Source organism: Bacillus sp. EB600 (genome assembly GCF_024494385.1).
GTDB lineage: Bacteria > Bacillota > Bacilli > Bacillales > Cytobacillaceae > JAEVLT01.
Map to the genome: position 1 here is coordinate 346029 of NZ_JAEVLT010000001.1, position 115343 is coordinate 461371.

A 115343-nucleotide genomic window follows, 5' to 3' on the forward strand; every position below is an offset into this window, starting at 1 on the left:
TATAATGAAAAAACCGGGCGCCAAACTGGCACACCGGTTTACGATCTAACTATTTTCATCAGCAATTTTTCCGTATTTCCCCCCGCCGCCTGCGGCCAGAGTTATCGTTCCTTCCCTAGCTTTCATGATCAGGTCAGCAACCTTTATAGGAACAACTTCCTTAATCGCCTTATATGGAACCTCATGCAAGATTGCCATTTCCGTTCCAAAATACGACAGTAGCTTATCAAGTAATTTTGGTCCCAATCCCGGGATAAATTCAAGTGGGACTTGATGGATATACGGAGGTCTGTTTTCCGGTCCCTCTTCAGCCGTTTTCAGCTCTAAGATTCGATCGGCCACTCCTTTAATGATTTTTTTTGCACCGCAATTTGTACAGAAGCCAGCATTCTTGTCCAACTGATGCAAACAATGAGAGCATACGGTTTTATGATATTTGCCAAGTAAAGGATCAAGTCCGTAATTCGCAATGATTTTTCTGTCCACTTCTCCTTTTAACGCCATTTTTAATTCTTTGAATGTCGGCTTCTCCATTGCCATGACTTGGTACTCACGGGCAATTTTAGCTAAAGAATGGGCATCCGAATTCGTGACAAATGGAAAGCTGTGCAGCTCTTGTAATTGATCGGCCATTTTTGTATCAGAGCTTAATCCGAGTTCAATACCATCAATTAGGGTTGGATCAAGTACTTCTGCTAATGAGTGAGTAACTCCCTTTCCGTAAAGACTTTTAAAGGGAGTAAAAACATGAGCGGGAATGAATATACCCCCTAATTCTTTTACCTTTTTTTGTAATTCTCTGCCGCTTACATAGATACGCTGCGAGCTAAGTTGAATATTTTTCAAATGACCTGAAAGCCATCCCGAGAATACCTTCATGATTTTTATCGATGGGAAATAGCTCAGCAAATGAATGGGTCCATTGGATTGTTCATCGTAAATTTCCAATTCCGATCCTGGAATAATCGTCAAGTCTCCAAATACCAATCCACCATCTGGATGCTCATAGACTTCCCCTTTAGAGATGAGGTTCTCTATTTCCAATATAACCTCGGGTGAATGACAGTCAATGATCCCTATAATATTCAACCCTTTTTCATGGCGTGCATGTTTAATGATATTTGTAAACGTTAATGATTTAGCCCCAGTGATTTTTACTGGCTTTCCAGTCCATGTTCTCCCGATGTGAATGTGCAAATCTACAAAAAAGGACTTCATTTTTCCGCTAATGCTTCCTGCAATTGTAAATATTGCACAGCAAACATTGTTTTGGCATCATAGATTTTTTGTTCTTTTATATATTCAATCGCTTCATCGAGAGTTAATTCTTCGAGGTTAACAAATTCATCCTCGTCAAGTTCTGCTGCATTTTCTTTTTTTACTAACCCTTTTGCTATGTATACATGAACAATTTCATCAGCAAAGCCCGGTGAGGTATAAAAGGAAACTAATAATTCAAGATTCCTACACTCATAACCCGTTTCTTCTTCAAGTTCCCGTCGTGCACAAACTGCCGGTTCTTCGCCTTTTTCAAGTTTTCCGGCAGGGATTTCAACAATGACTCTTTCTAGTGCCTTACGAAATTGTTCTACCATAACAATTTTATTTTCATCTGTTATCGCAATAATAGCAACTGCACCCGGGTGCTTAATGATTTCCCGCTTTGCCATCTTTCCATTCGGCAGTTCAACCTCTTGCAGGTGTAAACTAACTACTTTTCCAGAATAAATTTCTTTTGTTTGAATTGTTTTTTCTTCAAGACGGCTCAATACACTCACTCCTGTTCTAATCCGATATAATCTGCTTATCCATTTTATCATATATAGGTGTGGTGAAGGATGCTGTTGTCTTTACCTCTACCGTATTGTTTGTAGTCTGCCCAAGTCTTGAGTAAAATGGGGGAAAAAGGGGTGGAATAATGAAAAAAAGAAAGCTTGGAAGCTCTACTATTCTAGTGAGTGAATTAGGACTCGGCTGCATGTCGATTGGGACGGATGAAAAAGCAGCACGTCAGATCATCAATGCTGCCTTAGAAGAAGGAATTAACTATTTTGATACAGCCGACTTGTACGATCATGGTCTAAATGAGAAAATCGTTGGGGAAGCACTAAAAGAGGTTCGCGATAAAGTTATTATTGCTACAAAGGTTGGAAACCGCTGGAGTCAAGAAGGGGCTGGATGGTTTTGGGACCCTTCAAAGTCTTACATAAAGGAAGCAGTGAAAAATAGCCTCAAAAGATTAGGAACAGACTACATTGATTTACTTCAGCTCCATGGAGGAACATTGGACGACCCGATTGCTGAAACGATCGAAGCTTTCGAAGAATTAAAGTCTGAGGGCTTTATCCGCTGCTATGGTATTTCCTCCATTCGGCCAAACGTAATTCGCGAATATATCAACGAATCCTCGATCGACTCTGTTATGATGCAATACAGTATTCTTGATCGCCGACCTGAAGAAGAAGCACTGCCACTTCTTCATCAGCATAGGATCAGTGTGGTGACCCGTGGACCCCTTGCTAAAGGGCTTTTAAGTAACAGGATGCTTGAAAAGGCTTCCTCCTCGATTAAAGAAAATGGCTATTTGGATTATAGCTGGAACGAGTTAACTGAAATCCTTTCAATGCTAAAGGAAAAAGCCCGATCACTGACTGAAGTAGCGCTTCAATTTAATTTGGCGAATCCTGCTGTTACAGCTGTGATTGCTGGAGCCAGCAGTCCAGAGCAGCTCAGGGAAAATGCTAACGCGGTAAAAAGCCAGCCACTGACAAAAGAAGAAATTTTGTTCATTAAAGAAATCTCGAAGCTTGCTTCTTACAAACAACATCGATAAGAAATCATTATGGGGAGGCTATTTACGCTCCCCATTTTTGCATATACTTTCATTTAAACTCCTTCCAGTTCATGTTACTTTCAGACAAAAGTTCTTCAAATGTTTTATTTTTTTCTTTTAATCTTCGCTCTTGCCGCTGTTGTTGTTCCTCCTCTGCCTTTTTTCGTTCCTCTACTAGCTTTAGCTCTTGTTGCTTATCCTTTAATTGGTTCAATAAATCCTTGCTAATCATATCACCTAGCGTTACCGCTGAATCATCTTTTTTTGGTTTTTGCTTTGGTTGTTTCCTCATTATTGTCACTCCTTAACTACTTTACTGATATTATAGCATTTTTTTCATAGGAAAAAGCAGACTGGAAACCCAATCTGCTTTTGAATTTTAAGATCATATTTTTCTTGTATAGGCTCGTGAATTATGCTAATTCTAGAATTGTTGCAACGCCTTGGCCGCCACCAATACAAAGTGTAGCTAAGCCTGTTTTTGCGTTTCTACGTTTCATTTCATGGATTAAGGTTACAATTATACGGGCTCCACTTGCACCAATAGGATGTCCAAGCGCAACAGCTCCGCCATTAACATTTAAAATTTCGTTTTTAAATCCTAATTCTTTCCCAACAGCAAGGGCTTGCGCTGCAAATGCTTCATTTGCTTCAATCAAGTCAAGATCTTCAACAGAAATTGCTGCTTTTTCTAACGCTTTTTTCACTGCTGGTACTGGACCAATTCCCATTACACTTGGGTCTACTCCGGCACTTGCAGTAGCTTTAATTGTAACTAATGGCTGAAGACCTAGTTCCTCTGCCTTTTCCTTGCTCATAATAACTAATGCTGCTGCTCCATCATTAATTCCTGAAGCATTTCCAGCTGTTACCGTTCCGTCCTTTTTGAATGCAGGGCGCAGCTTCGCAAGCTTTTCTGCTGTTGAACCTTTTTTAGGGAATTCGTCGGTATCAAAAACAATTGGGTCACCTTTTCGTTGCGGAATGACAACCGGAATAATCTCATCCTTAAATTTACCATCTTCAATTGCTTGGACCGCTTTTTGCTGACTCCATGCCGAAAACTCATCTTGTTGTTCTCTTGTAATCTCATACTTTTCAGCAACGTTTTCAGCAGTTATGCCCATATGGTAATCGTTAAATGCACACCATAAACCATCGTTGATCATGCTGTCAATTAATTTTTGATCTCCCATTTTGAAGCCATCGCGAGCATTTTTTAACAAGTATGGCGCTTGGCTCATACTTTCCATTCCGCCTGCTACGACAATTTCAGAATCTCCTGCAAGGATTGCTTGCATGGCTAGATGAACGGCCTTCATACCTGAACCACAAACCTTATTAATTGTTAATGCAGAAGAAGTAACCGGAATTCCTGCTTTTATTTGAGCCTGACGAGCTGGATTTTGGCCAATCCCTGCTTGCAAGACATTACCCATAATAACTTCATCTACCTGCTCTGCTTTTACTCCTGCTTGTTCGAGAGCACCTTTAATTGCCGTTGATCCTAGCTCAACTGCATCTACGTTTTTCAAACTTCCATTGAAGCTTCCAATTGCCGTACGAACGGCGCTTACGATTACGATCTCTTTAGTCATTTGATTAACTCCTTTTCTCTACTTTGCTTTGTCATATACATAATTCTCCCTTTATTTCTAAAATCCTTTATTTTTTTTAAAATATTTTAAATATTTATAGTTTTTAAAATATTTGTCGTTTTATCGTGAATTTTGTCGGTTATTGCGATTGTTTTTTAGCTGATTTGAAAAAGGAACTACTGTTTATTTTTACGAGCATTTTTACCTTGGTCTACAGTGAATAAGCTTCCTTCTTTTGATCCATCTTAAGAAATGGAACTGTGAATGAAACTGTGATGGAAGGGGGATTTGTTATGAGTCAAAAACGGGATAAAGGCTTCAGCCAAAATGGAAAAAATTATGCTGACTCTGCTGGTGGCGGGAAACGGATGATTGCTGCTGAAGAGCTTGAAAAAGCTATTCATCCTACAAAACGGCAAAATACAGAACAGCCTTAAACTATGTGTACGCTTATAAGCCGCTGAATGGGTCAGCGGCTTTTTTCATGCTAAAATAGATGTAGCTTTCCTATTTTTTTCTTAACCAACATTTTTCGGGGGTATTGCGATGAAAAAAACGTTGAAAACTTTCCTTACTTCCTTCTTTTCCCTACTTTTTATTGGCTTTTACTTTTCCAATCGCCTTATGTACATAAAAAAGAAGGATGAGAAGCTGATTTTAGATCGGGAGTTAACTGCCGGAAGATACCGTCCTGAAGATTTTGAGTCCTTAGCTAAACAGGATGTGACAATTGTATCCCCATTTGGATACAAGATAAAAGCACTGCTTGTTGAACCTCATCAATCTAATCGGTACATCATCATCGCTCATGGTGTGACAGAAAACAAAGTGAACTCGATTAAGTATATGAATCTCTTTTTAAAGCGAGGGTTTAATGCCGTTATTTATGACCATCGCCGCCATGGGGAATCAGGGGGGAAAACAACAAGTTACGGCCATTATGAAAAGTTTGATTTAAAGGCGGTTATTGATTGGCTCAAAAAAGAAAAAGGCCCGAATCTCCTGCTGGGTATTCACGGCGAATCAATGGGGGCTGCAACGATGCTGTTATACGCAGGGATGCTTGAGGATGCTGCTGACTTTTATATTGCTGACTGTTCTTTTTCAAGTTTGAAGGACCAGGTTCGCTATCAGCTTAAAAAAGATTTGAAACTGCCAGGATCACTAATTATTCCAATCGGCAATTTGTTTTTACGTCTGCGTGATAAATATTGGATTACAGACGTATCTCCAATTTCAGTGATTGACCAAATTCAACATCCCATTCTTTTTATTCACAGTAAAAAAGATGATTATATTTTGCCTTCGATGACAGAAAAATTATTTGCCCAAAAACAAGGGCCAAAAATGCTGTTTCTTGCTGAAAATGGTCGTCACGCCCAATCTCTAAACGAAAACGCTGCCGATTATGAAAAAGCGATTGATGAATTCTTGGAAAAATACGTCGTCCTATAATTAAATCCAACTCGAAAAGCAGACTTGTAAAGTTAGTCTGCTTTTTTTACGATTAAACTCATATGCCCGTTTAAAGTTTGCTGTGAACTCGATAATTGAAACCAATTGGATGTTTGGGAAAAATCAAGTTTCATTTTTTCATCAAAGAAAACTGTTTTCGCTTTTTCAACATATATGGTTTGAGCATTTGTTTCAACTGCGATATCGTCATCCTCTAATTCCGGTTCAAACCACAAAACAGCAACACCATCTACTGCGCATCCGCACCCTTCTGTATCGTATTTTAACTTTAAATAACCATTACAGTCTTTTGTCTTTTCACTGATTTTTGCAGCAGCAGGATCTGTTATCGTAATCTCCATGTTAAAAACTCCCTTCCTCGCATATGATAGTGTACACCATACATCTTTTCAATTTCTTTGCTTCTTTTCCTAACACAGATCACTATACATCCATTAATCGAACATCAGCAATATCAACTATCGCAATACGATGGATCTCTTGAAAGCGGTCAATAATATGGAGTTTTTGAGCTAGTTCATCCCAATTATGAATTTTGCCAACGACGATTTCATAGTTATGATTTTGATAATGTGTAATGGCCACGAGTTGATTACACTCGACTGCCTCCATTATTATCTCGTTCATCCATTCAAGCTGCTGCTCATCAATGCTTTTTTTCTGTTCATATTGATCTTCCTTTACCCAATCCCGGAGTAGTTTTACGTGCTCGGGAAGCATCATCGCCGTCCATTTTATCCTCCCACGGTCGCGAATCATATTTTCACCTCCCATTATTGCTTGTGCCCGCCGACAAGTTTTGCCCGCTCTCTAGCCGTTCCGGCCGATGTGTAAGAAACAGCGCGCAATAGAGCACCCGAGCCAAAGCGGTTACGGATACGGTCAACCACATAACCCAGCTCCCACCTTTTATCAGCACCTAAATCAAAGAGACTAAGCTGCAGTTCTTTATCATCAACAATGTTTCCGAGGGTAATCGAAATGTTCCGAACCGTCTTGCCATTGTAATGCTGACGAAATAAGTCAAGACAAACATGATAAAGCTCCATCGTCACATTTGTGGGCTGATTGATCGTTTTCGAGCGATGAAAACCGCCGCCAAAGTCTTCATGACTATAGCCTATTCCGAGGCTGACTGTTCTCCCAGCTTTCCGTTGTGTCCGTGCCCTTCGCGCCACTTCCTCACACATTTCTAAAATTACCTGCTGAATTTCTTCTTTGTCCTTATAGTCCCTTAGCAGGATTTGACTTTTCCCAAAACTGATTTGCCCCTCAATAATCGGTGCACCTAAATCAGACAGATCAACTCCCCATGCATGGTGATATAGCTGATTTCCCATTATCCCAAATTTCTTTTCTAGTTTTTCCAAATCAAATCTGGCTAGTTGACCGACAGTAAAAATACCCATGCCGTTTAACGTTTTCTCGACACGCTTGCCAATTCCCCACATTTCACTAAGTGGTGAAACGTTCCAAATCTTTGTCGGAACGTCCTCAAATGTCCATTCGGCAATCCCTCTTTTCTTTGTCTTTGCCTCTAAATCAAGACAAAGCTTTGCCATCAGCATGTTAGGACCAATTCCGGCCGCGCTGGGCAGCTGAAATTCCCGCTCAATATCGTCCTTTATTTTTTTGGCAATTGTAACAGCATCACCCCATAGAGTAACAGCCCCGTCTACTTTTATAAAGCTTTCATCAACGCTGTATGTGTGAATAGCTTCTTTTGGAACATAACGATTAAAGACACGGGAAATTTCCGTTGCAATCCGCAAGTATGTCGCCATCTTAGGTTCAACGACCTTAATTCTTGGATCCTTCGGGATTTCGAACAAACGTGAGCCGGTTTTAATCCCAAACTCTCTTTTTAAGCGCGGTGATGCAGCCAGAATGACACTTCCCTGTCGCTCATGATTTCCTGCTACAGCTAAATAGCAATTTAAAGGATCAAGTCCCTCCATTACCGCCGAACAGCTCGCATAAAAGCTTTTCATGTCAACGCATAGAATTTTATTTTGCGGCAAGGTGCTGTAATCGACCATCCTTACTCCTCCAGATGCATTATTGATAAGCGAACATTAGTTCTATTATTATATCCTTATTTTAAAGGAATATGCGTTCGTATTCAATGGGAATTTTTCTATTTATAAGGGGATTTTTACCAATATGGAGAATCACAAATAAAACGGTATAATTGTTTGTGGAGGCCGATTCCATGGACAGAAAACTTATTTGCAAGATGATTCAAAACTGCTTTAAACAGTACTATTCGGATGCTGACTCACTGCCCCTAAACAAAGAAGAGATGGATACGCTTTGTAATAAAATAGGAAAAATTAAGTGTGAGGAACCGAATGCAGACTTGTACGAGGTTGTAAACGATACTGTTTATGAGTTTTTAACAAACTAAAATACAGCGTAAAAAAAGCCTCTGCCACAGCAGAGACTTTATTTTTGATTAAATGCCTTTTTCCCAATCCGTTCAAACAATCGGGGAAAAAGAGTATAGATAACACTTCCCATATTCATCCAGCGGGGCAAATTAATTTCTCTTGTCCTTGTTAGCATAGCGTTGACGATCTTTTGTGCGACATATTCCGGCTGGAGGATAAATCTTTGTACATTTTTAACGTATGTTCCTTTTTCGTCGGCAATTGTAAAGAAATTGGTCGCAATTGGACCCGGGTTCACAGCTGTAACATAGACATTTTCATCAGCAAGCTCCATTCTCAGAGCATTCGTATAGCCAAGTACCGCATGCTTAGTAGCAGAATATACACTCGATTTAGGGGTGGCAATTTTCCCAGCTTGGGAGGCGATATTAATGATATGGCCGGAATGCCTCTCCCGCATTTTAGGCAGCACCATGCTTGTACAAGCCATTAAACCAACAACATTCACGCTGAACATTCCTTTAATTTCTTCGATTGTCGCTTCATGTACGGCATGGAAAATTCCAAACCCGGCGTTATTAACCAAAATATCGACATATTGAACCGTTGCAAAGATTTGCGTAAAGACTTCCTTAATTTTGTCTGTATCTGACACATCGAGTTGAAAAACAGCTACTTTAACATGGTGGTGCTGCTGTAAATCCCGCTGCAGCACCTGCAGTTTGTCTATATTTCTCGCTAACAGCACAAGGTTCGCCCCCCGTGCTGCACAAAGCTTTGCGATTTCCGCACCTATTCCTCCCGAGGCACCAGTAATCACAATATTTTTACCTTTTAATCTTTCCATTAAACTACTTCACCTCAACTGACTTCGTCCGGTAACGTGGTAGTAAATTCCATGCACTTCCAGACAAAATTAATTCTTTTACTATTAATCTCCGATACAACTAACAAATAGTCAAGTTGTGCTCATTCACGCAATTATTTACAAAAAGGACTTCATCAAATTTTCCACTTGACAAATACCCCATCCTTCCTGCATAATCAATTAAAATTTGTTCGATAGAAAAGCGATGAATAAGGCCAGTAAATGAACGAATGGCTAAAGAGAGTGAGGCCCCTTGGTTGAAAGGCCGCACAGCCCTCTTGATCATTGAACCTACCTTATGAGCAATTAGGAAAACCTAACGCATATCCGGCGTTATCGGAGTTAAAGTGAACCCTCGAATTTTTTTTCAAAAAGGGTAAATGAAGGTGGTACCGCGGAAGATCAGACCTTTCGTCCTTTACGGATGAAAGGTCTTTTTATTTTTGGTAAATTATTTTGATTTTTAGGGAGGAAATATAATGAAAAAATTAGTGTTTTTCGGCGCAGGTTCAATGGCAGAAGCAATGATTTCAGGCATTGTTGAAAATAAGTTAATGGATCCTAAAAATATTTGGGTAACAAACAAAGCAAATAAGGAAAAATTGTCAGCCCTTCATCAGAAATATGATGTCACGGGGACCTATGATTTAAACATGCTGTTTGCTGGAGCAGAAGCAGTTGTGTTAGCAATGAAGCCGAAGGATGCGGCAACAGCCATTAAGGAGATTAGCAGCTATTTATCAGACGAAATAATGATAATATCTGTTCTTGCCGGGATCTCGATCAACACAATCGAAGAACTATCCGGGAAGCGGCTTTCGATCGCAAGAGCAATGCCAAATACTTCAGCGGCCGTCGGAAAATCAGCCACTGGTATTGCTGTGAATAGCACAGTTACTACAAGTCAAATGGAGACCATCAAACAATTATTTGAAACGGTTGGATTTGCCGCGTTTGTTCCTGAAGAACAACTTGACGCTGTAACAGGATTGTCTGGAAGCGGACCGGCGTATATCTATTATCTGGTCGAGGCAATGGAAAAAGGGGCTGCAGAAACTGGGCTTGATCAGGAGACAGCCAAAAAGCTCATTATTCAAACACTCATAGGAGCTGCAGAAATGGTGAGGGTATCACCAAAGCCTTCCAAACAGCTTCGTAAGGAAGTAACAAGCCCTGGTGGAACAACAGAAGCAGGACTTCAAATTCTTGAAAAAAATGGCGTTCAGCAAGCTTTCATCGAGTGTATCAAAGCGGCGACAGTGCAATCCAAGAAAATGGGTGAAGCGTTAAGAACAGAGCTTCATTCTACAAAGCAAACATTATAAAGACGTATTTTTTTACACTTTTGGAGCATTTGGTATACTTAAGAAAGAAAACAAATGAATGGAGGTCCACCAATGCCAGCAAAGTTGTTAACACCTTTTACAGTAAAAGGTGTTACCTTAAAAAATCGAATTGTTATGTCGCCAATGTGTATGTACTCTAGCTATAATGAAGATGGAATGGTTCAAAATTGGCATCGCACCCATTATGTATCGAGAGCAGTCGGTCAAGTGGGGTTAATAATTTTAGAATCAACGGCAGTTACTCCACAAGGTAGAATCTCCACCCAGGATCTAGGAATTTGGAACGAAGAACATATTGGGAGTTTAAGGCAGCTTGTCGACCTGATCAGAGAACAGGGAGCAAAAGTTGGTATACAGATTAACCACGCTGGTAGAAAGGCCGTGGTGGAAGGAGAAATTCTTGCTCCTTCTGCGATTGCATTTAATGATCAAATGAAAACTCCTAAAGAAATGACAAAAGCAGAAATTGCCGAAACCGTTGAAGCATTTAAACAGGCTGCTGCAAGGACTCAAAAGGCTGGGTTTGATATCATTGAACTGCACGGTGCCCATGGGTATTTAATTAATCAATTTTTATCACCGCTGGCGAACCACCGAACGGATGAATATGGCGGTACAGCTAAAAATCGCTATCGGTTCCTGCGTGAAGTCATTGCAGCTGTTAAATCTGTCTGGGATGGCCCTTTGTTTATTCGAATTTCTGCAAATGATTATCATGAACAAGGCCTTACAACCAGTGATTATGTAACTATGGCTAAATGGATGAAAGACCAGGGGGTTGATTTCATTGACGTCAGCTCAGGCGGAGTTGCTCCAATTCAAATTAATGACTACCCTGGTTATCAAGTGAAATTTTCTGAAGAAATCAAACATGGAGCTGAAGTTTCTACAAGTGCACTCGGCTTGATTACTTCGGCCGTACACGCAGAGGAAATTCTCCAAAATGACAGGGCTGATTTAATTTTCCTTGGTCGCGCACTGCTTCGCGACCCCTATTGGCCGCGTACAGCCGCTAAAGTGCTTGGTGTTGAGCTTGAAAGTCCAAAACAATATAAGCGCGGCTGGAATTAAAAATAGACTGGTTCGACTAGTCAAACACGAAGAGCGTTAGCGCATTCGTGCTTGACTAGTCGCTGGGCGCTGGAGCTAGAGGGATCAACTTCATTCAAAGTTATCAACAGGTAATTTTTTTATAATTTCCTAGACGACAAAAAAGACGGTCTAACCGTCTTTTTTTAGTTTTTATTTAAGTGAATGGTTACTTCTTTAAAATCCTCGGCAATATCGCTAGTGGGAAATATTTCCTTTGCTTCTTTCACCAAATCTCCCCAAGCGTGTCGATCATAACGAGCACTAATATGTGTTAAATATAACTGCTTCACATTTGCTCTTTTGGCAACCTTTGCTGCTTGTTGTGTAGTAGAGTGAAAATATTCATGTGCAAGCCTTTCCTCCCCTTTTGAAAAAGTCGCTTCATGAATTAATACATCCGCATTTTGAGCTAAATAAACGGCGCTTTCACAGTAACGGGTATCTCCAAGAATCGTAACAATCCGCCCCCTCTGTGCAGGACCAAGAAAATCTTGCGGATCAAGAGTCCTTCCATCTTCCAATGTAACTATTTCGCCATTTTTGATCTTTTTATAAATAGGACCGGGTTTTATCCCTGCAAGCGAGAGCTTCTCAGCTAACAATGTCCCTGGCCGTTCCTTTTCTACAATTCTAAATCCGTAAGAAGGAATGCCATGCTCTAAGCGCTGCGCCTCGACCACCATTTGTTCATCTTCAAAAACAACCCCTTCTTCAAGTTCGACTATTTTTAATGGGTATTTTAAAAAAGTCTGACTGACAGCAAGGCTGACTTTTATGTATTCTTCGATTCCTTTAGGTCCATATATGATTATTTCAGTATCACCACCCTGAAATGAACGGCTTGAAAGCAAGCCAGGGAGCCCATAAATATGGTCGCCATGAAGATGGGTAATAAAGATCTTTTCAATGCGGCGTGGCTTAATAGATGTATGTAAGATTTGGTGCTGGGTTGCTTCCCCTACATCAAATAGCCAAATAGCCCCTCTTTCTTCGAGTAGCTTTAGTGCAATTGATGTCACATTGCGAAGTTTTGCAGGGAGACCCGCACCTGTTCCTAAGAAAAAGATATTCACATAAAAACCCCTTTCCAACCTGACTAATTAGTTACTACTATACCATAACAAAAGCAAGTTGCCGTTTTTTTTGCGAAAGCCACTTGTTTAAATGTCTGTATACATGGATTGCATTAAATTTGCTAAATCTAAAGTAAACGTCTAAAATTTTATACTTGTAATGGTTACAATAGGTGTTTTACATAATCAACATCAGAATTTACTTGAAAAGAGGTTTTTAAACGTGACTCAATGCATGACTTCATTAATTATGATATTTGGAGCAACAGGCGATCTAGCAAAACGAAAGCTGTTTCCTTCCCTCTATCGTTTGTTTGAAAAGGGCAGATTGTCCAATGAGTTTGCTGTAGTAGGTGTTGCAAGAAGACCCCTTTCAAATGATGAGTTTCAAAGCTCTGTAAAGGAATCAGTCATGTCTGCGCTTGGAAAAGATGAAAAAATTGATGAATTTGCTTCCCATTTTTATTATCATTCACATGATGTAACAGATTCGAGCTCATACCTTTCCTTAAAAACAGTGGCCAATGACCTTGACGAGCATTACGGTCTAGAAGGAAATCGAATTTTTTATTTAGCTATGGCACCTGAATTCTTTGGAACCATTGCGCTTCATTTAAAATCAGATGGCTTAACAGATGTAAAAGGCTATAAACGATTGGTGATTGAAAAACCGTTCGGCCACGACTTAGCTTCAGCCAAAGAATTAAATGGACAAATTAGAACTGCTTTTTCCGAAGAGGAGATTTATCGGATTGACCACTATTTAGGAAAAGAAATGGTCCGCAATATCGAAGTTATCCGCTTTGCAAATGCTATTTTTGAACCGCTTTGGAATAACCGCTATATAGCTAATATTCAAATCACATCAAGCGAAACCCTTGGGGTCGAAGAACGGGGACGTTATTATGAAAAAAGTGGTGCACTAAGGGATATGTTGCAAAACCACATGCTGCAGATGGTTGCATTGCTCGCAATGGAGCCGCCAATTAGTCTGACAACAGACGAAATCCGCTCGGAAAAAGTTCGGGTTTTCCGGTCAATTCGAAATGTCGAAGGAGACGAAGTAAATCAGCATTTTGTCCGCGGTCAATATGGTGAAGGAACAATCGAGAACAAAAAGGTTCCATCCTACCGTGATGAGCCAAATGTCGATAAGGAATCCAACACAGAGACTTTCGTTGCCGGGAAAATTATGATTGATAATTTCCGTTGGGCCGGCGTCCCATTCTATATTCGGACAGGAAAAAGAATGGCTACTAAGACAACGAAAATTGTTGTCCAATTTAAAGATATTCCGATGAATTTGTACTATCAGACCGATAAGTTATTAAATCCAAACCTTCTGGTTATTCATATTCAGCCACAAGAAGGAATCACGCTTCATCTCAATGCAAAAAAAGCCGGAGTACACTTGGATGCAACCGAAGAAAAGCTAAGTTTTGCAAATACAGGGGTTAATGCAATGAACACTCCTGAAGGATATGAAAAGCTGCTGTATGATTGTATGCGCGGGGATGCAACCAATTTTACTCATTGGGACGAAGTAGCCTATGCCTGGAATTTCGTTGACAAGATTTCTGCTGAATGGGAAAAGACAAAAGCAAATTATCCAAACTATGAATCAGGGTCGATGGGGCCAAAGGCAGCCGATGGGCTATTGAAGAAAGATGGTTTCTCTTGGTGGCATGTAGATGAATTAGAAGTCGACGACTGCTGTAAATAAGAAAGGCGCAAGCGCCCGGTTAAACTTATCTAAAAAAAGTCCCCGTTGCATTTGCAGCGGGGATTTTTTTAATAGAGAATTACGTATCTTTTTTTTTCGGATGATCCGTTTTGTTTGGAAAGGACCGAAGAAAATCTTTATTAAAGCTGGTCTCGGTCCCTACCTGATGATCCGGATCAACCTGGTGAAGACCCGCTCGTTCAATAATCTTTTTCCCGTATTTTTCACGCAATTTTGAAACTACGTTGAGCAGCGGCTCCTTTTGCGCTTCTTTCTCATAAGAAAACAAATCAAGCTGTTTGACAGCGTTGTCCTTTTCAATCAAGTCAGTACCGGTTATCCCTAATAGTCGGATCGGATTACCGTTCCAATGCTTAAGAAACATTTTCTTAGAAAGTGAACTAATTTCTTCGGTTACGTGAACGGGATTAGCCAACTTTTTACTTCTAGTAATTGTTTTCCTATCCTTGTAACGAATCGTAATTACTAATGTGGTAGCCAGAACATTTTTACGCTTTAATCGCACAGAAACCTTTTCAGCAAGCGAATCGAGAACTTGAAATAATTCCTGTTGATTTATAACATCCTTCGGAAGAGTTGTTGAATTGCCTATACTTTTAAAGTCAGCAACGGACTCCGGATCAACGGGTCTCAAATCGATTCCATTTGCCCTTTCCTTTAAGCGGGTCCCATTAATACCAAGGAGCTTTTTAAGCTGAACATCATTGCCATTCGCCAGATCCCCAATCGTCATGATCCCTATTGTCTTAAGCTTCTCTGCTGTTTTCTTACCAACACCATGCATTTCATTTGATGCAAGCGGCCAAAGAATTCTTTGTACATCCCGCTTCCTTAATACTGTAATTCCCATTGGTTTTTTCATATCAGAAGCCATTTTGGCCAAGAATTTATTTGGAGCAATTCCAATACTGCAGGGTAAATCCAATTCATGCAGTATTCTGGTCTGAATACTTTGTGCAATATCAAGCGGGCTGCCCAAGCTATAACTTTCACTAATATCCATATACCCTTCATCAATCGATACAGGTTCAACAAGATCAGTATATTGCCTTAGCAGTTCAAACATACGAATCGATAGAGAACGATAGCGATCAAAATTTGGTGATTTAACAATTAGTTCAGGGCATAGCTTCTTTGCCTCCCAGAGCGGCATTGTTGTCTTAACACCAAACCTGCGGGCCTCATAGCTGCACGTAACAATAATCCCCCGCCGTTCCTCAACGTTGCCGGCAATGGCAAGTGGTTTTCCCTTTACGGCCGGATCATAAGCCATTTCCACTGATGCATAAAAACTATTCATATCAACGTGTAAAATGACTCTCCCTTTTTTTGGATACATTTGATTCATGTGCCCACATCCTAAAAACATTGCTAAGATCATTCTAGCAAAGTTGATAGAAAAAAAGCCACCTTATTGGCGACTTTCCATTTCAGCAAGCAGCACATTTATCCCCTCTAAGGAACCAATCAGAACTTCAGAGTTAATAATGGTTACTAGACAATCATTAAGACTTACAACCCCCAAAATATAAGCAGTTGCGGGACTAGCAAGTAATCCGATCTGTTTTACTGATTCGGAAGGAATTTCAATGATTTCTTTAGCCTCATTAACGAGAATTCCAATTATATGTTCACCTGATTTAACGACTACTAATCTGGTGTGCTCATCGGGTTTAATGAAACGATGATAAAAAATATATTCGAGATCGATAACAGGAATTACGTTTTGCCTTTTTTCTATCATTCCGGTAACATAGTCTGGCATCTTCGGTATAGGAGTGATCCCCTCTATTTTTTCTATCGAAACAACAGATTGAAGCGGTATTGCATATTCTTCATTTCCAGTACGAACGACCACCACTTTACTCATGTAGAATTGCTGATCCTCCCTTTAAAAAGTTAATATGTATACCATATACTATAGCATGACTTCTCTCAAAATCGTTCTCTATTTACATGAAATGAAAATTTTTTTGTTGTATTCTCAATGATGTTAAGTAAAATATTGATAGGATTAGAAATTTATTCTTTATGAAAGGATGTGAAAGAATGTCAAAAGAAAAAGATCATGAAGAAAATCACTTTATGGCGTCTGACTTAATTCGTGATATCGTTATTGGCATGTCCGATGGACTTACTGTTCCATTCGCATTAGCTGCGGGTCTTTCTGGGGCTGTTGATACTACTACTTTAATTCTTACGGCAGGCGGGGCAGAAGTTGCCGCCGGATCAGTCGCCATGGGATTAGGCGGTTATTTAGCTGCCCGGACAGAAGCTGAGCATTATGAGACGGAATTGAAGCGGGAACAGCGGGAAATCACTGAAGTCCCTGAACGAGAAGAAGAAGAAGTTGCTGAAATCTTTGAAGAATACGGCCTTGAAGAAGAGCAAATACAATCGATTATTTCAACGTTAAGAAAGCACCCTGATAAATGGGTTGATCTCATGATGAGATTTGAGCTTGGCTTAGAAAAGCCTGAGCCAAGCCGGGCAAGAAATAGCGCCCTAACAATTGCAATATCCTATATTTTAGGAGGACTTATTCCGCTCCTGCCTTATTTCTTAATTGCAGATCCCATTTCCGGATTAAAAGTATCTGCCTTGATTACATTATTCGCACTTGCTATTTTTGGGTATATAAAAGGGAAATTTACAGGAGCATCACCGTGGAAAAGTTCGTTCCAGACGACAATCGTTGGAGGACTTGCGGCTGCCGTTGCTTTTGGTCTCGCCAAGTTAATTTCCTAGAAAAGCGTAAGCGCTCAAATTAAAGAACGTCGACTAAAGACCGCTCGCTCCTGATTGTATTGTGAAAAAATAGCACAGAAATTCATAGCTTTGAATTTCTGTGCTATTTTGCATGTGTAATACTGATTTAATCCTTTTAAAAGGATTTTATTGATTAGCTACTTCATCAATAATTGCCAAAGTCATTTCCCCAAGTTTATAAAGCTCTTCCACTGGGATACGCTCATTTGTTGTATGAATTTCTTCATAGCCGACTGCCAAGTTAACGGTTGGAATATTAAATCCGTTAAATACATTGGCGTCACTGCCGCCGCCGCTTTTTTGCAATTCGCAAGGGCGGCCAATTTTTGCTGCTGCTTTTCTAGCAATTTCAACCACATGATCGCCTTCTCCGAATTTAAATCCCGGATACATCACTTCCACTTTCACATCTGCTTTTCCACCCATTTGTTCAGCAACTGATTCAAAAGCATCTTTCATTTTTTGAATCTGTGCATCCATTTTTTCTGGTATGAGTGAACGTGCTTCAGCGAGGATATCTACCCGGTCACAAACAATATTCGTCGCTGAACCTCCTTCAAAACGCCCGATATTTGCAGTAGTTTCTTTATCAATTCTCCCCAGCGGCATTTTTGCAATCGCTTTGGCGGCAATTGTAATCGCAGAAACTCCCTTTTCAGGGGCAACCCCAGCATGCGCTGTTTTCCCGTAGATGGTTGCTTTCACCTTTGCCTGCGTTGGCGCAGAAACAACGACATTCCCAACTTTTTCATCACTGTCAAGGGCATAGCCATATTTTGCTTTCAATAAGGAAGGATCCAGCGCCTTTGCCCCAACAAGCCCTGATTCCTCCCCAACTGTTATCACAAACTGAATAGTACCATGTGGGATATTTTGTTCCTTTAAAGCACGGATTGTCTCGAGCATGACAGCCAATCCTGCTTTATCGTCAGCGCCTAAAATTGTTGTACCATCAGTAACGACATAGCCATCTTTAATGGAAGGTTTTACCCCTTTAGCTGGAACGACTGTGTCCATATGAGAGGTAAAATAAATGGGATCAACACCCTCTTTTGTCCCTTTAAGTGTACAAATTAAGTTACCTGCTCCATGTCCGGTCTTTCCCTTTGTATCATCTTCAAAAACATCAAGGCCTAAATCAGTAAATTTTTGTTTTAACACTTTAGCGACTTCAGTCTCAAACTTTGTTTCTGAATCTATTTGGACAAGCTCTAAAAACTCATTCAAAAGACGTTCTTGGTTAGTAATCATGGTCTCGAACCTCCTATATATGTATACTCACTACCTCAGTATACTCTTTTGTTGTTTCGGTCTTCAAATAACTTAACCCCCGCGCAAAACGCAGGGGTTAAGTTGGATAAAAATATTAAAGCGGAATGTTTCCGTGTTTTTTGTCAGGTCTTGACTCTTTTTTGTTACGAAGCATTTCCAATGCTTGAACGATTTTTATTCGTGTTTCGCGTGGGTCAATTACATCATCGACCATACCGCGCGCTGCTGCAACATAGGGATTAGCAAATTTTTCACGATACTCTTCTATTTTTTGCTGTCTAACCTCTTCAGGGTTTTCGCTATTTTCAATCTCTTTGGCAAAAATTATATTTGCTGCCCCTTGCGCACCCATTACGGCAATTTCGGCATTCGGCCAAGCAAATACAAGGTCAGCGCCTATTGACTTACTATTTAAGGCAACGTATGCTCCACCAAAGGCCTTCCTTAAAATAATCGTTAATTTCGGTACGGTAGCTTCTGAGTATGCATATAAAATTTTGGCACCGTGGCGAATAATTCCCCCATGCTCCTGTTTAACACCAGGGAAAAAACCGGTAACGTCTTCAAAAGTTAGAATTGGAATATTAAAGGAATCGCAAAAACGAATAAATCTGGATGCTTTATCTGAGGAGTCAATATCAAGTCCGCCTGCCATGAACTTCGGCTGATTACAGACAAGACCTACGGATTCGCCTGCAATTCTTGCAAAGCCAACCACTATGTTTTTAGCAAAGTCCTTTTGAATCTCCATAAATGATCCTTCATCGGCTACTTGTTCAACCACAAGTCGAACGTCATATGGACGAATAGCATCAAATGGAATAATTTCCGCTAAATCCGGACGATAGTCAGATTTATTTTCATCTTGTTTCAGTATTGGCGGCTTTTCTTGGTTATTTTGGGGAAGATAGCTAAGTAGTCTGCGAACGTTGTCTAATGCCTCTGCTTCCGTTTCATTTTGAAAATGGGCATTACCGCTAATTGAGTTATGCACTTTTGCTCCGCCGAGATTCTCAGAGCTGATTTTTTCCCCAGTAACCGTTTCAATTACTTTTGGTCCTGTAATAAACATTTGGCTTGTTTTTTCCACCATAAAAACAAAATCGGTGATGGCCGGGGAATAAACAGCACCGCCTGCACATGGCCCCATTATGACTGATATTTGGGGAATGACACCAGAGTAAATTGAATTACGGTAAAAGATTTGCCCGTAGCCATCTAGGGAAACAACCCCCTCTTGAATCCTTGCACCACCCGAATCATTAAGACCGACAAAGGGTGCCCCGTTTTTTGCTGCCAAATCCATTACATTGGCAATTTTTTTGGCATGCATTTCTCCCAATGCCCCACCAAAAACAGTAAAATCCTGAGAAAACAAATAAATGGGACGCCCATTTACTTTACCATACCCTGTAACAACACCATCTCCCGGTCCCTTCATTTCGTCTAGACCAAAATCATTGCTCCGATGTTCAATGAAGGGATTTAGCTCAACAAAAGAACCTTCATCGACTAAAAGGTCAATTCTTTCCCTGGCGGTCAATTTACCTTTTTCATGCTGTCTAAGAATTTTTCCGTCACCACCACCTAGTTCAATCTCCCGCCTTTTGTCATACAGATCATTTATTTTTTCATATATATCAATCATGTTTTTGATTCCTCTCCCTTTTTTTCACAGAGTTCATACAAAACTCCTGAAGCAGATTTTGGATGTAAAAACGCTACCTTTGATCCGCCTGCACCCACCTTTGCTTCTTCTTGAATCAGCCGAATCCCCTTTTCCCTTAATTCATTTAGTCTATCTTGAATAGAATTTACCCCAAGAGCGATATGGTGGATCCCTTCACCACGCTTTTCAATATACTTGGCGATAGCGCTTTCAGGTGAAGTAGGTTCTAGCAATTCAATATGAGTCTGACCAGCATCCAGAAAGGCTACCTTTACTTTTTCACTTTCTACTACTTCAATCCCCAGTAAGGGCATCTTTAGTTCCTCTGTATAAAACGGGAGTGTTTGATCAAGGGACTTGACTGCAATCCCAATGTGGTCGACTTTTTTTATCATAATATCCCCTCTGTTTTCAATATTAGAATTTATTCGACAATTACTTTATTCGTTAAAAAATTCATAAATCCTTCCTAAATTGAGCAGTAATTCCGTTGAATTCTTACTATTTTCTCTGATAAACTAGAAATATCGATTTTGTTTAGAGGAGGTAACCACATTGTCAAAGAAGAAAACGAGAAAAGTAGTTGTTTATTTAATGCTCATAGCCATGCTTGCCTCAACCCTCCTATTAGGCCTTGCTCGATTTATATAAAAAAGAAAAGCGGAAGCGCCCGAATTAAGGAACGTCGGCTAAAATCCGCCACGTCCTGTGCGTCGGAGCTGGACAACAATAAAAAGGACTGTTCAAAGATGATGAACAGTCCTTTTTATTATTTTCAAACATCGTTTATTGGCTGATTTGCTTCTTTTTTCTTGCCACGTTCACTTTGGACGTTTTTTTTAGCCCTTTAAATGAGCTTTTTATAATCAAGTATCTTTCCATTTCGTTTACTAATTGCAAAAGAGCAGCCCTTGCTTCAAATTCTTCCCGTGTCTTAGGAAGTTCACTTTCTTCAAACTCTACTTTCATTTTCATCAATTTTTGGATATAGATCATCGCTGTATTTCCAGGATGGATATTTTCTGACAATTCCCCAAGAAAATCGGCAATCATATTTCCTTGTTTTACTGTGTTTGTAATCGAAGTAACATTTGGCAGCAACCGTTCAATTATTTCAAATTGTTTCTCTCTCATTGTGAAATATTGGTAATATATAGTTTCTTCCTTTATAAAGCGATTTTCCACATCATAGACTGCAATTTTTTTGGCCTCACTGATAATCTTTGCCGTTTCCGTGATTTCTTTCCCATCCCAATCGCTGTCACCATTACGTGAATAGCGAATAATTTCGATAAAAATCCTCTTAAAGTTTTCTTCGATTTTTTCTTGATACCCCTCCATTTTTTTATCAACGCTAGGCATATATAAATTTATAATCAGTGCAACACCAATGCCAATAATAATTACACCTAGTTCATTTAGAAAAAAGGCAACGGAAAAATGCTGGGCAGCAAATAAATGCAAAATGATAACACAGCTTGTTACAATACCATCATTTGCTTTTAACATGACACAAGTAGGAATAAACAAAAGAAGAATGATTCCAATCACGATCGGCTTATAACCAAATCCTGCAAAAATCAAGGCTGAAAAAGGCATCGCAATGGTACAAGCTAAAAACCGATCCCAAGCCGTCCGAAGTGATCTTTTTTTCGTAATCTGAATACATAAAACCGTTAAAATGCCAGCTGAAGCAAAATTATGTAGTCCAAGCTGCTCTGCAAGTAAAATACTAATAGCCATTCCGATTGCCGTTTTTATTGTCCGGTATCCGATTCGAAACTTCATAACAAATCCCCTTAAAATAGACTAAAGAAAAAAGATGATCATCGTGATCATCTTTCATTCTAGCATATACTTTTTAAAGCATTTTTTGCAAGAAGTCTTGCGCACGTTTACTTTTCGGATTAGTAAAAAATTCTTGCGGCGGAGCATCTTCAAGAAGGATACCACCATCAAGAAAAAGAACCCGGTCAGCAACCTCGCGGGCAAAACCCATTTCATGAGTTACAATGGCCATCGTCATTCCCGTGTGGGCAAGAGATTTCATTACTTCGAGAACTTCCTTTACCATTTCAGGATCGAGGGCGGATGTCGGTTCATCAAAAAGCATCACATCGGGCTTCATTGCCAATGCTCTCGCAATTGCAACACGCTGCTTTTGGCCTCCGGATAATCTTTTCGGATATTCGTTGGCTTTTTCAGAAAGTCCGACTTGTTCTAAAAGCTCGTACGCAGACTTTTCTGCAGCCGCTTTCGAAGCTCCTTTTACCTTCATCGGTGCATAAGTCAAATTCTGCAGGACCGTTTTATGAGGAAATAAATGAAAGTGTTGAAATACCATACCGACATTCTGACGCACCTTCATAATATTCGTTTTTTTATCAGTAATTTCATGACCCCCAATCCACACTCGACCGGATGTCGGCGCTTCGAGAAGGTTCATACACCGCAGGAATGTAGATTTTCCCGAACCTGAAGGCCCGATAATCGCTACCACTTCACCTTGTTTTATCGTTGTAGTGATATCCTTCAAAACTTCAAGCTTGCCAAAATTTTTAACCAAATGCTCTACCTTAATCACTGCGTCTCATTCTCCTTTCAAGCCCTTTTCCTAAGAAGGTTAACACCATAACCATTAAATAATAAATCAAACCAGCAATGATTAATGGTTCAAAAAAGGAGTATTTTTCTGCACCCACTTGATAGGAGCGGCGCATGATATCCATGACGCCGATCGATGTGACAATCGCTGATTCCTTGGTCAGCGTAATGAATTCATTCATCAACGCCGGAAGAATATTTTTTATCGCCTGTGGAAGGATGATGTCATACATCATTTTTCCATAGGGAACACCAAGTGCTAATGCAGCTTCCTGCTGGCCTTTATCAATGGCTAGAATCCCAGCCCGAATAATTTCTGAAACATATGCTCCTGAATTGAGACCAAACGATAAGACTGCAGCTGTATATGGTTGAATTTGATAGCCAATAAGTTGGGGAGAACCATAATAAATGACCATTAATTGCAAAATCATTGGAGTTCCTCTAAAAATAGACGTGTAGGCATCAGCTATCCAGCCAAGAAAACTCAATTTGCTTATTTTTAATAACGATAAAACAGTCCCAAGCACAAATCCCAAAACCCCTGCCAAAATAACAATTTGAAGGGTAACCGTAATTCCCTTTAAAATATATGGCATGGAAGGTATGAATTGGGCAAAATCTAAATTCATCCCGTAACCAATCCTCTCTAAAAATACAATTAAAATTTTAAAGACGTTCAGATAACAAAGACTCTCTGAACGCCTTTTTTCACAGCTATATTACTACTTAGCTTCTCCACCAAACCATTTCACAATTAATTTTTTAAGTTCACCATTTTGTTTCATTTTCTTTAACTCTTGGTTGAATTTGGCAGTTAAATCACTGTTTTTTGGAAATGCGATCGCAGATCCTGCTTCCTCAGGATTATCACTGATTGTAAAGCCCTTTAGGTCTTTTTCTTTCGTCATAAAACCTTTAGCAACATTGTCTTCAATAATCGCTGCATCCATACGGCCTGCTTTAATCTCTTGGACCAAATCAGGAATACGGTCACGGTTTACAATATTGATCGCAACTGTTTTATTGATATCTTTTGCTTTTCCTTCTTGAATTGATCCCAGTTGAACACCAACTGTTTTTCCTTTTAGATCATCAAGTTTATTAATGCTACTAGTCTTTTTGGAAATAATCATGTTTTGGGCTGTATAATAGATGTCACTGAAATCAACATTTTTCTTTCGATCTGCTGTTGGCGTCATTCCTGCCATAACAAAATCCGCTTGACCGGATTTGAGCGCTTGAATAAGCCCGCTAAAATCCATATCTTTTACTTGAACCTGATAACCAAGTTTACCAGCAATTGCTTTTGCAAGATCCACATCAAAGCCAATAATATTTTTTGATTTTTCGGTATCCACTGACTCAAATGGCGGATAATCTGCTGATGTACCCATTGTCAACACTTTTTTAGCTTTATTATCGCCAGCTGCATTGTCTTTTTTACTTGTCCCGCAAGCAGCAAGAACACCAAACAGCATAATCATTGATAAAAATAAAATAATACCCTTTTTCATTTATTTTCCTCCTATAATTTTCTTTCATCCCTATTTGTAAGTATTTTGCTTATATTCTAGTTAAATGCTAATAATTATTCACATGAATGAATTTTAACACATCTGAATCATTATGCAAATATATTTTTTTAAAATTAGTTTCCCTTTTTTCAAGAAAATTATTAACAAAACAAACCACCAACCTCATATGAGATTGGCGGTTTGTTTTGTTATACTTCTTCACAATATTGATCGAAGGTTTGCTGCAGTTTTGAAATAACGGTCATCGGATCATTGCCTTCAATTTGATGTCTTTCAATCATTGTGCAGATTTTTCCATCCTTTAGTAATGCAAACGATGGTGAGGAGGGTGGATACCCAGTAAAATAGCTTCTTGCTTTCTCTGTAGCCTCTTTGTCCTGACCGGCAAAAACGGTTACTAATTGGTCGGGACGTTTGTCATAATGCAATGCATGCGCTGCTGCAGGGCGGGCAATTCCTCCTGCACAGCCACAAACCGAATTAATCATTACAAGGGTTGTGCCCTTTTTTGAAAGAGCTTGATTAACCTCTTCAGGTGTTTTTAATTCTTCATAACCTGCCGAAACAATTTCTTCACGCGCTTGGCGAACAACATCATTCATAAAAAAGTTAAAATCCATACTCATTTGACTGATCACTCCTTTGGCAATCCTAATAGATTGTATAACACTATAATAACAGTCAAAATGCGTTTATTTCAAATAAGTTGGATTATCTTATTCTTTTTTACGAAAAAAGGCTTTAAAAAGAAATTCTGCCGCAATTGTAACTGTTTTTTCCCCGGCCATGACTTCATTTTCTAATTTTGGCAGGTGGAGCGTAACCTCGGGGTCATGAAAAAATTGAAATTGAAGCTGATCGGTAATCATCGAATATAGCCATTCTCGTAATTGTCCTTTTCTTCTTTGCTCGAAAACCCCTGATGCTTTTCCATTCATTACAAAGGTTTTAATGACTTTCCATACATCGTTTATACCATCCTTAGTAAGCGAAGAACACGTATGTGCTTTTGTTTGCCAGCCCTTTGTAGCAGGCTGAAGAAAATGCAAGATTTGATTATATTCTTTTTGCGTTTGGAATGCTTTTTCCCGGTTCGCTCCATCCGCTTTATGGACGATAAGAGCATCAGCAAGTTCCATAATTCCTTTTTTCATCCCTTGAAGTTCGTCACCTGCACCTGTTAAAACAAGCAGCATGAAAAAGTCAACCATGTCCCTAATGATGACTTCGCTTTGGCCAACACCAACAGTCTCAATTAAGATAACATCATATCCGGCTGCCTCACAAATCAACATCGCTTCCCTTGTCTTCCGATGAACCCCGCCAAGTTTTCCTCCAGATGGTGAAGGACGAATAAAAGCTGAAGGGTTTCTTGATAATTGTTCCATTCGAGTTTTATCACCAAGGATGCTTCCCCCATTAATACTGGAGCTTGGATCAATTGCCAATACGGCCACCCGATGACCTAAGCCGCACAAATACATGCCAAATTCTTCAATAAATGTACTTTTACCAGCGCCAGGCACTCCTGTAATTCCAATCCTGATCGACGCACCCGAATGAGGGAGAAGTTTTTGAAGCAGTGTTTGAGCTTGCTGAAAATGGTGCTCGGCATTGCTTTCAATTAAAGTAATCGCCTTAGCGAGGGAGCTCCTGTTTCCAGATAAAATACCTGTATATAATTCCTCAATAGAAGGCGCGGTTTTCGTTCGCTTTTGAAACCTAATATTCCTTTGGACAGCGGTAGAAGAGCCTTCCAGCTCTTCCCCTTTCCTGATTATACTTGAACATGTATCTGGGTTGTTTGGGTCACTCCATTCCGGTCGCGTCTCTTCGCTCACTACCTTGCCACTTCCTCATAACCAAGCTGGTGATAAATTTCCTTTATCACTTTTTGTGCAGCAACTGGAATAATGGTACCAGGTCCAAAGATAGCTGCAGCACCATGCTCATACAAGAACGAATAATCCTGTGCAGGAATTACACCGCCCACAACGACTAAAATATCTTCACGTCCCTGCTTTTTCAATTCTTCCACTAGCTGTGGCAAGAGCGTTTTATGACCGGCTGCAAGTGAACTCATGCCAATCACATGGACGTCATTTTCAACTGCCTGCAAGGCGGTTTCCTCAGGTGTTTGAAACAATGGACCGATATCCACGTCGAAACCAAGGTCAGCAAAGGCAGTAGCAATTACTTTGGCACCGCGATCGTGGCCATCCTGTCCCATTTTTGCAATTAAGATACGCGGTCTTCTGCCTTCATTCTCTAAAAATTCATCCGCCATTTGTTTTACTGCGGTTATCTCTTCATCATTGGAGAATGCAGTGCTATAAACCCCGCTGATTGAGCGAATCACTGCTTTATGACGATTCGCAACCTTTTCAATTGCATCGGATATTTCGCCTAAAGTTGCTCTAGCCCTTGCAGCTTGAACAGCAAGCTCCAACAAATTCTTTTCACCAGTTTCGGCTGCCTTTGTAATAGCTGCTAAAGCCTCTGCAACTTTTTGATCATTACGGCTCATCTTTAGCTGATTTAGTTTTTCAAGTTGTTTTAAGCGAACGGCTGTATTATCAATATCCAAAATATCAATTGGCTCTTCTTTTTCCAATCTGTATTTGTTAACGCCTATGATCGTTTCTTCACCTGAATCAATTTGTGCCTGTCTTCTTGCTGCTGCTTCTTCAATCCTCATTTTTGGCAGGCCTGTTTCAATTGCTTTTGCCATACCGCCCAGTTTTTCAATTTCTTCGATATGCCCCCATGCTCTGTTAATGAGTTCATTTGTCAATGCTTCAACATAGTATGAACCTGCCCATGGATCAATAACATTAGTAATCCCCGATTCTTCCTGCAGGAATAATTGCGTGTTCCTGGCAATTCTTGCTGAGAAGTCGGTTGGCAATGCAATTGCTTCGTCAAGTGCATTGGTGTGCAGGGATTGGGTATGCCCCATCGCGGCAGCATGGGCTTCAATCAATGTTCTGGTCACATTGTTAAATGGATCCTGCTCCGTTAAACTCCATCCAGAGGTTTGCGAATGGGTTCGTAAAGCCATTGATTTACTATTTTTAGGATCGAAGGATTTCATCATTTTTGCCCAAATGTATCTTGCTGCTCTCATTTTGGCTACTTCCATAAAGTAGTTCATGCCAATTGCCCAGAAAAAAGATAGCCTTGGAGCAAACTTATCAATTTCAATTCCAGCCTTAAGTCCCGTTCTAACGTATTCCAAACCATCGGCAAGTGTATAAGCAAGTTCAATATCCGCAGGTGCGCCTGCTTCCTGCATGTGGTAGCCGGAAATACTGATACTATTAAATTTAGGCATATACTTAGAAGTATACTCAAATATGTCCGCGATAATTTTCATTGACATTTCTGGAGGATAAATGTACGTATTACGAACCATATACTCTTTTAAAATATCATTTTGGATTGTTCCAGAAAGCTTATCCTGACTTACGCCTTGTTCTTCTGCAGTGACAATGAAAAAGGCAAGAATCGGTAAAACGGCTCCATTCATCGTCATTGATACCGACATTTGATCCAGCGGAATACCATCGAATAATGTTTTCATATCAAGAATGGAGTCAATTGCCACACCTGCTTTACCGACGTCCCCAACAACCCGTGGATGGTCGGAATCATAGCCTCTGTGGGTGGCTAAATCAAAAGCAACCGACAAACCCTTTTGCCCCATAGCTAAATTCCGGCGGTAAAAAGCATTACTTTCCTCAGCAGTTGAGAATCCTGCATATTGCCGTACGGTCCAAGGCCGGTTTACATACATTGTCGGATATGGACCGCGGGTATATGGAGCAAGCCCTGGCAAGGTGTCTAAATGTTCAAAACCTTGGAGATCCTCACTTGTATATAGCGGTTTAATACTGATATGTTCATTTGTTTCAAAGAGTAAACGATCAATTGAGTCATGAATTTCTGCCTCCGCCTTTTTCTTCCAGTCTTCTTTACTAGTTGTCTCTTTTACAAGATGAAGGTTTATTTTTTGAAAGTCAGGCTTGGATTTGTTCATTTAAAGACTCCTCCATTTCTGATAGGATGAAAGAAAGTGTTTCAAAGCAGTTGCTTTTTACATGGATAAACTGCTTCAACCCATTTTCACTCCATTTCACTTGGTCCTCTTTATCCGGAAGCCCGGCGAGATAGATTGTTCGATTCGCAAATTTGGCTTTGATGGCTTGAAGGACCTCTATACCAAGGACATCATATTGTTCGTTGGTTCCGCAAATGCAAAAATGCTTTGTTTTCGAATTGGTCATAACCACTAAGGCTTCATCCACTGTATGAACAGGCTCACTTACGTGAACGGTTACCCCTCCAGCAGACAAAAATCCTCTTACAAAATCAAGCCTTGCTTTATGTTGCTTCAAAGTACCTAGACAAATCAATCCAACAAGCGGCTGCACACCTGATTTTTTGTTTAGTTCTTCCGCTCGCTTTCTAAGTACTTCAAACGGCTGTGCCAATCGTAATTGCGGGATTGCCTGGATGTTTACTTCATCTTTCTGCCTGTTAGAAGAGCAAGCTGTCGTTTGGATGTTTTTATTCTTAGAAACAGTTTCAACCAAATTAGCATATACATTTGTGCCAATGATGCTTTGTTTTCTAGTAAAAATGTCGTATTTCCGTTTTTCATAGACATCAGAAATTTTGTTTTGAAGCCAATTTGTTTTTAACACTGCAAGGATGCCGCCATTTTCTTCAATTTTCTGGAAGAAGCTCCACGCTTTTTGTGCTAATTCGTTTGTTAATTGTTCGACATACCACGATCCGCCCGCAGGATCAATCACTTTTTTCAGTTGTGCTTCCTCCTGTAAAATTAGCTGCATGTTCCGGGCAATTCTTTCCGAGAATGGGCTGGAACCTGTTATCTGATCAAATGGGTTTACATGCAAATACTGAACCCCGCCGACCACGGCCGCAAAGGCTTCATTTCCCTCGCGCAGAAGGTTGACATATGGATCATATACAGTTTTTGTAAACAATGACGTTTCCGCTGAAATCTGCATTCCACGGGACGGTTCCTGTGCCCCGTATGCTTCAGCAATTTTATGCCAAATAATCCTAGCAGCGCGCAATTTGGCTATTTCCATAAAATAGTTCGAACCAATCGAAAAGTTAAAAACCAGTTTATTTACTACTTGTTCAACGTCTAGACCGCTTAAAGAATCTAAATAAAATACGCCTGTAGCAGCAGCAATTCCCAACTCCTGAACTGCATTTGCACCTCCATTATGATATGGAGTTGAATTAACTAGTACCGTCCGTAAATTTGGAAGCTTTTCATTTGCTTTTTTCACAGTGTTTGAAAATTCTTCGAGAAGCTTAGAAAAATCACCAGGTATTGAACCTTTACCGACAACAGACGCTAAATGATCTACAGCTATATAGCCCGTAACGTCTGTAGGATTTTCAAGCTCTAATGAACTATTTTCCAGAGTTGAAAGCATTTCCGCTTGGAATTCTTTCGCATTGAGGGCAAAAGTGAATTTACGACCATACTCCCGAATTAATTCTCCAAGAAAGTCGCTGTTATTGATAAGCTCTGCAGTTACATCAAACGAGAGCGCTGACTGACCGTTTTCCAAAGCAAGTTGAAGCTTATCCTTTAGCTCGTCCAAATTACTAAAGGAAATGCGTTGGGCTATTTTCCAAGTATTCGTGTGGTATCCTAATGGATCAATTCCCCTTCTAAAATCTTCGCCGCCTGGATACTCGGATACAGCCTTTATATCCTCATTGGTGTAAAGCGGTTTCAAAACAATGTTTTCATATGTAGTTCGTTGTAACGATTCAACTGATTTTCCCTTTAAGCTTTCTTCCGCTTTCTTTTTCCAATCGTCTAAATCATAATCTGGAAAGAACTGCTCTCTCATCTCAGTAAACTTCATAATCTACCCTCCCAAAGAAAATTAATTAAATTGATATAAAATTCAAAATTTACTTACTTACATTTTAGGATACAATTTCAATTCAGGCAACGAAAAACAGTCACTTGTGCTTCAAACAGTAAGTTTATGCCATAAAAAGGAGAAATAGGTAATTAAATGGGGGAATCCAGAAACAAAAGCGCATGCGCCCGGTTAGCGACGTATGGACTGAAGCACACCGACTGAGATAAGGTGAAACTTCAATCAGCGAGTGCTTTTCTCGCTGATTGTTAGTTGAGCCAATCGGGTCTTTACGGGCAGTTGAGAATCTACTGCCCGTTAAGACGCGGCAAAGGAAACACGAAGAGCGTTAGATATTCGATGTTGAGCTATCGTAGGGAGGTGGGCGAAGTACACTAGTCGCTGGGCGCTGGAGCTAGACGTTGATCAACTTCATTCAAAGTTATCAATGGGTTATTTTTTTATAATTTCCTGGACGAAAAAAACCACTGCTCAAATGTTGGCAGCGGTTGATATGGCTAATAAATAGGAGTAGTTGATTCCGAGGTAGTTTCAATGATTTCCTTCAAGCGCTTCATGAAACGTCCACAGACGAGGCCATCAATAATCCGATGGTCCAGTGACATGCATAGATTGACCATATCACGTATCGCGATCATGTTATTGTTTATCACAACAGCGCGCTTAACGATTGATTCAACCTGGAGGATCGCTGCCTGTGGATAGTTAATGATACCCATTGATTGGACTGAACCAAATGATCCCGTATTGTTGACGGTAAAGGTCCCGCCTGTGATATCGTCTGTTTTTAATTTGCCAGCGCGGGCTTTTCCGGCAAGTTCGGAGATTTCTCTAGCAATCCCTTTTATTGATTTTTCATCAGCATTTTTAATAACCGGTACATAAAGTGCATCTTCGGTTGCGACAGCAATGGAAATGTTGATGTCTTTCTTTTGAATGATTTTGTCCCCGGCCCACATTGAATTTAATTGTGGAAATTCTTTAAGTGCTTGTGCGGCCGCTTTAACAAAAAAGGCAAAAAAGGTTAAATTAAAGCCTTCATTTTTCTTGAAATCATCCTTAATTGTGTTCCGATATTCCACAAGGTTGGTAGCATCTACCTCCACCATCATCCAAGCATGTGGTGCTTCGTGCTTACTTCGAACCATATTTGCTGCAATGGCTTTACGGACACCAATAACAGGAATTTCAATATCACCAGATTTCAACCCGACTGATGAGCCAATGTGATCTGGTTCAGAAGTCAATGCTTTGGGAACATCTGCTAAATTGGTTGATCTCTGTTCACCTGTTTGAGCCGGCGCTTCTTTTTTATCTTCAATTTGTGGGATCTCACCTGAATGGACCAAGGCTAACAGATCTTTTCTCGTAATTCTGCCCCCTGCGCCAGTACCCTGAACCCGAGAAAGGTCAATCCTATGCTCCTGCGAAATTTTAAGTACTGCAGGTGAAAATCGTGCTCTACTTGTATTTTGGTTAACAGCTGGTACCTGTTCAGTGCGGTTTGTAACGAGTGGATTCTCTACTACTGGCATTTCATCCGAAACAGGTCCAGCTGCATCAATGGTACAGATCACTTCCCCAACAGAGAGAGTTTCTCCTTCTGATGCAATTAGTTCCTTCACCACACCAGAAAAAGATGATGGAATCTCTGCGTTTACTTTATCTGTCATTACTTCGGCTAGCGGATCATATTTATTTACTTTGTCACCAACGGAGACCAGCCATTTGCTAATCGTCCCTTCTGTAACACTTTCCCCCAATTGAGGCATTTTAATTTGTTCAACAGCCAATTAGTTAACCTCCTAATTCAAGTGCCACGCACTACGAAATTTCCACTTTTTATGCAGTAGTTGTTACCGCTAAAAAATAGTTTTTTTATCTAGAAAAATTTATATCTTTGAATTTTGATAACTATCTAGCTTCGACGTACAGGACGTGCTAGTGCCGACGTTGCCGCCAGGACGGCGGCGCTTTTAGTCGGCCAGCGCCCTGCGACTAGTGTACTTCGCTTAACGGACGCTTTCACTTTTTTTAATATTCAGCTAGTTCACGCATTGCTTTTTCGACTTTATCAGGATTTACCATGAAGAATTTCTCCATAGTTGGAGCATATGGCATTGCCGGAATTTCTGGTCCTGCCAAGCGTTTAATTGGGGCATCCAATTCAAACAAGCAATTCTCGGCAATAATGGCTGCTACCTCACTAATAATACTTCCCTCTTTATTATCTTCAGTGACAAGCAGCACCTTTCCCGTTTTGGATGCTGCTTCAATAATCGCTTCCTTATCAAGCGGATAAACGGTCCGTAAATCAAGAATGTGTGCGGAAATTCCATCAGCTGCTAATTTTTCTGCTGCCTGCAGGGCAAAATGGACACATAGACCATAGGTAATGACGGTAATGTCATCACCTTCTCGTTTTACATCTGCTTTGCCAATTGGCAATGTATAATCATCTGTTGGCACTTCACCTTTAATTAAGCGGTACGCCCGTTTATGTTCAAAAAACAGTACTGGGTCATCATCACGAATTGCTGCTTTCAACAACCCTTTTACATCATAAGGGGTGGAAGGAATCACAATTTTCAGTCCAGGCTGATTGGCAAAAACAGCTTCAACAGATTGTGAATGGTATAATGCCCCATGAACCCCCCCGCCAAATGGCGCCCGAATAACGATAGGACAATTCCAATCGTTATTGGAACGGTAACGAATTTTAGCCGCTTCTGAGATAATTTGGTTAACAGCGGGCATAATAAAATCAGCAAATTGCATTTCTGCAATCGGGCGCATTCCATACATCGCCGCCCCTATTCCAACTCCAGCAATCGCGGACTCAGCTAATGGTGTATCCATTACGCGTTCTTCACCAAACTGTTCATATAATCCTTGTGTAGCCTTAAAGACTCCCCCTTTTTTACCAACATCCTCCCCGAGGATAAAGACCTTATTATCCCTTTCCATTTCTTCACGCATAGCCATTGTAACAGCATCAATAAATGATATAACCGCCATGTTCTCGCCTCCCTCAACAATCTCCATAAACAAATTTTAGAGCAGTTTCCGGTTCCGCATATGGAGCATTTTCGGCGTAATCGGTTGCTTCATTTACCTGTTTCATGATCCGCACATTAATCATTTCTTCCTGCTCATCACTCAACATACCTGTTTCTTTTAAATATGCAGCAAAAGTAATGACTGGATCATTTGTCTTGGCTTGAGCCACTTCATCAGGTGCACGATAGGTTCGATCATCATCGTCGGAGGAATGCGGGGTTAGCCGATATGAGACGGTTTCAATTAGGGTTGGTCCTTTTCCTTCTCTAGCACGGTCTGCGGCCTCTTTTACTACCCTATATACTTCAAGTGGATTATTTCCATCAACAGTATAACCTGGCATCCCGTATCCAATTGCCCGATCAGAGACACGCTCGCAGCCCAATTGTTTTTCAGCCGGAACTGAAATAGCATATTTATTATTTTCGCACATAAAAATAACTGGTAATTTATGAACCCCGGCAAAGTTAGCTCCTTCATGAAAATCTCCTTGGTTGGATGAGCCCTCACCAAAGGTTACAAAGGCGACAAGATCCTTTTTCTCCATTTTCCCTGCGAGAGCTATCCCTACTGCATGTGGTACTTGGGTTGTTACCGGTGAGGAGCCTGTCACAATCCTGTTTTTCTTTTGACCAAAATGGCCAGGCATTTGCCGGCCCCCGGAATTTGGATCTTCTGCTTTCGCAAAACCCGAAAGCATAAGTTCTTTAGGAGTCATTCCAAAAGTTAAAACAACACCCATATCCCGATAATATGGAAGGACATAATCCTTTTCTTTATCGAGGGCAAAGGCAGCGCCCACCTGGGCAGCTTCCTGGCCCTGACATGAGACAACAAACGGTACTTTCCCTGCGCGGTTTAGCAACCACATCCGTTCGTCAATGCGGCGAGCCAGCATCATCGTTTCATACATTTCTAATAATTTCTTCTCACTTAAACCTAATTCAAGATAGGCATTAACAGCCATAAATTATACCTCCCAATTTATTGTAAAATTCCATATTGGCACTAGCTTATGAATGGATTGCTAATCCATCCACTGCAAGTGCAGCTTCCCCAATGGCTTCTGAGAGGGTTGGGTGCGGATGGATTACATTGGATACCTCCCATGGAATAGCATCCAATACCATGGCAAGTCCCGCTTCAGATATCATATCCGTAACATGTGGACCAATCATATGAACTCCTAAAATATCATCCGTCTCTTCATTTGCAATTATTTTGACAAAGCCATCGGACTCGCCGTAAACAAGTGCTTTGCCAATCGCTTTATACGGAAATTTTCCTATCTTTACTTTATGTCCCTTTTCTTTAGCTGCAGCTTCGGTTATACCAACACTTGCAGCTTCCGGGTTACTATAGATACATTTAGCAACTAAGTTATAATTAATTGGCCTAGGTTGCTTCCCGGCTATATGTTCAACCGCAACAATTCCTTCATGTGAGGCTGCATGAGCAAGCTGTAGACCGCCAATAACATCCCCGATTGCGTATATATGACTCTCTTTTGTCTGGTACACTTCATTTGTAGCAATAACGCCTTTAATGGTTTGTATGTCCGTATTTTCAAGACCAATCCCCTCAATATTGGCCTGGCGTCCAACTGAGACTAATAGTTTTTCAGCCTTAAATTCTTTTTGTTGATTTTTTATATCTGCACAAATCGTAATCTCCTCACCCTTAACAAGTGTTTCAGGAAGTACTTTTGCACCAGTAACGATTTGAATCCCTTTTTTCTTTAACAAGCGCTGCATTTCACGAGAAATTTCTGTATCCTCTGCAGGGAGAATCTGATCCATAAATTCAATCACTGTCACTTCAACACCAAAGTCTGCCAGCATCGAAGCCCACTCAATTCCAATAACACCGCCTCCAACAATAATAATTGAGCGTGGTAATGAGTCTAACGCCAATGCTTCTTCAGAAGTAATAACATTCTGTCCATCAATTTCAAGCCCAGGAAGTGTACGTGGTCTTGATCCGGTTGCAATGATTACATTTTTGGGAATCAGCATTTCATTCTCTGCTCCATTATTCATTTCAACCGAAATTGTCCCAGGCAGAGGTGAAAAAATTGAAGGTCCTAAAATACGGCCAATTCCTTCATAAACATCGATTTTGCCTTTTTTCATTAGATGCCGAACGCCTTTATAAAGTTGATCGATTATATTCCTTTTTCGTTCCTGAACTTTGGGAAAATTAATAGTTACGTCACTAGTTATAACCCCATAATCTTCACTTCGTTTTGCTGTTGAGTACACTTCAGCACTCCTAAGAAGGGCCTTACTTGGTATACATCCATTGTGTAGACATGTACCGCCAAGCTTTCCTTTTTCAACAATTGCTGTTTTTAAACCAAGCTGGGAAGCCCGGATCGCTGCTACATATCCGCCAGTACCTCCGCCCAGTATCACAATATCGTATTCTTGTGCCATTTTTTATGCCCTCTCCCATGATTAAATTTTTGCTATGTTAAAATGATCGGGATATGGTGAAACTTTTATTCCATCAGTGGCTTATTTCATGCCCCACTAACCCTTGTTCTTTTACCCTAGTCTTGAAGTGGGTGTTTTACTTCCCGATATATCGGGATAAACCTTCACTTCTTCTTCACCACGCAATATCCTTAATGCACCTTCAGCTAATGCTTGCAATTCATTTTCTCCTGGGTAAACGATGACATCCGCAATCCAATTTATTCGATCCATGATTGACTTCACAATCCCACTTCCATATGCCATGCCGCCGGTCAATATAATTGCATCGACTTCTCCGGCCAAGGCTGCACTAGCGGAGCCGATTTCCTTTGCTATTTGATAGGCCATTGCATCATAAATAAGCTTTGCCTGTTTATCCCCATTTTTAACCATTTTCTCAACTTTTAATGCATCCTTGGTACCTAAATACCCCATCAGTCCTCCATAACCAATAAGCATTTCCATTATTTCATCCCGGTAAAATTCACCTGAAAAACAAAGGCTAATTAAATCACCGGCAGGAATCGTTCCAGCACGTTCAGGGCTAAAAGGACCATCCCCATGAAGTCCATTATTGACATCAACTACTCTCCCCTGTTTATGGACCCCGACAGTAATTCCTCCACCCATATGGGTAACAATTAAATTTACTTGTTCATATGTTTTCCCTAGTTCCTTTGCAACCTTTCTTGCCACTGCTTTTTGATTTAATGCGTGGAAGATGCTTTTTCTTTCTATTAATGGAAAACCAGAAATCCTTGCAATTGGTTCAAGCTCATCAACCACAACCGGGTCTACGATGAAAGCAGGGATATTTAACCCTGAGGAGATTTCATTGGCAATAATGCCTCCAAGGTTCGACGCGTGTTGACCTGAATAACCCGATCGTAAATCACGAAGCATAGGCTCATTCACTAAATAAGTTCCACCTTCAATAGGTCGCAATAAGCCCCCGCGGGCGCAAACTGCCTTTATTTTGGAAATATTTATTCCTTCCATGTCCAATGTTTCCAAAATAACATTTTTTCTTACTTCATATTGGTCAACGATCGTCTCAAACTTCCCAAGCTGTTTAGCATCGTGGTGAATTGTTTTTTCAAACAATGAAACTTCGTTATCAAAGATCCCAATTTTGGTGGATGTAGAACCTGGGTTAATGATCAGGATTCGATATTCTTTTTCCGGCAATATCTTGACCTCCTATTCACCTTAACAATTAAAAAACATATCCATTTGCATGATATTGCCAGAGGTTAAAACGATTGGTGCCTCTTACTAGTAGTAATTTCCACTGTGTTAAGTAGCTGCTTATTTCAACCCCTATTAGCAGAAAGTGAACTTTAAATAAAAGTATGCAATGATCATGCCAGAAAATAAGCCGGCAAAAGCGCTTGAAAAGTTATTGATGTTTGAACTTTTTTGCACAGTATGAATTTTATTGCACGCTATTATTTTCAAGTTTATATTTTTCTAGTTTGTAATATAGGTTCCTAACAGATAAGCCGAGTGTTTTTGCTGTTAATGTTTTATTTCCTTTCAAACGATCGAGAGTTTTTTGAATAATATGTGCCTCATATTGTTCCAACATTTCGGAAAGAGATTGATCCTGCACATGCTCTACGTTTTCTTTTGGGGAACTTTTTATGCCTATATATTTATTCTTTAACTCTGGAAGGTGGTTGCTATCAATCAGGCTTTCATTATGATTCATAAAAATAATTGCTCTTCCCAGAATATTTTCTAACTCCCTTACATTTCCCGGCCAATCATACTCCATTAATTGACCTTCCGCTTCCTTTGTTACACCTTCAACACTTCGCCCATAGTCCTGGTTTATTTTTTGGATAATTCGCTCACATAAAAATGGAATTTCTTCTTTTCTTTTTCTCAATGGAGGGATGTGGATTGGTATTCGATTTAAACGGTAATATAAGTCTTCCCTAAAGGAACCATTTGAAATTCCCTTTTCCAAGTTTACATTTGTTGCTGCAATAATCCTTACATTAATCGAAACGGCTTTTGTTCCTCCTACACGAATAAGTTCATTTTCCTGTAAAACCCTTAACAGTTTGACTTGCGTATTGGCTGAAATCTCACCAATTTCATCAAGGAAAATACTCCCGTTATTTGCCTCTTCAAATAAACCAACTTTACCGCCTCTTTTAGCTCCCGAAAACGCTCCCTCTTCATAACCAAACAGCTCACTTTCGAGCAATGATTCCGAAATTGCCGCACAATTAACACGAATAAATTTGTTATACTTTCGGTCGCTTGCATTATGTATCGCATGCGCAAACAATTCCTTACCTGTACCCGATTCACCTCTCAATAACACGGTTGCTGGTGTTTTAGCACCCAGCTTTGCTTGATCAATCGCCAATAACATTTCTTTAGATGTACCAATAATATCTTCAAAAGTATATTTGGCTTCAAGTGTTCGGATAATTTGCCTGGCACGATGTAATTCTCTGTTCAACAACTTTATTTCTGACATATCATGAATTACACCAACGCTGCCTTTTAATTTTCCTTTCACAATAATGGGTGCAACATTAACAATGACTTCTCGTTTTTTTGGACCAACCCTCATTGTTACTCCTCTAATTGCTCTCCGGGTTTGCAGTACTTTCATATGCATGCTTTCTCCTTCGGAAATGTCAGCGTTAGCCGGCTTGCCAATTACTTGCTCTTTTGTAAGCCCCGTTAAGCGTGAATAAGCCGGATTAATAAGAATTCCTAAACCCTTCTCATCTACAACCGATATGGCATCATCACTTGACAGAATGATGGCTTCAAGCATTGTTTGTATTTCTTTTAAATTAGTAATTTCTTCGGCAAGCTTAACAACTTGGGTAATATCTTTAAAAATAGCAAAAGCACCAAGCATCCTCCCATTTTCCTCAATAATCGGGATTCTGGTTGTAATAATTTTCCGACCATTCTTTAATATCATTTCTTGATTTGACTCTGTTCGCCTCGTGGTTAGAATTTGAGGCAGCCGGCTTTCAAATATCACACCCTCTACATCATTGCCAAGCGCATCTTCTTTTTTTATCCCCATTATTTCCTCGGCGCGTTTATTAAATAATGTAATAATACCTTTGTTGTCAATGACGACCATCCCGTCATCAGTCGAATTAAAAATTAAATCATGCATTATATTTTTCATTAGCCTGCCCCTCCAAGTGAAATTTTTCATATTTTCAGTAAATTAGTTTCGTTAACTAAGAAAATAATTTCAGAGGTTTTTAAGGTTCCTGCATTTTTTTTCAATATTCATTTTAGCTTGCTTTACATGTCTTGACAAATTTATTTGATATACTATTATTTTTGTATGAGACTTTTTAAATTATTTTGCTGATTATTCTCTGATAAGAAGGGATTTGTCTATGATTCGAATTATTGCTCTAGTAATTTTACTAATCCCTGGTTTTTTAGCTGCATATGGAATTAAGCTGATGCGTGATATGACCTTCGGAATATTGCAGTGGCCATTTCCTTACCTTTGGCTGCAATTTCCTATTGGTCTTTTGTTTTTTATCGGTGGTCTTGGGTTTGTTGCTGGATTTATTTTGCATCGTGACCGGAAACGAAATAAAGTACAAGCAAAATTCCAGGAAAAAAAATAAAAGAGACCTCATTGGTCTCTTTTCATGCTTTTCCTCAACTTTATAGCCTTTACAGGATCATCTGTTATGATTGCCGAACAATTTAGTGCGAATAGACGCTTCATATCTTCCTCTTTATTTATCGTGTACGGCCTTATGGCTACCCCGCTTTCGATCGATTTTCTGATGATATCATCTGTTAATCCTCTATAATTCGGGTGAATACCCTGTGCACGGATCGACTTGGCATATACCCATGGCATAAAGATGCGTCCTGAATAAAGGGGGGCAACTTCAATTTCAGGTGCAAGCCGATAGCAATATACAATGCTATAGTGATTAAAAGAAGAAAAAATGATTCGTTCCGTTAATTCAAAGCTTCGAACCAACTCAATAACCATTTCTTCCATACCCTCATACGGAAAATAACCATTCTTTAATTCAATGTTACATGTCAGCCTATTCGTTTGCAGCCATTCAAGTACTTCTCTTAATGCTGGAATTGGTTCTTTTATTACCCCTTGTTGATTGGCATTCAATTTACGAAGTTCTTTGTAGGAAAAATCCTTTACAAATCCGCTTCCATTTGTGGTGCGATTTACTTTTTCATCATGAATAACGACAATTTCCCGATCCTTCGTCAATTGAACATCAAGTTCAATTCCGTCTGCTCCCGCCTTTTCAGCTTCTTTAAAAGCAGTCATCGTGTTTTCTGAAAAAACAGCAGAATAGCCGCGGTGCGCAAATATTTGCGTCATTTATATCCACATCCCTAAAAAATATCATCTTTATTAAGTACAAAAGTTTTTCAATTTCTATCTTTTTTATCATATGCCTTTGGTTCTTCCAAGATATTTTGATTTACAATAAAAGCGTTCATTTTGCCAACTACGCAAAATGAACGCTTTTTAGTCTTATTATTTAATGTTTAAGAAGCCTTATGCTCAAGACGGAGTTTATCAGCTACCATCGCAATAAATTCGGAATTAGTTGGTTTTGCCTTTGACATGCTGACCGTGTACCCAAATAAAGATGAAATTGAATCAATATTGCCGCGGCTCCAAGCAACTTCAATTGCATGCCTGATCGCCCGTTCTACTCTGCTTGCTGTTGTGTTGTATTTTTTTGCAATATCAGGATATAAAACTTTTGTAATCGAGCCTAATAATTCAATATCATTGTAAACCATAGAAATTGCCTCGCGTAGATACAAATATCCTTTAATATGCGCGGGCACACCAATTTCATGAATAATACTTGTTATGCTTGCGTCGAGGTTTTTAGGTTTTTGTTCGACCTGCGGGCGATATCCTGTTGATGTTTGTTTACGTGAAACAGAACTGCTGTTTCCACTCACTTGACGAATATGATTACCGAGATTTTCCATGTCGAAAGGTTTCAGAATAAAATAGGATGCTCCAAGTTCAACTGCTTTTTTTGTAACATCCTCTTGACCGAATGCAGTCAGCATAATGACATTCGGAAGGGCACCTTTTTTTAGTTCGCGAAGTCTTTCAAGTACTGCTAGCCCGTCTAAGTGTGGCATAATTATATCCAAAACAAGGACATCTGGATCTGTTCCTTCTAACATTTCTAAGCAATCCTGCCCGTTATGGGCTGTTCCAACTATTTCCATATCATCTTGTGATGAAATATATTCCTCTAATAAAGCCACCAATTCCCGGTTGTCATCAACCACACATACTTTAATTTTCTTCAAATCCAGTTTCCTCCTCAGTCCTATTTAATATCTATTCTGTCTTTTCATCTCTATTTTCTATTGTAAATAAGAAATTCGACAATGCAACAAAAATTCCTTTCAATTTTTTTATTTTTCTCAAAAAAGCTGTAGAATCTCTACTTTCCTTTTATTTTCTTTTTGTTTCGACGAATTTCGCCACATTCGACATTTTTACCAAACTTTGGATTTTTTCAGCAAAACAAAATAGGCATTCGCCTATTTTGTTTTTTCTCTTCTTTTCTTAACTTGCTTTTTCAATTGGTTTGTCATAGATATTGATTCCTGCGTCATTCAACATCCATTCAATATGAACCCCATATCCCGATGTTGGGTCATTAACAAAAACATGTGTAACTGCTCCAATAAGCTTACCATCCTGAATGATTGGGCTTCCACTCATGCCTTGAACGATTCCTCCTGTTTTTTCCAAGAGTTTTGGGTCTGTCACCTTTATAATCATCCCTTTTGTAGCTGGAAACTTTTGCGGGATGGTACTCACGATTTGAATAGAAAATGCTTCAACTTTATCGTCATTAACAACGGTTAATATCTTTGCAGGTCCTTCCTTTACTTGGTTCGATAAAGCAATTGGAATTGGTTCATCCATTATACCATTCCTCAGCTCTTTATTTAGTTTTCCAAAGATTCCAAATGGACTATTCTTATTAATATTTCCAACTATTTCACGATCTGATGAGAATCTTGCAAGTTTTTCACCAGGGTCTCCATTGCTGCCTTTTTCAATTGAAGTTACAGTTGAACGGACTATTTGTCCATCATCAACAACAATTGGTTTTTTCGTATCCATATCTGAAATGACATGTCCCAATGCACCATATCGTTTCGAGCGTGGATCCATAAAGGTCATTGTTCCAATCCCTGCAGCTGAGTCCCGTATATATAAGCCAAGTTTGTACATATCTTCTCCCTTATCCTTAAGAGGAGTTAATCTAGTACTAAATTTTCCGCTTTCACGACTGATTTCCATATTCAGGGCCTGGCCGCTTTGTCCTGCATTTTGAACAAACGGAGCTACATCTGACATTTTATTTATTTTTGTCCCATTTATTTCTGTGATAATATCACCAACTTTTATTCCTGCTATTTCACCAGGTGACTTTTTTCCTTCTTCGGTACTTACTAAATGGTGTCCAACCACTAACACACCAACTGTGTTTAGCTTTACACCGATAGATTGTCCACCTGGAATAACCTTAAATTCCTTTAATACGTTTACATCGACCTGTTTAACGGGGATACCCGCATATTCCAATATCATTTCATTTTTTCCTTTTTCATTTGCCGATAAGGAAATTGAATGTCTATCCTGCTTTAGAGAAATACTTTTATTGTGCATTTTGAGTTCGGCCGCAACCGGAGCAGCCTTTTGAATTGTATATTGTTGTCCTTTAAAAACAGTAATATTTTTGGGAATTGAAAGGTATTGTTGAAAAGGGTGAAAAAAAATTAAGCTGCTTAATGAAACAAGGAGAATTCCACCAATGATTCTTCTTAACGTTTCTAATTTCAATTCTTTTCACTCTCCTCGCTTCTGTCCATATCCAAAACCAATATGGCATTCCATGCCGCCATTACGATAAAATATGTTTAGATAACCAATCCTTGCCAATTAAGGCGGTGTGAGCAGAGCTAAGCTTTATATTTGGGTCGCAAAATGTCTATTTTCCACTCCATTGAAAATAATGATTCCCTTTTGCGGCGCTTCGCCCCTTTTCGTTAAAAGAAATGGTTACATCTTTAATTTTGCCTCGTTCCCTGTCATTTATAACCGATGGACATATAAAAAAAGCTACCCTGTTTGGATAGCTTTTCAAGTTTTTTTATTTACTGAAGCGATTTGTAATAGTTCTTCTGCGTGTTTTTTTGTTAAATCAGTGATTTCAACACCAGAAATCATTCGGCCAATTTCCGTAATTTTCTCATCGACTGTTAATGGGGTAACGGAAGTCTTAGTTCTTCCTCCTTTGATAATCTTTGAGATGTACAAATGAGTATCGGCCATTGCGGCTACTTGGGGCAAATGAGAAATGCACAATACTTGTGAATTATCAGCTACTTTATAGATTTTTTCAGCTATTGCCTGCGCCACTCGGCCGCTTACCCCTGTATCCACCTCATCAAAAATGATGGATGTAACGCCTTGATGTTTCGAAAATATGCTCTTTAAAGCTAACATGATCCTTGAAAGTTCTCCCCCTGAAGCGATCTTAGAAAGCGGTTTTAACGGCTCTCCAGGGTTTGTGGATAGATAAAACTCTACATGGTCAATCCCGTTTCTCGAAAAATTCGCCTTAGGCTCAAAGTGAATTTCAAAAACAGTTTTAGCCATATATAGTTCTTTTAGTTCCTTATGAATGTGTTTTGTCAGCTTTTCTGCCCATTTTTTTCGAATATCTGTTAATTGTTTTGCTTCAAGACTTAAATCTTTTCTTAGTGAGGTCAATTCCTTTTCTAATTGATCAATATATGTCTCTTTATTTTGTAAGGTTTCGATTTCCTCTTCTATTTTTGAAGCATATTCCAATATTTCTTCAATTTTACTGCCATATTTTCGTTTTAAATGATTAATTTCAGTCAGTCTGGCCTCAATTTCATTTATCCTTTGCGGGTCATACTCCAATTGATCTAATTCGTTTCTTAAAAACCTTGATGCATCCTCAAGCACATAATAGCTGTTTGCTACAGCCTCGTAAATGTCCTTATATGTGCTATCAAGAGATGCAGCGGCTTCCAGATGGCTCATGACTAAACTCACCCAATCAAGGCCTTTCTGCTCGCCTTGTAGCGCCATGGAGCTAGACTGCACCGCTTCAAAAATTCTTTCAAAGTTGTTTAATTTCGCTTTCTCCTCAGCAAGATCATCGTCTTCATTTAACTTAAGGTCTGCTTTTTGAATTTCGTCCAATTGAAATTGAATTAAATCGAGCCGGTGAGCAGTTTTCTGTTCGTTCTCGCTTAAAGCCCTTAGTTTGCCCTGGGTCTGTTCATAGCGATGAAAAACGGTTTGATATTCCAAAAGCGATCGAGCAATTTCATCAACGCCAAACTGATCCAGCAGCGACAAATGACGTGTTTCATCCATTAATTCCTGATGCTCATGCTGACCATGAATATCTACTAACGTCGACCCAATTTCTCGAAGGGTTGAGATTGTAACAAGTTTCCCGTTTACTCGACAGACACTTTTCCCTGTGCGGGAGATGTCACGTCTTAAAATAACCATTCCTTCTTCAATTTCAATACCAAATTCTTGTGCTTTTTGATAGCAGGGGTGCTTTTGATTATCTAAATTAAATAGCCCCTCAATTTCGGCTTTATCTTCACCATGTCGGACAAATTCTGAAGAACCTCGTCCACCTATAAGTAAGTGAATGGCATCAATAATAATTGATTTTCCTGCCCCGGTTTCCCCGGTTAAAACGGTCATGCCTTTGTCAAATGAAAGCGATAAGGCTTCGATGATCGCAAAGTTTTTAATTGATAGCTCACATAACAAGGTTATTCCCCCTTAGCTAAAGCATTTCAAGGAAACGGTCGGTAATTAGCTTTGTTTCTTCCGGCGTCCGGCAAATAATTAGGATTGTATCATCCCCGCAAATTGTTCCGAGAATTTCTTCCCAATCTAAGTTATCTATCAAAGCCCCAATCGCCATCGCATTGCCTGGTAAACATTTCATGACAAGCAGATGCCCGGCCACATCAACTTTTATAAAAGCGTCAATTAGAGCCCTTTTCAATTTTTGCAATGGATTAAATCGTTGGTCTGCAGGAAGGCTGTACTTGTAACGTCCATCCGCTAAAGGCACTTTAACAAGGTGTAATTCTTTTATATCGCGGGATACGGTTGCTTGTGTTACATTTACACCTGCATTTTTTAATTCGTCCACAAGGTCGTCTTGTGTTTCAATATCGTTATTTGAAATAATTTCCCTTATTTTAATATGACGTTGTCCTTTATTCATCATCTTTCACCTCATAAACGTTTAACCCAAAGCTAACAATATATATAGTCAGATATACACATATGTTAGCCCATTTTGACAAGCTTGTACATTTTAATTTTACATGAAATCGTAAAAAGGAATAAGCTCTGCTTATCCCTCATCTTTTACCGTGCCCTTCTTTAATTCTGAATGCGCTTCTTTAACGATCGTTTCCGGGTCCGTTGGTAAATGATCTATACCACTTTCCCGCTCACCCTCCCATTTTAAATGGAGAAGAAACTCAATATTGCCGTCGCCCCCGGTAATTGGCGAAAAGGACAAATTCATAATGCTATACCCTTCTGAAGTAGCAAAAGCAATAATTTTTTTGATCACTTCGAGATGAACCTTGGGATCACGAACAATTCCTTTTTTACCGACCTGCTCGCGTCCTGCTTCAAATTGTGGTTTAATCAAGGCTACAATATCGCTGCCACTCACTAAAAGTTTTTTTAAGGCAGGCAAAATTAATTTTAATGAGATAAATGAAACATCAATTGATGCAAAATTGGGCATTTCACCATTTAAGTCAGCAGGTGTTACATAGCGGAAATTCGTGCGCTCCATGACGATAACCCTTTCATCCTGACGGAGCTTCCAGGCCAGCTGATTGTAGCCAACATCAAGTGCATAAGACATTTTAGCACCATTTTGCAATGCACAATCGGTAAAGCCGCCTGTAGAGGCACCTATATCCAATAGTACTTTCCCGTTCACATCAACATCAAAAACCTTGAGAGCTTTTTCAAGCTTTAGCCCGCCTCTGCTAACATAGGGCAGTACATTCCCTTTTATGGAGAGTGGAATATCAGCGTTTACCTTTTCTCCTGGTTTATCAAGCCGCTCCTCATTGGTAAAAACAAGGCCTGCCATAATCGATCTTTTCGCTTTTTCCCGGGTTTCTGCGAGCCCTCGTTCGACAAGTAAAACATCTATACGTTCTTTTCTAATTTTCATAATCTATGCCCTTCGTTGTTTTTTCCGAGCAAGGATGGTTAATCTTTTGCCCACTTCGTTAGAAGTTAGTCCAATTTCCTCAAGCAAAGAATCAACATCACCGTGCTCAATAAAGCGGTCTGGAATCCCCATTCTGTCAATTACAGCATTGTAAAAGCCCTCATTATTGGCAAATTCAAGAACAGCACTGCCGAATCCTCCTTGCAGTACAGCTTCCTCTATAGTTAATATTGGCATTTTTTCCTTCAAAAGCTTTAACAGCATGTTTTCATCTAAAGGCTTTAAAAACCTTGCATTCACTACTTTAACAGAGATGCCTTTTTTCTCAAGCTTTCCCGCTGCCTCGATTGCCATAGGAATAGTTGTGCCAAATGTCAGAATGACAGCGTCTTCCCCTTCTTTTAGTACCTCCCATGTTCCAATTGGAATGGAGTGCAGGTTTTCATCCATAGGGACACCAAGACCATTTCCACGCGGAAACCTCATCGCAATCGGACCATCATCATAATTTATTGCTGTATAAACCATGTGTTGTCCTTCATTCTCATCTTTTGGCATCATCAGGACAATATTCGGTATATGCCGTAAAAATGCAATATCAAAAACGCCTTGATGTGTTTCACCGTCCGCACCAACTAATCCAGCACGGTCAATCCCAATAAATACGTTTAAATTTTGCCTGCATATATCATGAACGACTTGATCATATGCCCGCTGTAGAAAGGTTGAATAAATTGCGAGAAACGGCTTCATTCCCTGTGTTGCTAAGCCTGCTGCTACTGTTGCCGCGTGTTGTTCAGCAATGCCAACATCGAACATTCGGTCAGGGAACTCACTCGCAAAGCCTTCAAGTTTAGATCCAACCGGCATAGCTGGTGTAATTGCAACAATCCGTTCATCTGTACGAGCCAGCTTCCTTAAAGTTTCACTGACAAGACTGCTCCAGGCTGGCGGTGCATTTACTGGCTTTACAAAAGCACCTGTATCCATCTTATAGGGGCCTGTTCCATGCCATGTACCGGTTCTGTCCATTTCAGCTGGAGAAAAGCCTTTTCCCTTTTTCGTAATTACATGGAGTAAGACAGGTCCGCTGGTTTTTTTCGCGTGGCCTAAGCTTTCAAATAGTGCTTCAAAGTTATGTCCATCAACAGGTCCTAAATACGTGAAGCCCAATTCTTCAAAAAATATTCCGGACACCAATAAGTACTTAAGGCTATCCTTTATTCTTTCAGCCGTAGCAGCGAGCACTCCACCAACTGCAGGGATTTTTTTAAGAAGGCTTTCTAACTCATCCTTCGCCCATTGGTATTTTCCAGCCGTGCGCAGTCTGCCAAGAATCGTGTGAAGTGCACCGACATTTGGGGCAATTGACATCTCATTATCGTTTAATACAACGATCATATCTTTTTTCTCATGACCGATATGATTTAATGCCTCTAACGCCATTCCGCCTGTTAAGGCTCCATCGCCAATAACAGGAATGACGTACGAATCTTCTTTTTTCAAATCACGAGCAATCGCCATACCCATTGCAGCAGATAAGGAAGTAGAGCTATGGCCTGTCTCCCATATATCATGTTCACTTTCCTGCCGTTTTGGAAACCCGGAGAGCCCTTTAAATTTCCGCAATGTATCAAATTGACTTGCCCGGCCAGTTAAAATTTTATGGACATAGGATTGATGGCCAACATCCCATATAATTTTATCCTTCGGACTATCAAAGGATTTATGTAAAGCAAGGGTTAATTCAACTACACCTAAGTTGGGTCCAATATGGCCTCCAGTCACAGAAAGCTTTTCAATTAAGAATTGGCGGATCTCCTTACTCAGCTTTTCCAATTCATTATTTGTAAGCCCGTTTAAAAAGGAAGGATTTTTTATTGATAACAGATCCATTTGGACCACTCACTTTCATACTTTTCTAGGAGGATTTGTTAGTAAAATAAAAGAATTTATTTCATTGAACTTTGAAATCTGTCTAGCTCCGACGCACAGGATGTGCTAGTGCCAACGTTGCCGCCAGGACGGCGGCGCTTTTAGTCGGCCAGCGCCCAGCGACTAGTGTACTTCGCCCACCTCCCTACGATAAGTCAACATCGAATCGCTTTCGCTCTCGTGTTTCCTTTATCTCAGTCGGTGTGCTCCAGTCCTGTCGTGCGCTAAACGGGCGCTTCCGCTTTTCTTTAAAAAAAGCCGCTAACACAAACGTGATAACGGCTGAATTACGTTTTATCAATATAAATGATTATATCATAATTAAAAGACTGCCTCAAATTAGTTTTTAATGGTCTCTTGAGGCAACTAAATCCGTTATTTCGAGAAGAATATTGGTGTTTAAACTTGTCTTTTGTAAATATTGCTTTGCTGCCTGGATATGTTTTTTCAATGCTTCTTTTGCACCAGCCATTGATAACAACAGCGGATAAGTGCTTTTATGATTAGCTGTGTCACTTCCAACTGGCTTACCAATTAAATCGACATTTCCTTCTACATCAAGAATATCATCGCGAATTTGAAATGCAAGTCCAAGATGATGAGCAAATCTTGATAGGTTGACTAGTTCTGCTTCGCTTGCGCCAGCAATAATGGCTCCGGCGAGCACACAAAATCCTAAAATTTTGCCGGTTTTATGAACATGGATATACTCCAGTTCAGCAAGAGACAGGTCCTGGTCCTCTCCTAACATATCCGCAACTTGCCCACCAACCATTCCCTCCGTCCCCGCAGCTTTTGCCATTTCAATCATCAGCTTTACTTTTGTCTCAGGAGATGCAAATTCATTTGGCGTTTTTCCGATTACTTCAAAGCTGTATGTGAGTAAAGCATCTCCAGCCAATACAGCAACGGCCTCTCCAAACACTTTATGGTTTGTAGGCTTTCCCCGTCTTAAGTCATCATCATCCATGCATGGCAGGTCATCATGAATTAACGAATAAGTGTGAATCATTTCGATTGCACAAGCAGTCTGCAACCCTTGAATTGGTTCGAGTCCAAATGCATCCAATGTTCCAAAAATTAGTAAAGGGCGAATCCGTTTTCCCCCTGCTTCAAGCGAATATTCCATAGCATCCTTGATAATCGGAGGAGCATCAAGTCGATTTACTAAGTTCCGAAGTTCACCATCTAATAGCTGTTTGTATTCCTTTGCAAATGAATCCAACAACTTAGTTTCCAATTTTCATTCCTCCTCTGTTATCGTAAAGCTCTCCCGACGGCCATCTTCAGTAATAATTTGTGCCAATTGTTCTTCTACATTTTTTAATTTATCATGACAAAGCTTTGAAAGCTCCATACCTTCTTTATAAATGGCTATAGCCTCCTCAAGGGGAACATCGCCTTCTTCAAGACGATCAACAATTTCTTCGAGCTTATTCATTGCTTCCTCAAAAGATAACTTTTTCTCTTCTTCCATCTTATTCACTCTCCTTAATATTATCCACCTTACACAGAAGGCTGCCATCTGCTAGCTGGATCTGAATTTCATCTTTTTGCTTGACTTGCTTTATGCTTTTAATAAGCCGATGTTCCTGGGTATAAGCAAGGCTGTATCCCCGCTCCATTATTTTCAATGGGCTTAACGCTTGTAAGGTTGCAAGCATTCGATCGTATTTGGTTTGTTTATTGATTAGAATTTGCTGCATTGCTCTTTCAAAGTCTTTTTGCGAACGAGCAAAAAGATCAGTAGCCTCCTTAAGCAGTTCACTCGGAGACTTTTGGACAAGTCGTTTGTAAAGAGTATCCTGTTGAGATGCTTTGACCAAAGTAAGCCGTTCCGCTCCTTTTATAAGCCTTTCTGTCAATTTATCAACTTGTTCAAGCTTTTGTTGATAGAGCCGCTCAGGATAGCGAAACGCATATGACTTTTTCAATCTGCTTAGGTGCTCTTTTTCAAATCGAAGTCGCTCTTTGACTGCTCGGACTAACCGGGTTTGCCGTTGGAGAACTCTTTCTAATAACTCATCAATATGTGGAACCGCAAGTTCAGCAGCCCCTGTTGGAGTCGGTGCACGCAGGTCGGCTACAAAATCTGCAATCGTGAAATCAGTTTCGTGTCCAACAGCGGATATGATCGGTATGATTGATGCGAAAATAGAGCGGGCGACTAATTCCTCATTAAATGCCCAAAGCTCTTCAATCGATCCCCCTCCGCGCCCGACAATTAAAACATCTATTTCAGTTAATTTGTTGGCTTTTTCTATTGCCTTAGCAATGGAAGAGGCCGCATTCTCACCCTGAACCAGAGCCGGAAAAACAAGTATATTTGCGATTGGAAAACGTCGTTTAATTGTCGTAAGGATATCTCGAATTGCCGCTCCTGTTGGGGAAGTAATGACCCCAACAGTTTTCGGAAACAACGGAATTGACTTTTTCTTCTCAATTGCAAATAACCCTTCCACTTCAAGCCTTTGTTTTAATTGCTCGTAGGCTAGGAACAATTCACCGATCCCATCTGGCCGCATTTCTTTTACATAAATTTGATATTGCCCGCTTGGCTCGTAAACTGATATTTCTCCCCTAATAATGATCTTCATTCCATTTTCCGGAATAAACTTCAATGTTCGGGAATGGCGTGAAAACATTACAGCCAAAATGCGTGCTTTTTCGTCTTTTATCGTAAAATACATATGCCCGCTTGAATGCGCCTTAAAATTTGATATCTCACCTTTCACATAAATATCTTGTAAATGAGGATCATAATCAAATTTTCTTTTTATGTATTTGGTTAATGCAGATACAGTTAAATATTTAGGCTCCAGCATATCATTACTCCTAACCAGGATGTAAAAATGAAAAACAGTCCTTATCAATATTTGGCACCAAATCTTTTTTCAAAAGAATTGGATACTAAATACCAGTAATAATAAGGACCAGCTAAAATTTTTTATTGAATTGCTGACTGTCTTTAATGGCAGTCATTCTTAATCTACATCTCTTCTTCTACCTTTTGCGCTGCTTTTAAAGTATTGAACATTAGCATCGTTATCGTCATCGGTCCAACTCCTTTTGGAACCGGGGTAATAAAACTTGCCTTTTCCTTTACTTCGTCAAACAAGACATCACCGCAAAGTTTTCCTTCTGCATTTCGGTTCATTCCTACGTCAATTACAACAGCGCCTTCCTTTACATACTCTGCTGTAATGAAATTTGCTTTTCCAATTGCACAAACAAGAATATCAGCTTGCTTTGTATGATATTTCAAATCCTTGGTTTTTGAGTGACAATAGGTCACTGTCGCATTTTGATTTAGGAACAATTGTCCTGCTGGTTTTCCGACGATATTGCTTCGTCCAATAACAACTACATGCTTCCCTTCAATAGAAATTCCCGTCTCCTCTAACATGACCATCACACCATAAGGAGTACATGGCAAAAAAGCATCCTGCCTTGTCATCATTCTGCCAATGTTAATTGGGTGAAAGCCATCAACGTCTTTTAATGGAGAGATCGCTTCAATCACCTTTGTATCATTAATATGCTTTGGTAACGGCAGCTGCACAAGAATACCATGAATACTCTTGTCCTCATTTAATTCGTAAATTTTATTCAGCAGTTCCGCTTCGCTAATGCTCTCAGGAAATTCTACTAATACTGAATGCATTCCAAGTTCAATACATGTTTTTTGTTTGTTTTTCACATAGGTTCTTGATGCCTGATTATCTCCTACTAAAATAACAGCCAAGCCAGGCGTAATCCCTTTTTCTTTAAGTCTTTTAACACCTTCTGCAATTTCATCCTTTTTTTTCTTTGCTATTTCTGTTCCACTGATGAGTTGTGCGGACATAAAGTTTATCCCCCTTTAATATTAAAAAAGTTCCTGCTTAACCTTTGATAATACTCCGTTAATAAATTTACTTGATTGATCGTCACCATAAAGCTTGGCAATTTCAATTGCCTCATCAAGAACAACCTTCTCAGGCACTTCATCATGTTCGTACTTTAGCTCAAATATGGCCATCCGAAGCAAATTACGATCAACTGTAGCCAAACGATCTATGGACCACTTTTCAAGATTACTTTTAATCAATTGGTCAATTTCATCCAGGTGATCAACCACACCTATAACAAGCCTTGTTAAATAATCATCATTATGTTCCCCTTCTAAAACATGTTCAATTGCTGAAGAAGGTTCTGAACTGCTTACATCAATTTGAAAAAGAGCTTGCAACGCCTTTTCCCTTGCTGTTCTTCTTTTCATTATACCGTTAACTCCTTTATGTATAGTGATTGTTTTTGTCTAAATAGTAAAATACTTCATCATGTGTACAGTAGCAAGAAGCGGTTACTACAGTTAATTTACATCTTGCAACTTTCATGCCAAACTGTCTACAAGGAGTTTTGTTCATAAAAAGATAATAGCATATCTTAAACCAATTCGCACTGCAAGGTGAAATATTTTTGAAGCAGAGAAAAACCAAAGGAAGAATTCCTTTGGTTTCATTCTTTAAATCTCTTGTTCATTGTCTAGTTCCGTTTTTTGGTTTTCAAATTGAATCCCTACAATATGAATATTTACTTCCTCTGCCTCTAAAGCCGTCATATTTAGCAAGGTTTGCCTAATGTTATCTTGGATTTTTTGGGCAACTGTAGGAATGGAGACACCAAACTTCATCACGCAGTAAACATCTACCTTAATACCTGATTCCGAAAGGTCAACCTTTACACCTTTCCCATGGTTCTTCTTCCCAAGTCGCTCCACTACGCCTGCTGCAAAATTACCGCGCATTTGGGCGACACCTTCTACTTCAGAAGCAGCAATACCAGCAATTACTTCAATTACTTCGGGAGCAATTTCTACCTTACCGTGCCCATTGTTATCTTGGTTCATCTCTAAGACATTGTTCTCACTCATCAAGACACCTCCAGATTTTTGCTAAGAATTCATCACATCATTCAATTCGAGGAATTTCGTATTGAACTGACCTTCGACGAACTTTTTATTTTCGAGCAATTTTAAATGAAATGGAATGGTGGTGTATATTCCTTCCACCACAAATTCACTTAACGCCCGTTTCATTCTGGAAATAGCTTCTTCCCTGCTGCTTCCATATGTGATGACTTTTGCAATCATGGAATCGTAATAAGGTGGAATCGAATAACCAGGATAGGCTGCGGAATCAATCCGAACACCCAAACCTCCAGGTGGTAAGTACATTTTAATTTTTCCTGGAGAGGGCATAAAGTTCTTTGCTGGATTCTCTGCATTGATCCGGCACTCCATTGCCCAGCCATTAAAAGTAACATCTTTTTGAGTCATAGACAATTTTTCTCCCGAAGCAACTTTTATTTGCTCCTTGATTAAATCAGTGCCTGTAACCATTTCCGTTACTGGATGCTCCACCTGTATCCTCGTGTTCATTTCCATAAAATAAAATTTCCGATTGCGGTAGTCATAGATAAATTCTATCGTGCCTGCACTGGAATAATCAACTGCTTTTGCAGCTTTAACGGCCGCATTTCCCATTTCTTCACGAATTTCTCCATCTAATGCTGGTGAAGGAGACTCCTCGAGCAGTTTTTGAAGCCTGCGCTGGATGGAGCAATCTCTTTCACCCAAATGAATCACATTCCCGTATAAATCACCAAGGACTTGAATTTCAACGTGGCGGAAATCTTCAATGTATTTTTCAATATAAACCCCAGGATTTCCAAACGCAGTTGCTGCCTCTTGCTGGGTAATATTAATTCCCTTAACTAAATCATCCTCATTTTTAGCGACGCGAATTCCTTTGCCCCCGCCGCCGGCAGTCGCTTTAATAATAACTGGATAACCAATTTTATTTGAAAGTTCGATTGCCTCGTCAATGCTATTAATGATGCCAGTTGAACCAGGTACAATAGGAACTCCTGCCTCGCGCATCGTTTCCCTGGCAATATCCTTTGTTCCCATTTTTGTAATTGCTTCAGGACTTGGTCCAACAAAGGTAATCTTGCATTCCCTGCATAGTTCCGCAAAATCTGCATTTTCAGCCAAAAACCCATATCCTGGGTGAATTGCGTCACAGCCTGTAAGTGTGGCAACGCTAATTATATTTGTGTAATTTAAATAACTATCCTTTGACGAGGTTGGTCCAATGCAGTATGCTTCATCTGCTAGCTGTACATGTAACGCTTCACGGTCTGCCTCTGAATAAACAGCTACAGATTCAATGCCCATTTCCCGGCAAGCTCGAATAATCCGAACAGCGATTTCACCTCTGTTTGCAATTAACAGTTTCTTAATCATCCTGTTACCCTCGCTCCTATTCTGCCTTTACTAAAAATAAAGGCTGACCGTATTCTACTAATTGTCCACTTTTAGCAAGGACTTCAACAATTTCTCCATTTACTTCTGCTTCAATCTCATTAAATAGTTTCATTGCTTCTACGATACAAACGATCGAGTCGTTTGATACCTTTGATCCTGCTTTTACATAGACATCAGCATCTGGTGATGGAGAAGCATAGAATGTTCCAACCATTGGTGAAGTAATTTTATGTAGTTCTGAAGCTTCTTCTGCCTGTCTAGCCTCTGCTTTTGATTGTTCCGAAACAACTTCCTGTTTTAGTGCAGCAGGTGCAATTACTTGTGTTTCTGGAGCAGGTATACTAACAGGTGTTGCCTCAACAGCTTGCAAAACAGGTTTTACAGTTGTTACAGCTTCGACAACATTTTTTTTCATTTTAATTTTCGACCCTTCATGCTCATAAACGAACTCATCAATGCTTGATTGGTCTACTAGTTTAATTAACTCGCGGATCTCTTGTACTTTTAACATTTTAAACACCCCTCGACCTTCTGTTTGTTACTAGCTATTAATACTATACGATATAATCTTGCAATAGTTCAATGATGATAAAAAATGCTTTATCACTTTCAGCTTTTCCATTCCTATTACATATTAATATTTTTTAAGGGAAATGTGAACTTTTAACCCCGAATTTTCATAAAATTGTTATATAACAGTATAAACAAGGAGATCTTTGTCTGAAATCGTTTTTGTTTACATAAAGAAAAAAGAAAGCGCACGCTTTCTTTTTAGGGTTTAAACCGGAGTTATCTCGAAGAATCTTTATTTAGAAGGCTGAAATTCAACAGCCACATAGTTTGTTTCGCCAATTTCCTTCTTTACCAACTGGATGATATCATTTGCAGCAGAAGGAGAATGTTTTTTCTTTGATTTTACGGTAATATTTACTTTTTCTCCATCAGCGCGAACAAGTGCATCTTCGTAGCCCATTGTTTTAATTAACGTTTCCAAAACTTCTTCCTTTTGAGCTGTTTCGCTTAATTTTTGCATTTGATCATAAGCCTCGCTGCGTTTATCAGCAGGAAGGTCTGTCGATGCAACTTCTGCTTCTAAGTCCTCCTTTTTCTGGCTGCGCTGGTCCTCTAACTGCATCCGAAGCTCTTCAAAAGCATCATCGCCTGCCACCGTGGTAACCACTGTTTTCTCACTGTTTACAGCAGTTTTTTGTTTACTGTCCGCTGCATTTGTACTTACCGTTGGATCCTTTGTGGTTTGATCCTTTGCCTTTTGTTCCACTGCAGCAAGATCATTTCCTTTTTGTTCTGGGGAAGTAATATAGTAAACCGATAAAACGACCACCAAACTTAGCATTGTTAATAACCATACTGTTTGTTTTTTCAAAAGCATCTTAAAATCAATCCTCCTTTTATTTTTTAGGCATTACGGCTACGCGATAACTTGGAACGCCAAGAGCTCTTGTAACAGCCTCGACTATCCATTTCTTGACCTGGATATTCTCAGCGCCTTTGGCAACGACGAGAACCCCACGGATTTTTGGTTTTTTTGTTTGCAAGACAATCGGGACTTCTTTATCACCATTACGAATAATGACCATCTGTTCATCTACAGAAGTATCCTGTACTTTTCGCTTTCCACCATCACGATCTGTTTCATTCGTTGTTTGGTTTTTTGAAGACTTATTTTTTTCCAGTACTTTTTCTTCTGTACTGTCAATATTTACAACAACCCTTACATCATTAACACCTAGCATTTCATCAAGTGCAGCTTTTAGCTGGCTCTCATATTCCTGCTCATAATCGGTAATGGCTTTGTTTCCAGTACTTTTATTTATGCCAAAAGCGGGTACATCCTCTTGGCTTGACTGTGTTGACTTTAAAGCAGGAAGATCGGGGGCCGCTGTTGGTTTTTTAAATAAAAGGTTACTGGCCAGCATAAATGCAGCGCCGATACATAAAACAAGAATCATATAGCGGTATTTTCCAGCTTTCTTTTCTGATTGGTCTTCCTTTGAAAGCCATTGTTTTAAACGGGTTATTGGTCCTCGGTTTTTATCCATTCGTGTGGGCTTCCCCCCCTTCAATCGAAACTTCAATCGTATTTTCATCTACATTCCATTTTTTCGAAAGAAATGCTGCGATTTCTTCGCTTTTATCTGCCGTTTTTTTGGGTGAAAGAGGTTTTTTTGTATTAACTTCAATTCGTTTTACAACTTCGACTGTCTGGGCGTTGCTTGCTGGTTGTATAAGATGAACAGTAACTTTTTGCAGATTCTTAGGGAATGTTTGATTACTTTTTTCATTAGTTGAAATTTCGACTTTGTCAATTTCTAAACTGTACTGTTTCATCAACTCCTCTGCTACGCCCTTTTTTAGTTGGACAGCCATTTGTTCTAAAATATATGCATGCTCGGTCGCTTGTATTTCTCTTTTCTTCATTTCAATTGAATTTTTCATATTTTTTTCATTCAATGAATTCAAGGAAGGCAGTGACGCGAGCGTTGCCTCAAAATCCTTTGAGGTGAGTTTAAGAATAGGTGTAAGGATAATAGCAATTAACAGCAATCCGGTTACCATCTTGGTATATTTCTGCATGCTTGAGTTGGGCAAAAGCATATCAATCACTGTAGCCAGGAGAATAAATAAGATAATATTTGTAACCCATTCGATTAAAAAAGACATATATCCTCTCCCTACCTCATCATCATTGTTACATTACCAGCTGCAACAATGACTGTTATGCTTAAAAAGAACATAAGTGAAACAATCGCTAATGCTGCAAAAACATAGATGACGCTTTTTGAAATAATATCTAAACAGCTAATGATGGGACCTCCGCCTAAAGGCTGAAGTATAGCGGCTGCAAATTTATAAATAAAAGCAATCATTAGAATTTTTATGGCTGGAAAAGCAACAATAATTAATAGAATCGCTACACCGGCAATCCCTACCGAATTTTTGAGAAGAGCCGATGCACTTACAACTGTATCTGTCGCATCTGTGAACATTCTTCCGATGACAGGTATAAAGTTTCCAGTAATAAATTTGGCTGTTTTAATTGTAATACCATCTGCTACTGCTGTTGAGGCACCTTGAACCGAGATAACGCCTAGGAAAACGGTTAAGAACAGTCCCATGAGACTGATGCTCCAGTTCCGCAGTAAACCAGCTAATTGAGTGACCTTGTAATTTTCACTCATCGTGCTGACAATGCTTAATAGCGCTCCTAAAAACAGCAGGGGCAGGATGACATATTGAATTAGAAGCCCGCTCGTGTTCATTAAAAATAAAATGACAGGGTGAAAAAACGCTGCAGACACTATCCCGCCAGATGCCGCCATTAAAGCCAGCAGTAACGGGATCAGCGCAAGAACAAATGAGATCATGGTCCCGATTGTTTCATTTGTATAATTCATGGCAATGTGAAAGCTATTTAATGCCAAAATAACAAGAACCATATAAACAATTGAGTAGGCAACTTTGCTAACTGTACTTTTTTCGAATGCATTTTGTAATGATTGAAGAAACATGCTAAAAACAGTCAGCAAAATTAACGAACCCAGTAATTTTCCATTGGCAAGAAATTCATGAAAGACAAATTTTAAAATAGCTTCGCTCCATTGTTTAAAAGAGAATTTTTTATCCCCCTTGATAAAATCATAAAGACTCCCTTTTTGATTCTCAGGAAGAAACCCTCCATACTTGCTTGAAATGTCTTCCCAAAATTTTTTAAGATCCGTTAAGTCCAATGCTTTCAACTGAGAATCTACTAATTCTTGGGAGAAAGTTGCTTTATTCCTTCTGCAGTTTGACTTTCCTCTGAAGCTTGTACACTATGACTCAATAAAAAAAAGAAAAGAAGAGTGATAATAGAGATAAACTTTAGCCGCTGCTTCAATTGTTTCACCCCGTTTATATAGAAAAAATGTGCATTTTAGCTTGGAATAAGTTTAATAACTGTCTCAATCATTACTGTTAAGATCGGGATCGCCATTGCCAGGATAATAATTTTTCCGGCTAGTTCAATTTTTGAAGAAATCGCACCTTGGCCTGCATCTTTTGTTATCTGTGCTGCAAATTCGGCAATATAGGCAATACCAATGATTTTTAAAATAGTTTCCACATAAACCATATTGACCTTTGCATTGACGGCTAATTTTTCAAGCATATTAATAATTTCATAAATTTTATCAACTAGAAAAAGAAAGATCGTACAGCCAACAAATACAACAAGGAGAAACGCAAAATTTTGTTTTTGCTCCTTTAGTATCAGTGCAAGAAATGTCGCTACTAAAGCTAATCCGACTATTTTTATGATTTCAATGGCCGCTTCCCCCTCTCTATTGATATAAAAAAACTGATTTTATTTTTTGAAAGAGATCATCGACAATCGTAGCAACTTGAAAAAGAATGTAAATAAAGCCAAAAAGCGTTACCCATTGGGCATATTCTTTTTTTCCAACCTGATCAAGGACAGTATGCAAAAATGCAACGACAATTCCGACTCCGGCAATTTTAAAGATAATGTCCACTTCTAACCCCATTGCTTTTCCCCCTAAATAAATAAAATAATCAATAACAATCCCGAAAGGAGCCCGAGACTCTTCACCATTTTTTCATATTTCATCTGCTTATCCCGGGCGTCCGCTTCTTCTCTTTCTAAATGGGTGAGGGTAAGCATAATTTGTTTTTGCTGCGATAGCCGATCATGGCGGCCAAGCGTTTCTCCAAATTGTTTCATGATTTCAAATTCCCCCTGTTTTAGAGCGGTTTGTTTCCATACCTCTTTTAAACTGGCCTCCCAGGCTTCTCGTACAGTTGTTTCCGTATCAGTTAATTTCTTTGCAAAGTCTGCAAAAAATCCGGCTAATGGTTTGGATAATTGTTCTGCAAGTCTCCCGGCTGCTTCATGTAACGGTGTTTGTCCATACATAATTTCTGCCTCAAGAGATTGAAGTGAAGATTTTAATAATCTAAGCTGTTTAGGCCGTTCGCTCAAATGCCGCGCTGCCTCAAAACCAGTCCAAGTGGTCGCAATCATAATTAAAATGGCACCAATTAGCTTGATCATTTACCTCACACTCACTTTTCGACTCATTTCATTTCCGTTTCCATCAAATATATGGGCAATTGTTCCTGGTCCCTGTTTTCTGCTAAGGACGATATAACGCTGGAAAATATCCTGGTCAAGAATCTCTCTTAGCGACGGGCGTTTCCTTATATCAGCAAGGCTGTTACCATGTGTAGTCATCATTAGCTTTATTCCGGCATGTACAGCTTCCATAATCGCCTCTGCATCTTCCTTCCTGCCAATTTCATCGACGATCAAAACATCTGGGCTCATCGAGCGAATCATCATCATCATTCCCTCTGCCTTCGGACAGGCATCAAGGACATCGACACGGTGCCCAAAGGTTAATTGTGGAACCCCATTTACACAACCGGCAATTTCGGAACGTTCATCAACAATCCCCACCTTGACTGCTGGACGAGCATTGTTTGAATCACCCGATGAAATTGCTCTGGCCAAATCTCTTAATAAGGTTGTTTTTCCAGTTTGGGGCGGGCCAATAATCATGGTATGCATCCATTCACTCATAAAAACATAAGGAATGATCGAATTAGCTATTCCGGTTCTTTCCTTGGCAATCCGTATGTTAAAGGATGAAACATCCCGAATCGCTTTTACTTTCCCTTCCTCAAGAATGACCTTTCCAGCAAGACCGATTCGGTGCCCCCCTGAAACAGTTATATACCCGCGTTTCAATTCTTCCTCAATCGCATAAATGGAAAAGTGACTAATTTTATTCATTAAATGGAAAGCATCTTCCGGTAGAATGACATAAGGTAAAAAAACTAACGCTCCATCCATAGTAATTTCAATTGGTCGATTAATCCGAATCCTTATTTCTTCTATTCCTTCTTGTTGGGAAGGAGGAATTCGATTTATCATATCCGCAATAGTTTTAGGTAAGAATCTAATTATTGTTTCCAAATTTTTACCTCCCTGCTGCTTGTCTCATTAGTTAAAATGTATTCTTAGTTACAAACATTATGCCTTTGAATTCATGTAAACTTTGGGTCTTTGTAAAGTAAGCCTTTTATGAAAGAAAAAAGGATTTAGCCATCAATCCTGGTTAAATCCTTACGATCAAATCTATTTATCATATTTTTTCACAAAGCTGTATAGTTGGTTTTCAGTAAGCGGACCATTATAATGTTCCCTTATTACTCCACCTCTATCAATTATAAATGTCTCAGGCTGGCCCGTTACATTATAAATTTTAGAGATCTTTGCATTATAATCGAATAAATAGATTGCAGGGGTATCATATTTTTTCAGAAAGGTTTTTACCCGATCCTTGGTTTCACCCCTATTCAACATAACAAGTTTATATTTACTTCCGTAATCTTTGGCAAATTGCTCTAATTCAGGTGCTTCATCTTTACAAGGCTCACACCAAGTAGCAAAGTAGTTGATAATTACCATATTACCTTTAAGATCGGAGAGCTTTGTCGTAGAGCCCTCCAAATTAGGCAGTGAAAAATTATAGGCTTTATCGCCAACATCTGTTTTTTTGCCTTGATTCACTAAGCCATAGGCGAAATAGCCAAACATTCCGATTAAAAGAATTAACACGAGCGGTTTAATAACTCGCTTATTCATTCCGTTTCCTCCTAACACCAGGAAGTTAATCAAATTAGCAGTTATGGTTCTGATGGTTGCTGCAAAAGACCTGTTCCTTAAACAGGTCTTTTATTTTGATAATAAGTACTAACGGTTAAACTTTGAGAACTGTCTAGCTTCAGCGCCCGCTTTTATTTCTCTAACTGCTTAAGAAATTCGATTTCCTTTTTAAGGCTTTTATGACGTTTACCCAAAATAAGCAAGTACCCAAAGATAATCAACCAAATTGCTGAATATGCTGCATATACAAATGCCATTTAAATCTCCTCCTATTTTTCTAAATCCTCACGTAATTTTTCTTTATATTGATTTACTTTAATTCTCATATTCTCAAAAGATACTCCTTCATAAAGAAGATACGCATAAAGGAAGGTCAAAGCGGCAATTGAAACTAGTAAAGCTACCAGCATATTTCCTTCAATTCCTCCGCCTTGTTGGGAAACACCATTTCCAAACACGATTGGATGAAGCTTTGTCTGCCACCAGCGAATCGCAAAGAAAACAATCGGTACATCCGCAAAACCAAGGATTCCAAAAACAGACGCAAGTCTAGCTTTCTTATCCCAGACCCCGTCCATTTGGCGAATCATGATGTAGGCCACATAGATAAACCAAAGAATAAGTGTCGTTGTTAAGCGTGGTTCCCAGACCCACCAGGTATTCCAGGCAGACTTTGCCCAAATTGGTCCGGTCACTAATACCATTGTTGTAAAAACTACTCCTAGTTCTGCGGATACATAGGCATATGTATCAAAAATTCTCTTTCTTTTTACAAGATACAAAATACTAAAGATAAATGTTACGAAAAAGGCTAAAAATGCAGTAGATGCTGAACCAACATGGAAATAAAAGATTTTTTGCACGATGCCCATTGTTTTTTCAATATGGGCATACATAAAAATGAGATAAATTGCCGCTAATATGGTTACAACGGTCCCAGCAAACAAAACTTTTGATACAAGTGGGCTGCTCGTGCTCTCAACCAGTTTTGACTCAGGGAGGACCATATGCTCCTGTTCGAGATTCATACTCATCTTTTACACCTCCAAAACGTAGTCTATTAATAAGAAACAAAGAACAAAAAAGATAACATCATAGGCAGATACTAATTGAATCCATGCCAGTGCACTCGAGATTTTTTCCATATTCGTTAAGGTAATTCTAGTTGCTTGAACGACACCAATTAAGATCGGACTTGTAATTGGAAAAAGCAGAAGCGGAAGAAGCATTTCACTGCTTTTTGAATTTGCAGCCAGCGCCGCTAAAAAAGTCCCAATACTAATAAAGCCAAAACTTCCGATAAAGACTACTAAAATGAAGTATGGCAAACTTCCCGTAATCTTAAAATTAAACAATAAGAAAAGGAATGGGATTGAAACGATTTCAACAACCAAAATCATCGCAAAGTTGGCAAAAAACTTTCCTAAATAGATACTTGCAGCCTCCATCGGAGCAATTAATAATCCTTGCATCGTATCATTCCGCTGCTCAGATATGAAGGATCTATTTAATCCTAAAATTCCCGAAAAAACAACGATCACCCATATAACCCCTGGGATAACAGCTTGAGTTGTATTATTAGCCGGATCAAAAGCGAAGCTGAACACTAAAATAACCAGCCCGGCAAAAATGATCATTGTTACCAAAATTTGCTTTGTCTTTAACTCAGAATACAAATCTTTTTTTGCAAGCAGGAGGGCCGTTCTAAATAGTGTCATGATACTCCCTCCACTTGAAGCTGATATTTTTCGTTAACAAGGTTTAGATCTCTTTCGCCTAGCTTAAAGTCATCCACAATTTTTCCATTTTTAACGATCAAAATTCGATCACAGATTTCAGCAGCTTGTTTAAAATCATGAGTCACCATCAATGTTGTTGTTCCTTTTTCTTTCATGGAAACGATCACATGATTGAGAATGCTAATGGCCCCTTGATCGAGTCCAGTATGCGGTTCATCCAAGTAAAGGGCTTTTGGGTTTTGGATAATCGCTCTGGCAATCGCAATTCTCTGGATCATTCCTCGAGAGAAGTTTTTTACTGGTTCATTTAAGAAAAAGGACAACCCTACTTCTTTTACCAGTTCGATCGCTCTTTCCTCCGGATTTTTAACTCCATACAGTTTCCCAAAGAAAACAAGGTTTTCTAATGGAGAATATTGGTCGTAAAGTAAGCTGGAATGGGGTAAATAACCGAAAAGCTTTTTAATTTCAAGCTGGTTTTTTTTCAAATTCAGTCCATTAATCACCACTTGACCGGTTGTCGGCTTTATAAGAGTTGCAAGCACTTTAAGAAGTGTGCTTTTACCTGCACCGTTTGGGCCGAGAATCGCAACTGTCTCTCCCTGTGTGATGGAAAGGTCAATACCGCGTAGGATTAATTTATTATCTGCTTGTTTCGTAAGGCCCTTTATGTCAATCAACTGCAATCACTCCCATTCCAACCATTACTCGATAAATTGCCGTAAACCTACTTTCACTTGCACTAAATGCTCTTTATAGGCTGCAAGCTTTTTATGGTAATCCTCCTCTGACAGTAATCCATCGCCATGTGTTTCTTCGAGTTCAATGATTTTATCGAGAATTGTCTTTTGTTTAGACATTAACAACCTAAATGCCTTTTCCTCCTTGTCTGCTCCGGTTCTACCCTCTTCCAATTTTGCCTTCCTTCTAAAATAGACATAATAAGAAAGACCAGCTAGAATAATTGCAATGAGGACAATTAAAAAGATATGTGGATTAAAACTGTGCAGTGCTGATTGTTCCCACATCCTGACATGCCCTGGATTATGAAAAGCCGGAGCCGACTTCGTTATGGAGCTATTACTAGTACTTTTCGTTTGTGACTGGGAGGTAACATTTTCCGGTTTTTTATCCTTGTCATACACCATTGAAAATGTTTGATTAGCTTGAATCCCTTCAACACTATATCCAATATAATTTTGACCATCGAATTTAAAGGTGCCTTGATTCGTAGCCTCCGCGCCCTGGAAGGAGATGCTTCCCATTCCCTCAGGGACCAAAAACTGCATCTGCTGGACAGAGTAATCAAACTTCAAATTTATTTGCTTTCCCTTTGGCATTTTATAGCTATATGGCAATACTTCAGTTTGATTAGCTGGAATCGGATTGGTTGTAATAAAACCAAAATCGGTTTGTTTAATAGCAATCTTATTGTCTAAAAAATTCAAATCAGTTGCTCCCGCAGGCAATGTTACTTTTAACACGGCTTCACTTGAACCGTCCCCTTTATACTCCGAGGATGATTGATTGGTAAAGTTGGCCATATTCATCATGGTTGTTGAACCATCTTCCGCAGTACTTACAACAAGGTAATGCATATCAATTGAAATCTTCTGATTGGATGCCGCCAACCCAGCTGTTGGGATCAATAACAATAAGCCAAGAAAGAAGATGGTGATTTTTTTGATCACTTTTCATCCCCCTTTTTTTGCACGTGGCTTTTCATTGCTGCTTCTATTTCACGTTCTACCTCAGCCATCAAATCGTTATCAACGGGTTGTTTCACCAGCTGATCTTCCTCTTCCTTCATGAGTACAGCTATTTGTTCCTCGTATTGTTTTTTCAAATTTTTATAATCGATATTTGAAATTTTATCCATTTTAAATTCGAATTCGATTTCATTAAGTGTTGATAATAGTGTTTCTTTCGTGTGTGCTAAATCCCCACCATTTATATTTAGCTTTAGGTAGCTATCCCATTTAAACAATGGGGAGATGACTAGGAAGAGGCAGCCAAGTATAAGAGCTGCTGTAAAAACCATTGAAATGATTGAAATATCATGCATTATGTTCACATCCTAAAGATACTTTTTTCGTTCCTCTTCGATTATGGATGAAAGGATTTCCCTTTCAATATCCTCTTCCTCGTTATCATTCTCAATGATAGGTTCATCTGTTTCCTTTTTCTTAACCCATTTTCGAATAACAAAGAATATAGCCAATGCAGCAATTCCAAGTGCTACGAAAGGAAGAATCCAAGCAGTTAAGCTAAAACCGCTTTTCTCAGGAGCCGTCAAAATTTCCTCACCGTAGATGTTGATATAGTACTTGCGAATTTTATCTTTGTCCCAGCCCTTATTCATCATCCCGACAAGATCCTTTTTAAAAGCTTTTGTCAGACTGCATGTATTTGGGTCACATTCAAAATGATCTTGGCCGCAGCCGCACGTACAGGCAAACTGGGAAGCTACCGCTTTAAATTCGGCAGATTTATAATCAATTGTTTTCGCTTCGGCACGGAAAAAGGATCCTTGAAAAATAAACAATAGTAAGAGGAGGCCGATCATAAATTTTTTACTCACATCAAGACACCTCTTTACGAACTCCTGCATATCTAGGAGTGATATTTTGATATTTTCCATTCCATATAGCAAACAATGCTCCAATGACAATCATAAATGAACCAATCCATAACCAATCCATCATTGGATTAACCTTTACAAGGAATGTAGCCTTACCATCTTCTTGCCAGGTACTTAAAACGATATATAAATCCTCTTTAAGTGAAGAAATAATGGTAACCTCTGAGGAAGGCTGATCCTCAGTACTGTTATAAAATATTTTTTTAGGCTCGTAGGAACCTAGCTTTTTTCCGTCTTTAAAGACTGTTACATCAGCATAAACAATGTCATTATTATTTTCTTTTTTCTGATCAAGTCGATCATAATTAATTCGGTAGTCTTTTATTTCAATAGAATTACCTAAACCAACAGTTTTCATTGTTTGTAAATCATAGTTTTGAGAACCAATGATTCCCATCGCAATAAAGGCAATGCCAAGGTGAACCATATACCCACCGTAACGGCAGCGATTTTTAACCATCAAGCGGTAAAGGGCAACAAGCGTATTTTCTTTCGTCATTTTTCTTCTTGCTTTTACCCCTCGATAAAATTCCAAAAAGTGGGTGATAAATAATAGAATAATTACTCCATAGCCAATTACTGCCCAAGCCTTTTGAATACCCAAAACAACCATAAGGAGCATTCCGATTACCGCTAAGATCGCTGGGATTAGAAAGTTTTTCCTTAAATTTTTTACGCTAGATCTTTGCCAAGCAAGTAGCGGACAAACAGCCATAACAAACATCATACCTAATAGAATAGGTGATTCAACGGTATTAAAGAATGGCGTACCTACTGTTACTTTCGTACCTCGTACAGCTTCAGAGACTAATGGAAAAATTGTTCCCCAGAATACTGCAAAGGCTGCACCTACCAACAGAAGGTTATTAACCAAGAAAGAACTTTCTTTCGAGACGAACGATTGGAACTCACCTGCGCTGCGTTTTAAAAGATTAAATCTGCTCATTAACACATATAGTGCACCAATAACCGCGATGCCCATGAAAACTAAGAAGTATAATCCTAAATTCGAATTTGCAAAGGCATGAACGGAAGTTAGGACACCACTACGTACTAAAAATGTTCCAAAAAGAGTTAATGCGTAAGAAATAATAATTAAACTAATATTCCACACTTTAAGCATATTTTTACGTTCTTGAATCATAACCGAGTGTAAAAATGCTGTTGCAGTCAACCATGGCATGAAAGAGGCATTTTCGACCGGATCCCATGCCCAGTAACCGCCCCAGCCGAGCTCAACATATGCCCATTGACCGCCAAAGATATTTCCTAAGCTTAGGAACAACCAAGCAATGATTGTCCAACGTCTCGTCATTTTAATCCAAAAATCATCCATATTTTTCATTATTAGAGCTGCCATTGCAAATGCAAATGGAACTGACAGTCCAACATAGCCAAGATACAGTGTTACAGGATGAATAATCATCCCTGGATTTTGCAGCATTGGGTTTAATCCTCTTCCATCAGCAGGAACAGAAGTTAAAAGTGCAAATGGTTTTGCAACAAACCCAAGAATAAAGAAGAAAAAGACTGCATTAGCCATTAGGATAGCAACAATATATGGAATCATTGGATTACCTTTCATTTTCCTTGAATAGGTAATCATAAAAGCATAGAGTGTTAAAAAGAACGTCCATAATAGCAATGAACCCGCATTACTTGCCCACAAAGCTGTTAGTTTATAAATCAGTGGCAGATCTCTGCTCGTATAATCAGTAACAGTTGAATATTGAAATTGTGAAGTTCCTAATAAATAAAATAAGGAAAGCATCGCGAGACCAGCGCAAATGAAAACGGAAACGATACCGCCCTTACCGCTATTAATGAATTTCTGGTTTTTAGTGCTGATCCCTAATGTCAAAATAAGTAATGAATAGATTGCGAGAGCTAAACCAAGATAAACTGTTGCGTTAGCAAATAAAAACATTTTGTCACCTTCTTATCGGCTGCGTATTATTTTTTTGGAGTCGTTGGCACGTTTAAAGCTTCTTTATGTGTCTTAGGATCATAGCCCGGCATATCTTTAACGTCCTTTCCTTCATATTTAGAAGGACATCTTGTTTGAATATCTTCAGCTTTAAAGGAAGCATTTCCTGTTGGTGATCCCTTTAGAATAACGGTGATACCCTCAGTAAAGTTATCTGGTTTTACTCCATGATACTCAGCATGAAGCATGTTTCCACTCTTGTCCTTTAAATCGAATTTCAATTGAATTTTGTCTGCATCCCACTGAATTGACTTTTCGATTAGTAACCCTTCGACTGTCACAAAATCATTTTTATGTTGATCCTGTGTAGCTAATAATTGTTTCATTGTTAGTTCTACTCCACTTGAACCAGGGGTTGCTGCCATTAACAGGAAGACAATTGCACCTGCAATTATAAATCCCCCTATTAAAACCATTGTGTTTTTTTTCATTTCATCACCCTCTTCAAATTAATTTTTTCATTTCTTCTTCATATGTTTCCTGATCAATCTTTCCGTTTAATAACTTTTTACGAAGTTCTTTCTTTTCGTCTGAATTTGCCAATTTATCTGCTTTTTTTGAAGTAGGTTTTCCAGATTGCTTCTTGGCTGTTTTATTTGAAGGTAAGGAGGTTGCCTTTGGAAGTCTTCCTCTCAAACCAAAAAAGATAAATAATCCAGCAATGATAATTGCTATTCCAATAACAGAAGCTCCACCGATTCCAATAATGGGTTGGGTACCATTATCTGTTTTATTACTTGCCGTCGTACCATCTTTGGCCGCGGTATGATTTTGATCATTAGGCGGCTGCTGCTTGTTAATTACAGAGAGGGAAGAATCATTTCCCGTTTTCGTATAGGCAAATGAGTAGTTAAGACTATTTCCAGGTTTCACATTTTTGTATTCGTAATAATAAAGCTCTTCTCCATAATCACTTTTAGATGTACTTTGCTCCTTTGGTTCTAATGCAATATTTTTAGCATTCATAGGTGCATAAAAAACTACATCTAAGGTTTCGATGGCTGCTTGGTTTATGAAATTGTATGTAAAGCTTTTCTTATCCTTTACGTCAATTGAATTGGTATAATATTCTATAACATAGCGATATGTCTCATTTTTTTTAATTGGCTTAGCTGGTTTCCATGATATAATTCCTTTTTCTTTATTTATTTCAAAGGGACGTTGAACCTCTGATTTGTTTACATCTGGAAACTCTGCGACAAGGTTGACTTCGAAATTTTTATCCTTTGCAGGAACTGGTATTTCAATGCTGCCATCAAAATCTTGTCCACTATTATTGGAAATTGTTCCATACTGGCCTATTAGTAATGAAGGAGTGTCTTTAGGCCAATCAGCCGGGTAATCAAACTCAGGCATAACTTGGACCTGCATATCCTTGTAAGGAAACTTCTCTGCCTGGTAGGGAGTTTCGGCATTTGCGTTTTTGATGACAAAGCTAGATAATAACGTTGTTATAACAAATAAGGCCAACAACTTCTTGCACATAGTAAACCTCCTATTAACCTTCTGAAAAGCGGTAGAAAGCACTTTCAAAAAAAGCATTTTTTCACTATTTCCCTCTTTGAAATAAATATAATATTTATCCATCCTTTATAGGTAAATCACTCTTGAACATTTTGTTAAAGAGATTAAATCGTTACGGTTTCGACAAAAAACCACCACACAATGTTCACATTTATAACTAGTGATTTTGATTCACTTACAATAGGTATTTATAATTGGTAAACGTGATTGTTTTTTTGATATGTATGTATTCCCTATGACAAAATACGCATCAAAAAGCATTTAGAAACCCTGTAACTATTTAACCGGTTACAGGGTTATTAATTGCTTGCTACTTTTTCTGTAATGAACGAATATAACTAACAATATCGGTGATTTCTTCTTCCTTTAATTGGCGCACTCCGTCAAGGCCTTTTAAAGATGGTCCCATTCTAGTCTCTTCCCGTCCATAAGCCGTACTGATCCAAATTTGCTTGTCACTTGTGTATTTCAAAAATTCAGTATTGGATAAAGACGGTCCCATATCTAGCTTACCAGTAGCTTTTTCCCCATGACAGGTCAGACAATATGTTTGATAAAGATGTGCACCATTTTCAACATTACCGTCAAAGATCTTTGGTGCAGACAGTTTCATTTCTTCCGTTTTCCAATTCCTAATAAAAGCAACTAAATTTTCAAGGTCCATTTTCGAGATTTTAGAACCATAACTCGGCATCGCGGTGCCTGTGCGGCCGTTTTTTATGTTATTATATAGATTCCTATCAGAAACAGAATTTAAGAAGTGCTGATTATTTAACGCCGTACCCGCCTTCGAACCTTCACCTTTCCCATTTTGGCCATGACAGGGGGCACACTGTTGTTTATATACCCTTTCTCCAGCTGCTATAGCTTTATCATTCTTGTTATCTCTGAAATAATTACTAACTAGCAAAACAATAATTCCAACGATAATAATAAGATAAAGCCCTATTAATACTCTTTTCACGGGGCACCTCTTACTTTGGCTCAGGTGTTGGAGTTCCTTCTCCAAGATCTCCATATTTCTCAACAATTAAATGATAAATTTCCTTTGAACTTTTTCCACTATCATGCATTTGTACCGCGTCACGCGCGATATTTATACAAGTATCTCAGGTTATACCATGTTGATCCCATTCTTCAACAGCATTATTTGGTCCCATTTTTTGTATAAAGCAATTAAGGTTACTTTTATGCCCATCAGCTGCACACCCACAATAACATGGCACTTGAGCTACAACCTTAGGATTGTTGGAAGCCATAATATAAGTTTCTTGAACTTTTGTAGAAGAATTTAAAACGTAATTAGGAAATGGCTTATGTTTTGAATTAAGTGTTAAGTCCTCCTTTTTAGTCCCGCATCCTGCAGCAATAACTGCCAAGGCAACTATGATAAATAGAATAGAAGTAAAACGTTTCATTTACTTCCCCCCTTTCAAATCTTAAGATAGCTTCAAATTCATTTTAGCAAACACAAATAATCATATTGCGTTCAAATTTTACTATTTAGTGAAGTTTGGAATGATAGCTAGTGTGAAAAACAATATGTAATAATAATTTTTTACATAACGAATTAAACGTTTTGCAGCCAGCCTTCTTGAAGAGCATATGTTGCCGCTTGGACACGATTATTCATTTGTAATTTTTCCATAATATTTCGCAGGTGATTTTTCACAGTATTTTCGGAAATAAATAGAGCAGCAGCAATTTCACGATTGGTTGATCCCTTGATCACATACATTAATATTTCCTTTTCTCTTTTTGTTAGTATGTCAGTCTTACTCAATGGTCTTACAGATTTTAGTTCAGATAGTTGATGATTTGAAAAATAGTCAACCATTTTTCTGGCAATCGGTCCAGAAATAATACTTTCGCCTCGATGGATCATGTGAATAAAGGTTAATAATTCATTGGGGTGTAAATTTTTAAGTAAGAATCCTTTTGCTCCTAATCGAAGTGCTTCTAACAGCTGTTCTTCTTTTTCATCAACAGCAAGCAAAAGAACCTTTGCCTCAGGCATTTCCTCTGAAACCTTTCCTAGCACTTCCAATCCATTGATTATTGGCATATTGACATCCATCAAAATAACATCAGGTTTATATTGTTTTGCATATTCATATGCTTCTTGCCCAGTTTGAGCTTTGCCAACAATCTCTAGTGTTTCATCATCTGAAAGAATACTTTCTATGCCACGGATGAACATATAATGGGCATCTGCAATCAAAACTTTTATTTTATCCATTCCAACATCCCTCTATTTACAGATTAAATTAATCTATAACCTGAATTCTTTTTCATTTTAGCGGTAAACAATAAAGCCTACTAGGCATAAAGGATTAGTTTTATAAATTGTTCACTATTTCAGAGGAAGATTTTCACAATTCGGTCATATATTAGTCCTAGTATAATTTTAAACAAAAGAAACATTTGCAGAAATCTAAGGACAAAATCAAATAAATCAGGGGGCTAAAAAAGGAAAAAAAGCCGGAGTACTTAAAAAAGTACTCCGGCTTTTTAAATCAATTATGCACGTGAAACGTATGATCCGTCAGTTGTGTTAATAATAAGACGATCACCTTGGTTTACAAAGAATGGAACCTGAACGACAAGACCAGTTTCAACCGTAGCTGGTTTCGTTCCGCCAGATGCTGTATCTCCTTTAATTCCAGGTTCAGTTTCCGTTACCTCTAACTCAACTGTATTTGGAAGGTCTACTCCAAGAACTTCACCTTGATACATGACAATAAAGACTTCCATATTTTCTTTTAAAAATTTCAATTCATAATCGATCCTTGTTGCTGGAAGTTCGATTTGTTCATAGGATTCATTATCCATAAATACATGCTGATCACCGCTTGCATATAGATATTGCATTCTGCGATTATCGATCTGTGCCTTTTCAACTTTTTCACCAGCACGGAATGTTTTTTCTTGGATAGCCCCTGTACGCAGGTTACGAAGCTTGGAGCGAACGAACGCCGCACCTTTACCTGGTTTTACGTGTTGGAAATCAATGACACGCCAAATACCGTGATCTACTTCAATTGTTAGTCCTGTTTTAAAATCGTTTACAGAAATCATGCAATAAATCCTCCTAAATTGTATATTACAGAATAATAAGTTCTTTTGCTGAATGCGTCAACGCTTCATTATGATCTAAAGTAATCCTTGTATCATCTTCAATCCGAACACCGCCAAGACCTGGAATATAAATTCCTGGTTCACACGTTACAATCATTCCTGGTTCTAAAACAATTTCAGAACGAAATGAAAGTGCAGGACCTTCATGAACCTCGAGCCCGATTCCGTGACCGGTTGAGTGGCCGAAATATTCACCATAACCCTTTTCGGTAATGAAATCCCTTGTGAGGGCATCTGCTTCCTTACCCGTCATACCCGGCTTAAACCCGTCCATGCCTCTGGTTTGAGCTTCCAAGACAATTTCATAAATTTCCTTTAGCTTTGTATCAGGTGCGCCAATAGCAATGGTTCTGGTGATGTCAGATACATAGCCTTTATAATAGGCACCATAATCAAGTGTTACAAAATCCCCTTTTTCAATTACTTTTTCAGTTGCCACTCCATGTGGCAGAGCCGATCGCAGTCCTGAAGCTACAATGGTATCAAAGGAAGAGGAAGTTGCACCCGCCTTTCTCATAAAGAACTCAAGCTCATTTGAAACCTCAAGTTCAGTTTTTCCAGGACGAATGAAGTCAACAATGTGCTTAAATGCAGCATCAGCAATATCTGCAGCTACCTTTAATATCTTAATCTCTGCGTCAGTCTTAATCAAGCGTAACTTTTCAACCAAGCCTGAAACAGGGACAAGTTCCGCATTTATCGCTTTTTCAAAGACTTTAAATGAAGAATAGGTTAAATTATCCTCTTCGAAACCCAGCTTTTGAATTCCTAAATTTTGTACTTGCTTTGCCACTTCATCCGGAATAGACCCCAAATGCTGAACAATTTCGTAACCTATGCATTGCTTTGAAGCTTGTTCTACATATCGAAAGTCTGTAATAAATTGTGCTCTGTCTGCACTGATTAATACGACTCCAGCTGTACCTGTAAAGTTTGCCATATAGCGGCGATTGAAAGGGCTTGTAATCAGTAAGCCATCAATCCCGGCCTTTGCAAAATTTGTTCTTAGCTTTGCTAATTTTTCCATAAAAAATCCTCTCTCCTTTTTAGCACCACTCAAAAAAAAATAACTTTTTAATCGTTAAATATCGCTTACAAAAAGTTCTTTTTTACTAACGATTTTGGCAGCCATTCTGCCAGTCAATGTATGTCTCCAAAAAAAAATTAATTGGGCTCATAGATTTATTTTATCACATCAAATTTTTTCCGCCTAATGTTGAATTATGTTTCTGCCTCTTCCCTAACTAGTCGATGGTTTTGATACTCATAACTTATCGAATATCCAACGAATAAACCATATATTATATATAAACAAAGCGAAGTAATGATTGTATCCCTGTTCAGCTCATTAAAAGGGCCAATACTAGGAAAGAGGGGATTCAAAACGAAAAAAACAAGCAAAAAGATAACAATGCCATACCCGATTCCCGGCCAAATGCCGATAAACCTTTTCAGGACTGCATAATACAGAAAAGCAGCTCCAACGGAAAAGATTCCAATTAGGATGATTGAAATAACCGTACCAAGCCATTCTTTTTTCCAATCCCCAACAGCCCATGGTTCTAGAATGACATTGGGGTGAATTTCTGTAAAACTAAACCAGTAGGCTAAATACCCGATTGCAGACCAAAACATTCCTCCAAAAAGACCAGTCCAAAAAACAAGTGTTATAATAGACATAGGTTTAGGATAATGCGATTTTTTTTCATTCTTTTCGATTGCCATTGCTGCTACCTCCGTCTAACCATTATATAAACTATATAAAATTACAATGTTCCCCCATGAATACGTAGTCATGGCATCTGAATTTCTGCATTATTATGCCCAAAGCATTCAATTCCCTTTCATCAAAAAAAGCTACACAAAAATAAATTGGAATAATTATGTCATTCCTAGAGGTTTTTTCTTATATTTAGTAGAATAAGATTAAGTACATACAGTTTTTTTACTGTAGTGCAACTTTAATATTAGGTTGGTGTTTACTTACATGTCTGAAACTCAAAAACCTGTTTATGGCGGCCAAGCGGTTGTCGAAGGCGTAATGTTCGGTGGCAAGCATCATTATGTTACAGCTATCCGCCGAAAAGACCAGTCGATTGAATATTTTCATGTGCCGCGAAAGCCAAATCCCGCTTTTTCTTTATTAAGAAAAATTCCATTTATTCGAGGAATTGTTTCCATAATCGAAGCAAGCGCTAATGGTTCAAAGCATTTAACATTTTCAACCGAAAGATTCGATCAAAACCCGGAGGATGACAATGCCTTAAAAGAAAAAGAACCATCTAAGTTGACCATGTACTTAGGGGTTGCTGCTATAGGAATCATTTCCTTTTTATTCGGAAAATTCATTTTTACATTAGTACCTGTTTTCTTAGCAGAATTAACCCGACCTATTTTTAAATCTGATTTTGCCCAAGTATTAATTGAAGGCTTATTTAAGCTTTTGCTGTTGCTTTTCTATATTTATTTTGTTTCACTAACACCATTGATCAAAAGAGTGTTTCAATATCATGGTGCAGAACATAAGGTAATTAATACCTTTGAATCAGGAAAAGAATTAACGGTTGACAATGTCCGTGCTCATTCTCGTCTTCATTACAGGTGTGGCAGCAGTTTTATCCTATTTACAGTTGTTGTCGGTGTTTTCATTTATATGTTTGTCCCCACAAGTCCTCTTTGGCTGCGAATAATTGACCGTGTAGCCTTGATTCCTGTCGTTTTGGGTATCGCGTTTGAGGTCCTTCAAGGTACAAACAAATTAAGGGATGTGCCGGTATTTAAATATTTAGGTTTACCGGGTTTATGGCTGCAGCTTTTGACAACAAAGGAGCCCAACAATGATCAAATTGAGGTGGCTCTTTGTTCCTTTAAGGAACTACTGAAAATGGAAAAAGAAACAGAAGACCAAAACAACACTGAAGAAATTGTTTAATTTATCCTTTTTCGCGTTTAAAAGAATTAAAAAATGCTTATGATGCTCTTAAGGAGGTGGCTCTCTTGAAAAATCGGACTGCAGGTCTTTTCGTAGGTGGTTTAGTTGTTCTTGCATTAATTGGTGTCTCCGGTATGTTTATGTCAAATCCAACCGGTTTTCTTCAGGGAATAGCTGTCGTCGTCGTGATCGGCATAGCAATATACTTTATTGTTCGGCTTATTTATAAAAAAAGTCCTCAGAAAAAAGAGCAGCGTGCGTTTCTAAAAGCAGCAAAAAGATCGAAGAAAAGATTGCAAAAAAAAGATACAAAAAGCACTTCACAAGGGACGTTAGCAACATTAAAGAAGGTAGCCAAGAAGAAGCACAAAAAAACTGCTCATTTAACTGTTATTGACGGAAAAAAAGGCAAAAAGAAAAATCGAGCATCCTTTTAGGTGCTCGATTTGTTTTGTTAGTAAATACAACTCAGGAATACTAAGTCTCCTAATAGCACCAAGACTTAAAAAATTGTTGGGCTTGGCTTCGGCCCATTTGATACAATGCCTGTTTCTGTTCATTAGTCAGCTGAAATTCGCTTGAAAGTATTCCTTTTGTCGTAATAAAAATTATATTCTTAGCATGTCGTTTCGAGATATATCTTGCATCATGTGCATCCTTCATCGTTTCAAATAATGCAGAAAATAACTGAACTGCATTCCCAATATGGTGCTTCTCGTGTTCAAACACGTTTGGGCTCAGCTTAATTCCTAGTACAGGTCTAACTTTCTGTACATCTTCCTTATCAAATAACCAAATTGGAAAATTACTTAGTACCCCCCCATCAACGAGGATGTTCACCCCATCCATTGTGCGTAATTTTACCGGCTCGAAAAAATAGGGGATGCTGCAGCTCATTCTGATTGCCTTTGCAATCGAGAATGATCCTGGTGATATTCCATAACGCTCCAAGTCGTCTGGCAGGACGATCATTTGACCATTACTAAGGTCAGACGAAATAACTCGAAGCGCTTGCGGAGGCAGATCAGAAAATGTCTTGATCCCTTTGGCTTCAAGTTTTTGCTTTAACCACTTTTCTAACTCATTTCCTTTGTATAATCCTAGCTTCCAATATACAAACAACCATTTAGCAAATGGTATGATGGATTTTCTGGCATCAAGTAATTTTGTTAAATCCAGTTCATCAATAAGTTGGTAAATTTCTTTGCTTGTATATCCTGCTGCGACTAAGGCTGCAACAATTGAACCGGCACTGGTCCCGGCAAGCCTTACAAATCGAAAGCCTCTTTTCTCAATTTCCTCACAGGCTCCAACAAGTGCAAAACCTTTGATTCCCCCTCCAGAGAAAACGCCGTCGATATTCATAGTAGACACTCCTAAGATGTATTTATATATACATCTTTAAGCAGCAACATAAAGAAATAGTACGGCGGACAAAGTAATTTTTTATGTGAAATATAGGACAGTGGCATTTGGAAAGAAAGTTTCTACATACCCGCGGATCGTTGTTTCTAAATCTCGGGCCGCTTCATCAGGGTAGACATATTTTCCAATTCCATATCTCCCCCATTTGTATTTGCGCTTTTCCTCATCCATTTCCAGCTTTGTTTTGGGGTACCGTTTTGCAATTACATTTTTTGCTGGCTTGGTATACCGGTGCTGAATTAGTTCAAAGGTTAAATCATTCAGCGAAATGCCAGTTAAATGTTCCTCCAGTCGTTCAAAAAGCTCTCGATAACCCTCCTTCCAATCATCATGCATGTAGATAGGAGCAATGATAAACCCAAGCGGATAACCTGATTTCGCCACTTTACGAGCTGCTTCAAGCCGCTCATCGAAGGACGATGTACCTGGTTCAAAGTTTTTTATAACGTAACGGGAATTGACACTGAAGCGAAATCGTGTTTTACCATTATGGTTGGCATCGAGAAGATGGTCAACATGATGAAATTTGGTGACGAATCTCAGCCGCCCAAACTCGGTTTGACCAATAAATTCAATTGTCTTTTTAAGAGAATGGGTCAGGTGATCTATTCCAACAATATCGGAGGTACATGCGGCCTCGAAACGAGTAATCTCTGGTTTTCGCTCATCTATGTATTTTTGGGCCTGATCGAAGATTTCCTCCAGGTTTACGTATGTTCGGATATACGGTTTGCTGCCGAGGGTTGTTTGCAAATAACAATAATGACAATGGCCCATGCAGCCTGTCGCGAGCGGAATCGCGTATTCTGCAGATGGTTTTGATGTATCGAACTTCAATGTTCGGCGGATTCCAACGACGAGAGTTGATTTTGCATTCCGGTATTTCTGAAGTTCATTCTCACCAGGAATTCCTCTAACTTGGTTATGTGAGGTTGTTTCCCGAATCTCAAGACCTAATTTTTCAAATTTTTCTTTTAGCTCCCGGCCAAGCGGATATTCCAATGCCTGCGGCTCAATATAAACTAATTGCGGCATAAAAGGATCCATAGTTACCCCTCTTTTCAAAGTCTTTTTTGTAGTATGAACTAAAAAAGAGCAAGTCAAAAAAAAGAGGACGGAAAAGTTTTTTCCATCCTCTTTACTGTATTCTTCTGCTTATTATAGGCCGCATTTCAATTGGGTTCCGCAGTTTGAACATGTATTGCAGCCGCCGATTTCCTCTACTTTTCCTTTACGGCAAACTGGACATGTATTGCCCACTTCAGAACCAATCGTTACATCAGTTGAACGTAGATCATTGATTGTATCAACTAAAACAACATGTTGTTTTTGTTTTACTTTTACAGCTGTAAAATCATCCTGATGATTTTCTTCCGCTTTAAGTGTCAGCACCTGCGAATCACGTGAACCGTCAACGTAAACTGTGCCGCCTTTAGCCCCACCATGATAAAGCCGCTCATATAATTTTTCAACCTGCTCTACACTGTAGCCTTTAGGTGCATTGACGGTTTTACTAATCGAACTATCGATCCAGCGCTGGATCACGCATTGTACATCCGCATGCGCTTCAGGAGCCAGCTCCATTGCGGAAACAAACCAGCTTGGAAGGTTGTCGTTATCTGCTTCCGGATGCTGTTCAAGATATTCTTGAACGATATCTGCATTGACCTCAATAAATTTACCTAGGCGTCCGCTGCGGAAGTATGAAAATGAGAAATATGGCTCTAAGCCTGTTGAAACTCCTACCATTGTACCAGTGCTTCCAGTTGGAGCCACAGTAAGCAAATGGGAGTTTCGAATTCCACTTTCTAAAATCGAACTGCGAATTTCTTCAGGCATTTTTTTCATATAACCTGTTTCGATAAAGGCATTTCTTAACCTGTTTGTTTCTTCAGGAGTCTTACCAGTTAGGAATGGGAAGCTTCCCTTTTCCTTTGCCAATTCAATTGATGTTTTATAGGCTGTTGTTGCAATCGTTTCAAACACTTTATCAACAAGCTTGTTGCCTACTTCTGAACCGTATTCTGTCTCACAGTAAATCAGCAAGTCATGGAGTCCCATTACACCAAGACCAACACGACGCTCGCCTAGTGCCTGCTTTTTATTTTCTTCAAGGAAGTATGGGGTTGCATTAATAACATTATCCTGCATCCGTACCCCTACTTCTACAGTCTTTATTAATTTTTCAAAATCAACCGTTTTTGTTTCCTTATCAGCCATTTCCGCAAGATTCACAGCAGCAAGGTTACAAACAGAAAACGGTGCGAGTGGTTGCTCTCCACACGGGTTTGTTGCAACTACTTTTTGTCCATACGACTTGGCGTTCGTCATGTCGTTGGCATTATCGATAAAGAAAATACCTGGTTCCGCCGAGTAGGTCGAACAAATATTAATTAAGTTCCAAAGCTCTTTAGCGCGTATTTTTTTGTACACTCGCACTTTGTGTCCTAGCTTTTCCCACTCACGTACATCACCATATTGATGCCATTCTTCGTTATAGATTTTCATTTCCTCTTCGTTATAGTTCTCAACATAAGGGAAACGAAGCTCATATTCTTCATCATTTTCAACGGCATCCATAAATTCCTTTGTGAGACAAACAGAGATGTTTGCACCTGTTAGGAATTCAGGATTGTGAACCGAGTAATTCCCGCCTTCTTCAAGCTTTTCCTCAGCCGCTGCAATGATTTCTTCACTGAAACCGCCAAAGCCTGGAATGTCCTTGTATCGAACAATACCTTGATACATATCCGTTTCCTGCTGAGTTAGTGGAGTGAATTTTAATTTATCTTTTGCAAGTTTTTTAATTTTTTCATCGCTTGTATTTTCAATTAAGAAACGTAATATTCTTGGATTTTGCATCTTGGAAATAATGAATTCAATAATGTCTGGATGCCAATCTGCCAGCATAATCATTTGTGCTCCCAAATTTGTTACTCTGTCAGTTGACAGGGTTAGGTCATTTCTGCCTAACTCTCCATCTTTCGATTGGAGGTCGGACTATATCATCAAAGCGTTGATCAAATTGATTTAAACACTTCTTCTTTACGTTTTAGAGATAGGGTGCCAGTAGTTGAGTGATATAATTTTAAGCCCACCTTACGAATCATTTCTATACTTGAGAATTCAAAAGACACGCATCCTTGTTTTTCAAAGATTGTTTTTGGTGGCAATTTGAATCCTTCTGATTCCAAGAAAGACTTAATTTGAACCATCATTTGTTTGTTTCCAGTAAGAGAAAACTTCGTCTTTGTATGAATCTTTTTATTGTTCAATTCTTCATTCTTACGAGGACGAATATCTTTTCTTAAATATTTTCTAATTGATCCGTCAGCATCAAAAAATCCTCTTAAAAATGCCCATTGATACTCAGTAGAATTTAGATCTGTGAAAATCTCATATCCTGTTTTTCTAGGCAAGATACCGTACTTAGCTAAGTCATTACACATTTTAGTTGAATTTACAATTAGCTGTATCTTATCTTGCTCATTCGAGTATGTGGCTTTTCGGATTTTGACGAGTGATTCTAAGTTAAAGTAAGAGGCAATATCATCAATGATTTGCCTATCTGATATTGCGAGGGTGATTAAAAATCTTTTTGACGAGCCTTTATTAACTATATAGCCATCACCCATTGCAAATCCTAGAACATAAGCTTTATTTGGATCATCAATATTTTCGAAAATATTCTCATTATACTGGTAAACTTTTGATTTTCTTTTTCCAGCTTCACCTGGACTAAGCAATGAAACAAAATTAAGTTCATCATTCCATCTTCGTAAGGTGTTTCGACTGATTCCTAAAATCTTGGATATCTCAACTTGACTATACCCCTGAGCATGAAGTGTTTTAGTTTTTTCAATTAACAACTCTTTGTCTCGTGCCTCGATCTTGGCATGTTTATTTGATCGATTTACTTGTATCTTATCAGTCACTATGGTAGTCCCCCTTGTTCTACTGGGTAGTTCCATTATTTGACATAACTTAGATACTTTCAATAGTCTCTGAACGTTCATCTTTGTTTCCAAAGACGCTTCGCTGCTGATTGCCCAATACATTGTCTTTTTGAACATTCACGCTTGCCGTTACCAGCTACGTTGTAGTGACAATGTCTCTAAGGGTGTTCCAGCAATTCACGAGATTACGTCGCCGAGCTTTATACTAACGACGGCTTCCACCTTGCTCAACTAAATGCGTCAGTTTTGCGATGTCATCAAGCCATGAAACTGAGCCGGATGATTTGCCATTTACGCCTCTTGCTAACGTATTACGCGGACGCAATGTTGAACCATTTGTACCGACACCGCCGCCGCGGCTCATAATTTCCATCACTTGCTTGCGGTGATCTGAAATACCTTCACGTGAATCCGCAACAAATGGCATTACATAGCAATTAAAGTACGTAACATCCGTTTCAGCACCGGCACCATAAAGAACACGGCCAGCAGGGATAAAGTTCAGGTTGACAAGCTCTTCATAAAACTTTTCGAACCATTCCTGCCGTTTTTCTTCCGTTTCCTCAACAGCAGCCAGTCCAGTTGCATTACGTTTAGCAATTTGCTCATAAAAAATTTCTAGAGGCTTTTCAATTACATCCAATGAACGGTTAATAATGCCTGTTGCAGCTTCCTCTGGTTCAAGCACGCCTCTAAACTCTTCTTCTACTAAAACGGTTGCCCTTTTCTTTTCCCAGTCAATTTCCATGATGTAGCCTAGACCACGAGCAGGGAATTTCGGGTCCTCTTTTATAGTTAAAACAACGTAGTCACCTTGTGTGAGCGTAATTTTTTCTGTGTCCTTAAACGTGTAGCGGTCCAGCATAACCAAACGCGATACACCCTTATGTGTAATTTTCATATCCGGGGTAATCGGATGTACCTGAGGAAACAAGTGAATATCCTCGTTTAGTCTTTCAAAATCAATATTCAGTTTTGGTCTAAAAACAACTGACATGGGAACAACTCCTTCAAATATGTCTTTCTCTAATTCAGCAATCTAGTTTGCTGATTGCTAGATCTAGTTGCAAATTTAATATCTTAACGTTACCACACCAAAACACAAAACACAATTAAAAAAATCAATATATAGTATTGAAAATATTTTCTTAACCACAACATATTGTATTCAGAGCAAATAATAAAAAATTTGTCAAACTCAAAATAAACTAGATTTTGAAGCAAATATAAGATTTCAGGCGGTTTTCTCCATAAAACAATAAATTTCAACAAAATCCACTGCTTGCGATTTTAAATGACTAGAAATGAAACATTTTCTTTTCAAACATATATAGGAATTAATTTTCTTCCACTAGACCCAAAAAAAGGCACAAAAGAAAAAGCCGCTATTGCTGCGGCGTAAACATTACCTCTTAAAATTCCACTCATCATTTTCATATCTTTCTTCGGCAATTTTATTAACATAGTCTAATTCCTCTGCAGTTAGCACATATGGCTCCAATTCAATATTTAGACCATCGCCAAACCCTTTATAAAAGGCTTCTTTAGCCTCTTCAAGTGTAATTCGCCTCTGACTAATTTCATTAATCGCTACAGCTTTATTCTTGAAGGCCTTCTTCATTCGTTCTTTTACACGCTCATTTGGATATTTAAATAAACTAAAAAGCTTGTCTTCGTCTAAATCCAACAAAATCGATCCATGCTGCAGGATAACACCCTTTTGCCTCGTTTGGGCGCTGCCGGCAACCTTACGGCCTTCTACAACAAGTTCATACCAGCTAGGAGCATCAAAACAAACAGCAGAGTGGGGAGCTTTCAGCGCATCTCGTTCTTCCTTTGTTTTTGGAACAGCAAAGTAAGCCTCGAGACCTAAGTGTTGAAAACCCTTTAAGATTCCTTCTGAAATAACCCGATAGGCTTCGGTTACCGTCTTTGGCATTTCAGGGTGTTCTTCTGATACAATTACACTGTACGTCAACTCGTGGTCATGGAGGACACCACGTCCGCCTGTTGGTCTCCGCACAAAGCCCAGACCGTGTTTCTTTACTGCTTCTAAATCAATCTCTTTCTCAACCTTTTGAAAATAACCGATTGATAATGTAGGAGGATTCCAGCCATAGAAACGAATGACTGGAGGAATTTTTCCTTCACTATGCCAATTAAGCAATGCCTCGTCTAGAGCCATGTTAAAAGCGGGAGAACCATTTCCGGAATCAATAAAACGCCATACTTCTTTCTTCATACTTTTAACCTCGTTTATAAGTATTATTACAATCGATATTTAGTCTATCAAATTATAAACAAAAAAAAAAGAAAGCTGTTTTTGATATAATTTTTTAGGGTTGCAAAAAAGAATTTTTGTGAACTACCTTTACCATTAAAGTGTAGACTTATATAATAAAGTCTGGAGCAGCATAGCTTGAAAGGAGCAAGAAAAATTGACTACACTGTATGAATTATTAATTATCATTTTAGCCGTTGTTATCTATTACGTTATTATTGGGCTTTATCGGCGGAAAATAGTAAAAACGGTTACAGAAGAAGAATTTCGTGCTGGCTACCGAAAAGCCCAGCTTATTGATGTCCGCGAACCAAATGAATTTGAAGGTGGACATATTTTGGGAGCTCGTAATATCCCGCTATCACAATTAAGAATGCGCATGAAAGAAGTTCGTCCAGATCTCCCCGTTTATTTATACTGCCAAAGCGGTGCACGCAGCGGCCGGGCAGCCCAATTCCTATATCGTAAAGGTTATAAAGACCTTACCCAGCTAAAAGGCGGCTTTAAAGGTTGGTCAGGTAAAGTTAAAGCTAAGAAGTAAAGCTAAAGCTATTAGAAAAGAGCTGATTCGTTTTAGAATCAGCTCTTTTTTTACTTTTAAGACTCACTAGCTTCAGCTTCTTAATTACCTTTTTGATAACGTAAGATTGGCTTTCGGGCCGCTGTTGTTTCATCTAAGCGCCCGAGAACTGTTGTATGCGGTGCTTCCTGAACAATTTCCGGATTTTCCTCAGCCTCTTTGGCAATTTGAATCATGATATCAATAAAACCGTCAAGCGTTTCTTTTGATTCTGTTTCAGTTGGTTCAATCATGATACACTCTTCCACATTTAACGGGAAGTAAATGGTAGGCGGATGGTATCCAAAATCAAGGAGTCGTTTCGCAATATCAAGAGTGCGTACTCCTAATTTTTTCTGGCGTCGACCGCTTAAAACAAATTCATGTTTGCAATGGCGGTCATATGGAAGATCAAAGTATGGTGCAAGTCTTCTCATCATATAGTTTGCATTTAAAACCGCGTATTCTGTTACTGCTTTTAAGCCGTCAGGACCCATTGAACGGATATAGGTATAGGCACGGACATTAATGCCAAAGTTTCCATAGTATGGCTTTACACGGCCAATTGACTTGGGTCGATCGTAATCGAAAACATATTCTTCCCCTCTCTTTGTCAGAACAGGCTTTGGCAGGAACGGAATCAAATCCGCTTTTACCCCTACAGGACCTGAACCAGGCCCGCCGCCGCCGTGGGGACCGGTAAAGGTTTTGTGTAAATTTAAATGAACAACATCAAATCCCATATCACCAGGGCGGGCTTTTGAGAGAACCGCATTTAAGTTGGCACCATCATAGTAAAGCTTACCGCCAGCAGTATGAACAATTTCTGCTACTTCAACAATATTTTCTTCAAAAAGTCCGAGTGTATTTGGATTGGTTAGCATCAAAGCGGCTGTCTCTTCCCCGGCCATTCTTCGCAAGTCTTCTAAGTCAATAAGTCCATTTTCATTTGACTTTACAGTCATAATTTCAAGACCAGCCACTGACGCGGAAGCTGGATTTGTTCCGTGGGCAGAATCAGGAATAATCACCTTTGTCCGGTTCATATCCCCGTTTGCTTCGTGGAAAGCACGGATCAGCATCAATCCGGTCCATTCTCCTTGTGCACCCGCCGCAGGCTGCAAAGTAACTTCGTCCATCCCGGTAATCTCTACTAAATGCTGCTGAAGATCGTACATAAGCTCCAGAGCTCCCTGAACAGAGCTTTCATCCTGCAATGGATGTAAATGGGCAAAGCCGTTAAAGCGGGCAACATTCTCATTTATTTTCGGATTGTATTTCATCGTGCAGGAGCCCAGTGGGTAAAAACCGGAGTCCAACCCGTGATTTCGTTTGGATAATGCCGTATAATGGCGCATGATATCCAGCTCCGAAGCCTCTGGGAGCTCTGCCTCTTCCTCCCTAACATATCCAACCGGCAGCAAGCTGTTTAAATCCACTTCAGGAACATCCATTTCCGGAAGGCTGTATCCAATACGTCCCGGTGTACTTACTTCGAAAATAAGCGGCTGGTCTTGGTTATGCATGTAAATCCCCCAATTCTTTCACGAGAGTGTCAATCTCTTCTTTCGTACGAAGCTCTGTTACTGCAACAAGCATATGGTTGATTAACTCTGGATAATTGCGTCCTAAATCATACCCGCCAATTATCCCTTGGTTCAACAGGCGGCGATTTAGTTCATTTATTGGATGATTAAGCCTAATTACAAATTCATTAAACGAAGGTCCTTCAAAAACAACCTCAATTCCGTTCGCTTTGAAAGCAGCTTTTGCATAATTTGCCTTTTGGATATTAGCAGCTGCCATTTCCCTTACGCCTTTTTTTCCAAGTGCTGTCATGGCAACGGAGGCGGCTACGGCATTTAATGCCTGGTTTGAGCAAATATTAGATGTCGCTTTTTCACGGCGGATATGCTGCTCCCTTGCCTGCAGTGTCAAAACAAAACCGCGTTTGCCGTGTTCGTCCATGGTTTGCCCAACTAGGCGGCCTGGGACTTTTCTCATCAGCTTGCTTGTTACCGCAAAGTAGCCACAATGCGGACCGCCAAAGGCTGTCGGAATCCCGAAGACTTGCGCATCACCCACAACAATATCAGCACCAAATTTCCCTGGAGGTGTTAGAACTCCAAGTGCTAACGGATTGCTGGAGACAACAAATAAAGCTTTTTGAGCGTGAACGAACTCTTCAAGCTCCTTTAACGGCTCAATTCGGCCAAAAAAGTTAGGGTACTGGACAATAACGGCTGCAATGTCATCATTAGCCATACCTTTGAGTACGTCTAAATCAGTCACGCCGTCTTTGACAGGAACTTCAATCACTTCAAGGCGCTGGCCTTTTGCATATGTTTTAACAACCTCACGGTACTCAGGATGAACCGCAGTAGACAGAATAATTTTTTTCTTTTTCGTATGCCCAGCGCTTAACATCGCTGCTTCTGCAAGCGCCGTTCCGCCGTCATACATCGATGAGTTCGCGACATCCATCCCCGTCAATTCGCAAATCATTGATTGAAATTCAAAGATAGCCTGGAGTTCCCCTGTGAAATCTCCGGCTGATATGGTGTGTAGGCCGTATAAAATTCAGAGCGGCTGATGACATGATCCACAATTACCGGTATGTAGTGGTCATAAACTCCCGCACCGAGGAATGATACATTTCTTACTAGGTCGGCATTTTTAGCTGCCATCCTGGCCAGTTCCTTCATTAATGAGGATTCAGGTTTGGCTTGCTTAATTTTGTATTCGCCTTTAAATCTTACTTTCTCCGGGATGTCATTAAACAGTTCATCAATGCTGGATACACCGATCACTTCAACCATTGCTTTTTGATCTTCTTCCGTCATTGGTAAATAGCGATGTTGGTTCATTACCCTTGCTCCCTTCCGTTATTTCGTCTTTTATAAAAAGGTGTCAGTACAACTTATACTTGAGAATTGAACAGGTAACTCCCAACCCCCAAAGCCAACCGTTTTTCTTCCATATTCTTTGTAAACTTCGAATAGTGGTGTACGTTTTAACTCAGTCATCCAAAATCCCCCTTTTTATCGGCTTATTTTGCCCCCAAAAAAAAGGACAGAATCCTCCCTTTATAAAAAAAAGGAAGTCCCTGTCCTTTTACCTGAAAGTTTAACCGAAAATGGCGTTCCCCTTTGGTGGCTTCAGTTGTAATGAAACACTCTCCAGAGCTGTGTCCAACAAGAGTTCTTTTGCCTGAGAGATTCACAGCTTCACTGTTTGCTCCTTCGGCGCTACAAACATAAGTAGTCTCTCCCCTTGTTGTCATTCGCATTTATAAAATTTTGCGGAATGGTCATACTAAAACAAACTCTAAGGATTTTGCGCTATTGACAATATTTCAGACTTTCAAAACTATTTACATCCTACAGGAAAATATACCATTGAGCAATAAATTTTTGAATAAAAGGAGCTAATACCATGTCGGTCCAAATCGAATTCGATTCCTCCTGGCAGGATGGTTTTTTCCATAGAATTGACCACGATGGGCCTTGGGGAAATTGGGAGCTTTTCAAACTCGCAGTTGACATTGAGAAACACTTAGTCATTCCAGAATTTGAGGGTCTTCAAGCGCCTAAGCATCTGCCGAATTTGACACCACTCCCCCATCAGCTTGAAACAGCAAAGCAAGTAATCGAAACCATGAACGGAAAAGCCATTCTTGCCGATGAAGTCGGGCTTGGAAAAACGATTGAAGCAGGGTTAATTTTAAAAGAATACATGATTCGCGGCCTTGTTAAAAAGGTACTGATCCTCGTGCCGGCATCACTCGTCACGCAATGGGCATCGGAATTAAATTCAAAATTCTTCATTCCCGCAATTACACAACGGAAAAGCTATGTTTGGGAACAATATGATGTCGTCGTTTCATCGATTGATACCGCGAAACGCAGTCCCCACAGGGAAATCATTTATCAGCAGGATTATGACCTAATCATTATTGATGAGGCGCATAAGCTGAAAAATAATAAAACAAAAAACTATGAATTTGTCCAAAACCTTAAGAAGAAATTTTGCTTATTGTTAACCGCAACACCGATTCAAAATCGAATTGAGGAAATATTTAATCTTGTCTCGCTCTTAAAGCCTGGGCATCTTGGTAGTGAAACTGCCTTCTATGAAAAATATAAGCGGGATTCCCGCTCCTTAAATGACGATGAGCATCTAAAGGAAATAGTCAATAAAGTAATGATTCGCAATCGGCGTGCTGATACGGGAATTGAATGGACAAAGAGAAAGGTGGAAACAATCCCGATAGAAATTACCCGGCCGGAAAGGGAATTATACGATGCGATTACCGAATTAAGAAGTCAAGGTGATTGGACACAAGCAAGTTCCTTTTCTGTCATGACGTTGCAGCGGGAAGCATGCAGCAGCAGGGAAGCGGTCTATCATACTCTGAAAAACATACTTGCGAAACAGGAGACTCCAACACAGGCCTACACGGACCACATTCAACATTTAATCTCTAAAGTTGAGGCAGTAGAGCAAAATTCTAAAGCGAAAAAAGCGCTTGAACTTATTCAAAAAATAAATGACAAAGTCATCATTTTTACAGAATATCGCGCCACTCAACTCTATTTACAATGGTTTTTAAAGCAAAACGGCATTACTTCGGTCCCTTTTCGCGGTGGATTCAAGCGTGGTAAAAAGGATTGGATGCGTGAGCTTTTTCAAAAGCATGCTCAGGTCCTGATTGCAACCGAAGCAGGCGGTGAAGGAATTAACCTGCAATTTTGCAACCATATCATAAACTTTGATTTGCCTTGGAATCCAATGCGGCTTGAGCAAAGAATTGGCCGGATTCATCGTCTTGGTCAAGAAAAGGATGTAATGATTTATAATTTTGCAATTAAAGACACTGTGGAAGAACATATTTTAAAGCTTCTATATGAAAAAATACAGCTGTTTGAAAAAGTTATTGGGGAACTTGACGATATCCTTACAAAGCTTGAGTTTGGCAATATCGAAGATCATTTAATTGATATTTTCAGTGGGTCTGCCTCTGAAGGGGAAATGCGCATTAAAATGGACAACCTCACCTCGATGATTGAGTTTGCCAATCACGTAAAAAAGGAGGAATTACATGCAGCAACAGGAAATTCATCAATTTCTTGAACAGTACTTCCAAGCGAATGATTGTGAATTGCTTCAAAATGAACCCGGATATATTAAAGTCCAATTGACAGTTGACCTTGATAAAGAACTGATGAACCGTCCTTTTTACTGGCACTATTTAGAGAAGACAGGCGGAGTTCCTAATCCAATGCAGCTTACCTTTATTACAGATCATAAAACTGCTCCCGATTCTATTAAAGGGGAAACTGTTTACTTTGGTTCGCCCCGGCTTCATCAAATTTTTCAATCAACCAAAAATCTTGCCGGTTATATTCGCCTTTACGAAAACCATAACCATCCTAACAAACAAACATCTTTATTGCCCTGGCTCTGCCTAAATATTAAAATTTCTTATCAATGTGATCGTAAACGTGATGTTTTTAAATCAATCGGTTTGCAGCTAATCACAGGGAAAATGGTAGAAGATTTCCATGACCAACTGTTACACATTCAGATGACACCAAAAATACCAGATTATTCATTTACGCTCTCCCCTCTTATTAAACCTGGGAGCGGAATCACTCGAATCGAAAATCACCTAAAAAACAGCATTGAAAAGGAAAAGCATCAGTGGGCCGAAGATGCAAGGAACCGCTGGGAAAAAGATTTAAAACTATTAAATCATTTTTATGAAAAGGATGAAGACAAAAACGAGAGCTACGAAATTGAAAAACAAGCTTTACAAGAACAATATGAACCTAAAATCACTATTTCATATATAAATGGCGGCCTTTTTTACTTAACAGAGAAAGCATTTTAATTTTCTGCCAAGCTCCCTTCATTTTTTAAAAATTTTTTGCGAAAAAATGAAGGGATAGCCGGAATTTTGTCGAATAAGTACATCAATAAAAGTAAAGGTGGTGTTTTTTATTGAAAGTGCAACTGAAATTTTAGCAAACCGAATTATCTCAGATGCCATTCGAAACCAAGCAACAGATATTCACATCATTCCGAGAAGAACAGACACCCTGATCCAATTTCGTTTTACAAATAAGTTGATTCCTCACCTATCCCTTCCAAAAGAAGAGTGTGACCGACTCATTTCTCATTTTAAATTCACTGCAAATATGGATATTGGAGAAAGAAGACGCCCGCAAAATGGTGCAATTATTAGCGAAATGAATGGGGAAATGCTAGGACTTAGACTCTCCACCCTACCCTCCAACAGCCGAGAAAGTCTTGTTATTCGGTTATTGCCCCAGCAAGAACATATTCCCTTCTATCAGCTATCCTTATTTCCTTTAATGACCCGAAAGTTACTTGCCCTTCTCAAACATGCTCATGGGCTGATTATCCTTACCGGACCAACTGGCAGTGGCAAATCCACCACTCTCTACTCCCTTTTAAATGAGACTGCCCACCTATTTCACCGCAACGTCATTACACTTGAAGATCCAATCGAAAAAAATTATGACTCCGTTCTCCAAGTTCAAGTAAATGAAAAAGCCGGCATTACGTATGCATCTGGTTTAAAAGCTATCTTAAGACATGACCCCGACATTATCATGGTTGGGGAAATCAGGGATAGTGAAACAGCAAAAATAGCCGTGCGAGCTGCGTTAACGGGGCATTTAGTCTTAACCACCATGCATACGAGGGATGCCAAGGGAGCAGTCTATCGCCTTCATGAATTTGGGGCTAATTGGCTAGAGGTGGAACAGACATTGATTGCCGTTACAGCACAGCGGTTAGTAGAGCTCACCTGTCCATTTTGTGAAGATGACTGTACCCCTTTTTGCTACACATATGGAAGATGGAAAAGGGCAAGTGTTTTTGAGCTTTTATCAGGAAGAAACCTGAATCTTGCTATGAAAGAGGCAAAAGGAAATAAAGTTGAAATGAACTATCGAACCTTAAAGGATGTCATTCGGAAAGGGATTGCCCTCGGCTATATTAAAGAAAGTGAATACGAACGGCTTGTTTATGATGAAACATAAATGGACTCTTATCGAACAAGCTCGTTTTTTAAGACGGATAGGTGAATTACTTGCAAGAGGATACCCGATTGCCGCTGCAATGGAATCTGTATCCTTTCAAATGCCCCCCTCAAAAAAAGCGGAATTAACACAATGCTTGGTTGAATTAAAAAAAGGCCTGGCCTTTCATGAGATCTTAACAAATCTTGGATTTCAAAATGACTTAATCGGCTACGTCTACTTTGCAGAACAGCATGGAAGCTTTGCTGATGCACTTTTAGAAGGAAGCAATCTTGCCATGAAAAAAGGAGGGGATATGCATAAATTATTCAAACTCCTTCAGTACCCGTTCATCTTAATCATCATCACTGGCTTTCTTTTTCTCTTTGTTGAAAAAACATTGTTGCCTAAATTCACCACCCTGTTTACATCCATGAACCTTGAAGCAAATTTTTTCACAAAAGTAGTTTATACTTTTGGAAACTATTTCCCATCAGCAGTTATGATCTTGTTCATCCTCTTATCACTATTGACTGGTTACTACTTTTTTGTTTTCCGAAAAATCTCAATCCTACAGCAAAAAAAACAGCTTACCCATATTCCTTTCCTTGGTCATGTCCTTAAATTGCTATATACCCATTATTTTTCCACTCAATTAAGCTTTCTATTATCTGGCGGTATATCCTTCTCAGAGGCACTCTTGCTATTTGAAACCAATCAAAAGCAGCCGTTTTATAGCGAACTTGCAAAGCAAATTAAACTAAAGCTTGTAACAGGTGTAACCCTTGAGTCTATTTTATCCACTTTCTCATTTTTTGAAAATGAACTTTCACTGATCGTCAAGCATGGCCAAGAAAATGGAAAACTAGAACAGGAATTATTATTTTACAGTCAACATTGTATCGTCGTTTTAGAAGAATTGATGGAAAAAAGTCTAAAAACTATTCAGCCGCTGCTCTATTTATTTATCGGCTTTCTCGTTGTGTCCATGTACTTAGCTATATTATTACCTATGTTCCATTTAATGGATGGAATCTAAAGACGGAGGAAAACCATTATGAAAAATGAAAAAGGCTTTACACTAATTGAAATGATGATCGTCATGTTGATCATTTCTGTGTTATTAATTATTACGATTCCAAATATTACAAAGAATAATTCCAATATTAATAACAAGGGCTGTAGTGCTTTTAAAAAGATGGTCGAGGCGCAAATTCAATCATTTGAAATGGAAAAGGATCGGGCACCGGCATCCATAGATGAACTAAAGACCGAGGGATATTTAAAAACAGGAAAATGCCCAGATGGAACGGACGTAGCCATTCAACCAGACGGAACAGTTAATACGATTGCACCATGAAATTAACAGAAGAAGGCTTCACTTTAATTGAAGCTTTATGTGTTTTATCAATTTTCCTGATTATATCCTCGGTTACAGCCTTTAGCATAAAACCACAATATGAGCGGTTGGAAACCGAAATGTTTCTCAACCAGCTTCAAACAGATCTTTTATATGGGCAGCAGTATGCTATTTCACATCAGCAGGAAGTGACCGTTTTTATTTTTCCTGAGGAGCATTATTACTTTTTACGCAATACCTATATCTGGCCACCATTTTTGGTGCGGTATTATTCAAATGCTGTAAGTGTTTCCCCCGGATCACTTCCTTTAACCTTTAAATTCACTCCAAGTGGGTTCGTGAACAAATTTGGCTCTTTGTTAATTTACAGTGGAAGTAAACATTATCGACTTACCGTTTTAATTGGAAAGGGACGCTTTTATGTGGTTGAAGAATGATGGGTATATATTGGCGGAGCTCCTTTTGTCTTTGACGATATTACTTATGTTAGGTTTATTTTTCACACCGCTTCTGATTGACTTATCTGCTCAAACACGAAAACTCCAGGTGGAAAAGCAAGCCTATCAGCTTTTGTATGAGGAACTCCAAGCCTTCATTGTTAATCCTCTGTCGTCGCAAAATCATACAACTGTTATCAACGGAATTGACTACCAAATTAATCTGCAAGATACCACTGTTGCCGGACAAAAGGAGGTATGCGTTAAGATTGAAAAAAATCGTTTTAATAAAGAAACAAACATTTGCCAACTATCTGAATGAGCGAGCTTTTACACTTGTCGAAATGCTATTTGCTTTTTCAATTTTTACCATCATTATCTTTTTCATTTCACCCCTATTTGAAATCATGCTTCAACAAAATGACCTTCAAAAAAGGCAGCAAGCAATGGAATGGGATGTATTTTGCAGTCAAATCAAAAAAGAGATCCGAATGAGCTCAAAAGCCCAGTTGGTTGGTGCTAGTCTAGTCCTAACAGAAGATGCTGGGACAATCGATTATGAACAATATGGAAATGTACTTCGAAGGCGTGTTAACAGTACAGGACATGAGGTTTTGCTTCAAAACGTATCTGAGGTAAACTTTTCACTTATGCCTAACACTGTAAGAGTAACTGTTAAGGATTTGAATCGAAGAGATTATATCGTAAATATCTATTCTTTTCTTGATTGGAACGGTGCTCAATGAGCAAAAATCAAAAAGGATTTACTTATCCTTTAACACTAGCGATCCTCATCACATTTCTCATTTTTTTTTCAATCCAAGTTCAGCAGCTGCTGACAGAAAGAAAGATGCACCAGGAAACAAAAATCATTTTACAACAAGAGTACTATATGCTTACTACGGTAAAAAAAATGGAAGGCAAGCTTCAATCGGGTGATCTAGTTGAAACAAAGGGTACATTTCAATTTCTGAATGGGTATGTTGATTATCAAGCGGACTTACCATCGGGCAGTACGCAGAAAATAACATTCACCCTTCATCTTCATTCAGGGGAGACTGCAGTAGGCTTCGGGTATTTTGACAAGAATTTAAAAAAATTAGTAAAATGGATCGAGAAAAATTAACTAAAAACAGGTGTATTAAAGATAGTATTGTTTGTTTTCAGTTAATTTGGACATACTTATAACGATTCATAATAAGGTAGGTGTGCCCATGAAAACAAATGATTATGTAAAATATATGACGCAAACCTTTGTCAAATATATAGATCAACCTAAGGAAGAACGAGTCCGACATAAACAAGAAAGGCGCGAGGCTAAAGCTGCCTTTTGGTATCGCTGGTTTGGTATCATGCCGTATATCCTATATTCCGAGGTTAAAAAGAGAAAAAAGTAAAATAGGAGCAGATTTTCTGCTCTTTTTTTGTATAATTTGTAATTTTTTATCCTTTCTTTTTTCATATTTTGAACATTATAAGTATGTAATTGTGAACATTTTCTAAACATATAGTGTTTATGTTAGAAACCTCATTCCATTGCTGTTGAAGCTGTAATATAATAGAAAATATTATGGGGGTCCGAGGTGAACAAGATGGAACAAACATTAAAAATAACAAACGTTTTATCAGATCCAACACGGTATTACATTTATCAATACATTACAAATCGTCACCAAGAAGTAACGGTTCAAGAAGTAGCTGACCATTTTAACATTCATCCTAATGTAGCAAGGCTTCATTTATCAAAGCTTGAGGATGTTAACATGCTTGTTTCGGAAACAAAGAAAACAGGCAAGGGTGGAAGACCAAGCAGGCTTTATCGCCTTTCTGATGATGTTATTCAACTCCACTTTCCGTTTCGCGATTACATGCTCTTAGCAAAGGTCGCGATTGAAACGATGGTATCACTTGGTGAAGAAGGAAAGAAGGCATTATTTTTAACAGGCAAACGTTTTGGTGCAGAGATTATTGACCAAGAAGTAGCTAAAAAATCAATAGCCAGCAATGAATTAGATTTCGACCAAAAGCTTAACATATTAAAAAGTGCAGCTACCCTTGCAGGTTTTTACCCTGAATTTGAAGTAAATGAAAATCAAACTAAAATATATTTTCAAATCTTTAATTGTCCATTTAAAGAAGTGGCAAAGGATCATACAGAAACAGTATGTAATATGCACCAGGAATTTCTTAAAGGCATGTTTGAGGAATTGTTTACTTCTGTTGAACTAATTGAAAAAGAAAATATGATGACAGGATGTAATCACTGCAGTTATCAAGCAGTCGTATCAAGCTAAAAAGCAGTATTTACTGCATGTAAGCGACGTCCTTTTCGGAAAGCGATATTTACATTCTGATTGCTTTTACTTTATAATAATTAATTGATGGTATGTATGGTAAAAGGAGGGATTATATGGATCGCATGTTTAGAGTATTAGGATTTTGGACAGGTATTTTCACAGTAATGTTTTGGCTTGGAGATATGGACAAAACTGCATTACTTTTCCTTGCCCAAACAGGTTTTTTCGTACTCCTAAGCTATCTTAAACTATCAGAGAGAATGTATATGTATGTTTTTGGAGCATATTTAACCATCTTCTTCGCCGGCTTTACATATTGGACTACTTTTATGATGCCGCTCAAAGGAGCATTATAGAGCTTACAAGCTTTATAAACAAATGGTGGAAAAACGCTGGAGGGGGATCTCCAGCGTTTTTCTGTTAGTTCGTAAATAATTCAATCTGATCTATAACGTTTCCCTTTTCCTGAATCAAAACATGAAATGACGAACTCATTCCCCCAGGAACTATGAGACTGCGAATGGCTCTATTCCGTTTGCTTGTTTCTGAAAATGGATTAGGATCATAATGATCCTGCAGCTCCTCTAGGATTCCGGTTTTCAATAAGAACTCATCCTGCCTGAGTTTCTCGATAAACCTCAGCTTTGCTTGTTCTCCCCTTTTTATCAGCCAATCAAAATGAATATGTGAAGTAATATCCATTTCACCAGGATACTGGAGGACATTTTCGATCATTTTGTGTTGATAGTATCCTCTTAAGCTGCCCTTAATCCTTGATGGTAGCTTCCACTCTTCATGTGTATAGCCGTAATCTACGGTAACAACCAATCCTTTGACCAAAATCTTTGCTATATCATCCAGCATATCACCCATTAGCAGAGGAATCTCTAACCGTTGTTTTTCCTTCAATTCAAACTTATTTTCTTTTAAGAAATGATGTATGGCGGGGTTTGTTAAATGGACCTTCACCTCATGCAATTGATCATTATTTATTCCAATCATTACCTCATAAAGCTTCCCGTTTTCTTTTTCAATCACATGAACTGGCAATGCATCAAATAATTCATTTGAAAAAATCATCCCTTCAAACGAACCGAGCTCCTCTATGCTTGCTACCTGTGTAAACATAAAGTCTTTGTCTAATAATTCTTTTTGCAATTTGCGATGGTATGGACTGCTCTCAACAATTATGTAGGTTAGCGGTGTTGGCATCCTCTCATTCCACTCATCTAAAAATGCCCTTGCAAAGCGCCCATTTCCTGCTCCAACCTCACAAAATACATGAGGAAGCAGAGTTTTTTGCACGACGTGTGCAAACCACTTGGCACAGGTTCGCCCAAAAATATCAGAAACATTGCTTGTTGTAATAAAGTCTCCTTCACGGCCAATTTTCTGTTTATCTTTCATATAATAGCCGAGTTTTGGATGATAAAGTGCAGCGTTTATATAATCTGCGTACGTAATCAACTGTCCAGGTGAATCTAAGATGACGTCTTTTAAATAGGTGATCAATTGTAACCCTCCTGCAACTAGTGGCTTTCGCTAAACGGGCGCTTCCGCTTTTCTACTGTCTAGCTCCAGTGCCCAGCGGCTAGTGTACTTCGCCCACCTCCCTACGATAAGTCAACATCGAATCGCTTTCGCTCTTCGTGTTTCCTTTATCTCATTCGGTGTGCTCCAGTCCATACGCCGCTAAACGGGCGCTTCCGCTTTTCTGCTGTCTAGCTCCAGTGCCCAGCGGCTAGTGTACTTCGCCCACCTCCCTACGATAAGTCAACATCGAATCGCTTTCGCTCTTCGTGTTTCCTTTATCTCATACGGTGAGCTCCAGTCCATACGCCGCTAAACGGGCGCTTCCGCTTTTCTGCTTAAAATCCATTTAAAAATGGGTTGCCGTCCATTTCATCCGCGATGGTTGTTGCCGGTCCATGTCCAGGTAACACAGTGGTCTCTTCTGGAAGCGTTAACAGCTTATCGTGAATGCTTTTTAGCAGCTGCGAATGGTTACCCTCCCGGAGGTCTGTGCGTCCGATACTGCCTCTAAACAAAGCGTCTCCTGCGACAACAAACTCAGCGGCTTCAAAATAGTAGGAAACACTTCCCGGTGAATGCCCCGGTGTTTCATAAATCATAAATTCAAATGGTCCAAATCGCATTTTTTCTTCTTTTGTTAACAAACAATCAGCCGGTTTGGCATGAACAGGATGAGGTATTCTAAATTGGTCCGAACCATTTAGCCACGGATCAGACAGCCAATTTTTTTCTTTTTCATGAACATAGACAGGAATGTTAAAAAAATCGCGAACCACATCAACTGCCCCAATATGATCAAAATGGGCATGGGTTAACATAATGGCAACGGGCTTTAGTTTTCTTTCATTAAGCCATGATATCAGTTTTTCACCTTCGCTGCCTGGATCAAAAATCAAACAATCCCCTTCTGAATTTTCAACTATATAACAATTTGTTTGCATAATCCCCAAGGGAATTTGAGACCATTTCATTACCTTACCTCCAATAGATAATTTCATCAAAATAACTATCATTAACTTATCACAAAAAAAGAAAGGTTTCCTCATTTTGGTTAATCTATAAAATGAAAAGTGGACATCATATTATATGAACGAGCATATACTCATTTTTGCTCTCGACAAATATGGCAAAAAACTATAAAATAAATGTAATTGTATAACATATCCTACATAACAGTTAATCGTTTACTATGTATTTGTTGATTAATTCTATCATAAAGGAGGCTATATCATGGGACTAGTCATTATTTTTGCAATAATAACGATTTTGGCGGCTGTTGGCGCATTGCGTTCGCTTAAGAGTAAACACTTTTTAGCTGCATTTTGGGGTGCTGCATCATTTCTAGTATTCGGCTGGTTTGTTGTGATGACCGTACTTAATCACGGAATACCAACCGGAACACATTAAGCTCAGCTTGCTTTTAGCTAGAAAGAATTGTAAGAGCTTACTTTGAAGAACAAAAAGCGCAAGCATCAACAGATTAATCTTTTATAATTTCCTTAACAACTAAAAAGACTGCCTCTGGCAGTCTTTTTACATTTGTTCATTTAAAAGCTTGTTTACTTTTTCCACTTTTTCTTCCATTTTTCTGCTAATATCCCTGCGGTCATCAATTCGAATGGACGTACAAACCCGCTGAAGTCCTTCTTTGAAAGGCTGCTCATGGATTGCCTGTGCCACTTCAAAAAGAACAGATAATTCACCTTCAATAATTGTATTCATCGGTGTCAGCTGATACCGTATTTTTCCTTCATCAGCATATTCCTTTAATACCTTTTGTACACTAGCAACGTATTTACTTACACTGGGAGTTTCTGTACCAACTGGTATAACAGTAACATCAATAATTGCCACTTTCACGCACCAACTTTCTTAATCTAACATGCACATTTATTTTACCACAGCAACGGAAAAAGAAGAAAAGAATGTACAGTTGCATCATTCCTTCACCATATCGGTTATTTTTCTTGTTCTTAAATCAATCAACTTTTCGAAACGATTCCCATATAGGCTTGCTTGCCCAGAAGGAGAAAGGGCTAAGGGTTCATTGTCTAAACCTTCAAACAGGATGGAGCTTTTCCCATTATCAAGTTCGTATGAAGCAAGCTGAAAGCCTTCTGTATAAGTATCAACATCCGTGCTTTTTAATGGTTGAAAGGTAATAAATTGCTGTTTACTTTCATTAAAATCATTAAAAGGAACAAGCCAATCCGAAAATTTAGCCAGTTGTGGAATGGTAAAAGCATAAATCAAATGCAGCTTTTGATCATAAAAGGAATAGTTTGCTTTTGTTTGCGCTTGTTCATTCACAGTAATAGTCATGAGTATATTTTTAAAAGCTGAAAATTGAAATACCTTTGGAAATACTGTTTGTTTATTTGCGCCTGCTATGGATTGGATCATAAGAGGGGCAAATAATTTTTGATTGTTATTATCCCAGTTTAAATAGGCAAGCTGATTTTCACCGGTCCATTTTAAAAATGGTTGTGGTAAAGAAAGTTCTTTCGTCACTTTGCGTTCAAAATCCATTAAATAAACTTGGAATGTCCAATCCTCTTTAAATTTTGAAATGAGTATCTCTGATTCATGATAAGGATTCCACTCAAATGATAACTCATAAGAAGGAATGATTTGCGAGTATTTTTCGTTACCTTGTAAATCAATAATGGTTATTTTTGCTTCATAGCTAGATGGTGCAGCTTGAATTAGAATATTTTTCTTAGATGGGCTGATTAGGACCGAACCAATCGGATATTCACTTTGAAATAATCGTTTACTCCCCCCAGAAGTAAGATTATAGCTATACAAGGTTGATGTCTGTTCTTTATTTGTTATATAAACTAATTCTTCATCTGAAAGCCAACCGCTGACTCTATAAAATTCTCCTTCAGGGATGGATATAGGTAATTTCCAGTTCACCTGATTTTCCACCGCTGACCTTGTTTTGGTTTGCAAATTACCCTTGTTTTTTGGAGGTGGCTGAGCCTTCGAATTTGTATGAGATGAACAGGCATTTAAGAGCAAAACCGCGATGACGAAAATCAATACTTGTACAGCAAATTTCATCAGTTTGTGTTTTTCCAATTGAACCAATTCAATCCTCCCTCCAACGATCATCTACAAGTACGATTCGTCCATAAAAAAGTTTCCGAATTTCGAATAATTATGATTAAATAGGAAAAAAGCCGCAAGTAGCCGGCTTTTTAATATAGCTAGTCAATTAACGTTACCTTATTTTATAAAGAAAAACGGAAGATGACAAGCCCTAGAAAACGATTACAGTGCAATGTTTTTATGAAACTTACCCATACAATTGGTTGCAATGCATTTATAAAGATAGAATTGTGAAAAAAATCCCCTCCACCTTTTTTAAGATGTCATCGAATTGAGATAATGGTAAAGGATTTATTCCCCTTCCAAGCTCAATTGTAAAAGCCGGCCGCTTAAATTCCTGCAAAAACCAATCCTTGAATCCTGCATGACTGTCAACATATTGAACGGCTTTGTAGCCGCTCTTCTTTTCAAACTCTTTTGCAATTTGTGCTGATTCAGGCGGTTCATGGCCTTCATATCCCCAATAAAATTCCTCACCTTGAGTATGAAATGCTATACAGTAGTCAAAATGATTCCATTTTGCCAAATCAGCCATAGCGATTGCCTCAGGCTCTGTTAAAGGAGCACTTCCCGGATAATCTCTTGGCGCAGGACACAGCGGTGCCTTTTTCTTTTTATCTATTTCCCAATTTGCTGGATACTGCTTATTTAAATCAACACCCCGGATATTCGCCTTCCAATGAACAAACTCCTCGCTGCCACTGTTGATCTTAATCACTTTGTCCCGCTCCATTATAGGAGGCCCATTCAAGACAAGGTCAACACCATCAGGATTTACCATTGGAACAAGTGACAATTCAATATTTTGATACCAGACAAGCGGATTTTGCTTCTTAGCCAATACCGGGTTTGTTAAAAAAAGTAAATAAGAATTAAGCAGCCTCATCAAGATTAAGCTTGTGATCCATTCGTTAGCATGAAATGCTCCGTTGATATGAACCTTTTTTTCACCCTTACCAATTCTTATTTCTTGAATTGACTTTCCTAGGACACTTTTGCCAATTGAGTTAACTGTTATAAATGGATAAATGTTTTGTAGAATACCAATCATATCGCTGAATTTTTTATAATCACAGCCTGCATTTGTCTGAAGGCATGGCATGCAAATTCTTTTTGGAAGAAAAATAGGATCTCCTTGCTGTACGTAAGGGGTATCCAATTGAGGATTTAAAATCATGATTGCATCGATGGCTAATTTTTTTTGTAAGGCAAGTTTCCATAACGTATCCCCTGATTTAATCCTATATGGGACCGTAACAAATCCAGGGATCTTGATCTCTTCTCCGATTTTAAGCATGGTTGGATTCGCATGAAGATTTGAATCAATGATTAACTCTAATGGTACACCAAACATCTGACTAAAATACCATAAAGTATCCCTGTCTCGTGCATAAACCTTCATCCTTCACCCTCCTTATCATAAAATACTATGACTCATAAGGAAAAAAATGAATAAAAAAAAGCCGGTAACCTGGCTCAAAATTTTCAAATTTAGCTATTCAGCTTGGTCAGCTTATTTTTTACTAACCACGCAGCTCCGATTACCCCCGCATCATTTCCTAAGGCTGCTAAAGCAATCTCAGTTGATTTCCGCACAGGTTCAAAAGCAAACTTTTCAAACTGTGCGATGACAGGTTTTAAGAGGACATCTCCTGCTTTAGATACTCCTCCACCAATGACAATTTTTGCTGGGTTCAGCGTATTAGCAATATTGGCTAATACGAGGCCTAAGTATACAGCTATCTTGTCAATTACTTTTTGAGCTAAAAGGTCCTCATTACGTGCACAATCCATTACATCCTTGGCAGTGATTGCTCCTTTTTCAGCAAATATATCTTGGAGCAAGCCATCTGTACTTTCTTGCGCAAGACTTGACATGGCTATGCGTACTATTCCTGTTGCAGACGCAACAGTTTCTAAACACCCTGTCTTTCCACAATTACAAGGATGCCCTCCAAATGGAATGGCAGTTATATGGCCTATTTCACCACCAGCACCATTCACCCCTTGAATGATATTACCATTAACAATTACGCCCCCTCCTACGCCTGTACCTAGTGTTACACAGACAAGGTCCTTTGAGCCATTACCAGCCCCTTTCCACATTTCACCCAGTGCCGCACAGTTTGCGTCATTCTCAATGATTGCCGGTAAAAAAGTTTCTTCTTGTAACAATTCCTGAAGCGGAAAATTGTCTCTCCAGCCAAGATTAACAGCATTTAAGATCATCCCTGAGAGATAATGAATGGGGCCAGGTGCCCCCATTCCGAGTCCTATTAATTTTTCTTTCGATGTATGAAGCTCCTCTAGCTTTTGGTCAATTGTTTTAGCAATATTAATGGTAATAAATTTACCTTCAGCAGAATTATCGGTGGGAATTTTCCACTTTTGAATGATTGTCCCATCCATATTGATAAACGCAACTTTCGTTGTCGTTCCACCAAGATCCACACCTACAATCCATTGTTCTGCCATTTCTTTTTCACCCATCTTTTCTATTTATGCCGGTCTTTTTCCATTTGCCTTTCGTGTCTTAAAATTAAAAGTGCAGTTTGGTATTCCTTTGTTTCAACTAGGTTGGATTGATACAACTCCCTTAGTTCCATTTCCATTAGTTCTAGGTCGGCTACTCGATCCCCAACATAAATAATCGTTCCAAATTGTTTCAAAAATTGTTGAACCTCATAAACTGTTTTCATCTTAATCTCCTTTAGCTTTTGGGATGGAGAACACAACTAGTATAATCTAAACCTTTTTTACCCACAAGAAATAGATTTTTACTGATTACATCCTTCTTGGACGCTGGCTGCCTCTTACCTATAACACAATACTCGCGATCGGAACTAGTAACGATCAGCTAAAATTTTCTTCTTAGGTTTTCGGTATTTCTAAGCGTATAAATCCATATATTTCTAAAAGGACTGGACAAGATACCAAAAAGGAAGAGGCATTAGTGATGAATAAAAATATACTTTTACTTGGAATTATATTGTTTACTATTTTAACTGTCGGAATTATTAACGAACGAAGTACCCGTGTTCAAGAGAGCATAACCTACTTCCCGATTGATCCCAAGGTAACTTTTAAGCTTACCAATACCTCACTAAATCCGCTAAAGCCCAAAAAGTCCGATAAGTATCTTGTGGAATGGAAGCTTGAATCTACCCTTGACCGTAAGGCGTATTTACGACAAGATGTTGGTTTATTGTATTCTAACGGTCGATTAGTTGCCAAACAAGGAAACTGGAAACAAAATACTCCAAGTCTAATCCAGGAAAGACAGGTAGTAGTAAGGGGAAGTGCTCTCATTCAAGCACTAACGTTTCATTATGCTGAAGTCCACGAAAACCAAGAACATATTTTCAGTTCACAGGAAATGTCTGCCGACCAAATCTACGTCGTCCATTCACGGAACGGTACTTTTCACAGCTTTAGAAACGTCTTTTCAAAACAAGAACAAGAATGGAAACTCACTCTTGATCAGCAAACAAAAAATCTGCTCCATCACAGCTGGGAGAAGGGTATCAAATATTTTTCCATTAATCCTAATCATTATTATTCCTATCCGTTAACCGAATTGTTTTTCAATAGTAGTAGTACCGCATTACCTGGATTTACCGAACAAGAAAAAAAGCGAATCATAGGTAACCTTTGGGAAGGGTTATATAAAAATTATTTCCTTGGAATTAAAAAAGCTGACGGCACCAGAATTAAACCAATCGGCAGTACCGTCCCGCTCATCTTGATAGCAAAGGATAAATCCCATTTAATCGTCTTAACTGAAACAGCAAATGGGGAGCCTACACTCCTCCGCCAGCTGATTGAATATGGACCGTAATTTCATTTACTAAATTCGTATATTGCTTTTGATCTGGCTTTAATTTTGCTGCTTCTTCAGCGTATTTTCTTGCTGCTTGTAAATCATTTTCCTGTAAATAAATTAATGCAAGGTTATAAAAAGCTTCATCAAAATTCGGCTTTAGTTCAATTGCCTTTAGCAAATGTGGTTTTGCCTCCGAAAGCAGATCCTTCTTCATTTCTATATAGGACAATTGGAAATAAAGCTGCGGTGATGGATTTTTGGACTTCTTTAAAGTCCCTTCCAAGATGCTGTACGCTTTATCATACTGATGATTGGTAATGTAATCCTGGGCTAGAATAAGGCTTGAGCCTTCATCTTTGGCCCTTACAGATTCACAAAAGCCATATGAGAGTGACCCCCAAACAACAGCAGTTGAGATTAGCAGAAATAATGTCTGCAACAATGGCTTTTTCTTTTTTGGAAAGTGAACAATCCCCGAAGCAAGGAAACCGCCGATTAATCCCCCTATATGGCCTGCGTTATCAATTCCTGTTGATGAAAAGCCAAATATGAGGTTAATGATAAGAACAATAAGGACATTACGGCCCATCGTTCGGGCAAAGAGTTTAGGATTGGTCGCTCCAAAATACAATAGAGCTCCAAAGCAGCCAAAAATAGCACCACTCGCGCCAGCTGAAAGATTCGTGCTAAATAAAAAACTAGCGATAAAACCCGTTACCCCGGCAAATAAGTATGTAAATAAAAACCTTATGTTTCCATAGATTTTTTCAACTGCAATGCCCAAATAATATAAAGCTAGCGTATTCATGGCTAGGTGAAGAAAGCCAATATGGAGAAAAACGGGTGTTATAAAACGCCACCATTCTCCTTCGTATATCAATGGATTCACTTTTGCCCCATACTTAATCAATGTAGATGTGTTTGTGCTGCCTCCGTGTAATTGGAGCCAGAAAAACATAGCTACTTGTATAAAAATAAACATATAAGTAAAAACAGGCGGCCGATTTGTAAAGACAGCTTGTTCGTCCTTCGCCCTATTTTTTGCGTAATTGAGTGAGTTTTCCTTCAGCGACTCAATATCCAATTGAGAATAATCCTCTTCAATTTGAAAAGTTATATTTCGGTCAAATTGCTCAGTAAGTCGTTTAAAACTAGTTTCGTATGTTCCCTCCGCCATAAGGAAGGTGCTAACGGTTGTTTTATTGCCCTCAGGGAAAACAAACAGGTCGTTAAGATGAAACGGATCATCATCGACAGGCGGGTATGGACTAACATATATATTCATTACTTTTAGTTCGCTTCGTCCTAGTTGTTTACGAATCTTCTCCCCATTTGCAGCAGTAAATTCTATGTCTCTTTGCATTCGATTACTCCAATCAATTCGATGGAGCAGAATACGGATAATCGGAGCTTTCTTATTTTCCAATTTCTCAAGCCATAGTTCTGTTTGGTCTTCAAACAATTGAATGATTCGATAGTCTTGCTCAGCTATAAAAAAGTTAGCCAACGTCCAAAAGATAAATTCTTCTTTAAAACTCAAGCTTTCCCCTACTTTCTATTCAATTGCAACTTTTTAATAGAGATATTATCTTATTATAAACTATATTTAACTTTGCCTCTAAAGAAAACAATCAAGTTAAAGCGCAAAAGAAAACCATCTGTGGTTTTCACCATTCAGATGGTCCTCCAAAAACAGCTTGCATCATTTTTTTCTTAACTCCAGGTAAACTCATCATCGATCCCACAGCAATCCGGCGAATCCAACCAGTACCGATAATGCTGTTGAGGAGCCGGAAACGATACCGATAAGCAAAATAGCCAACTGTTCCAATCATAAAAATGGACGTTACCATACGAGACATTTGCATCCCTCCTAAAACTAGTTTGAGATATCACTCCGTATATTATCCAGTTATTTTCAAATTATTAATGCTGGATGCTTGTATTTTGAAATCTCCTAACAGTATCAAGACTCAACGTTTTTTAAAATTGGCTCCAGCGTATTTTTTAGTACTTTAACAGAATGGGTAAATTTTTCTTGTTCTTCTTTATTTAAATCTAGCTCAACCACTTGTCTTATCCCGTTCCGATTTACAACACACGGGACTCCGATAAAGATATCTTCATGGTCATACTCCCCGTCTAGATAAGCAGAAACAGTAAAAATCGAGTTTTCATTTTGCAAAATGGCTTTTGTCAAGCGGACAAGCCCCATCGCAATTCCATAAAAGGTAGCACCTTTTCGTTCAATTATGTGGTAAGCCGCATCGCGAACATTTAAAAAGATCTCCTCAAGGTCTGCTTGATTGAAGCCCTCTTTATTTTTCGTCCATTCCGCAATCGAAGTAACCCCAATATCTGCATTGCTCCAAACAGGGAGCTCTGTATCACCGTGCTCGCCAATGATATAGGCATGGACATTGCGAGTATCCACATCAAAGTATTCACCAAGCAAAAATCGGAAGCGGGCTGTATCAAGAATGGTTCCTGAACCAATCACACGCTCTTTAGGTAATCCGGAAAATTTCCAAACTACATAGGTTAAGATATCAACTGGATTTGTGGCGACTAAGATAATCCCGTCAAAACCGCTCGCCATGATCTCACTTACGATTTCTTTAAAGATGGCTGTATTTTTTTCTACTAAGTCAAGACGGGTTTCGCCCGGCTTTTGATTCGCGCCAGCTGTAAGCACAACCAAGTCAGCATCCTTGCAATCCGAATAATCACCAAACCAAATTTTCGTGCGTGATGGTGCGAATGGGAGCCCATGATTCAAGTCCATTGCGTCCCCTTCTGATTTCTGTTTATTTATATCAATTAATACAAGTTCTTCTGTTCCCCCTTGATTTAAAAGAGCAAAAGCATAGCTGGAGCCTACAAAGCCAGTACCTATTAAGGCAACTCTGTTTACACGATTTAACAAGCCTACTCCTCCTCTTATGCGTAAATCTGATCCAGCAAGGGTCATTTGCTAGCAGAAAAGACTGCACACCATTTCGCAAAGTTATAACAGTAGTAAAAAGCTGCTGGAATCGCTGTTTTTATTTACAGTTTGTAACAATTACTACGTTATTTAAGAAAGAGAATAACAGAAATAGCTAACAAAACAGCAATGAAGCCCGAAAGGAAATTCACCATATCATTATCTACAAAGGTGATACCCTTTATTCTAATCGTTGGCTGACCGCAGTGCACTTTTTTCTCCGTTTCGATCCCGCAGCATTGGCAATGAAATTTCTGCTGATAAAAAGCACCGAAAATGGTGTCAATGACATTTCCTATAAAACCAAAAATAAAAATTATAAAAGAGTCCATCAAGTTGAACTCAAAAAACCAATAACTAAAAATTGCAATCACTAAAGATCCTGTAAGAGCTGCAAAGCTCCCCAATAAACTGATGGCGCCAGAAGTCCCCTTATCAATTCTAGTAAAGGTGCGAATATCGATTGGATTATTTCTACTTAAGGAACCTATTTCAGATGCCCATGTATCAGAATTGGCACTTGAAATAGCAACGGCAAAAGCGACAATCCAAATTGACCTTCCATCAAAAGAATAAATCAACCCTGCTAGTGCTGCTGTTCCGCCATTTGCAAGCACCTGACGCCAGTCCCTTGTCGATCCCTTTGCCAGCTTTTCTTCTATTCCAGCTTTTTTAGAGCTTTTATATTTTGACCAAAGACTGGATGTAGCAAAAAAGATTCCTAATAACAGTAATCCATTTAGTCCAAAACCATAATAAACCGCTATTCCAACCGCAAAAGCAGCAGTAGCCCCAGTACTCGTTAATGAATTAAGACGGAATCCAGCGAAGCAAGTAATCAGAATGATCAAGATAATTAGTAAATGATCTGTCACTTTACAACGAAGACCTTTTCATTTGTAATGATTTTTTCGACTGGTATATCATGATCTTCGACCTTAAATTGAGGAACGATTTGAGACTGAAAAGCAAGAGATACAGTTTTCCCGGAGTAGCCCTTCAAATAACGATCATAATATCCCCCTCCAAATCCAAGCCTAAATCCTTCTATCGTATAAGCCAAGCCTGGAACAATTAACAAATCAATCTGGTCGTGGTTCATAAGCATAGTCTTTTCTTCAATTGGTTCTAATAATCCATAAAAGACAGACTCTAGCTGTGAAAATTCCGAGAGTGTACGAAAGGACATTTTCTTCTCCTTAGGATAGCATTTTGGGACAGCTACCAGTTTTCCCTGCTCCCAAGCCTTTCTGATAATCCGATATGTATCCACCTCAGGAAATTTGGATATGGTAATCCCAATCACTTTAGCTTGCTTCCAGTCTTCATCGTCAAATAAATTGGTGGCGATTTGATTAGAAAGATCCTCGTAAAGCGGTTTTGAAAGCTTAGAAAGCATTTCCTTTAACTGGGTGCGAAGAACATTTTTGTCAATCATACTCATTTTCCTCCCTTAATATGAAAGCGCAAGCGCCCGTTTAGCGACGTATGGACTGGAGCACACTGACTGAGATAAAGAAAACACGAAGAGCGAAAGCGCATTCGATGTTGACTTATCGCAGGGAAGTGGGCGAAGTACACTGGCGCTGGGCGCTGTAGCTAGACTATTCTCAAAGTTAAAAGATTTAAATTCAGAAATTAAAAAAAAACAGCAGGAAGACCTGCTGCTTTATTTTGTTTCACGGTGTGTTGTAGATTTTTTATCTCTTGGGCAATATTTTTTAAGCTCAAGACGATCTGGATTATTTCGTTTATTTTTTGTTGAAATATAGTTACGATCTCCACACTCAGTGCAAGCTAACGTAATATTTACACGCATGTATCTTTCCCTCCAAACGCTTTAAAGCTAGTTCGTTCATACGACTTTTCTATAATATCATTTTTCAAATGGAAATGCTAGTGTGTTTTTTAAAAGAGCTTGATCAAGTGCCATTATTTCTCGTTTACTCGTCCCTTTGATGGCCCAAGTGTGCAATTTAATCGTTTGATGGGGATTAACTTTAGCCTTTAACGTGAAGATACTCGCAGCCGCTCCTTTGCCCATAGGCTGGTATTTTAAATTTCCCTTTTCTTGACTACTCCAAATTTTGTCTGTGAATACATTCCAATATGGCTGAATCGTATATTCATTTAAGCCAACACCATTAAATTGACCATTAACCAAAAAGACCTCTTTATTTGCTAAATGAAAAATAACTTGATCTTTTGGGGAGACAAAAGTGAAATGATCCTGGGAAATACGTGAGTGATGATGCATTGCTAATATTTTCAACTCTTTTGGTTGTTTACTATGGTTCGTGACATTCATATGATTAAATCGGATCTTCGAGTGAATCTGTTCCTGCTTTACTGTTAAGCTTATTTCCTCTTCGTACATTATTTTTTCACTGCTGTTTTGCAGCCAATAATAGTTGCCATTTACCCAAATTCCAGGGGTATAATGGAGCTGTGCGATTGGTGAATGGTGAAAAGTAAACTGTTGATTATAGATGGATTCATTTATATTGATCATAATAACACCTTTTGCATTTTATTTTTTTATCCGGTTCACTTTGATTAGGGCATTTGTCCATTTCAGATTTACTAGTATATGTTTTGATTGCCAATATATTCATGTCGTTAATAGCTTTATGTTATCATTTCGGATCAAACCACACAATGAACGCATTTTGTCGTATCTTGCTTTCCCTTACCACAAGTATAGTTATGATCAAAAAAAAATTTTTTTACAAACTATTCGACTATATTTTTTTGAAAGCAGCCAATATTTTTCGACAATCATGCTAAATCTTTTACCGTTAAATCGAAATCTATAATTCGTAGTGGTAAACTATCTATAGTTAGAAAAGTTCAGGCTTCCAAGGCTTACTCTTTTTAGCCGCACAGTTATCAAAGTTCAGAGATATAATTACTTCAGTTACCAGAAAACTTTTTGAGGTGTTTGTTTTAATGGGGATAATAATTATACTGCTCCTTGGCTTTTCCCTTCTTCTCTTTCTTGTTTCTTTTTTCCAAAAAGACCCTTATACGGAATTAAAAGACGAAGTAGACCAGCTAACTTTACAGCATGTTCAAGAGCTTTACCAAATGAAACAGAGGTTAAGAATCCTTGAGGAGGAACTTTTGGTAAGCGATGATCATTTCACCAGCTTTACCAAAACTTCAAATGAAATCCATGAAATTATTAAAAATCAAGTATTGGCACTTGCACAGCAAGGAAAGCCAATCGAACAAATTGCCAGCCAATCTTCGCTCGCAATCGATGATGTATACAGGATTTTAAAGCAAAACTCGGAGAGTAGGATCTAGTCAAAAAGGGGTTAATGACAAAAAGCAGGCTCATGAGCCTGCTTTTTTATGCACTTATTTAATCGTATCGGATTAGATATTAACGTTTTCTACTAAATTTGCAAGAATATTGGCTTCCTCATCCATTTCTTTAACTTTCCCCAGGATTTTTTCAAGTTCCATATCCTGATTTTGTATAGATGACGATGTTTGTACTGTTCCGGCAGTAAATTGCTGTGATGTTGCGGTGATGGCTTCAAAGGAAGATTTCATATCATGGCTATTATCAGAAATATTATCTAAATACTTTGATATGTCAACAATATTATCTGCCATTTTTTCAATCTCTTTTTTAATGATCTGGAAGCTCTCACCTGTATCTTCAATCTTATTGGTTCCTGATCTAAGCTCGTTAAAACCTGCCTGCAATGATCCACTTATCTCTTTCGCCATACCTTGGACAGTTAATACGATCTCATTAATTTCTACGAGAGAATCCTCCACCTCGCCTGCGAGTTTCTTCACTTCCTTAGCGACAACGGAAAACCCCCTGCCAAAATCCCCTGCCCTTGCTGCCTCAATCGAAGCATTAAGGGCAAGCAAATGAGTTTGTGAGGCAATCGACTTAATAACCTCTGCAAGTTTACTTATTTCTGTCGTTTGTTTCTCCATTTGGACGACTTTATTAAAGGTAGTTTGAATCATTTGATAAACTGTTTTTATTTGTTTAACGGAGTCATTCATTAACCTTTGTCCAACATCGGTCACATTTAATACGTTCTCTGCAGTATTTTTTAAAATGGTCCCTTTTCGAGTTGAAAGCTCAATTTCGCTGTTTAGAGTATCATAGTTAGAAAATAATTGGAACGTCGATGCCGCTTGTTCCTCTGACCCAGCAGAAAGAAGTAACATTGTCTCAGAAATTTCTTCACTGGATTTTTTTACGTTGTATGTATGGTTCTTAAGTTGATCACTATTTTGATCTATTTTTTCGGATGCAGTTTTGATTCCCTTCACCATATTCTTAAGGCTGGTTGTCATTTGATTTACCGCAAATGTAAGCTCACCAATTTCATCTTTTCCATCATATGTTAAGTGATTAACATTTAGTTCACCTGTCGCTACCTTTTTAGCAGTAGTGACAATTTTTGATAGATTTATTTTTAACGAACGGGAAAAAAAGAAAACAAACAAACCGCTTACCACAATTGAACAAACAATAATCACTAATATTTCAATAATCAGCAAATTGATTTGATTATCTGCCTTTTGAATGGCAAGATCTCTCTCACCTATAATTTTTTTAGATAAATTAGTTAAAATACCATTATTGTTTTCTCTTAAATTAGCTATTTCTTTCCGCGAATTTGTATAGATTTTTACATCCATCCTGACAACCGAAGGAGCGACCTCATTGATAAACATGTTATCAATTTTTTGGTTATTTTGTTTTATAGCTGCTATCATTGCTAAATTTTCTTTGTTATTCGTGCTTTTCTCTAGAATGGAGAGCTTATTATTTAATTCTGCTCTTAAAAGACGATAATTATTTTTATCCTCGTCTTTTAAAAAAGTTATGTAATCTGCAATCCGAATATCCTTTGCTTGAATCAAAGAGTCTATTTCCGATACTATTACTGCCTCTTCTCCCTTTTCTTTTTCAAACTGCATGTCTTTTCGGATATTTTGCAGCATTCCAATTACTAAAATAGTGGTAATAATAAACAGCAGGGTACTAAATCCCAAGGAAATGATTAATTTAAATCTTATCGATAAATCCCTCCAAAAAAAACGTGGATCCTTCCTTGCACTCTTTGACCGTAACATCTTTAACAGTATTTTTGGTTGAATCATACACCTTTCCCCCGATAGTCCGAAATTTTTTTATCCCCTTAATGGGTTTACATAAAAAAAAGATGATACTAATTCCAGCTTCAGCATCATCTTTTTTTAAATCAATTAGGCATTTAAATCAAATCGTTTTCCGGTAACAAGAAAAATTACGTTTTCGGCAATATTTGTTGAATGATCAGCAATTCGTTCAATGTAACGGCATACATAGGCCAATTGGGTAATTTGATTGGTTGCATGTGGATTTTGCGGCAGATACCCAATTAGTTCGCGAATTAAACTACCATACAGTTCATCGACTTTATCATCTTTTTCCGCGCATTTTGTTGCCAGGACAACGTCGTCCGCATAATAGGCGGTTAACGCATCGGCAAGCATTTCTAACGCTAAGTCCATCATTTTTGGAATATCAATAATATCCTTAATTAGTTCTTCTTTTCCAATATGCTGGACAGCTTTAGCGACGTTAACAGCATTATCAGCAATTCGCTCTACTTCTGAAGAAGTTTTAATCGCGACGATAAGTTTCCGTAAATCGGTAGCTACAGGGGATTCCTTTGCGATCAGAAGCAATGCTTTGTCGTTAATTTGGTAATCTAGTTGATCTATTTCATTATCACCATCAATAATTTGCTGAGCTTTATCAAGGTCCTGTTCTATCAATGCATTGATCGATTCCTTAACTGCACTTTCAGCTTTATGTGCCATTTCTAAAAGAAGTTTTTTAAGCTCATTCAAATTGCTATCAAAATTTGATCTTGTATTTTTCATGTATGCTCACCCCAATTATCCAAATCTTCCGGAAATATAATCCTCAGTCCGTTTATCTGATGGCTGAGAAAAAATCTTTGCTGTAGAGTCTAACTCAATTAACTCGCCCATTAGGAAAAAGGCAGTCTTATCTGACACCCGGGCAGCTTGCTGCATATTATGAGTGACAATCACGATTGTATACTTTTCCTTTAATTCCAAAATCATCTCTTCAATTTTTAAGGTTGAAATCGGATCAAGTGCAGATGTCGGTTCATCCATTAATAAAACATCTGGTTTTGTTGCCAGTGCCCTTGCAATACACAGCCTTTGCTGCTGCCCGCCGGACAGCCCCAGGGCTGGCGCATTTAAGCGGTCCTTTACTTCATCCCATAACGCAACATCCATTAATGATTTTACGACGATTTCTTCAAGCGCTTTTTTTCGGGTAATGCCATGTATTCTTGGACCATAGGCAATATTATCAAAAATGGATTGGGGAAATGGATTTCCTTTTTGAAAAACCATTCCAACATGTTTACGGAGCTCTACAAGATCAATTTTTTCGGATAAAATATTTTTCCCGTTAAAATTGATTTCACCTGCCATTTTTACATTTGGGATGTTTTTAATCATTAAGTTCAACGTCTTTATAAAGGTTGATTTTCCGCATCCAGAAGGGCCAATCATCGCTGTAACTTCCTTTTTACTGATCGGAAAGTCAATATTTTTAAGGGCATGATTGTCACCATACCACAAATTTAAATCCTTTGCTTCAAATACCTGATTGGAAACCGTTAAAATTGACATCTGCTATCCTCCTATCCGAACCTTCCTGAGATATATTCTTCCGTTTTAGTAACCGCCGGATTCGTAAAAATTTTCTCAGTATCATCATATTCAATTAAATCGCCGGTAAAAAAGAAAGCTGTCTTATCCGAAATCCGTGATGCCTGCTGCATATTATGAGTAACAATCATGATCGAATACTCCTGCTTCAATTCCACAATCAATTCTTCCACCTTGGCATTCGAGATCGGATCAAGTGCAGAAGATGGTTCATCAAGAAGGATGACAGTCGGCTTCATCGCAATCGTTCTGGCAATACACAAGCGCTGCTGCTGACCGCCTGAAAGGGATAATGCCGATTTATGGAGCCGATCCTTTACTTCATCCCACAGTGCTGCCTTTCTTAAACTTTCCTCTACAATTTCATCAAGCTGGCTTTTCTTTTTGATGCCGGCAAATTTTAATGCATGGGTAATATTTTCATAAATAGATTTAGGAAACGGATTTGGCTTTTGAAAAACCATTCCAATCTCTTTCCGTAATGCAACAACATTTATTTTTTTCGACAAAATATTTAAGCCCTCATAAAGGATCTCTCCGTCTGCTCGCGCACCTGGGATTAAATCGTTCATACGATTGATGCTCCTTAAAAAGGTTGATTTTCCACAACCAGAAGGACCAATTAAAGCAGTTATCGCATTTTTTTCTATTTGCATTGAAATTCCATTAACAGCTCGTTTTTCGCCATAAAAAATTTCTAAGTTATTTACTTTTAAAATCGTTTCATTTTGTTGCAATGTTTGATTTTCAACTGGTTTTTCTACCGTTGATGTTGCCATCAATTTCACCTGCTTCCTATTTAGTCGCCGTCATTTTCTTATAGACAAGACTGCCTATACCTCTTGCCAATAAATTGAATAATAAAACACTTAACACTAGAACTGCTGAAGAACCATTAGCTACTTCACGAGCATCGGGGATTAACCCTTGTGTGTTAACAGCCCAAATATGCACGGCGAGTGTTTCAGCGGGACGAAAGATATTTAAAGGTGACATAGGTGAAAAAGGGTTCAAATCAAGATAATTAAGTCTTGGGGTAGACTGGCCTGCTGTAAATAATAAGGCTGCTGCTTCTCCAAAAACACGTCCAGCAGCAAGTATTGCTCCTGTTAATATAGAAGGAAAAGCACTTGGCAATATAACGGTCTTAATTGTATGCCAATGGGTTATTCCAAGCGCAAGGCTTGCTTCTTTGATATCATGTGGGACTGCACGGATAGCGTCTTCACTGACACGGACCATGACAGGCAAATTAAAAATTGTCAGCGCTAATGCACCTCCAAGAATGGTGTAGCCCCAGCCGGTTGAAGTTACAAACAATAATAACCCGAACATCCCAATAACAATTGAAGGAAGGGACGCTAATACCTCAACACAAGAACGGATCGTATCCGTTACTTTTCCAGGCTTTGCGTATTCAGCCATATAAATTCCGCCGCCCAGTCCAAGTGGAACGGTAATCACCATGGTAATAAGCAGAATATAAAAGGAATTAAACAATTGATCCCGAATTCCGCCTCCCGGCATTAAACTGCTCGAAGGTGTTGTTAGAAAGTGAAAAGAAATGTATTTAAATCCATTAATTAAAATGAAATAAAATAAACCAACTAGTAAAGAAATGATGATAATAGCTATTGCAATAAAAACCCCGGTTGCGATGCGATCTGATGTTCTACTGCTCATTAGATCTTCCTCCTTGATGAAATGTAACGGATGATTAAGATGAAGGCAAATGACATAACCAGCAGAATTAATCCCATCGACCACAATACATTATTTTCTACACTTCCAAAGGTAGTATTTCCCATATTCAAGGTAATGATTGTTGTTAAAGTGGCAGAAGCATCTAAAATGCCGTGCGGTAATCTACTAACATTCCCAATTACCATCTGAACGGCCAATGCTTCTCCAAATGCTCTCGACATGCCCAAAACAACGCCTGTTAAAATCGTTGGCATAGCAGCTGGGATTAGCACTTTGCGAATGGTTTGCCAACGAGTCGCACCGAGTGCATAGGAACCTTCCCGAAGAGCATTGGGGAGGCTATTGAATCCATCCGTTACAATCGATGTAATGGTAGGTAAAATCATGACCGCAAGTACGATCATTCCAGACAAGAGGCTGAAACCCAACCCGCCAAAATGGTTTCTTACAAATGGAACCAATACTGTAAGCCCGATGAAGCCATAAACAACAGAAGGAATTCCGACTAAAAGCTCAATTACAGGCTGTAAAACCTTTTTCCCCCAAGATGGGGCGATTTCCGTCATAAATATCGCAGCGCCTATTCCTAATGGTGCAGCAATAATTGCCGATAAAAAAGTAACCGCAAACGACCCAAAAATAAATGGTAATGCGCCATATTCCGGTTTAGGCAATTTAGAAGGAACCCAGTTCTGACTGGTTAAGAATTCAATAAGGCTTACACCGCTTTTTACAAAGGCTTGCAATCCTTTTGTTCCAAGGAAAATTGTAATCGAAATTGTAGCAGCTATCATAATAAATGCACACAAAAAAACGAGAATCTTACCTCTTACTTCCCCATTCATCCAGTTTTTTTCAGATTTTAGTAATCTTTCTTTAGCAGGAACCAATTTTTCCATTTAAAATAAACACCCCTATAATTACGGCATAATAGGGTAAATGCTTCGCGAGCATTTACCCTAGTTTTACCGGAAAGCTTATTTTTTTGTAACTTTTCCGCTAGCGTCACGTTCTACTTTCATTTTTGTCACAGCAAGGTAACCTTGTTTTGGCAAAATTGTATTTTGAACTTCATCGCTCATCATATAGTCAAGGAATGCCTTTTCTATATCAGTTGGCTCACCTTTTG

The 115343-nt window shown here is 38.8% G+C and carries 122 protein-coding genes, 4 pseudogenes and 1 riboswitch (1 of these 127 only partly in view); of the genes and pseudogenes, 28 read left to right on the plus strand and 98 right to left on the minus strand.

Going from position 1 to position 115343, the window contains the following annotated elements; all coding sequences use genetic code 11:
* Positions 1–45: 45 nt before the first annotated feature.
* Positions 46–1218, minus strand: a complete 1173-nt coding sequence (locus JN080_RS01870; protein WP_256234179.1) for an endonuclease Q family protein — start codon at positions 1216–1218, stop codon at positions 46–48.
* On the minus strand, positions 1215–1769 hold the full coding sequence (locus JN080_RS01875; RefSeq protein WP_256234180.1) for an NUDIX hydrolase: 555 nt from the start codon (positions 1767–1769) through the stop codon (positions 1215–1217). Before JN080_RS01875 ends, JN080_RS01870 begins: the two co-directional genes overlap by 4 nt.
* A gap of 149 nt (positions 1770–1918) precedes the next feature.
* Between JN080_RS01875 and JN080_RS01880 the strand changes: the two genes are divergently transcribed.
* Positions 1919–2833: an aldo/keto reductase gene (locus tag JN080_RS01880; protein ID WP_256234181.1), complete on the plus strand. Its 915-nt coding sequence runs from the start codon at positions 1919–1921 to the stop codon at positions 2831–2833.
* Positions 2834–2882: 49 nt separating this feature from the next.
* Here JN080_RS01880 and JN080_RS01885 read toward each other — a convergent pair whose 3' ends face one another.
* Positions 2883–3125 carry a YqkE family protein gene (locus JN080_RS01885; RefSeq protein ID WP_256234182.1) on the minus strand — a complete coding sequence of 81 codons (243 nt, stop codon included), beginning with the start codon at positions 3123–3125 and terminating at the stop codon, positions 2883–2885.
* Positions 3126–3246: 121 nt separating this feature from the next.
* A complete protein-coding gene (locus tag JN080_RS01890; protein WP_256234183.1) occupies positions 3247–4431 on the minus strand; it encodes an acetyl-CoA C-acetyltransferase in 1185 nt (394 codons plus the stop codon).
* Between the two features lie 293 nt (positions 4432–4724).
* Between JN080_RS01890 and JN080_RS01895 the strand changes: the two genes are divergently transcribed.
* Both JN080_RS01895 and JN080_RS01900 read left to right on the plus strand, forming a co-directional pair.
* The gene (locus JN080_RS01895; RefSeq protein ID WP_256234184.1) at positions 4725–4868 is read left to right on the plus strand and encodes a hypothetical protein; all 144 of its coding nucleotides are present in this window, start codon (positions 4725–4727) and stop codon (positions 4866–4868) included.
* A gap of 109 nt (positions 4869–4977) precedes the next feature.
* A complete protein-coding gene (locus tag JN080_RS01900) occupies positions 4978–5886 on the plus strand; it encodes an alpha/beta hydrolase (RefSeq protein WP_256234185.1) in 909 nt (302 codons plus the stop codon).
* Positions 5887–5918: 32 nt separating this feature from the next.
* Here the strand turns inward: JN080_RS01900 and JN080_RS01905 are convergent, their stop codons facing one another.
* From JN080_RS01905 to JN080_RS01915, 3 genes are all read right to left on the minus strand, one after another.
* A complete protein-coding gene (locus JN080_RS01905; protein WP_256234186.1) occupies positions 5919–6248 on the minus strand; it encodes an iron-sulfur cluster biosynthesis family protein in 330 nt (109 codons plus the stop codon).
* 82 nt (positions 6249–6330) lie between these two features.
* Entirely contained in the window at positions 6331–6666 is a 336-nt protein-coding gene (locus JN080_RS01910; RefSeq protein ID WP_256234187.1) for a YolD-like family protein, read from the minus strand.
* 14 nt (positions 6667–6680) lie between these two features.
* The gene (locus JN080_RS01915; protein WP_256234188.1) at positions 6681–7946 is read right to left on the minus strand and encodes a Y-family DNA polymerase; all 1266 of its coding nucleotides are present in this window, start codon (positions 7944–7946) and stop codon (positions 6681–6683) included.
* A gap of 173 nt (positions 7947–8119) precedes the next feature.
* Between JN080_RS01915 and JN080_RS01920 the strand changes: the two genes are divergently transcribed.
* Positions 8120–8314 (plus strand): YqzH family protein, encoded by a 195-nt coding sequence (locus JN080_RS01920; RefSeq protein WP_256234189.1) that lies wholly within the window; start codon positions 8120–8122, stop codon positions 8312–8314.
* A 38-nt stretch (positions 8315–8352) separates the two neighbouring features.
* Here JN080_RS01920 and JN080_RS01925 read toward each other — a convergent pair whose 3' ends face one another.
* The gene (locus JN080_RS01925; RefSeq protein WP_256234190.1) at positions 8353–9144 is read right to left on the minus strand and encodes an SDR family NAD(P)-dependent oxidoreductase; all 792 of its coding nucleotides are present in this window, start codon (positions 9142–9144) and stop codon (positions 8353–8355) included.
* A gap of 500 nt (positions 9145–9644) precedes the next feature.
* On the opposite strand from JN080_RS01925, the gene proC reads away from it, so the two are divergent.
* Positions 9645–10490: a pyrroline-5-carboxylate reductase gene (proC, locus tag JN080_RS01930; protein ID WP_256234191.1), complete on the plus strand. Its 846-nt coding sequence runs from the start codon at positions 9645–9647 to the stop codon at positions 10488–10490.
* A gap of 72 nt (positions 10491–10562) precedes the next feature.
* A complete protein-coding gene (gene namA / locus JN080_RS01935) occupies positions 10563–11582 on the plus strand; it encodes an NADPH dehydrogenase NamA (protein WP_256234192.1) in 1020 nt (339 codons plus the stop codon).
* A 164-nt stretch (positions 11583–11746) separates the two neighbouring features.
* Here the strand turns inward: namA and rnz are convergent, their stop codons facing one another.
* The gene (gene rnz / locus JN080_RS01940; RefSeq protein ID WP_256234193.1) at positions 11747–12676 is read right to left on the minus strand and encodes a ribonuclease Z; all 930 of its coding nucleotides are present in this window, start codon (positions 12674–12676) and stop codon (positions 11747–11749) included.
* Positions 12677–12926: 250 nt separating this feature from the next.
* Between rnz and zwf the strand changes: the two genes are divergently transcribed.
* Positions 12927–14399, plus strand: a complete 1473-nt coding sequence (gene zwf, locus JN080_RS01945) for a glucose-6-phosphate dehydrogenase (protein WP_256234353.1) — start codon at positions 12927–12929, stop codon at positions 14397–14399.
* 79 nt (positions 14400–14478) lie between these two features.
* Here the strand turns inward: zwf and JN080_RS01950 are convergent, their stop codons facing one another.
* The gene (locus JN080_RS01950) at positions 14479–15768 is read right to left on the minus strand and encodes a DNA polymerase IV (protein ID WP_256234194.1); all 1290 of its coding nucleotides are present in this window, start codon (positions 15766–15768) and stop codon (positions 14479–14481) included.
* A 63-nt stretch (positions 15769–15831) separates the two neighbouring features.
* The gene (locus tag JN080_RS01955) at positions 15832–16290 is read right to left on the minus strand and encodes a chemotaxis protein CheW (RefSeq protein WP_256234195.1); all 459 of its coding nucleotides are present in this window, start codon (positions 16288–16290) and stop codon (positions 15832–15834) included.
* Between the two features lie 179 nt (positions 16291–16469).
* On the opposite strand from JN080_RS01955, the gene JN080_RS01960 reads away from it, so the two are divergent.
* Entirely contained in the window at positions 16470–17168 is a 699-nt protein-coding gene (locus JN080_RS01960; RefSeq protein WP_256234196.1) for a VIT1/CCC1 transporter family protein, read from the plus strand.
* A 147-nt stretch (positions 17169–17315) separates the two neighbouring features.
* On the opposite strand, the gene JN080_RS01965 is transcribed toward JN080_RS01960, so the two are convergent.
* The 3 genes from JN080_RS01965 to mce all read right to left on the minus strand — a co-directional run bounded on the left by JN080_RS01965 (position 17316) and on the right by mce (position 20525).
* Entirely contained in the window at positions 17316–18437 is a 1122-nt protein-coding gene (locus tag JN080_RS01965; protein ID WP_256234354.1) for a tripeptidase T, read from the minus strand.
* A gap of 118 nt (positions 18438–18555) precedes the next feature.
* The gene (locus tag JN080_RS01970; protein WP_256234197.1) at positions 18556–20109 is read right to left on the minus strand and encodes an acyl-CoA carboxylase subunit beta; all 1554 of its coding nucleotides are present in this window, start codon (positions 20107–20109) and stop codon (positions 18556–18558) included.
* A complete protein-coding gene (gene mce, locus JN080_RS01975) occupies positions 20106–20525 on the minus strand; it encodes a methylmalonyl-CoA epimerase (protein WP_256234198.1) in 420 nt (139 codons plus the stop codon). The genes JN080_RS01970 and mce overlap by 4 nt, the downstream gene beginning before the upstream one ends.
* 160 nt (positions 20526–20685) lie before the next feature.
* Between mce and prli42 the strand changes: the two genes are divergently transcribed.
* Positions 20686–20781 carry a stressosome-associated protein Prli42 gene (gene prli42, locus JN080_RS01980; protein ID WP_256234199.1) on the plus strand — a complete coding sequence of 32 codons (96 nt, stop codon included), beginning with the start codon at positions 20686–20688 and terminating at the stop codon, positions 20779–20781.
* Between the two features lie 135 nt (positions 20782–20916).
* Here the strand turns inward: prli42 and JN080_RS01985 are convergent, their stop codons facing one another.
* The 14 genes from JN080_RS01985 to JN080_RS02050 all read right to left on the minus strand — a co-directional run bounded on the left by JN080_RS01985 (position 20917) and on the right by JN080_RS02050 (position 38917).
* Entirely contained in the window at positions 20917–21918 is a 1002-nt protein-coding gene (locus JN080_RS01985; RefSeq protein WP_256234200.1) for an aromatic acid exporter family protein, read from the minus strand.
* Positions 21919–21991: 73 nt separating this feature from the next.
* Complete coding sequence (locus JN080_RS01990) at positions 21992–22714, minus strand: amino acid ABC transporter ATP-binding protein (protein ID WP_256234201.1); 723 nt, start codon at positions 22712–22714, stop codon at positions 21992–21994.
* On the minus strand, positions 22707–23366 hold the full coding sequence (locus JN080_RS01995; protein WP_256234202.1) for an amino acid ABC transporter permease: 660 nt from the start codon (positions 23364–23366) through the stop codon (positions 22707–22709). The genes JN080_RS01990 and JN080_RS01995 overlap by 8 nt, the downstream gene beginning before the upstream one ends.
* Positions 23367–23459: 93 nt before the next feature.
* Positions 23460–24251 carry a transporter substrate-binding domain-containing protein gene (locus JN080_RS02000; RefSeq protein ID WP_256234204.1) on the minus strand — a complete coding sequence of 264 codons (792 nt, stop codon included), beginning with the start codon at positions 24249–24251 and terminating at the stop codon, positions 23460–23462.
* A 209-nt stretch (positions 24252–24460) separates the two neighbouring features.
* Entirely contained in the window at positions 24461–24898 is a 438-nt protein-coding gene (locus tag JN080_RS02005; RefSeq protein WP_256234205.1) for a BrxA/BrxB family bacilliredoxin, read from the minus strand.
* A 90-nt stretch (positions 24899–24988) separates the two neighbouring features.
* Positions 24989–26113, minus strand: coding sequence for a methylmalonyl Co-A mutase-associated GTPase MeaB (gene meaB, locus JN080_RS02010; RefSeq protein ID WP_256234206.1), 1125 nt, complete (start codon positions 26111–26113; stop codon positions 24989–24991).
* Positions 26113–28311, minus strand: coding sequence for a methylmalonyl-CoA mutase (gene scpA, locus JN080_RS02015; RefSeq protein ID WP_256234207.1), 2199 nt, complete (start codon positions 28309–28311; stop codon positions 26113–26115). The genes meaB and scpA overlap by 1 nt, the downstream gene beginning before the upstream one ends.
* Positions 28292–30190 carry a methylmalonyl-CoA mutase subunit beta gene (locus JN080_RS02020; RefSeq protein WP_256234208.1) on the minus strand — a complete coding sequence of 633 codons (1899 nt, stop codon included), beginning with the start codon at positions 30188–30190 and terminating at the stop codon, positions 28292–28294. Before JN080_RS02020 ends, scpA begins: the two co-directional genes overlap by 20 nt.
* A 518-nt stretch (positions 30191–30708) precedes the next feature.
* Positions 30709–32004 (minus strand): dihydrolipoamide acetyltransferase family protein, encoded by a 1296-nt coding sequence (locus JN080_RS02025; RefSeq protein ID WP_256234209.1) that lies wholly within the window; start codon positions 32002–32004, stop codon positions 30709–30711.
* 241 nt (positions 32005–32245) lie between these two features.
* Positions 32246–33229 carry an alpha-ketoacid dehydrogenase subunit beta gene (locus tag JN080_RS02030; protein WP_256234210.1) on the minus strand — a complete coding sequence of 328 codons (984 nt, stop codon included), beginning with the start codon at positions 33227–33229 and terminating at the stop codon, positions 32246–32248.
* Positions 33230–33242: 13 nt separating this feature from the next.
* Entirely contained in the window at positions 33243–34238 is a 996-nt protein-coding gene (locus tag JN080_RS02035) for a thiamine pyrophosphate-dependent dehydrogenase E1 component subunit alpha (RefSeq protein ID WP_256234211.1), read from the minus strand.
* A 46-nt stretch (positions 34239–34284) separates the two neighbouring features.
* Positions 34285–35706 (minus strand): dihydrolipoyl dehydrogenase, encoded by a 1422-nt coding sequence (lpdA, locus tag JN080_RS02040; protein ID WP_256234213.1) that lies wholly within the window; start codon positions 35704–35706, stop codon positions 34285–34287.
* A 111-nt stretch (positions 35707–35817) separates the two neighbouring features.
* Positions 35818–36936, minus strand: coding sequence for a butyrate kinase (gene buk / locus JN080_RS02045; RefSeq protein WP_256234214.1), 1119 nt, complete (start codon positions 36934–36936; stop codon positions 35818–35820).
* Positions 36937–37183: 247 nt separating this feature from the next.
* Positions 37184–38917: a sigma-54 interaction domain-containing protein gene (locus JN080_RS02050; RefSeq protein ID WP_256234215.1), complete on the minus strand. Its 1734-nt coding sequence runs from the start codon at positions 38915–38917 to the stop codon at positions 37184–37186.
* A gap of 220 nt (positions 38918–39137) precedes the next feature.
* Here JN080_RS02050 and JN080_RS02055 point away from each other — a divergent pair, with 220 nt between their 5' ends.
* Positions 39138–39377 carry a DUF2627 domain-containing protein gene (locus tag JN080_RS02055; RefSeq protein ID WP_256234216.1) on the plus strand — a complete coding sequence of 80 codons (240 nt, stop codon included), beginning with the start codon at positions 39138–39140 and terminating at the stop codon, positions 39375–39377.
* An 8-nt stretch (positions 39378–39385) separates the two neighbouring features.
* On the opposite strand, the gene JN080_RS02060 is transcribed toward JN080_RS02055, so the two are convergent.
* The 40 genes and pseudogenes from JN080_RS02060 to JN080_RS02255 form a co-directional block, all read right to left on the minus strand.
* A complete protein-coding gene (locus JN080_RS02060; RefSeq protein WP_256234217.1) occupies positions 39386–40114 on the minus strand; it encodes a glycerophosphodiester phosphodiesterase in 729 nt (242 codons plus the stop codon).
* A 170-nt stretch (positions 40115–40284) separates the two neighbouring features.
* Positions 40285–41076 carry a sporulation transcription factor Spo0A gene (gene spo0A / locus JN080_RS02065; protein ID WP_256234218.1) on the minus strand — a complete coding sequence of 264 codons (792 nt, stop codon included), beginning with the start codon at positions 41074–41076 and terminating at the stop codon, positions 40285–40287.
* 262 nt (positions 41077–41338) lie between these two features.
* Positions 41339–42628 carry a SpoIVB peptidase gene (spoIVB, locus tag JN080_RS02070; protein ID WP_256234219.1) on the minus strand — a complete coding sequence of 430 codons (1290 nt, stop codon included), beginning with the start codon at positions 42626–42628 and terminating at the stop codon, positions 41339–41341.
* A 300-nt stretch (positions 42629–42928) separates the two neighbouring features.
* A complete protein-coding gene (gene recN, locus JN080_RS02075; protein ID WP_256234220.1) occupies positions 42929–44614 on the minus strand; it encodes a DNA repair protein RecN in 1686 nt (561 codons plus the stop codon).
* A gap of 16 nt (positions 44615–44630) precedes the next feature.
* Positions 44631–45080: a transcriptional regulator AhrC/ArgR gene (gene ahrC / locus JN080_RS02080; RefSeq protein WP_256234221.1), complete on the minus strand. Its 450-nt coding sequence runs from the start codon at positions 45078–45080 to the stop codon at positions 44631–44633.
* A 132-nt stretch (positions 45081–45212) separates the two neighbouring features.
* Positions 45213–46058, minus strand: a complete 846-nt coding sequence (locus JN080_RS02085; protein WP_256234222.1) for a TlyA family RNA methyltransferase — start codon at positions 46056–46058, stop codon at positions 45213–45215.
* A 3-nt stretch (positions 46059–46061) separates the two neighbouring features.
* Complete coding sequence (gene dxs, locus JN080_RS02090) at positions 46062–47954, minus strand: 1-deoxy-D-xylulose-5-phosphate synthase (RefSeq protein WP_256234223.1); 1893 nt, start codon at positions 47952–47954, stop codon at positions 46062–46064.
* Between the two features lie 385 nt (positions 47955–48339).
* Positions 48340–49233 carry a polyprenyl synthetase family protein gene (locus tag JN080_RS02095; protein WP_256234224.1) on the minus strand — a complete coding sequence of 298 codons (894 nt, stop codon included), beginning with the start codon at positions 49231–49233 and terminating at the stop codon, positions 48340–48342.
* A 3-nt stretch (positions 49234–49236) separates the two neighbouring features.
* Entirely contained in the window at positions 49237–49470 is a 234-nt protein-coding gene (locus JN080_RS02100) for an exodeoxyribonuclease VII small subunit (protein WP_256234225.1), read from the minus strand.
* Between the two features lies 1 nt (position 49471).
* Positions 49472–50818, minus strand: a complete 1347-nt coding sequence (xseA, locus tag JN080_RS02105) for an exodeoxyribonuclease VII large subunit (protein WP_305473606.1) — start codon at positions 50816–50818, stop codon at positions 49472–49474.
* A gap of 164 nt (positions 50819–50982) precedes the next feature.
* Positions 50983–51840 carry a bifunctional methylenetetrahydrofolate dehydrogenase/methenyltetrahydrofolate cyclohydrolase FolD gene (folD, locus tag JN080_RS02110; RefSeq protein WP_256234226.1) on the minus strand — a complete coding sequence of 286 codons (858 nt, stop codon included), beginning with the start codon at positions 51838–51840 and terminating at the stop codon, positions 50983–50985.
* Positions 51841–51861: 21 nt separating this feature from the next.
* Positions 51862–52254 (minus strand): transcription antitermination factor NusB, encoded by a 393-nt coding sequence (gene nusB / locus JN080_RS02115; RefSeq protein WP_256234227.1) that lies wholly within the window; start codon positions 52252–52254, stop codon positions 51862–51864.
* 246 nt (positions 52255–52500) lie between these two features.
* Positions 52501–52908, minus strand: coding sequence for an Asp23/Gls24 family envelope stress response protein (locus tag JN080_RS02120; protein WP_256234229.1), 408 nt, complete (start codon positions 52906–52908; stop codon positions 52501–52503).
* Between the two features lie 21 nt (positions 52909–52929).
* Entirely contained in the window at positions 52930–54282 is a 1353-nt protein-coding gene (gene accC / locus JN080_RS02125; RefSeq protein ID WP_256234231.1) for an acetyl-CoA carboxylase biotin carboxylase subunit, read from the minus strand.
* 16 nt (positions 54283–54298) lie between these two features.
* On the minus strand, positions 54299–54814 hold the full coding sequence (gene accB / locus JN080_RS02130; protein ID WP_256234232.1) for an acetyl-CoA carboxylase biotin carboxyl carrier protein: 516 nt from the start codon (positions 54812–54814) through the stop codon (positions 54299–54301).
* 294 nt (positions 54815–55108) lie between these two features.
* Entirely contained in the window at positions 55109–55693 is a 585-nt protein-coding gene (locus tag JN080_RS02135; protein WP_256234233.1) for a SpoIIIAH-like family protein, read from the minus strand.
* 19 nt (positions 55694–55712) lie between these two features.
* Entirely contained in the window at positions 55713–56363 is a 651-nt protein-coding gene (gene spoIIIAG, locus JN080_RS02140) for a stage III sporulation protein AG (RefSeq protein ID WP_256234234.1), read from the minus strand.
* Entirely contained in the window at positions 56356–56985 is a 630-nt protein-coding gene (gene spoIIIAF, locus JN080_RS02145; RefSeq protein ID WP_256234235.1) for a stage III sporulation protein AF, read from the minus strand. Before spoIIIAF ends, spoIIIAG begins: the two co-directional genes overlap by 8 nt.
* Before the next feature lie 11 nt (positions 56986–56996).
* Positions 56997–58028, minus strand: a pseudogene (spoIIIAE, locus tag JN080_RS02150) (stage III sporulation protein AE); the annotation flags it as partial.
* A gap of 209 nt (positions 58029–58237) precedes the next feature.
* Positions 58238–58627, minus strand: a complete 390-nt coding sequence (gene spoIIIAD / locus JN080_RS02155) for a stage III sporulation protein AD (RefSeq protein ID WP_256234356.1) — start codon at positions 58625–58627, stop codon at positions 58238–58240.
* Between the two features lie 16 nt (positions 58628–58643).
* Positions 58644–58847: a stage III sporulation protein AC gene (gene spoIIIAC / locus JN080_RS02160; RefSeq protein WP_256234237.1), complete on the minus strand. Its 204-nt coding sequence runs from the start codon at positions 58845–58847 to the stop codon at positions 58644–58646.
* A gap of 11 nt (positions 58848–58858) precedes the next feature.
* On the minus strand, positions 58859–59374 hold the full coding sequence (spoIIIAB, locus tag JN080_RS02165) for a stage III sporulation protein SpoIIIAB (protein ID WP_256234238.1): 516 nt from the start codon (positions 59372–59374) through the stop codon (positions 58859–58861).
* Positions 59375–60298 (minus strand): stage III sporulation protein AA, encoded by a 924-nt coding sequence (spoIIIAA, locus tag JN080_RS02170; protein ID WP_256234239.1) that lies wholly within the window; start codon positions 60296–60298, stop codon positions 59375–59377.
* 162 nt (positions 60299–60460) lie between these two features.
* Positions 60461–60970, minus strand: coding sequence for a TlpA family protein disulfide reductase (locus tag JN080_RS02175; protein WP_256234240.1), 510 nt, complete (start codon positions 60968–60970; stop codon positions 60461–60463).
* Positions 60971–61122: 152 nt separating this feature from the next.
* Entirely contained in the window at positions 61123–61248 is a 126-nt protein-coding gene (locus JN080_RS02180) for a CcmD family protein (protein WP_256234241.1), read from the minus strand.
* Between the two features lie 12 nt (positions 61249–61260).
* A complete protein-coding gene (locus JN080_RS02185) occupies positions 61261–62025 on the minus strand; it encodes a cytochrome c biogenesis protein (RefSeq protein WP_256234242.1) in 765 nt (254 codons plus the stop codon).
* A gap of 3 nt (positions 62026–62028) precedes the next feature.
* Positions 62029–62709, minus strand: a complete 681-nt coding sequence (locus JN080_RS02190; protein WP_256234243.1) for a heme exporter protein CcmB — start codon at positions 62707–62709, stop codon at positions 62029–62031.
* On the minus strand, positions 62706–63410 hold the full coding sequence (locus JN080_RS02195) for an ABC transporter ATP-binding protein (RefSeq protein WP_256234244.1): 705 nt from the start codon (positions 63408–63410) through the stop codon (positions 62706–62708). The genes JN080_RS02190 and JN080_RS02195 overlap by 4 nt, the downstream gene beginning before the upstream one ends.
* A 24-nt stretch (positions 63411–63434) precedes the next feature.
* The gene (locus JN080_RS02200) at positions 63435–64421 is read right to left on the minus strand and encodes a hypothetical protein (protein WP_256234245.1); all 987 of its coding nucleotides are present in this window, start codon (positions 64419–64421) and stop codon (positions 63435–63437) included.
* Complete coding sequence (locus JN080_RS02205; protein WP_256234246.1) at positions 64418–64795, minus strand: hypothetical protein; 378 nt, start codon at positions 64793–64795, stop codon at positions 64418–64420. Before JN080_RS02205 ends, JN080_RS02200 begins: the two co-directional genes overlap by 4 nt.
* A 12-nt stretch (positions 64796–64807) precedes the next feature.
* Entirely contained in the window at positions 64808–65311 is a 504-nt protein-coding gene (locus JN080_RS02210; RefSeq protein ID WP_256234247.1) for a cytochrome c-type biogenesis protein CcmH, read from the minus strand.
* Between the two features lies 1 nt (position 65312).
* Positions 65313–67298, minus strand: coding sequence for a heme lyase CcmF/NrfE family subunit (locus tag JN080_RS02215; protein WP_256234248.1), 1986 nt, complete (start codon positions 67296–67298; stop codon positions 65313–65315).
* A 26-nt stretch (positions 67299–67324) separates the two neighbouring features.
* Positions 67325–67789: a cytochrome c maturation protein CcmE gene (locus JN080_RS02220; protein ID WP_256234249.1), complete on the minus strand. Its 465-nt coding sequence runs from the start codon at positions 67787–67789 to the stop codon at positions 67325–67327.
* Between the two features lie 13 nt (positions 67790–67802).
* Positions 67803–68843, minus strand: a complete 1041-nt coding sequence (locus JN080_RS02225; RefSeq protein ID WP_256234250.1) for a hypothetical protein — start codon at positions 68841–68843, stop codon at positions 67803–67805.
* A gap of 349 nt (positions 68844–69192) precedes the next feature.
* Positions 69193–69846, minus strand: coding sequence for a c-type cytochrome (locus JN080_RS02230; RefSeq protein WP_256234251.1), 654 nt, complete (start codon positions 69844–69846; stop codon positions 69193–69195).
* Positions 69847–69856: 10 nt separating this feature from the next.
* The gene (locus tag JN080_RS29570; RefSeq protein ID WP_309144645.1) at positions 69857–70300 is read right to left on the minus strand and encodes a PCYCGC motif-containing (lipo)protein; all 444 of its coding nucleotides are present in this window, start codon (positions 70298–70300) and stop codon (positions 69857–69859) included.
* A gap of 152 nt (positions 70301–70452) precedes the next feature.
* Positions 70453–71121, minus strand: coding sequence for a response regulator (locus JN080_RS02240; protein ID WP_256234252.1), 669 nt, complete (start codon positions 71119–71121; stop codon positions 70453–70455).
* A 281-nt stretch (positions 71122–71402) separates the two neighbouring features.
* On the minus strand, positions 71403–71960 hold the full coding sequence (gene efp, locus JN080_RS02245) for an elongation factor P (RefSeq protein ID WP_256234253.1): 558 nt from the start codon (positions 71958–71960) through the stop codon (positions 71403–71405).
* A gap of 25 nt (positions 71961–71985) precedes the next feature.
* Positions 71986–73047: a Xaa-Pro dipeptidase gene (pepQ, locus tag JN080_RS02250; RefSeq protein ID WP_256234254.1), complete on the minus strand. Its 1062-nt coding sequence runs from the start codon at positions 73045–73047 to the stop codon at positions 71986–71988.
* 194 nt (positions 73048–73241) lie between these two features.
* Entirely contained in the window at positions 73242–73745 is a 504-nt protein-coding gene (locus JN080_RS02255; protein ID WP_256234255.1) for a YqhR family membrane protein, read from the minus strand.
* Positions 73746–74007: 262 nt separating this feature from the next.
* Here JN080_RS02255 and JN080_RS02260 point away from each other — a divergent pair, with 262 nt between their 5' ends.
* Both JN080_RS02260 and JN080_RS02265 read left to right on the plus strand, forming a co-directional pair.
* Complete coding sequence (locus JN080_RS02260) at positions 74008–74952, plus strand: DUF1385 domain-containing protein (RefSeq protein ID WP_256234256.1); 945 nt, start codon at positions 74008–74010, stop codon at positions 74950–74952.
* Between the two features lie 56 nt (positions 74953–75008).
* Positions 75009–75389 carry an SA1362 family protein gene (locus tag JN080_RS02265; RefSeq protein ID WP_309144646.1) on the plus strand — a complete coding sequence of 127 codons (381 nt, stop codon included), beginning with the start codon at positions 75009–75011 and terminating at the stop codon, positions 75387–75389.
* A 49-nt stretch (positions 75390–75438) separates the two neighbouring features.
* Here JN080_RS02265 and JN080_RS02270 read toward each other — a convergent pair whose 3' ends face one another.
* The 6 genes and pseudogenes from JN080_RS02270 to JN080_RS02295 form a co-directional block, all read right to left on the minus strand.
* Positions 75439–76317 (minus strand): patatin-like phospholipase family protein, encoded by an 879-nt coding sequence (locus JN080_RS02270; RefSeq protein WP_256234258.1) that lies wholly within the window; start codon positions 76315–76317, stop codon positions 75439–75441.
* Positions 76318–76398: 81 nt separating this feature from the next.
* A complete protein-coding gene (gene splB / locus JN080_RS02275) occupies positions 76399–77424 on the minus strand; it encodes a spore photoproduct lyase (protein ID WP_256234259.1) in 1026 nt (341 codons plus the stop codon).
* A gap of 111 nt (positions 77425–77535) precedes the next feature.
* Positions 77536–79305 (minus strand): vitamin B12-dependent ribonucleotide reductase, encoded by a 1770-nt coding sequence (locus tag JN080_RS02280; protein WP_256234260.1) that lies wholly within the window; start codon positions 79303–79305, stop codon positions 77536–77538.
* 92 nt (positions 79306–79397) lie between these two features.
* Positions 79398–80312 (minus strand): helix-turn-helix domain-containing protein, encoded by a 915-nt coding sequence (locus JN080_RS29575; RefSeq protein WP_256234261.1) that lies wholly within the window; start codon positions 80310–80312, stop codon positions 79398–79400.
* Positions 80313–80541: 229 nt separating this feature from the next.
* Positions 80542–81330: pseudogene (locus JN080_RS02290) on the minus strand (ribonucleotide reductase N-terminal alpha domain-containing protein); the annotation flags it as partial.
* A 408-nt stretch (positions 81331–81738) separates the two neighbouring features.
* Positions 81739–82575, minus strand: a complete 837-nt coding sequence (locus JN080_RS02295) for a lipoate--protein ligase family protein (protein ID WP_256234262.1) — start codon at positions 82573–82575, stop codon at positions 81739–81741.
* Positions 82576–82771: 196 nt separating this feature from the next.
* Between JN080_RS02295 and JN080_RS02300 the strand changes: the two genes are divergently transcribed.
* Positions 82772–83155, plus strand: a complete 384-nt coding sequence (locus JN080_RS02300) for a rhodanese-like domain-containing protein (RefSeq protein ID WP_256234263.1) — start codon at positions 82772–82774, stop codon at positions 83153–83155.
* Positions 83156–83235: 80 nt separating this feature from the next.
* On the opposite strand, the gene gcvPB is transcribed toward JN080_RS02300, so the two are convergent.
* From gcvPB to JN080_RS02315, 3 genes and pseudogenes are all read right to left on the minus strand, one after another.
* Complete coding sequence (gcvPB, locus tag JN080_RS02305; RefSeq protein ID WP_256234264.1) at positions 83236–84699, minus strand: aminomethyl-transferring glycine dehydrogenase subunit GcvPB; 1464 nt, start codon at positions 84697–84699, stop codon at positions 83236–83238.
* Positions 84692–86040: pseudogene (gcvPA, locus tag JN080_RS02310) on the minus strand (aminomethyl-transferring glycine dehydrogenase subunit GcvPA). Before gcvPA ends, gcvPB begins: the two are co-directional and overlap by 8 nt.
* Positions 86041–86094: 54 nt before the next feature.
* Positions 86095–86199: pseudogene (locus JN080_RS02315) on the minus strand (hypothetical protein); the annotation flags it as partial.
* A 162-nt stretch (positions 86200–86361) separates the two neighbouring features.
* Positions 86362–86456: riboswitch (glycine riboswitch) on the minus strand.
* Between the two features lie 152 nt (positions 86457–86608).
* On the opposite strand from JN080_RS02315, the gene JN080_RS02320 reads away from it, so the two are divergent.
* From JN080_RS02320 to JN080_RS02375, 12 genes are all read left to right on the plus strand, one after another.
* Positions 86609–88306 carry a DEAD/DEAH box helicase gene (locus JN080_RS02320; RefSeq protein WP_256234265.1) on the plus strand — a complete coding sequence of 566 codons (1698 nt, stop codon included), beginning with the start codon at positions 86609–86611 and terminating at the stop codon, positions 88304–88306.
* Positions 88275–89066, plus strand: coding sequence for a YqhG family protein (locus JN080_RS02325; protein ID WP_256234266.1), 792 nt, complete (start codon positions 88275–88277; stop codon positions 89064–89066). Before JN080_RS02320 ends, JN080_RS02325 begins: the two co-directional genes overlap by 32 nt.
* A gap of 100 nt (positions 89067–89166) precedes the next feature.
* Positions 89167–90243 carry a competence type IV pilus ATPase ComGA gene (gene comGA, locus JN080_RS02330; protein WP_309144647.1) on the plus strand — a complete coding sequence of 359 codons (1077 nt, stop codon included), beginning with the start codon at positions 89167–89169 and terminating at the stop codon, positions 90241–90243.
* A complete protein-coding gene (gene comGB, locus JN080_RS02335) occupies positions 90230–91261 on the plus strand; it encodes a competence type IV pilus assembly protein ComGB (protein ID WP_256234267.1) in 1032 nt (343 codons plus the stop codon). Before comGA ends, comGB begins: the two co-directional genes overlap by 14 nt.
* A gap of 18 nt (positions 91262–91279) precedes the next feature.
* Positions 91280–91582: a competence type IV pilus major pilin ComGC gene (gene comGC / locus JN080_RS02340; RefSeq protein WP_256234268.1), complete on the plus strand. Its 303-nt coding sequence runs from the start codon at positions 91280–91282 to the stop codon at positions 91580–91582.
* Complete coding sequence (gene comGD / locus JN080_RS02345; RefSeq protein WP_256234269.1) at positions 91579–92019, plus strand: competence type IV pilus minor pilin ComGD; 441 nt, start codon at positions 91579–91581, stop codon at positions 92017–92019. The genes comGC and comGD overlap by 4 nt, the downstream gene beginning before the upstream one ends.
* On the plus strand, positions 92003–92341 hold the full coding sequence (locus JN080_RS02350; protein ID WP_256234270.1) for a hypothetical protein: 339 nt from the start codon (positions 92003–92005) through the stop codon (positions 92339–92341). The genes comGD and JN080_RS02350 overlap by 17 nt, the downstream gene beginning before the upstream one ends.
* On the plus strand, positions 92289–92765 hold the full coding sequence (comGF, locus tag JN080_RS02355) for a competence type IV pilus minor pilin ComGF (RefSeq protein ID WP_256234271.1): 477 nt from the start codon (positions 92289–92291) through the stop codon (positions 92763–92765). The genes JN080_RS02350 and comGF overlap by 53 nt, the downstream gene beginning before the upstream one ends.
* On the plus strand, positions 92762–93145 hold the full coding sequence (comGG, locus tag JN080_RS02360; protein WP_256234272.1) for a competence type IV pilus minor pilin ComGG: 384 nt from the start codon (positions 92762–92764) through the stop codon (positions 93143–93145). The genes comGF and comGG overlap by 4 nt, the downstream gene beginning before the upstream one ends.
* A gap of 88 nt (positions 93146–93233) precedes the next feature.
* Positions 93234–93416 (plus strand): YqzE family protein, encoded by a 183-nt coding sequence (locus tag JN080_RS02365; RefSeq protein ID WP_256234273.1) that lies wholly within the window; start codon positions 93234–93236, stop codon positions 93414–93416.
* Between the two features lie 195 nt (positions 93417–93611).
* The gene (locus tag JN080_RS02370) at positions 93612–94313 is read left to right on the plus strand and encodes a helix-turn-helix transcriptional regulator (RefSeq protein WP_256234358.1); all 702 of its coding nucleotides are present in this window, start codon (positions 93612–93614) and stop codon (positions 94311–94313) included.
* Between the two features lie 116 nt (positions 94314–94429).
* Positions 94430–94672 carry a DUF2626 domain-containing protein gene (locus tag JN080_RS02375; RefSeq protein WP_256234274.1) on the plus strand — a complete coding sequence of 81 codons (243 nt, stop codon included), beginning with the start codon at positions 94430–94432 and terminating at the stop codon, positions 94670–94672.
* 64 nt (positions 94673–94736) lie between these two features.
* Here JN080_RS02375 and JN080_RS02380 read toward each other — a convergent pair whose 3' ends face one another.
* Positions 94737–95828 carry a class I SAM-dependent methyltransferase gene (locus tag JN080_RS02380; protein ID WP_256234275.1) on the minus strand — a complete coding sequence of 364 codons (1092 nt, stop codon included), beginning with the start codon at positions 95826–95828 and terminating at the stop codon, positions 94737–94739.
* A gap of 356 nt (positions 95829–96184) precedes the next feature.
* Positions 96185–96820 carry an MBL fold metallo-hydrolase gene (locus tag JN080_RS02385; protein ID WP_256234276.1) on the minus strand — a complete coding sequence of 212 codons (636 nt, stop codon included), beginning with the start codon at positions 96818–96820 and terminating at the stop codon, positions 96185–96187.
* Positions 96821–97079: 259 nt separating this feature from the next.
* Between JN080_RS02385 and JN080_RS02390 the strand changes: the two genes are divergently transcribed.
* On the plus strand, positions 97080–97256 hold the full coding sequence (locus tag JN080_RS02390; protein ID WP_256234277.1) for a DUF2759 domain-containing protein: 177 nt from the start codon (positions 97080–97082) through the stop codon (positions 97254–97256).
* A 126-nt stretch (positions 97257–97382) separates the two neighbouring features.
* Here JN080_RS02390 and JN080_RS02395 read toward each other — a convergent pair whose 3' ends face one another.
* The 5 genes from JN080_RS02395 to JN080_RS02415 all read right to left on the minus strand — a co-directional run bounded on the left by JN080_RS02395 (position 97383) and on the right by JN080_RS02415 (position 101662).
* Complete coding sequence (locus JN080_RS02395) at positions 97383–97703, minus strand: MTH1187 family thiamine-binding protein (protein ID WP_256234278.1); 321 nt, start codon at positions 97701–97703, stop codon at positions 97383–97385.
* An 84-nt stretch (positions 97704–97787) separates the two neighbouring features.
* Positions 97788–98942, minus strand: coding sequence for a YqgU-like beta propeller domain-containing protein (locus JN080_RS02400; RefSeq protein ID WP_256234279.1), 1155 nt, complete (start codon positions 98940–98942; stop codon positions 97788–97790).
* A 235-nt stretch (positions 98943–99177) separates the two neighbouring features.
* Positions 99178–100365, minus strand: a complete 1188-nt coding sequence (locus tag JN080_RS02405) for a M14 family zinc carboxypeptidase (RefSeq protein ID WP_256234280.1) — start codon at positions 100363–100365, stop codon at positions 99178–99180.
* A gap of 89 nt (positions 100366–100454) precedes the next feature.
* On the minus strand, positions 100455–101438 hold the full coding sequence (locus JN080_RS02410) for an ROK family glucokinase (protein WP_256234281.1): 984 nt from the start codon (positions 101436–101438) through the stop codon (positions 100455–100457).
* A gap of 20 nt (positions 101439–101458) precedes the next feature.
* Positions 101459–101662, minus strand: coding sequence for a YqgQ family protein (locus JN080_RS02415; RefSeq protein WP_256234282.1), 204 nt, complete (start codon positions 101660–101662; stop codon positions 101459–101461).
* Between the two features lie 257 nt (positions 101663–101919).
* On the opposite strand from JN080_RS02415, the gene JN080_RS02420 reads away from it, so the two are divergent.
* A complete protein-coding gene (locus JN080_RS02420; RefSeq protein WP_256234283.1) occupies positions 101920–102801 on the plus strand; it encodes a hypothetical protein in 882 nt (293 codons plus the stop codon).
* Here JN080_RS02420 and JN080_RS02425 read toward each other — a convergent pair.
* The 7 genes from JN080_RS02425 to JN080_RS02455 all read right to left on the minus strand — a co-directional run bounded on the left by JN080_RS02425 (position 102764) and on the right by JN080_RS02455 (position 108284).
* Positions 102764–104326: a rhomboid family intramembrane serine protease gene (locus tag JN080_RS02425; RefSeq protein WP_256234284.1), complete on the minus strand. Its 1563-nt coding sequence runs from the start codon at positions 104324–104326 to the stop codon at positions 102764–102766. The two genes, JN080_RS02420 and JN080_RS02425, sit on opposite strands and share 38 nt — an antisense overlap.
* A 127-nt stretch (positions 104327–104453) precedes the next feature.
* Positions 104454–104648, minus strand: coding sequence for a hypothetical protein (locus JN080_RS02430; protein ID WP_256234285.1), 195 nt, complete (start codon positions 104646–104648; stop codon positions 104454–104456).
* Between the two features lie 104 nt (positions 104649–104752).
* Positions 104753–105712, minus strand: coding sequence for an L-lactate dehydrogenase (locus JN080_RS02435; RefSeq protein ID WP_256234286.1), 960 nt, complete (start codon positions 105710–105712; stop codon positions 104753–104755).
* Positions 105713–105858: 146 nt separating this feature from the next.
* Entirely contained in the window at positions 105859–106647 is a 789-nt protein-coding gene (locus JN080_RS02440) for a DUF92 domain-containing protein (protein WP_256234287.1), read from the minus strand.
* Positions 106644–107210, minus strand: coding sequence for a 5-formyltetrahydrofolate cyclo-ligase (locus JN080_RS02445; RefSeq protein ID WP_256234288.1), 567 nt, complete (start codon positions 107208–107210; stop codon positions 106644–106646). The genes JN080_RS02440 and JN080_RS02445 overlap by 4 nt, the downstream gene beginning before the upstream one ends.
* Positions 107211–107441: 231 nt before the next feature.
* Positions 107442–107591, minus strand: a complete 150-nt coding sequence (gene rpmG, locus JN080_RS02450) for a 50S ribosomal protein L33 (RefSeq protein ID WP_256234289.1) — start codon at positions 107589–107591, stop codon at positions 107442–107444.
* Positions 107592–107648: 57 nt separating this feature from the next.
* Positions 107649–108284 (minus strand): hypothetical protein, encoded by a 636-nt coding sequence (locus tag JN080_RS02455; protein ID WP_256234290.1) that lies wholly within the window; start codon positions 108282–108284, stop codon positions 107649–107651.
* A 437-nt stretch (positions 108285–108721) separates the two neighbouring features.
* Here JN080_RS02455 and JN080_RS02460 point away from each other — a divergent pair, with 437 nt between their 5' ends.
* Complete coding sequence (locus JN080_RS02460) at positions 108722–109081, plus strand: hypothetical protein (RefSeq protein ID WP_256234291.1); 360 nt, start codon at positions 108722–108724, stop codon at positions 109079–109081.
* A 72-nt stretch (positions 109082–109153) separates the two neighbouring features.
* Here JN080_RS02460 and JN080_RS02465 read toward each other — a convergent pair whose 3' ends face one another.
* The 7 genes from JN080_RS02465 to JN080_RS02495 form a co-directional block, all read right to left on the minus strand.
* Positions 109154–110914: a methyl-accepting chemotaxis protein gene (locus tag JN080_RS02465; protein ID WP_256234292.1), complete on the minus strand. Its 1761-nt coding sequence runs from the start codon at positions 110912–110914 to the stop codon at positions 109154–109156.
* Between the two features lie 105 nt (positions 110915–111019).
* Complete coding sequence (gene phoU, locus JN080_RS02470) at positions 111020–111682, minus strand: phosphate signaling complex protein PhoU (RefSeq protein WP_256234293.1); 663 nt, start codon at positions 111680–111682, stop codon at positions 111020–111022.
* A gap of 15 nt (positions 111683–111697) precedes the next feature.
* Positions 111698–112471, minus strand: a complete 774-nt coding sequence (pstB, locus tag JN080_RS02475; RefSeq protein ID WP_256234294.1) for a phosphate ABC transporter ATP-binding protein PstB — start codon at positions 112469–112471, stop codon at positions 111698–111700.
* A gap of 11 nt (positions 112472–112482) precedes the next feature.
* Positions 112483–113289, minus strand: a complete 807-nt coding sequence (pstB, locus tag JN080_RS02480) for a phosphate ABC transporter ATP-binding protein PstB (protein ID WP_256234295.1) — start codon at positions 113287–113289, stop codon at positions 112483–112485.
* 16 nt (positions 113290–113305) lie between these two features.
* Positions 113306–114193: a phosphate ABC transporter permease PstA gene (gene pstA / locus JN080_RS02485; RefSeq protein ID WP_256234296.1), complete on the minus strand. Its 888-nt coding sequence runs from the start codon at positions 114191–114193 to the stop codon at positions 113306–113308.
* On the minus strand, positions 114193–115113 hold the full coding sequence (gene pstC / locus JN080_RS02490; RefSeq protein WP_256234297.1) for a phosphate ABC transporter permease subunit PstC: 921 nt from the start codon (positions 115111–115113) through the stop codon (positions 114193–114195). The genes pstA and pstC overlap by 1 nt, the downstream gene beginning before the upstream one ends.
* A 78-nt stretch (positions 115114–115191) precedes the next feature.
* Positions 115192–115343 carry the final stretch of a phosphate ABC transporter substrate-binding protein gene (locus JN080_RS02495; RefSeq protein ID WP_256234298.1) on the minus strand. The gene runs 772 nt beyond the window's last position, so the window shows 152 of its 924 coding nt (coding positions 773–924); the start codon falls outside the window, past its right edge; its stop codon occupies positions 115192–115194.

Excerpts from the sequence above, each read along its gene's own strand:
- JN080_RS01870 (WP_256234179.1), bottom strand. The coding sequence starts at position 1,218 with ATGAAGTCCTTTTTTGTAGATTTGCACATTCACATCGGGAGAACATGG.
- JN080_RS01880 (WP_256234181.1), top strand. The coding sequence starts at position 1,919 with ATGAAAAAAAGAAAGCTTGGAAGCTCTACTATTCTAGTGAGTGAATTA.
- JN080_RS01885 (WP_256234182.1), bottom strand. The coding sequence starts at position 3,125 with ATGAGGAAACAACCAAAGCAAAAACCAAAAAAAGATGATTCAGCGGTA.
- JN080_RS01890 (WP_256234183.1), bottom strand. The coding sequence starts at position 4,431 with ATGACTAAAGAGATCGTAATCGTAAGCGCCGTTCGTACGGCAATTGGA.
- JN080_RS01895 (WP_256234184.1), top strand. The coding sequence starts at position 4,725 with ATGAGTCAAAAACGGGATAAAGGCTTCAGCCAAAATGGAAAAAATTAT.
- JN080_RS01900 (WP_256234185.1), top strand. The coding sequence starts at position 4,978 with ATGAAAAAAACGTTGAAAACTTTCCTTACTTCCTTCTTTTCCCTACTT.
- JN080_RS01905 (WP_256234186.1), bottom strand. The coding sequence starts at position 6,248 with ATGGAGATTACGATAACAGATCCTGCTGCTGCAAAAATCAGTGAAAAG.
- JN080_RS01910 (WP_256234187.1), bottom strand. The coding sequence starts at position 6,666 with ATGATTCGCGACCGTGGGAGGATAAAATGGACGGCGATGATGCTTCCC.
- JN080_RS01915 (WP_256234188.1), bottom strand. The coding sequence starts at position 7,946 with ATGGTCGATTACAGCACCTTGCCGCAAAATAAAATTCTATGCGTTGAC.
- JN080_RS01920 (WP_256234189.1), top strand. The coding sequence starts at position 8,120 with ATGGACAGAAAACTTATTTGCAAGATGATTCAAAACTGCTTTAAACAG.
- JN080_RS01925 (WP_256234190.1), bottom strand. The coding sequence starts at position 9,144 with ATGGAAAGATTAAAAGGTAAAAATATTGTGATTACTGGTGCCTCGGGA.
- proC (WP_256234191.1), top strand. The coding sequence starts at position 9,645 with ATGAAAAAATTAGTGTTTTTCGGCGCAGGTTCAATGGCAGAAGCAATG.
- namA (WP_256234192.1), top strand. The coding sequence starts at position 10,563 with ATGCCAGCAAAGTTGTTAACACCTTTTACAGTAAAAGGTGTTACCTTA.
- zwf (WP_256234353.1), top strand. The coding sequence starts at position 12,927 with ATGATATTTGGAGCAACAGGCGATCTAGCAAAACGAAAGCTGTTTCCT.
- JN080_RS01950 (WP_256234194.1), bottom strand. The coding sequence starts at position 15,768 with ATGAATCAAATGTATCCAAAAAAAGGGAGAGTCATTTTACACGTTGAT.
- JN080_RS01955 (WP_256234195.1), bottom strand. The coding sequence starts at position 16,290 with ATGAGTAAAGTGGTGGTCGTTCGTACTGGAAATGAAGAATATGCAATA.
- JN080_RS01960 (WP_256234196.1), top strand. The coding sequence starts at position 16,470 with ATGTCAAAAGAAAAAGATCATGAAGAAAATCACTTTATGGCGTCTGAC.
- JN080_RS01970 (WP_256234197.1), bottom strand. The coding sequence starts at position 20,109 with ATGATTGATATATATGAAAAAATAAATGATCTGTATGACAAAAGGCGG.
- mce (WP_256234198.1), bottom strand. The coding sequence starts at position 20,525 with ATGATAAAAAAAGTCGACCACATTGGGATTGCAGTCAAGTCCCTTGAT.
- JN080_RS01985 (WP_256234200.1), bottom strand. The coding sequence starts at position 21,918 with ATGAAGTTTCGAATCGGATACCGGACAATAAAAACGGCAATCGGAATG.
- JN080_RS01995 (WP_256234202.1), bottom strand. The coding sequence starts at position 23,366 with ATGAATTTAGATTTTGCCCAATTCATACCTTCCATGCCATATATTTTA.
- JN080_RS02000 (WP_256234204.1), bottom strand. The coding sequence starts at position 24,251 with ATGAAAAAGGGTATTATTTTATTTTTATCAATGATTATGCTGTTTGGT.
- JN080_RS02005 (WP_256234205.1), bottom strand. The coding sequence starts at position 24,898 with ATGAGTATGGATTTTAACTTTTTTATGAATGATGTTGTTCGCCAAGCG.
- scpA (WP_256234207.1), bottom strand. The coding sequence starts at position 28,311 with ATGAACAAATCCAAGCCTGACTTTCAAAAAATAAACCTTCATCTTGTA.
- JN080_RS02020 (WP_256234208.1), bottom strand. The coding sequence starts at position 30,190 with ATGAAGTTTACTGAGATGAGAGAGCAGTTCTTTCCAGATTATGATTTA.
- JN080_RS02030 (WP_256234210.1), bottom strand. The coding sequence starts at position 33,229 with ATGGCGGTTATATCATTTATTGATGCTGTTACAATGGCTATGCGTGAA.
- JN080_RS02035 (WP_256234211.1), bottom strand. The coding sequence starts at position 34,238 with ATGGCTGTTAATGCCTATCTTGAATTAGGTTTAAGTGAGAAGAAATTA.
- lpdA (WP_256234213.1), bottom strand. The coding sequence starts at position 35,706 with ATGGCACAAGAATACGATATTGTGATACTGGGCGGAGGTACTGGCGGA.
- JN080_RS02050 (WP_256234215.1), bottom strand. The coding sequence starts at position 38,917 with ATGAAAAATATAATGCATGATTTAATTTTTAATTCGACTGATGACGGG.
- JN080_RS02055 (WP_256234216.1), top strand. The coding sequence starts at position 39,138 with ATGATTCGAATTATTGCTCTAGTAATTTTACTAATCCCTGGTTTTTTA.
- JN080_RS02060 (WP_256234217.1), bottom strand. The coding sequence starts at position 40,114 with ATGACGCAAATATTTGCGCACCGCGGCTATTCTGCTGTTTTTTCAGAA.
- ahrC (WP_256234221.1), bottom strand. The coding sequence starts at position 45,080 with ATGAATAAAGGACAACGTCATATTAAAATAAGGGAAATTATTTCAAAT.
- JN080_RS02085 (WP_256234222.1), bottom strand. The coding sequence starts at position 46,058 with ATGAAAATTAGAAAAGAACGTATAGATGTTTTACTTGTCGAACGAGGG.
- dxs (WP_256234223.1), bottom strand. The coding sequence starts at position 47,954 with ATGGATCTGTTATCAATAAAAAATCCTTCCTTTTTAAACGGGCTTACA.
- JN080_RS02100 (WP_256234225.1), bottom strand. The coding sequence starts at position 49,470 with ATGGAAGAAGAGAAAAAGTTATCTTTTGAGGAAGCAATGAATAAGCTC.
- xseA (WP_305473606.1), bottom strand. The coding sequence starts at position 50,818 with ATGCTGGAGCCTAAATATTTAACTGTATCTGCATTAACCAAATACATA.
- folD (WP_256234226.1), bottom strand. The coding sequence starts at position 51,840 with ATGTCCGCACAACTCATCAGTGGAACAGAAATAGCAAAGAAAAAAAAG.
- nusB (WP_256234227.1), bottom strand. The coding sequence starts at position 52,254 with ATGAAAAGAAGAACAGCAAGGGAAAAGGCGTTGCAAGCTCTTTTTCAA.
- JN080_RS02120 (WP_256234229.1), bottom strand. The coding sequence starts at position 52,908 with ATGAGTGAGAACAATGTCTTAGAGATGAACCAAGATAACAATGGGCAC.
- accC (WP_256234231.1), bottom strand. The coding sequence starts at position 54,282 with ATGATTAAGAAACTGTTAATTGCAAACAGAGGTGAAATCGCTGTTCGG.
- accB (WP_256234232.1), bottom strand. The coding sequence starts at position 54,814 with ATGTTAAAAGTACAAGAGATCCGCGAGTTAATTAAACTAGTAGACCAA.
- JN080_RS02135 (WP_256234233.1), bottom strand. The coding sequence starts at position 55,693 with ATGCTTTTGAAAAAACAAACAGTATGGTTATTAACAATGCTAAGTTTG.
- spoIIIAG (WP_256234234.1), bottom strand. The coding sequence starts at position 56,363 with ATGGATAAAAACCGAGGACCAATAACCCGTTTAAAACAATGGCTTTCA.
- spoIIIAF (WP_256234235.1), bottom strand. The coding sequence starts at position 56,985 with ATGTCTTTTTTAATCGAATGGGTTACAAATATTATCTTATTTATTCTC.
- spoIIIAC (WP_256234237.1), bottom strand. The coding sequence starts at position 58,847 with ATGGGGTTAGAAGTGGACATTATCTTTAAAATTGCCGGAGTCGGAATT.
- spoIIIAB (WP_256234238.1), bottom strand. The coding sequence starts at position 59,374 with ATGATCAAGCTAATTGGTGCCATTTTAATTATGATTGCGACCACTTGG.
- JN080_RS02175 (WP_256234240.1), bottom strand. The coding sequence starts at position 60,970 with ATGAATAAGCGAGTTATTAAACCGCTCGTGTTAATTCTTTTAATCGGA.
- JN080_RS02180 (WP_256234241.1), bottom strand. The coding sequence starts at position 61,248 with ATGGCATTTGTATATGCAGCATATTCAGCAATTTGGTTGATTATCTTT.
- JN080_RS02185 (WP_256234242.1), bottom strand. The coding sequence starts at position 62,025 with ATGAGTATGAATCTCGAACAGGAGCATATGGTCCTCCCTGAGTCAAAA.
- JN080_RS02190 (WP_256234243.1), bottom strand. The coding sequence starts at position 62,709 with ATGACACTATTTAGAACGGCCCTCCTGCTTGCAAAAAAAGATTTGTAT.
- JN080_RS02205 (WP_256234246.1), bottom strand. The coding sequence starts at position 64,795 with ATGCATGATATTTCAATCATTTCAATGGTTTTTACAGCAGCTCTTATA.
- JN080_RS02215 (WP_256234248.1), bottom strand. The coding sequence starts at position 67,298 with ATGTTTTTATTTGCTAACGCAACAGTTTATCTTGGTTTAGCTCTCGCA.
- JN080_RS02220 (WP_256234249.1), bottom strand. The coding sequence starts at position 67,789 with ATGAAAAAAAACACAATGGTTTTAATAGGGGGATTTATAATTGCAGGT.
- JN080_RS02225 (WP_256234250.1), bottom strand. The coding sequence starts at position 68,843 with ATGTGCAAGAAGTTGTTGGCCTTATTTGTTATAACAACGTTATTATCT.
- JN080_RS02240 (WP_256234252.1), bottom strand. The coding sequence starts at position 71,121 with ATGGATAAAATAAAAGTTTTGATTGCAGATGCCCATTATATGTTCATC.
- efp (WP_256234253.1), bottom strand. The coding sequence starts at position 71,960 with ATGATTTCTGTAAACGATTTTAAAACAGGACTAACAATTGAAGTAGAT.
- pepQ (WP_256234254.1), bottom strand. The coding sequence starts at position 73,047 with ATGGAAAAATTAGCAAAGCTAAGAACAAATTTTGCAAAGGCCGGGATT.
- JN080_RS02255 (WP_256234255.1), bottom strand. The coding sequence starts at position 73,745 with ATGGCAATCGAAAAGAATGAAAAAAAATCGCATTATCCTAAACCTATG.
- JN080_RS02260 (WP_256234256.1), top strand. The coding sequence starts at position 74,008 with ATGTCTGAAACTCAAAAACCTGTTTATGGCGGCCAAGCGGTTGTCGAA.
- JN080_RS02270 (WP_256234258.1), bottom strand. The coding sequence starts at position 76,317 with ATGAATATCGACGGCGTTTTCTCTGGAGGGGGAATCAAAGGTTTTGCA.
- splB (WP_256234259.1), bottom strand. The coding sequence starts at position 77,424 with ATGGATCCTTTTATGCCGCAATTAGTTTATATTGAGCCGCAGGCATTG.
- JN080_RS02295 (WP_256234262.1), bottom strand. The coding sequence starts at position 82,575 with ATGAAGAAAGAAGTATGGCGTTTTATTGATTCCGGAAATGGTTCTCCC.
- gcvPB (WP_256234264.1), bottom strand. The coding sequence starts at position 84,699 with ATGCATAACCAAGACCAGCCGCTTATTTTCGAAGTAAGTACACCGGGA.
- JN080_RS02320 (WP_256234265.1), top strand. The coding sequence starts at position 86,609 with ATGTCGGTCCAAATCGAATTCGATTCCTCCTGGCAGGATGGTTTTTTC.
- JN080_RS02325 (WP_256234266.1), top strand. The coding sequence starts at position 88,275 with ATGCAGCAACAGGAAATTCATCAATTTCTTGAACAGTACTTCCAAGCG.
- comGB (WP_256234267.1), top strand. The coding sequence starts at position 90,230 with ATGATGAAACATAAATGGACTCTTATCGAACAAGCTCGTTTTTTAAGA.
- comGC (WP_256234268.1), top strand. The coding sequence starts at position 91,280 with ATGAAAAATGAAAAAGGCTTTACACTAATTGAAATGATGATCGTCATG.
- comGD (WP_256234269.1), top strand. The coding sequence starts at position 91,579 with ATGAAATTAACAGAAGAAGGCTTCACTTTAATTGAAGCTTTATGTGTT.
- JN080_RS02350 (WP_256234270.1), top strand. The coding sequence starts at position 92,003 with ATGTGGTTGAAGAATGATGGGTATATATTGGCGGAGCTCCTTTTGTCT.
- comGG (WP_256234272.1), top strand. The coding sequence starts at position 92,762 with ATGAGCAAAAATCAAAAAGGATTTACTTATCCTTTAACACTAGCGATC.
- JN080_RS02365 (WP_256234273.1), top strand. The coding sequence starts at position 93,234 with ATGAAAACAAATGATTATGTAAAATATATGACGCAAACCTTTGTCAAA.
- JN080_RS02370 (WP_256234358.1), top strand. The coding sequence starts at position 93,612 with ATGGAACAAACATTAAAAATAACAAACGTTTTATCAGATCCAACACGG.
- JN080_RS02375 (WP_256234274.1), top strand. The coding sequence starts at position 94,430 with ATGGATCGCATGTTTAGAGTATTAGGATTTTGGACAGGTATTTTCACA.
- JN080_RS02385 (WP_256234276.1), bottom strand. The coding sequence starts at position 96,820 with ATGAAATGGTCTCAAATTCCCTTGGGGATTATGCAAACAAATTGTTAT.
- JN080_RS02390 (WP_256234277.1), top strand. The coding sequence starts at position 97,080 with ATGGGACTAGTCATTATTTTTGCAATAATAACGATTTTGGCGGCTGTT.
- JN080_RS02405 (WP_256234280.1), bottom strand. The coding sequence starts at position 100,365 with ATGAAGGTTTATGCACGAGACAGGGATACTTTATGGTATTTTAGTCAG.
- JN080_RS02410 (WP_256234281.1), bottom strand. The coding sequence starts at position 101,438 with ATGGCAGAACAATGGATTGTAGGTGTGGATCTTGGTGGAACGACAACG.
- JN080_RS02415 (WP_256234282.1), bottom strand. The coding sequence starts at position 101,662 with ATGAAAACAGTTTATGAGGTTCAACAATTTTTGAAACAATTTGGAACG.
- JN080_RS02420 (WP_256234283.1), top strand. The coding sequence starts at position 101,920 with ATGAATAAAAATATACTTTTACTTGGAATTATATTGTTTACTATTTTA.
- JN080_RS02430 (WP_256234285.1), bottom strand. The coding sequence starts at position 104,648 with ATGTCTCGTATGGTAACGTCCATTTTTATGATTGGAACAGTTGGCTAT.
- JN080_RS02445 (WP_256234288.1), bottom strand. The coding sequence starts at position 107,210 with ATGATTGACAAAAATGTTCTTCGCACCCAGTTAAAGGAAATGCTTTCT.
- rpmG (WP_256234289.1), bottom strand. The coding sequence starts at position 107,591 with ATGCGTGTAAATATTACGTTAGCTTGCACTGAGTGTGGAGATCGTAAC.
- JN080_RS02455 (WP_256234290.1), bottom strand. The coding sequence starts at position 108,284 with ATGATCAATATAAATGAATCCATCTATAATCAACAGTTTACTTTTCAC.
- JN080_RS02460 (WP_256234291.1), top strand. The coding sequence starts at position 108,722 with ATGGGGATAATAATTATACTGCTCCTTGGCTTTTCCCTTCTTCTCTTT.
- JN080_RS02465 (WP_256234292.1), bottom strand. The coding sequence starts at position 110,914 with ATGATTCAACCAAAAATACTGTTAAAGATGTTACGGTCAAAGAGTGCA.
- phoU (WP_256234293.1), bottom strand. The coding sequence starts at position 111,682 with ATGAAAAATACAAGATCAAATTTTGATAGCAATTTGAATGAGCTTAAA.
- pstB (WP_256234294.1), bottom strand. The coding sequence starts at position 112,471 with ATGTCAATTTTAACGGTTTCCAATCAGGTATTTGAAGCAAAGGATTTA.
- pstB (WP_256234295.1), bottom strand. The coding sequence starts at position 113,289 with ATGGCAACATCAACGGTAGAAAAACCAGTTGAAAATCAAACATTGCAA.
- pstA (WP_256234296.1), bottom strand. The coding sequence starts at position 114,193 with ATGAGCAGTAGAACATCAGATCGCATCGCAACCGGGGTTTTTATTGCA.
- pstC (WP_256234297.1), bottom strand. The coding sequence starts at position 115,113 with ATGGAAAAATTGGTTCCTGCTAAAGAAAGATTACTAAAATCTGAAAAA.